This window comes from Sphingobacterium athyrii (assembly GCF_003071065.1).
Classification (GTDB): Bacteria; Bacteroidota; Bacteroidia; order Sphingobacteriales; family Sphingobacteriaceae; genus Sphingobacterium; species Sphingobacterium athyrii.
Genome location: NZ_QCXX01000001.1, coordinates 346,030 through 461,372 on the forward strand (window position 1 = coordinate 346,030; position 115,343 = coordinate 461,372).

Here is a 115,343-nt window from a genome sequence, read left to right on the forward strand (position 1 = left end):
AAAATCAGTACAGTGGATATCACAAGAACCTAGGGATTTCGTATCCGAATGATCAGAATATCGCCTATGCCAGATCTTTGGGCAAAACCGCGGGTGGTGACATCAAAATCCATGGCTTAAGAAATGGAATGGGCTTTATCGGGAAATTACAACGTTGGACAGACTGGACATTCGGCTGCATGGCGTTAACCAACACAGAAATTGATGAACTTTATCAGGCCGTTCCCATCGGTACCCCTATTGCGATTAATCCCTAAGGTTGATCAGCATGGCAGTTCCATCGGCTAGACAGGCTGTATGGATGGCTCGGCAGAAGGCACCAAAAAGCTACAACATATCACCTAAATCTTACAACAGAAATGTCCGATTAATTTGCGATTTTTGGGTTTGGATTTGTAACTTGTATTAAAAAAAATCGGATGAAACTCGCAATAAAGAATATGGTATGCAATAGATGCATCATGGTCGTCGAAAACGAATTGGCCAAGCTTAATCTTCACATTAAACATATTTCTTTAGGACAGGTCGAAATTGAAGAGACATTAAACCGGGAACAATCTGCTAAGCTAGCCGAGAACTTCTCCGCCCTGGGTTTTGAACTCATCGATGACAAAAGAACGGTATTGATTGAGCAGGTCAAACATTTGGTCCTGGACTTAATCCGCAACCAACATAACAATACCAATCTTAATTTATCGGAAATAATAAGTAATCAGATTTACCATGATTACAATTATATTTCGAATTTATTTTCGGATGTTGAAGGCATGACGATCGAAAAATATTTCATTAGCCAAAAGATTGAATATGTCAAGGAGCTTTTGGTCTATGATGAATTGACACTAAGCGAAATCGCCTATCAGTTGAACTATTCCAGCGTTGCTTATTTAAGCAATCAATTCAAAAAGGTTACCGGACTGACCCCTAGTCATTTTAAGCATATCAAAGAGAATAAACGTAAACCATTGGATAAAATACATGACGCAGGATAAATTATTCAGCTCCAGCTGTTTTCGATAGGTCAGGTCACCATTTGACTCCCGATAAAAAACAGGTATTAAAGATAACAGAAAAGGCCTCCGAGCGGAAGCCTTTCTTTTTAAAATTGCCCTTTCAAATTTGCAACCCTTATTTTAAATATCTCTAATTCTTTTTGCTGTTGATTGATAAAAGAGTTTTCTGTTAACTTCCCGACAACTATATCACGCTCTTCATCATTGGCATATACCATATTCTTGAACGGATTTTTGTAATCTTTCGCACGGGATTTATAGATCTGCTCGCCTATCCAGATTCGGTGCTCCAAAGCCTCATCCAACAAAGATACAATTTTATCTCCGGATATTTCCACACCTTCCAAAGTCAGAATTTCAATCAGAGACAATAAGGCATGCTTTCGCTTATCCAATAGATACTCCTTGCTACGTTCATGATAAAACTCATGAATATCATCCCAGGAGTCTATCTTTTTGGATTTGATATCATTCAGAAAAACCTGCAATGCAGTACTTTCGATAAGCTGTCCACCGATATTTTCCCAATTTGTCCGTTTTTCACCGGCAAGGCTAGCAATGATTTCATCGATTGATCGGCCTTCCTCCAGTGCATCCATTAGGTGCAGTACACCATAATACTTGATAAATGAACGATAGAGATGATAAGCTTCACCTACTTTTTGAATCACTGTCGGTCTGCGCGAATTTTCTGCTCCCGATAAAACAATAGTCTTATCTTTTAGATCAATATTGTTGGCAAGTAAGGTACGCCCGGCTAAAATATGTTCCTCCCGTGTCTTATTCCCTTCGTGTTGAAGGCTTTCCGACACAGCAAAAGCAAGTGTTTCCATTCCGCCAAACATCTCATTGACAGTATCAGGGGCCAACATATCGTACTCAAAATATTGATTTTTAAAATGCCTACTGTCCCGGGCTTCATACTTATTGGCATTACGCACCAGTGCATACATATTATACATAAACCAATATCCCGGAATAAGCAAAAGCCGATCATGCTGCACATCATTGCTCACTAACGTGAAGGGCAGCTGAATATCCAGCTCGTGCAGAAAATCACCCTTGACGATCAAGCAATAAGAGGCGAATCTCGAATTATGCTTAAGACTTACACACAATCCAGGCCAAAAGCCACGTCCCGCAATAATCTCTCCGTCAGCAGCTCGGGAATTGTGGTTCGACCCCACCGTCGCCCCGGCAGCCATATTGCTTTGCCCCATCACCAATGCTGCGCACAGAAAAGAATTATTATGATGTTGCTCATGCGCCGGAAAGATCAGGGAATTAAGCACTTCACAACAGGATATCGTCGAATTATCGCCGAGATAAGAATTGATCAATCGTGCACCATATTTCAGCTGCGAGTAAGAGGCTAAAATAAAACGTACCGCCTTTACCCCGTAGAATATACGGCAACCGTAACCAATGATACCATTGACCAACTCACAACCCTCACCAATTTGCGTATAGGATTCCCGGGAAGAATTGACGGTCACATTTTTCAACTTGCTTACTCCTTTAATATAAGCATCGGTACCAATCTTCACATTTTTGATTGTGAATGTATTTTTAATGACACAACGATCCCCTATCTGACTATAATACCCACGTTGTGTACCAAATTTTTGGTCCGTCAGCTCTTCAAAACGATGCTGTAGCATACGATCATGACGATTTCGCGTCCACAGGTAAACATCGGCGGCCTGCATACCGTCGAAAGGATAAACCGAGCGCGCTCCATTTTCATTGCAAAGCTCCAATTGGATGCGTTTATCGGATTCTTCACCATCCCGCAGAATACCATTTCCGAACTTGGCTGTGCTACCGGTTTCCATCTCCTTGATCTGACTTAACAGCACTTCATTCCCCACAATAAAATAGGATAAATAACCTATATGATGTACAGCTACATCATCGCCAAAATCCGAACTGATAATGGTCGAATGATATAAACCGATGGGAAGCTGCAGGTTTCGATATTCGAGGTAACTAGGGCTTAAATTTCCGATGCGTACCAAGCCGTAGAATTTACAGCCCTGAACCTGCTTGGGATCAAAGATCGCCGAAACTTTCACTTTGGACCAGTCACTCGACCAATTACCATTAGCAATAAGTTCCTGAACCTCAATTGCCGTGAGATCACGGTAATCATTACGTGGATTCTGCTGAAAACGCAGGGTGTACTCATCCTGCCCTTCATGGAGAAATTCATTTGGGATAAAATCATATCCCAAATGCTCCAAAGGTATTTTCTTTAATACACTCATGCGCCTCCTATTCTACTGTGACAGATTTGGCGAGATTACGAGGTTTGTCAACATCTAAGCCTAACTCAACACCAATATAATAAGACAATAACTGCAAAGGAACAACAGAGATTAAAGGAGCAATAACCTCATCTGCCTCTGGAATTTCCATAAAGTCATCTGACAGATTTTCGGAAACGGCGTCACCTCTGGTAACTACGGAAATAATCTTCCCTTTTCTGGCTTTTATCTCCTGGATATTGGAAACAATTTTTTCATGATAAGCATCTTTGGTTGCGACGAAAACAACGGGCAAGTTTTCATCGACCAAAGCAATAGGGCCATGTTTCATCTCCGCTGCCGGATAACCTTCGGCATGAATATAAGAGATCTCTTTTAGCTTTAGTGCACCCTCCAGGGCAACCGGGAAATTATAGCCCCTGCCAAGAAACAAGAAATCCCTCGCGTCTTTATATTTTTTTGCTATTTGTTGAATCTTTTCGATTTGTGTATCCAAAATCCACTGTACTTTCCCGGGAACGTCATGCAATTCTTCCGACAGTTTCAGAAAACGCTCGTCGGAAATCGTTCCTTTTAACGCCGCAATTTTTAATGCGATCAGGTTGAGGACAGTCAGCTGCGCCGTAAATGCCTTTGTACTTGCCACGCCGATTTCAGGTCCCGCATGCGTATAAGCGCCTGCATCTGAAAGACGTGCTATGGACGAGCCGACCACATTCACTACGCCCAGAATGATAGCGCCCTGTTTTTTTGCATTCTCCAACGCGACTAAGGTATCCGCAGTCTCCCCACTTTGTGAAATGGCCAAAATAACATCTCCGGGATGGATCACTGGATTACGGTAGCGGAATTCAGAAGCATATTCCACTTCAACGTTGATGCGGCATAATTCTTCAATGACATATTCCGCAATTAATCCAGCATGCCAGCTCGTACCACATGCCACAATCACAATCCGATTGGTGTTGCTGATCTCATTCGCATACTTCTCGATTCCACTAAGAATAATTTGTTTCGCCTGCAGATCCAGACGACCACGCATAGAATCGTAGATGGTATCCGGCTGTTCGAAGATTTCCTTGAGCATAAAATGGTCGTAGCCACCTTTTTCAATAGCCGATAACTCCAGATCCAGCTTTTGGATATACGGGGTGATACGTTCATTCCCCAAATTCTTTAGAATCAACTCTCCTGGCGTAATAATCGCCAGTTCGTAGTCATTGATATAAACAACCTCTTTGGTATACGCCAACATGGGCGAAGCGTCTGAACCTAGAAAGTGTTCGTTTTTGCCTATTCCGATGACCAACGGGCTCCCCTTTCTGGCTGCAATAATCCGATCTGGATGACCAGCTTCTAAGACAAGGATCACATAAGCACCGACGACTCTTTTTAAAGCAATACGAATTGCCTCTTCCAGAGGGCACTCATTCTGTAATTGGATTTCTTCGATAAAATTAACGAGTACTTCTGTATCCGTATCACTTTTAAAATGATAACCTTTATTAATTAATTCTGATTTTAAAGATGCATAATTTTCAATGATACCATTATGAATCATTGCGATGCGTCCACTGTTTGAGTAATGTGGATGGGCATTTCGGTCAGAAGGTTCACCATGGGTGGCCCATCGTGTATGCCCTATTCCTGTTGTTGACTGAAGATCCTGACCGTAAACGAATTCTTCCAAATTCACGACTTTTCCTGTCTTTTTGTAAACATCGACATGTTCACCTTTGTGTAGTGCGACTCCTGCACTGTCATAACCACGGTATTCTAATTTTTTCAATCCGTCAATGACGATACCATACGCCTGACGGTAACCTGTGTATCCTACAATTCCACACATGCTTGTCTCAATTTTAAGTATATATATATTTTGTTAATGCGGTCGCAATGTAATAAAAAATATTTATGCAATCGATTGATTAACCTAAATTTAATACAAAAAAAAGGAGGCCAATGACTTAGCCTCCTTTCCTTTGTAAAATTGATATATGTTTAATGTTCTGCGACATCAACATGGTCGTAATTTTCTACCATGAGCGCCTCATAATCAGTCTTTTCCTTTTTTCCGAAACGGCGTTGCAAACTATCGAAGATTGAATAGACAACTGGGACGACAACTAACGTCAAGAACAAAGAGGACAACAGACCACCAATGATTACAATGGCCAAGCCTCTATTCATATCGGCACCATCACCTGTGGCGATCGCTATTGGAATCATACCGAATACCATCGCGATTGTCGTCATCAAAATCGGACGAAGGCGGGCATGGTTCGCTGCAACTAATGCATCGTGGGTGGTATCTCCTGCTTCTTTACGGTGATTAGCAAAGTCAACCAGCATAATCGCATTCTTGGCTACCAATCCGATCAACATAATGATACCCAAAATCGTGAATATATTCAATGTTTGATTTCCCAAAGCCAAGAACAATAATGCCCCGATAAATGACAATGGAATAGAGAACAAGACAACGAATGGAGTGATAAAACTATCATATAAAGCAACCATTACCAAATATACTAGGATAATAGATGCCAATAAGGCAATCCCTAAAGTTCCAAAACCTTCGGTTTGATTTTCCATGTTACCACCCCAGATAAATACGATTCCTGGTTTGCGCGGTAGTTTTTCAAACTGAGCTTGCCATTCCTGAGCTACTGTACCCATCGGTCTACCGATTGCCTGTCCTTGAATGGACACCGCCGGCGATTTGTCCCGGCGTTCCAACAAAGTTGGGCCAGAACCATAAGTGACGTTGGCAAATTGCTCCAATGAAATCGAAGCCCCCTTATTGTTAATAAACTTCAAATCACGCACATTGTCAATATTTGCACGACCACTTTCGGTGTAACGGATATTAATGTCATACTCGTTATCCCCCGCCCTATATTTATTATCGGTATTTCCCGAAAATGCAGTTTGCATAGTCATACCGACAGTCGACACATTCAGGCCCAGGGATGTCATTTTATTGCGATCAATTTTCACATTAATCTCTGGGTTACCCGCCTCAGAGGTCAATTTTACTCCCGCAGCTCCCGGAATTTTGCGCAATTGGTCAGCAGCTTTCTCCGCAAATTCTTGCGCGTCTTCGACAGAGGCACCAATGATGGTCAACTTCAACGGCGCCTGCTCTGCTCCCATAATACCAACGTTCACGGTTTTGACTTTGGCACCAATCAGTTTATTTTCCAATTCACGTTTTAAGGTTGCAGAATACACCTGGGAATTTCCTTCAAAATTCTCCTTGTCCAGAATAACATGGATTTCGGATTTATAACGAGATCCTGTAGTGGAAGCCATACCGTCCGAAGATTGTCCGACCGTAGTGATTATTTCTTTAACGTCTGGCTTGGATTTAAGATAAGCCTCCGCCTTTTGCGTCAATAAGTTTGTTTTTTCCAAGGAAGCGTCTTTATCGAGTTCCAATTGGATAAAAAATTCCTTACGGTCGATACCCGGGAAAAAATCCGAACCGATATAGCCCTTCACTACCAATGAAAATGAAGCAATCAAAAGTCCTATCGCTAGGCCTAGCGTAGCCAGTTTAGTCAATCGTGTTTTTAAAGACCATACCAACAATCCGGATACCCAATGCGTAAACGCAGTCAAACCACTTTCAAATCCATGGATTATACGTCCAAACAAAGATGTTTTGCTCAAATGTTCAAGTTTTCCGAAACGCGAGTACAACCAAGGAACTACCGTAAATGACACAAGTAAAGATAACATCGTAGAGATAATTACGGTCACACAGAATTGTGCCAGGATATTTGCAACCAGTCCTGTAGACATCGCAATTGGCAAGAACACTACCACGATGACCAAGGTAATCGCCGTAACGGTAAAGCCAATTTCGGAAGCACCATCAAATGCCGCACGCACCTTGTTTTTACCCATCTCCATATGGCGGTGAATATTCTCGATAACAACGATCGCATCATCCACCAGGATACCCACCACAAGGGATAAACCCAACAGTGACATCAAGTTTAACGTATAGCCCATCAAAAGTAAGCCAATGAAGGTTGCAATCAACGACAGCGGAATCGCTACCATTGTAATTGCAGCATTTCGCAAACTCTGTAAGAAAAACAACATAATAAAACCTACTAAAGCAATTGCGATCATCAAATCATGGATTACGTTGTCGGCTGCATTCAAGGTAAAGTCAGAAGAGTCATTGGCGACCAAAATTTTAATATTTTGCGCTGCATAATCCTTCTCAACCCCGCTAATTACCTTTCCATTTTTATCATGTACTGCAATGGTTTTCTTTACCGCTTCGGATACAGCTACTGCATTGGCATCCGATTGTTTAAAGACCTGCAGCAAAATAGTATTCTGGCGGTCCAAACGAGCTACTTTTTCAATTTCTTTGATACCATCCTGAACGTCTGCAATATCACGTAAATAGATCTGAACCCCTGCCGGAGTTGTAATCGGCAAGTTACGAAGCTCCTCAATTGAGGTAACCTTTCCGGCCAACCGGATTGTAGTCCTATTATCACGTGTGCTTACGTTACCTGTAGGAAAATCCAAATTAGATGCCGCTACAGTTTGTTGCACCTGTGAGATTGTCAATCCATAACCTTCGATTTTCTTTGGATCCACAGAAATTTGGATCTCACGTTCTTCACCTCCAATCATGTCTACTTTTGCAACCCCATTAATACGTGCAAAAACAGGCTGGATTTTATTGTCCAGGAGATCGTATAACTCTTTCTCGGACAAGTTTGAGGTAACAGCCAAACTCATGATCGCTACATCGTCCAACGAGAACTTGGACAGGGAGGGTGTCTCCACATCGTCAGGCAAGTCGTTTATGACGGCATTGATCTTCCGCTGGGCATCAGTAAGCAGAAAGTTGACGTCAGCGCCATTGTTAAGAGTAATCATAACGATCGACACCCCTTCAAGCGAGGTCGATTCTACTTTTTTGATGCTTTCCAAGGATGAAATAGCATCCTCAATTTTCTTGGTGACAGAGCTCTCCACCTCAGCGGGGGATGCTCCCGGATAAACCGTCTGCACCGTGATGACGTTGATCTCAAATTTAGGGACTAACTCGTACCCTAATTGAGTATAGGAAAACAATCCGCCTAATGTGAGTATTATAAATAATACGATAATTATACTTGGACGTTTTATCGATATTTCGGTAATTTTCATTAGAATTATTTGTTTTTAATGGTAATGAAACCACGACTTCATTTGCTACTGGTTTTCAGTAAACATTATTTAATAATTTCAACAGGGCTCTGATCAAACAAATTGATTTGACCCGAAACAATCACTTGATCACCATTTTGCAGGCCGCCCAAAATTTCAATATAATCGCCGAAATTTCTTCCGGATTTCACATTGGTTTCGATTGCTTTACCATTTTTAAGAACGAATATTTTATTGTCGCTCACACTACCGACAAATGCGTTACGGGGCACGATCAAAGTATTGCCGGCAACACCCTCGCCAAACATCGCTGTGCCATACATACCGGCACGCAATTGATTGGATGAGTTATTGACTTCAATTTCTACCGGGAAATTTAAGCTTCCGTCTGATTTGGGTGCGATAAATGTCACTTTACCAGTGAATCTTTGGTCAGCATAAACACTTGCCGATACATCCACAGATTGACCGATTTTTAACGTTGCCACATTTTTCTCATCCACATTGACACGTAATTTTAACGTGCTTACATTCACGATATCGAATGCTGCAGCTCCAATATTTAAATAAGTTCCGGGTTCTATTTTACGTGCATTGACCACTCCTGAAACAGAAGTTTTGATGGTTACATCGCCTGCATTCAATTTTGAAGCCTTTAAATTATTTTTGGCATTTTCATATTGTAATTTCACCTGATCCAATTGCTGTTTGGTAACGCCACCCGTAGAATAAGCGCTTTCAAAACGATGTAGGTCGGCCTGGGCATTGGTAAAGGCTGCCTGAGCATTCGCTACATTAACATTCAGCTTATCCCCTTCAATGATTGCCAATGTTTGTCCGGCACTCACACGTGATCCCTCATCAACCAATACCTTAACTACTCTACCGGCAGTTTCTGCAGAGACTGTTACTTCTTGCTTCGGTGCAAAGGTTCCATTCGCAGTATAACGCAAATCCATCGAAGTGACCTTTGCGGTATCGATACGAACAGCAATAGACGCATTAGTTTTGGCGACTTCAGCAGTCTCAGCTTCGTTCTTCTTTTTATTTTTATTTAACACAAAAAATATTCCTGCAAGACCAGCAGCAATAATAAGTAGGGTAATAATTCCGCGTTTCATATTGTATTAGTCAATTATTCGTTAATTAGTGATTTGAGATTGCCGTTTGCTTTAATCAGTTGAACTTCCGCCACTTTATAATCAAGCAAAGAGGTATTTAAATTATTTTGTGCATCAGCATAAGCTTTCTCTGCGTCGAGTAGATCTGTTAACGTCGCCAAACCATTCTTGTAGTTATTGTTTGTATCCTCCAAGACGGACTTGGCTAAATCCACGTTTTTGCGATTCGACTCAATCGTCAGAAGGGTATTCTTGATTTGCACTTTGGAATTTTCCGCAGCCATACTTAGCGCTAATTTTGTATCAGCGATATCGACCTGAAGCTTATCAATATCAATCTGAGCTTGACGGACCTTGGATTTTGTCAAGAAGCCATTAAAAATAGGAACGGATAAATTCAAGCCGATTCCCGAGAAACTAGACCAGTTTACACCTTCAGCCTTTGAAAATATAGGAAATACTGGCCCCAGGCCTTGACGTCCATAATTGGCAGTCAGCGACAATGTTGGATAGTATTTTGAAATCTCGGCTTTTTTATTGAGCTCCAATAAGTCATTTTGCTTCGCCAGCACCTGAATCTCTGTTCTATTGGAAACATCAATTGGATTATAAACGGCATTTAACGCAACCGTTTCAAAGGTTGAGCTTGGCATGACGATCTGCTCATCCATGGACATACCGATAACAAATTTAAGTGCATTTTCTTTAAGTTCAACTGCATTAATCAACTGCTGCCTAGATGCTTTTAAATTTGTAACTGCTACATTTGTACGATCCAAGTCAATTTTCTTGGCCAGTCCATTCTTGTATAGACCATCGATCACGTCTCTTGTTTTTGTCGTGCTTTCTAAGTTATTATCAACTGTTTTTAATTGTAATTTGGATTGATAAACATCATAATAGCTATTAGCTACTTTTTCAATTAACTGTTCATCTGTCAATGTTTTATTAATCAGGTAAAATTCGCGTGTGGTTTTCGCTGCCTTTAATCCGGTAAATACTGTTTGATTAAACAATTGTTGATTCAAACTTATCGAATTTGTTGATTGCCATTTTTGTCCGAAAGCGGCCATTACCGTTGTTCCGGGCTGACCGACGAGCTCTCCGGGCAATGCAACTTTTTGAATCATGGGATTATACGTTATTCCCCCTGTAAAATTGATCTGTGGCAATGCCCCCGATTTAACCTCAGCGATCTTATGCTCCGCATTCTGCACATCGAGTGTCGCTTTTTTTGCATCAGCTTTATTCTGCAGAGCAAATTTGATCGCATCACTTAGGCTTAATTGCTGTTGTGCATGACTTTGGAAAACCATCGTACCTAATAAAAGGCTGGCTAGTATTCTGATTGTTTTCATTCCTAATTTATTTGTCCTAATTTTATATCTACTTCTTATTTATACCATTAAAAAACAGCTTCGTAGCCAGTTTTTGTTTCTGTAACACTTCATCAAAACGATCCTGATTTGGTATCCCAGAAATGATATCTGAAATATTGCACATCAAGGAAAGACTCTTCATCAGTTCCACATAGATTTCCGCTGTTTCATACAAATGTTCTTCGTTGAGTTCACCCTTCTCCGCGCCTACCTTAAATATTTCATAGAGCGCCTTTACATCGCGATTATGAAGACACTGAAAGAAATCCTGCATCGAAAGCCCTTTAATCCATTCCAGGTTCTCGTTCATGTGCAACATATAATACTTGCGCACAAAAGCATCCCGCATCTCTAAAATTTTCATGATCAGATCATAAGTTGTCCCTGTATGTGCAGCAACCAACTTTTCCTCCTCCGCTCTATACTCATCTGTCAAACGTATAAGAACGTCCCGTATAAGCGCATTCTTCTCCGAGTAATAATAATATAAATTCGCCTTGGTGATTTTTATATCCTCTGCAATTTCATTCATTGTTGTCTTACTAAATCCATAATGCATAAAGCGTCTTATGGCAGCATCAATGATCTGGTCTTTTCTATCTTCCATTCTTCAAAAAACTCCTTTCTACTTTCTGACTTTTATCAGAAATTGTTCAAAAATATAAAAAGTAACATCTCGCACAAAATATATTTTGAAATCGATAATAATTTGATATTTAGTTGACAACAAAAAAGGCAAACTTTAGAAGTTTGCCTTGCCCTTAATAACTCAGATTTTATTAAAACGCTACAGTATTCTGAAAATGTTTGAGGAATTTTCTTTTATCCAGTTTGTACAGACGGGCCGCCCGATAAGCAACTCCGGTCTGAACTTCATCCAGTTCCTTTAGAAAACCGTAATTCTGCATTTTCTTTCTAAAATTGCGTTTATCCAATGTTTTATTTAATATTCCCTCGTAGACCAATTGCAACTGGGTGAGGGTGAATTTTTCAGGTAACAATTCAAAAGCGATCGGTTTATAAGCCAGACGACGCTGCAATCTTTCCAGACATAGGTCCAAAATCTGCTTATGGTCAAATGCCAGTTCAGGAACATTTCTCACCGGAAACCATTTTGCCTGTTTCATGTAATTTGTAACAGGCTTTGTTTTTAATTTTGTATTATCAAGTTGAACAAGGGCATAATAAGCTACGGTCAGAATACGCCCCTTTGGGTGCCGTTTGAGGCCCGCAAAAGAATGTAACTGATCCATAAATACATCTTTCAAACCTGTATTTTCATACAAAATTCTTTTTACGGCATCTTCCATCTCTTCGTCATTATCCACGAAAAAGCCTGGCAATGCCCACCAATCCTTAAAAGGATATTCATTTCTTTCAGCCAAAAGAACTTTTAATTCTCCTTCATGAAAGCCTAATATGACACAGTCTACGGTAAAATTACTATACAAAACTTCTAAATTTATTTATGTGCAATATACTGAGCTAAATTTATCGGCTACTAATCATCGGGTTATCTGTAACAATTATACGCTTCCTAAACGTGATGCGCAAAAAAATAATGAAAAATTTATTCAAAGTGTAGAATATACACTATAAAAATCTTATATTCGTAAAACCTAAAATATAGAGTGTGATAAAAGAAATTAAAAAAATAGGCGTATTAACATCTGGCGGTGACGCACCCGGCATGAATGCCTGCATTCGTGCTGTTGTCCGTACAGCGCTACATAAGGGCCTCCAGGTAACCGGGATTTATCAGGGTTATCAAGGTCTGATTGACGGAAATTTTAAAGAAATGGATACCCGCTCAGTGAGCAACATCATACAGCGCGGTGGTACGATATTAAAAACAGCGCGTTGTCTTGAGTTTAAAACAACCGAAGGACGAAAAATCGCTTACGATAATTTGAAGGCAGCAGAAATTGATGCTTTGGTGGTGATCGGTGGTGACGGAACCTTTACCGGTGCGAATTTCTTCTCCAAAGAATTTGAGATTCCGATTGTAGGTATTCCCGGAACAATTGACAACGACCTTTACGGATCTGACTATACTATTGGTTATGATACCGCCAATAACACCGTTATCGAGGCCATTGACAAAATCAGAGATACGGCTGCCTCCCATGAGCGTCTTTTCTTTGTTGAGGTCATGGGCAGAGACTCGGGATGTATCGCATTAAACGCTGGAATTGCCGGTGGTGCAGAGGCCATCTTGCTTCCGGAGAAAGAGACGGCTATTGATGATCTGATTCGTCACCTGGAAGATGGTGCGATTAAAAAGAAATCCTCATCCATTGTTATTGTTGCTGAAGGTGACCAAAATGGTGGTGCATACTATGTTGCAAAAAAAGTAAAGGAAAAATTTGATCATTACGACACGAAAGTTAGTATATTAGGGCATTTACAACGTGGTGGATCTCCAACGAGTTTTGACCGCGTATTAGCCAGTCGATTGGGGTTTGCTGCCGTGAATGAAATTTTAGCAGGCAATACACGCATCACCGTGGGGCTCCGTGGTAATGAAATCAAAACTACACCGATTGAAGAGGCTATCAGCAACAAGGAAATTAAACTTAGCCCTGATCTATTGGAAATGGCTGAGATTTTATAATATAAAGCAAAGCAGACTATGATAGCAGTAGTATACAGTGGATCTCGATTCTCAGACTGGCGGTTGGCTGACAAAGGCCGGATAACCACCGGATTTCGCATGAATGGTATCAACCCCTATCTTCAGGATGAACGGTCCATACTACAGCATTTAAATAGAAACACCAATCTGATCAATAACGCTGAAAAAATTAAGCGTATTTATTTTTTTGGTGCCGGTTCTTCCTCCAAGGAACGCAAAGATAAAATCAAAAATGTCTTTGAACGCTTCTTTGTCAACGCTAGGGTCAAGGTAGACCACGATGTCATTGCTTCGGCAATTTCAACTTTCGGGGATGAAAAAGGTATTGTGGGCATTATTGGAAGCGGATCGAATGCGGCTTATTATACCGGAAAGAAAATCATAGAGAACAACTATGGCTTGGGCTATATCCTCGCGGATGAAGGGGCGACAAACTGGAATAGTCAGCAGTTGCTGAAACACTATATGACAGACACCCTCCCGCTCGATCTGAAAGAAAAATTGGAAAAAGAGTTTACCCTGGATAAGAAAAGTATTTTGGAGAAGGTGTATATTGCACCGCAACCTACTAACTTCTTAAATTCATTTACGGATTTTGTACTTGAAAACAAAGAGCATCTCTTTATCAATCAGTTGATCAAAAATGGATTACGTATTTTCATTAAAACCTATATTAAGCCATTAATGAAGGAATATCCGGATAGTGATGTGAATTTTACGGGTTCGGTGGCATTCAATTATGAAAATATCCTCCGGGAGGTAGCGACAGATGAATTTAATATCAGTATTGGCACCGTGGTCAAGGAGCCGATACATAATTTAATTAAATATTATATCAATAAAAATTAAGAATATGAAAATTGGAATTAACGGATTTGGCCGTATTGGTCGTTTAGCATTCAGAGCTGCTATCAATCGTCCAGAAATTGAAATTGTTGGTATCAATGACTTAGTTGAGCCGGATTACATGGCTTATATGTTGAAATACGATTCAACTCACGGTAAATTTGACGGTACTGTAGAGGTGAAAGACGGTAACTTGGTCGTGAATGGCAAAACAATCCGTGTGACTGCTGAAAAAGATCCGGCAAACTTGAAATGGAATGAAGTAGGTGCTGAAGTAATCATCGAATCTACAGGTTTCTTCCTGACACAAGAGTTAGCGCAAAAACACATTGATGCAGGTGCGAAAAAAGTTGTGATGTCAGCTCCGGCAAAAGATGATACACCAACATTCGTAATGGGTGTAAACCACAAAGAATTAAAAGCTGATCAACATATCGTTTCGAATGCTTCTTGTACAACAAACTGTTTGGCGCCTATCGCTAAGGTATTGAATGACAAATTCGGTATCATTGAAGGTTTGATGACTACTGTACATGCTGTAACAGCTACACAAAAAACTGTAGATGGTCCTTCTGTAAAAGACTGGAGAGGTGGCCGTGGAGCTTACCAAAACATTATCCCTTCTTCTACAGGTGCTGCTAAGGCTGTAGGTCTAGTTCTTCCTGAATTGAAAGGTAAACTGACAGGTATGTCGCTACGTGTTCCTACTGCTGACGTTTCAGTTGTTGACTTAACAGTACGTTTAAACAAAGGTGCTTCTTACGAAGAGATCAAAGCTGCAATGAAAGAAGCTTCTGAAGGTGAGTTGAAGGGTATCTTGGGTTACACTGAGGATGACGTTGTTTCAACAGACTTCTTGGGTGATGCGCGTACTTCAATCTTCGATGCTAAAGCTGGTATTTCTTTGAATGATAACTTCGTTAAAGTTGTATCTTGGTATGATAACGAGTGGGGTTATTCAAACAAAATCGTTGATTTAGTATTAGAAGTAGGTAAATTATCTTAATAAGATCCACCTAGACAATATTGGAGGGCTATTCAGATCGAATAGCCCTTTATTTTTTCCGCTTAGGAATCAACAGGTTGGCGTTTAAGCGCAAAAAAAAGCGCTTTTGCCTTTTGAATTTCAAATAATCCCTCTATATTTGCAGCATCAATAAGGCAATTGTCTCACATTGAAAAAGGTGCCATAGCTCAGTTGGTAGAGCAAAGGACTGAAAATCCTTGTGTCGCTGGTTCGAATCCAGCTGGCACCACCAAAAGAAACAGAACGCGATGTTCTGGCTTACTTTGAAAAATAATTCCATGCGAAAATAGCTCAGTTGGTAGAGCACAACCTTGCCAAGGTTGGGGTCGCGAGTTCGAATCTCGTTTTTCGCTCACCTGCCTAGGTGGTGGAACTGGTAGACACGCAGGACTTAAAATCCTGTTCCCGTTAAGGGAGTGCGGGTTCGATTCCCGCCCTAGGTACAAGAAAGCCCATCAGTCGATGGGCTTTTCTTGTTTACAGCCAATCGCTAAATTTACCAAGGACTAATTCCAGAATCCGGTACATTATCATCACTGAAAAACTGGCTTGTAGGTCCATCTTTTCCCAGCGTTGCGGCTCTAACCACTCTTGCTGCAGCCTCTTCCACAGTTCCAGGTCCAGAATGATGGTTAAAATCCGTCGCCGTATAGCCAGGATCAACCACATTCACTTTGAATGCCGTCTCTCTCAATTCATAAGCCAACACAATGCTATAAGCATTCAATGCAGCTTTGGATGTGGTATATGCCGCCCCTTTTACATGATAATATTTCCAGCTGGGGTCATTATGGAGCGTAAGCGAGGCAAGTCCTGAAGTGACATTTACAATCCGGGGCTCCGCAGCCTGTTTAAGTAGATCTAGAAATGCCTGCGTCGTTTCAATGACACCAAAGACATTCGTTTCAAATACCTCTTTGAACGTACTGACCGCTGTATCGGCGGCCGTTTGTGGGAATCCACCACTTATCCCGGCATTGTTTACAAGTACATCAAGTGTTTTTGTTTTCTCAGCAAGCTTTTGACGGGCCGAATGGATAGATTCTGGCCGGTTGACGTCGATTATAAGCGGCTCTACGTTTGTGAAACCTTCGGCATGCAATTGCGCTACCGCCTGTTCGCCTTTCACCAGATCGCGACTACCGAGATACACATAATAATCTAGTTTAAGGAACTGGCGAGCGGTTTCAAACCCGATGCTCTTGTTGGCTCCTGTAATTAGTACTGTTTTCATTTTTTTCATTTTTCTAACAACACAAAACTACAGGAAGAGTTCAGTATAAGCGGAACACATCCGCCGGTATTACTGGTACATTTTACGGGTGGCTATACGGTAGTCTGAAGGTGTCTGACCAGTTTCTCGTTTAAAAAAACGGTTGAAATAAGAAGGATCAGAAAAGCCGAGTGAAAAGGCAATCTCTTTCAGTGAATAATCCGAATGGAAAAGAAGCCTTCGCGCCTCCAGCGTAATCCGCTCGTGAACATGTTTGATTGCAGGTTTTCCACTCTGTCTTTTGACAACTTCACTCAAATGCCCCGCAGAAATATGAAGCATCGCCGCGTAGTCACTCACTTCATGCCACTCCTGAAAGAATTCGTTGACCTTTGACTGAAAGTTTTTAAGTAATGTTCGCTCGGGTGAAATCGCTGTAGCACGATGCTGCTCGGAGTAGAGACGGCTAAGATAAGTGAGTAAGACCGAGAGATAAGCGATTAGCATACGATGCCTCCATTCCCCAGCGTGTTGATCCTCTGCGGCAATTTTAGCAAAAAGATCCTCCGTAAATGCGATGGCCTCCTCATTCATGGCCAGGGCGTGCGCATCATGTGGATTACGAAGCAGTGGTAGATCGGCCAAGGAAGCATGGTGGTGCATCGACAAAAACTCGGGCGTAAAGCCCAGCCCTACACTTGTTATTTCCGCCGATTCTTCCTTTACGATAAGTTGTCCCGGAGCAAGAAAATGCAAGGTGTTATCCTGCAGCACATAGGGTTTCATATCGATCCATTGCCTTGCCTGGCCACCTTTCCTTACGAAGAAAACAAGGTAGTGGTCTTTTCGGTGCGGTATTAGTAAATCACCTAAGTTAGGCCTTTGGCCATTGAAATGGTACATCTTAAAATGTCTGCTACCTTCACTATCATTCGGTTCAAGCGAGTATACAGGGATTTCAGGATTGGAGAGATGTGTTTGCATAAGGTAAAATTACAATTATAACACCTACAAACGAAACAGCTATTTCTCGGCATATTATTTCTTTTCGCTATACAGCGCTGCAATAATAAAAAACAGCCGGTCAAAATGTAAAATAGCCAACCTTCGATCGCCAATAATTTTATACTTTTGTACGTCTTCCAACAATAATCTAATTTAGTATGGAACGTCCATTTTGCAGTTTAATTTTTCCTTTGATTCCAATCCTTTTAAGACCCTAATCTCATTTCATAAGATTATACGAAACAGCTTTATGTGCTGTGGGTTTTCAGGCTACCTATGCCAAATCGCTGCTGGAGGAAATCAGAAAATATCCTGAGCTTATCCAGGGGATCGAAAAAACGGAAGATCTTATACATTACGAATCCATCGTCAAAGTGTTATTGGCCGATCTATTGCCCAGTTCGCTGACAAAAAAATGAGATCAAGGTCATTACCATCCCTTTTTATCTCTATACCTTTAACCATACCGAGCGGTTGGAAAAAATCTTGAAAGATGCGGGTGATCATTACGACTTCAGTATACGTGATATCTCTGCGGACAATAAGCTTAATTTTATCTTGCCTTTTATCAAAGACAAGGTATCCAAGGTATTTTTTGAAACTGAAAACAAAATTGAAGCGATCATACTAAAAGAATATACCTCTATCCACCCAAGTGTCAAATGGAGATTTCAGGAGGAAGCCATACATCTTTCAGACCGGGATTATTTGCTCTAATATGAAACAAAAGTAGTTATAGATTTATATTGCGAAAAATATAATATGAACAAAAATATGTACCGATCCAACAAACAGATCGTAAAAAAATATTTTTGCGATCCGTAATTCGGTTACAAGATTCTGTAATTGAGGTAAGCAGCGGACTGGCCCTACTCCGTAATTTTGAATTACAAAAATGAGAAGCAGATGAAAACAAGAAAATTAGGCGCGCAGGGACTCGAGATTCCAATGATAGGGTTAGGCTGCATGGGTATGAGCAGTTTTGCATCCACAGGTGATATCTATGGCAAAGCCGACGAGAAAGAATCCATTGCTACCATCCACCGATCACTGGAACTCGGTGGCAACTTTTTGGATACGGCTGATCTCTATGGACCATTCGAAAACGAAAGGCTGATCGCCAGAGCTATACGCGGCAAACGAAACGAATTTATCCTTGCCAGCAAATTCGGCTTTGAGATCGATGACAACGATCAGGTGACCTGGCGGATAAATGGCCAGCCAGACTATATCCGCAAGTCTATCGAGCGCTCGCTGAAAAATCTCGATACCAATGTCATTGACCTCTACTATATGCACCGACCCGACCCGAATGTACCGATCGAGGAAACCGTAGGTGCAATGGGTGAGCTGGTTACGGCGGGCAAGGTCAAGTACCTGGGCATTTCAGAAGTCAATGCCGAGCAGATCCGAAGAGCACACGCTACCTTCCCGATCACGGCAGTACAGAATGAAATCTCCCTATTCGGACGCGAGGCAGAGACCAATGGCGTATACGACCTGACACAAGAGCTGGGCATCGGACTGGTAGCCTACTCTCCTTTGGGCCGCGGATTTATCACGGGTGAGATCAAGTCTCCAGACGATATACCGGAAGACGATTTCCGCAGGCTTATTCCGAGGTTTCAGGGCGAACAGTTTTATAAAAACCTGGATCTGGTGCGGGAACTTGAAAAGATTGGCAAAGAAAAGGACGTTACTTCGTCGCAGCTAGCCCTCGCTTGGCTGATCCAAAAAGGAATCGTGCCGATACCGGGCACAAAAAGAGTTCGATATGTCGAGCAGAATATTGCGGCGACCGACATCCAATTGACAGCCGAAGAGCTACAACGCATCGAAGCTATTCTGCCGGTTGGACTGAATACAGGCTCCCGTGACGTCAATATTCCCTTGCAGTCCTAAAAAAATAAATGCCATGTTTGCAGAAAGTACATGGCATTTTACTTAAATTAGTCTATCATTTAACAGGCAACAAGAGCATGTCAACGGAAGAATCAATACTGATCAGGGTCAATAGTATCGCCGACTATCATGAAGCGCTGCAGCTTCCCAAACCCCAACATCCGCTTTTTAGCATCACGGATTTTTCAGAAAATAAGCATATACATCCAGCGGTCGAGACCACCTTTCAGCTCAATCTTTACTGCATTTCCATCAAAGAAGATGCTCAATGCGTATTGGGATATGGGCCCCATCAATACGACTTCAGGGAAGGCCTGATGACCTTCTTTAAACCCGGGCAGACGATAAGTGTTGATCCGGACACCGCCCACGCCGAAGTAGGTTATTCCCTTGTCTTCCATCCCGACTTTATCCGCACGTATGATCTGGCCAACAAAATCGGGAGCTACAGCTTTTTCGACTATGAAGTCAATGAAGCACTTTTTCTTTCCGACCGGGAAAAAGAGCAGATCCGAAATATCGGTAAAGGGCTCTTAAGCGAATATAAAAGTGCTATCGACAACTATAGCCAAGATGCCATTGTCAGTTTCATCGATCTTCTGCTGGTCTATTCGCAGCGGTTTTATAACCGGCAGTTTATTACACGCAAGGTACACAATGTTCCCTTGGTGAGTCGGTTCGAACAGCTGTTGGATCAATATTTTAATGATGGAACCGAACGCAGCGGTTTACCACAGGTAGGCTATTTTGCTGATCGGCTGAATATGTCCAAAAACTATTTAAGCGATTTGTTACGTTCGCAGACTGGCGAGAGCGCACAGAATCATATCCAACATAAACTCATTGAAAAAGCGAAGGATCTGCTGTCCAGATCGGAGCTTTCCGTTGCTGAGATTGCCTATCAGTTGGGTTTTGAACAACCCCAGTCACTCAATCGTTTATTCAAAAAGAAAACGGAAATTTCACCACTTGAATTTAGAAGAAAAATGAGCTTTAACAAGCTTTAACTTTATCGGATTGCTAATTTATGATGCTGTCTGTGGCATGAGCATGGCCACCGTATTCCAGCTGGTCCATGTAGTTGAAGAAACCGAATTCAAAACCATTGACCAACCCAAGGTCGAAGAAGAATGGATGATCCATCAGATTCAGTCCACGGCCAATTGTGCTACGGGCAGTAAGGTACTTATCTGGTTGCTTGGTGGCCTCAATTTTCAAGTTGAGCATCAGCTTTTTCCAAAGATCAGTCACGTTCACTATCCAGCGCTCAATCGTATCGTGAAACAGACCTGTAGGTAGAGCAAAAACCTGAAGGGATCGTTTTGTCATAAACAAAAATTAATCAAGCCGGGCAAGTCATTTTGTCCGGCTTGAACATATCGCATGCGTATTAGATTAGATCAGTTCAAAACCCCCACCAACGTGCAGTACGGTACCATGCACATAGCTTGCGTCATCTGAACTCAAAAATAGACTTCCGTGCGCGATCTCCCTCACTTCTCCCAGACGTCCGATTAGACTCATCTGTGGAATGATATCTTCTTCAGTAAGCCCCTTGTCTTGTAAGGAAGCCGTAAGCATGGGCGTTCTGATTGCACCCGGTGCCACCGAGTTGATTCGTACTCCTTTTACACCATATTCAAATGCAGCTGCTTTGGTCAGTCCCTCAACGCCGTGCTTAAAAGCCTGATAAGCCGGATTGCCAATAGTTGGCTTAAACGCATTGATCGAGGAAATATTCACAATAGATCCGCCATCGCCCTGTGCCATAAACTGGCGTAATTCATATTTCATGCAGAGCGCCGTTCCTTTCAGGTCGACGGCCTGTAGACGATCGTAATATACCTCGTCCAGATCCTCAAATGAGTTATTATCAGGTTTTAGCGCTGCATTATTGACGGCGCAGTCAAGTCTTCCATAGGTATCCACCGCAAACTGAACCATCGCCTCCACCTGCTTGGCATCCGAAATATCCACTTTGCAGAAGGTAGCCTCCCCACCGTTAGCTTTGATCTGCTCAGCTACTTTAACTCCTTCTTCGGCGTTAAAATCGGCAACAATAACCTTCGCTCCTTCTTCAGCAAATAATTCCGCTGTTGCTTTGCCCATTCCCATTGCAGCACCTGTCACGATTGCTACTTTTTCTTTAAGTCTGTCCATACTTTCTGATATTTAAAAAATTAGAAAATTATATTTAGTAAATATAACGGCAAAAAAATCGCTATTTTTGACATAAATTATATATTTTTTGACTAAAACATACTTTCAGTTGCAACGCAGAATCCCCACCTTAGCTATTGATGAATTTACCCAGAAAAAAAATATCCATTGGGGTACCTACGATTATTTTGCCACTGCGGACCCTGTTCATGACTTTTTGCGAAATTTCCCGTTGCGCCAAAACTGTTATATGATTTCGATCTGTGTAGCCGGTCATTTAAGAATAAGGGTCAATGGTGAAGAAACGGTCTACCACGCCGATACCCTGGCAACTTTTAATCCCACAACTGTCATAGAAGGACTGGAGATTTCGGATGATTACAGATGCTATTTGGTGATCTTCACGAAAAGCTTTCTGATTGAAACATCGAATAATATCTATTTTTTGGAAAGATTCCGTTTTCTTGGCGATAATGGATTGCAATGCAAAAAACTGAACGAAGGTGAGAAAGCGACACTAATAGCACGGATAAACAACATTCTGACCAGCCAAAAAGACACAGCTCATCCGTTCAGAAGGGATATCATCCGAAACCTGATCACCATCTTGCTCTATGAAACAGAACATATAATTGATACAGACCTGCAGGATCAGCATCTGAACCACCATTTTGGTCAGGAAAAAATGCTCCTTGATTATCAGGATCTATTAAAAAAGCATTATCATAAAGAAAGAAAACTCGATTTTTACGCGGGAAAGCTCCATGTATCTACACAGGTACTATCCAATATCGTGAAGAATAAAACGGGTAAGACTGCCAAAAAGCTCCTGGAAGAAATGCTGCTATCCCATGCCAAAGTACTGTTGAGATCAGGCGAATATAATGTCTCTGAAGTAGCCACATTGCTCAATTATACCTATGTGGAAGAATTTAGCAGATTCTTTAAGAGAAAAACAGGTACTACCGCATTAAAATACTCCAAGGAATAATATAAGCCTAAACACCGCCCCAAATTCCAACGGCGTTTGGACCGTTTTACTTACACGTACTCGCGCTTTATAGATTTCTACTATTTAAATGATGAAGTTTCAGGTAACTTTATTTATCTTTATATTGAAATAAATATTCGCTTGGCATCTTCCAGCAATAGCCTTGAAAGTAATCGGCATTTTTATTATAAAAACTAAAATCAAACGAACATGTTTAAAATAATATTAACGAGACAATTTTATTTAAGCGTAATAGCAATCGTCATACTACCGCTTACCACCGTGGCTCAAAGTATTCCATTACAACTACTGCCATCAGGTCATATTATTGTTGAAGCCGAAGTCGAAGGTAAGAAGGGAAATTTTATATTCGACACAGGCGGTGGAATCAATCTTTTTTTTGATGATTTTGCCAAAGAACTGAAAAAGAATGAAAGTTATAATTATCTCACGGCATTCCGTGCAACAGGGGAAAAAATGACAATACCTCTTTACCGATCTTCTTCCATTAAATTCAATGGTAAAGAGTTTAATGATATCCCGTATTCAACATTCGACATGAAATTAGCCGGTATTAATGGGTTGATTTCGCTTCCAATGCTTTATGAAACAGAATTTATTATAGACTACACCAAACGACAGCTTATATTTCCAAAGGAGAAACTAAAAAGCGGCAAAATTATTCCGATACAGCTTACTACGAATGCAGATCAATCTCTAGATATCTCCACTTATGTGTATCTGAATAATAAATACAGAATCAACGTCCTGTTAGACTCAGGCGCTGGCGATGATTCATTTTGGTTTAGCGATAGATTTGTCTCTATACTGGGACTGGAACAATCAAAACTTGAAATAACGGAAAAAGCCAGTGAATTTAATCCCGAGATAAAAACAAAATATTATAAAGGACATCTTGAATCCATTTCCAATTCTTTTGCAAAAGTAGAAAAACCAAAGGTTTCCTTTGTTGAAGGTTTGATCTATGAAGGGAAGACCAGTATCAATTGGCTTGGTAAAAAGCTTGGATTCAATTTAAAAGAAAAGGAAATCTATATATTAGATTGATTACTATCCTAGAATAGCTGCGCATTGTCGGAGGATACAGTAATGACACTTCAACCAACTATTCGCAGTTTAGAGAAACCGGTACAACGGAACCTTTAAGGTTGCAAAAATTAAATTTCATTCGCTGCTATTACCCGTGCTTTATAAAGCTCAATCTTTTGATAAACCTTGTTAAAAAACATTTTCTTGTCCCGCGTTCCGGCCGTATTTAACAACCTTGAATTTTTAAGCTGATGCTGATAAAAATTTGAAGCATGTTGGCAAGTGTCTTTATCATTTGTAATGAAATACCCCAACATCGTATGGGGAACAAATAGCGACTTTCTGTCTTTGTTTCCAACTAAAACATTATTGTTTAAGATCAAGAGTTCGTGGTAATATAGTTGATACTGATCGTTATTCGGGATACATTTTTTTTCCAATGAAAACACCAACTCCTTGATCTGATCACAGAGGATCTTCCCATTGTCAGCCGTCAATAGACCCGCTTGGGAAAAATACATAATCTGCTGTAGTGTACTATTGATCGTGGTATCATTCCAGATCTCTTTCACTCTGATGGACGAATAATAATCGTTCAGCTTTTGCCCCCTATTGTCCATTGGTGTTTTTGACAAAAACGACTCAAAAGAAACCTCCAACTCATCCGGGCTCAATAAATTAAGCCAAACATACCGCTTAAAACGAGATAATAATCCTGTATTTATCGTATAGAAGATCGGTATATCCTTGGCAGAATAATACAGGAACGTCTCAAGATTAGGCTTAAATTCTGTTAAAGACCTAAAGGAATTTTCGAGGTAATTTGACAGATCATCGAATGACTGAATTTCTGTTGTCCTTTTCACTAAAACATGATCACTGTTCTGAAACATCTTATCCAAAGAAAGTGAAAAGTGATTCGCTAGCTGTACTGTCTCCTCTATTGAAAATTTACTCTTCATCGAAATTCTCCGGTGTGCAGCGTCGTAGCTGATATCAAGTGCACTTGCTATAGCCTCGATGACCGACCTCGTTGCATCTATTTTTCGTTGTATTTCCTGGATCAGCTTTTCTTGATACATAGATCTGTTGGCTTTTGCGATTATCACAAAAATAAAAATATTTTTTATTGTTTACCACAATTTATAATGCGATTATCACAATAAATTTGTTAGACAAAACAAAAAGTCATTTTATTAAAATCTGCATATGAAAACATCGCTAAAAATACCTACACAATCAGTTGATCAAGCTGAAAACTTATGTGCTTTACCTTTTTCGTCGGAGATTAGCAACAAAGGAACGGAGCAACTACGGTGCTACCTAAGCGAAAAAACGAACCAGCAATTTCCTACATTGACCGATACAAAAATCGACCTATCGCTACTAAATGGAAATATTGAGAACTTCATTGGTATGAGTCAAGTGCCAACAGGGATTATCGGTCCGTTAAAAGTCCATGGAACTGCTGCCAACGGCGCATACTATGTCCCATTGGCCACCAGTGAGGGGGCGTTGGTTGCTTCTTATCATCGTGGAGCAAGGGCCTGCCTGCTGGCAGGAGGAATCACATCGATCTGTCTAAAAGAAGGTGTTCAGCGAAGTCCCGTATTCAAATTTGAAAACCTAAATGATTTAAGCCTTTTCGTTTCGTGGTTCCTTGCTGAGAAAGACTGTCTTCAGGATATCGTTAAGAAAACAAGTCGTTTTGCAAAATTAACGGACACAAAAATCCAGATTGAAGGCAATCATCTGACCATCTCATTTGAATACTTCACCGCAGATGCGGCGGGACAAAATATGGTCACCATCTGTACAGATGCTATCTGTCGGTTTATTGTCAGTCTCTGCCCGGTCAAGCCTACGCACTGGTTTATTGAGGGGAACAGTTCCGGCGACAAAAAGGCTACGGCAAATTCCTTCAACAATGTTAGAGGTAAGAAAGTAACGGCAGAAATAAAACTATCGGCCAGCATTGTATCGGAAGTACTCAAAACATCCGCCGAACTTATGGATAGATACTGGCGTAGCTCCACCATGGGGATCATCCAAAGCGCTGCCATAGGCGCACACGGTCACTATGCCAATGGACTGGCGGCCCTATTTTTAGCTACAGGCCAAGATGTTGCCTGTGTAGCCGAAGCCGCTACCGGCATCACAAGAATGGAATTAAATAAAGATGGATCACTCTATGCCAGCGTCACCTTACCAAACCTGATCATAGGGACTGTTGGCGGAGGTACAAATCTACCTACTCAAAAGGAATGTTTGGAGATCATGGATTGTTACGGAGAAGGAAACTCAATAAAATATGCCGAGATAGCCGCAGCCCTTGTACTTGCAGGCGAACTATCTATTGCTGCGGCCCTGTCAGCAGGCCAGTTTACACAGGCACATCAAAAATTCGGCAGAAAAAAAACAATATAAAAATGGAAACAAAAAAAGAAAATAGATGGAATGTGCCAAATGCACTTTCCATTTACCGCCTACTAGCATTACCTTTTATTAGCTATGCCATATTAATTGAAAATAGGAATCTCTTTATATTATTATTGTCTATAAACCTTATAACGGACATACTCGACGGATTAATCGCCAGACTATTTAAACTTCAGACAGAATTTGGAGCTAAACTGGATTCGGTTGCGGACATAGGGACATACCTGATGGCCTTCATGGGAATGATAACACTGGAAAAAGCTTTCGTAGCGACGTATAAAATCCAATTTATGATTCTTATTGTCTTATGGATCGTTCCACAAGTATATGCACTTATCCGATTCCAACGGTTCCCCAGCTTTCATTTATGGTCTTATAAAATAACTGGCTACCTACAGGGCATATTTATCTTTAGCTACTTCGTGCTAGGATTTCATGCAATCTATTTTCATTTGATGCTAATCGTGAGCTGTCTGGCTTATCTGGAGGAATTAATTCTAGTGATTACCTTACCAAAGCTACAATCCAATTTGAAGAGCATATTCCTTATCCAACAACAAAAAGGAGGTTGACCATGTATCTGTTTATTGCGAATATATTGCTATTATTTTTTGGAATAGGTGCTTTAGTTACACTGTATCTCAATAAGGACAGTCAAGCTGATCGAGCCAAAGCGCGTTGGTTAAAACTCGGAGTTTATTTTCTGGTGCTAAGCTTGGTGTTCTCGTCCATTTATTTTGAACAAATAAAACTCCTGGCTATTTGCATTGGCATAGTCGGTATTTATGAAATTTTTAAAGCCCAATCATTTTCCAAACGACCAGTTTTTTTCTTCTATTTTATCTTATTTATTTACCTCATTATCCTATTGGCATTCGTTAAGTTCTGCTATCAGATACCAACAGAGCGTATTTGTTTCGTCTACTTTATAGTCGTCACCTTTGACGGGTTCAGCCAACTTAGTGGTCAATTGTTGGGAAAACGAAAACTTATCCCAAAGATTAGTCCCAACAAAACTTTTGAAGGTTTAATTGGAGGTTTGATATTGGCAGTATCGGCCAGTCTTTTCCTTTTTCATTACATCCCTTTTTCAATTGGATTAACAGTATGGACAGCAGCGCTCATCTGTATTTTTGCGCTCATTGGAGATCTCTTAGCTTCCTGGTACAAGCGCAGATGTCAAATTAAGGACTATAGTCGATTAATTCCGGGACATGGTGGAATATTGGATCGCTTCGATAGCTTTATGTTCTCCGGAGCAATGTATTGGTTAGTTTATTTATAAAAAATATGATCATGAAAAACGACTTATCAAATATGGTTCTATTGGCAATGCTATTTTTGCTTCTATTTGCCCTTTCTGAAATTTTATACCACCGCTTTAAGATTAGAGTTGAATTCACAAGAAAACTCGTACACATAGGTACGGGCATTATTTCACTGTTATTCCCTATTTTACTTGCAAGTCATTGGTCAGTATTATTTCTTTGCGGGGTATTTGCAGTGATTTTGGTCCTATCCCTAAAATTTAATTTATTGCGATCTATTCATGCTATTGACCGGAAATCTGCAGGTAGCCTAGCCTATCCAGCCGCAGTCTATCTTTGCTTTGTAACCCAGACCTATCTGGATGATCGTAACATTTTCTATTATCTCCCCTTGGCTACCTTAGCCATCTGTGATCCTATGGCCGCATTATCTGGCAAAAAGTGGCCGCTAGGGCCTTATATGGTTCTAGGCGCAAAAAAAACTGTGTTAGGATCGATTGCTTTCTTTATCAGTGCGATTGTTCTGACTTTTTTTATCTGGAAATACGCTCATGATTCGAGTCTCGACTTTCAGGAACTCACTATAATAACCACGATTGCACTCATGGCTACATTCGCTGAAGCCCTGAGCAAAGATGGCTATGATAATTTAACCATTCCCCTAAGTACAATCGTAAGTTTATATATCTTACTTCCCTAAGCACGCCCCCTTTTCTTCGTATCAAATGCCGATTATATTTGCCAATAGCTAAACAAGAGGCGGACCGAAAGCGGATCCAGGCCAATTATTTCAATTCCAAATTGAGGTTATGTTTCCCTGCCTCCAATTGGATTACTTTACCATTGCGGATATTTGCTGGCGGATAAAAGGTTGCGCTGGCATTTGCCGGTATCTCCACCTGATATTCGACCTTATTTCCGTTCGATTTCCAGCTGGACACAATATTTCCGTAGGGCGAATTATAAGTAATAGAAGACTCCTTGAGCTCCTTCGGAAAAATGGGTTTTAATAGCACATGTTTAAAACCAGCCTGCGCCGGATCCGGCAGAATGCCGCCAATGGACTTAAAAAACCAGCCTCCGATTTCACCAAACATCATGTGGTTATCAGAGATATCCCGCGTGGCGTTCAGATCCCAGTTTTCGAGCAAGGTGGTCGCCCCATTGACAATCCACCATCCCCAGGAGGGATAGGTATCCTGTACCGCGACTTTATAGGCCGTTTCGTCATAGCCGTTATCCTTCAATGCATTCAGGAGTGCTTTCGCCCCCAGCACCCCAACATCCAGATGAAAATTGGTCTCTTCTACCTTGCTATTTAGGTTGGCAGCGACTTTGGCTTTCATCGCTTCTGGTACCACGCCCCAATACAAAGGTACACTTAGCTCGGTCTGTGTTCCCGTGCTGTAAATCCCCTTTTCAGTATCCAAAAATTTAGCGTTGATGGCATCTTTGATCTTTTGACTTAATTGTTCATATTTCTGCTGGTCGGCTGTTTTTCCAAACATCTTTGCAGCGGAAGCCAGTATCGTTGCATCGACGTAAAAGTACACCGATGAGGTAAGTTCAAGATTAGACTGCGATTTGACCGGTACCCAATCCCCCCGACCAAAGGTAGTCAGTCCACTGGGACTGATTCCGTCCACGTAATCCACATAACGTTTGATATTGTCATAACATTCCGCCAATAAGCTTGCATCGCCGTAAAACAGATAGGTCTGCCATGGAATAATAGCAATGGTGCTTGTCCAGTCCAAGCCATTTGCCGTACCGTACCCCCAGCCCCCAGTGGGAATGATATCCGGCAATACACCGTTTTCCTGTTGCTCGTCCCGATGGTCGGCCATCCATTTCTCGTAAACCGTGATGCCATCAAAATTATAATAAGCTGTTTCAATGGCGAGGTGACCATCCCCTGTCCAGCCATTTTTCTCCCGCTGCGGACAGTCCGTGGGATAGCCCATCAAATTGGATAAGTAGGCGTTATTGGTTGCTTCCCATAATCCATTGATAAGGGCAGAGGAGGTTTTCAGCTGGCCAATTGGGCGCACATCGCTATGCATAAAATAAGCCGTAACAGCCGACTTGTCCAACACTACCGGTTCACTGCAGCTCACTTCGACATAGCGGAAACCTTTATAGCCAAATTTCGCCATAAATTCATCCTCCTTCCTACCGCTCAGCGTCAGAATATCAGTTTGAAAGGGCTCCAGTTCTTTATTCCCACGATAATAAACATCAATATTCGACTGGTCCAAGCGTCCATTTGCATGCAATCGTTCACCGTGTTTGATCCTGACCACAGTTCCGGCTTTCCCCTGCATCTTGATCTTTGTCAGGCCAGCCATATTCAGTCCCATATCAAAGACATAGGTACTGTCATTGATCTTTTTCATTGATTTCGGTTCATACGATCTAACCAGGCGTATGGGTACCGTCTGTTGTGAGACAATGTTTGTGGAGGGAGGGTTCCGATACCGAACAGTATGCCACTTCGTGTCGTCAAAGGTCGGCATATCCCATCCCGGCATCTCCAGACGGGCATCATAATGCTCGCCCGTATAGATATTGTTGTAGCGGATAGGTCCTGCAGCAGTTTTCCAGCTTTGATCCGAGCTTATGGTTTCCTCACTGCCATCCTGATAAACAATGCGCAGGTCCAAACAAAATGTCGGGCGGTCACGCCAGGGGGCTTTGTCAAAATCCCATACCGCCAGAGGCTGATGATTATACCAGCCATTTCCCAAGACAACGGCGAGGACATTATCACCCTGTTGAAGTTGCCGGGTGACGTCTTCCACCACATATAAAGTACGTTTATCAAATCGGGTATACATCGGATCCAGCCTGTGATCGCCGATTTTCTCGCCATTTACGGAAAGTTCATAAAGTCCCGCCACAGCAACGTAAGCACGAGCCGACTTGATCGGTTTGGCAGCTTTAAAAGTTCTTCTGAAATAAGGTGCAGGCTGTTCATGGATATTGTGGTTATCGCTAATCCATTTTCCCTTCCAGTGCTCCACTCCCATCATACCGGTTTCGAATGAAGCAATGGAAGACGTGCTTGGCCGTCCATTTTTATCCCAGACCAGGACTTTCCAAAAATATTTTGTCTGCGGTTTCAATGCCCGTCCCTTGTAATGGATCAACATGTCGGAATTTAACTGCTTTCCACTATTCCAGCTACCGGCTTTATTCTTCACCAATGCCATTGAATCTGTATCCACCATAATTTGATAAGCCAATTGCTTTGCTCCCTGCCGTTTATCAGCCAGTTGCCAGCTCAAACGGGGATTTTGCCTATCTACACCCAATGGATTTTGGAGATGCTCACAGCTAAGCGCAATGGGTACACATTCTTTTCGCTGCTGTGCATATAGGACTGTGCCCATGCACAGCATCGTCATCAGTAAAGTCTTCCGCATAGTTGGTTTATACATGTTGATTTCTTGCTTTTCCCACAATAGAATTGAATTTACATCCCGAACGATCATGGATGGATTCAGCAGAAAAACAAGAGGTGTTAAATTGTTTTAGTTGATCCAAAAACGAATATATTAATTATTTTCAACATTGTAAACTATACTGTCCTGTTGGGAAGTATTTAAAATTAATGACGATGTTTTGGATTTTTCATCAAAATAGTCCTATATTAGTTCCAACTTTAGGGGTGTCTGCATGTGCAGGCTGAGATTTTACCCTTATAACCTGATCCAGATCATACTGGCGTAGGGAAAAGTAAGCTGTCTTCCGGATACATTACTGTATCTTGTTGTGGCCATTCCTAAAGTTTTACCAAAAAAATAAAAAGGAATGGAACTTACAATCAATCATCACATCCGATTTTTCGACCCCGCGCCCAACTCTTTAGCCGATCTTTTACAGGTTGAGCTTTCCGGTAAAACACAAGGTGTCGCTGTAGCACTCAACAACCGGGTTATTCCCAAAGACGACTGGTCCAAAACCCACCTGCAATCCAGCGACCAGATCCTGCTTATTACCGCTACACAAGGCGGTTAACTCCCCATGGAACATATTCAAATCAATATACCTAATTCCCATGCACATGACATCAGAAAAAATCACACAGACCGCTTTTCCAAATTCCACCAAGGTTTTTGTCCCCGGAACACTTTATCCTATCCAAGTAGCCATGCGTCAAATTTCGTTGAGCCCTACCAAATTGAGCAATGGCCAGATCGAAGTAAATCCGCCCATTACCATATACGATACCTCAGGTCCCTACACAGACGGGACGCAGGAAATTGACATCCGCAAGGGGCTTCCCCGCCTTCGGGATCAATGGATCCTGGACCGCAAGGATGTGGAACAGCTGGAGGGCATCAGCTCGACTTACGGTCGGGAGCGTCTGGCGGATACAACACTGGACGAGCTTCGATTTGCCTACAGCCACAAACCCAAGGTTGCGGCGCAGGGAAAAAATGTGACACAATTGCATTATGCCAGAAAAGGTATCATTACGCCTGAGATGGAATATGTTGCCATTCGCGAAAACCAACGGATAGCACAGCTGGCTGATAGTACCCCCGGTATGGATCATCAGCATCCGGGCGAGAACTTTGGCGCCCGAACTGCCGGGAAATATATTACACCGGAGTTTGTCCGGGAGGAAATTGCTGCCGGCAGAGCAATTATTCCGAACAATATCAATCATCCTGAAAGCGAGCCGATGATTATCGGCCGTAATTTCCTGGTAAAAATCAATGCCAACATCGGCAATAGTGCGGTCAGCTCCAGCATCGAAGAAGAGGTTGAAAAAGCAGTCTGGGCCTGCCGTTGGGGTGCCGATACGATCATGGATCTGTCTACAGGCAAAAATATCCACGAAACCCGCGAATGGATTATCCGCAATTCACCCGTACCGATAGGCACTGTCCCGATCTATCAGGCGCTCGAAAAAGTGAAAGGGGTTGCCGAAGATCTCACCTGGGAAATATTTCGGGATACGCTGATTGAACAGGCTGAACAGGGTGTCTCTTATTTCACCATCCATGCCGGTGTCCTACTGCGCTACATTCATTTAACAGCAAAACGCGTAACCGGTATCGTATCAAGAGGTGGATCCATTATGGCCAAATGGTGTCTTTTTCATCATCAGGAAAACTTTCTTTATACTCATTTTGAAGAGATCTGCCAGATCATGAAGCAGTATGATGTTGCTTTTTCGCTCGGTGATGGCTTGCGTCCAGGCGCCATTGCAGATGCCAATGACGCTGCCCAGTTTGCCGAACTCGAAACCCTGGGTGAGTTGACAAAGATCGCCTGGAAACATGATGTACAGGTGATGATCGAGGGGCCGGGCCACGTTCCTATGCAGCTGATCAAAGAGAATATGGAAAAGCAGCTGGAATGTTGTGACGAGGCGCCATTTTACACCTTAGGCCCCCTGACCACTGATATCGCACCGGGATATGACCACATCACTTCGGCTATTGGAGCGGCAATGATTGGCTGGTATGGCTGTGCCATGCTCTGTTATGTAACACCAAAAGAGCACCTAGGACTCCCCAACAAAAAAGATGTGAAAGATGGGGTCATTACCTACAAACTGGCTGCGCATGCTGCAGATCTGGCTAAAGGCCATCCTGGAGCACAGTATCGCGACAACGCCTTGAGTAAAGCGAGATTCGAATTCCGATGGGAGGATCAGTTCAACTTGTCATTGGATCCCGACACTGCCCGTGAATACCACGACGAAACTTTACCTGCAGATGCTGCCAAAGTAGCCCATTTCTGCTCCATGTGCGGACCGAAATTTTGCTCCATGAAAATTACACAGGAAATCCGGGATACCGCCGCACAGGGCATGTTGGAAAAATCGCAGGAATTCATCGCCCAAGGAAAGGAAATCTACTTATGATCATTGCGTTGACAGCAGCGGAGGAAGTTGCTTCGGAAATGGACATCATACATCATCTCTTTGAACAGGGGCTCGATCTCCTACATCTGCGAAAATATCATTTCACAGATGAGCAGATGTACCGGTATGTGGCATCTATAGATGCCACATACCGCGATCGATTGGTTCTCCACTCCCATCCGCAGCTGTCAGATACACTTCAAATCGGCAGAATTCACTTCAATGAACATCATCGGCAAAGCGGCCAGTTCGACCGATATCACTTCGGCAACATCTGTTCGACTTCGGTCCACCATATCAGTCAGTTCAATGCCTTGGACACACGCTGGAATTATGCTTTTTTAAGTCCCTTATTTCCAAGCATTTCAAAAATAGGTTATGGCCGCGACAATGCTCTATTGGACCAGCTGCCACTACGGTCCAATTTTGATGTCCGCTTAATTGGCCTGGGAGGGATAACAGCCGCAAACGGCCTACTCCCCATCCAGGCAGGAGCAGACGGGATCGCCTTATTGGGCGCCCTATGGCAAGATCCTGACCCTATTCAACATTTTATCACATGCAAACAGCTATGCTCGAAAAACTACAATATATCTCCCAGGGACTGACTTTGGCAGACCAAAAGAATAACATCTTAAAAGCTTTGGATGCAGGTGCCATATGGATTCAGATTCGATGGAAACAAGCGGATGAATCTGCATTCTCGCTGCTTGCGCAGCAAGTGCTACAGGTTTGCCAGCACTTTGGAGCCAAATGTATCATCAATGATCATGTGCAGCTAGCAAAGGAGCTGGATGTCGATGGTGTACACCTTGGCTTAACGGATTGCGGTATAGCAGAAGCTCGCCAGTTGCTGGGAGCAGCAAAGATTATTGGCGGGACAGCAAATAGCCTGGAAGATGTGCAACAGCGGATCGCTGAAAAATGTGATTACATCGGACTCGGCCCTTATAAACATACTTATACAAAACAAAAGCTCAGCCCGCTATTGGGTATTGCCGGATATGAACATATCATCCGGGAAATCCACCGGCAGGAGCTTACTCCTGTTCCGATCTTCGCTATCGGTGGGATCAGCAGCCTTGAAGACATCCAACGCTTAACAGAGACAGGAGTTTATGGTGTAGCGGTATCAGGATTGATCACGCAGACACCAAATATTATTTCATCCATTAAAAATCTTTTACCATGAGCACATTACACATAGCCAATCGCAGCTTTGAATCCAGATTATTTATGGGGACGGGCAAATTCGGCAATCTAGATGAAATGAGCGCGGCCGTTAGGGCTTCCGGCTCGCAGCTCGTTACCGTTGCACTAAAACGAATCGATCAGCTCGCCGTGCAAGACGAATTGACGGCTGCACTCGACCTGACAAAAATAGACTTACTTCCCAATACTTCGGGTGCCAGAACAGCGGCAGAAGCGGTTTTAGCGGCCCAACTAGCCAGAGAAGCGCTGGAAACAAACTGGGTAAAACTAGAAATTCATCCCGACCCCCGCTATCTGCTACCTGACCCGATTGAAACTTTGCGTGCGACAGAGGAGCTGGCAAAACTGGGCTTTGTCGTCATGCCTTATATTCATGCAGACCCTGTACTTTGTAAACGTCTGGAAAACGCAGGTACTGCCGTTGTCATGCCCCTAGGTGCACCGATCGGTAGCAACAAAGGACTTCGTACCCAAGACTTTCTGGAAATCATTATCGAGGAAAGCAATGTTCCCGTAATTGTTGACGCCGGAATTGGAGCTCCCTCTGATGCTGCTAAAGCGATGGAAATCGGTGCGGATGCCGTGCTGGTCAATACGGCAATTGCCATTTCCAATAATCCGGTAGAGATGGCCGCAGCATTTAAGCAAGCAGTCAGTGCCGGGCGCAAGGCTTATGAAGCAGGATTAGGCCCCATTACTTCGCGGGCAGTCAGTTCAAGTCCGCTAACTTCATTTTTATTCGATTGATCCAACACCATGACTGATTTTAAAGAGCTACTCGCGCAATATCGCTGGGAAGAAGTCCAGGCAAAGATTTATGGAACCTCGGATCGGGATGTCCGCCATGCATTAAACCGGGATAATTTGACACTCGACGATTTCATCGCCCTTATTTCACCGGCCGCAACACCTTATCTGGAGCAAATGGCTGTCAAGGCACAGCAGATCACACAACGGCGCTTTGGCAAGACGATACAACTCTACGCGCCACTCTACCTCAGCAATGAATGTCAGAATATCTGTACTTACTGCGGGTTTAGCATGGACAACAAGATTCGCCGCAAAACGTTGAACAACACTGAATTGTTACTGGAAGCGATGGCACTCAAATCCATGGGGGTCAACCATGTACTATTGGTCAGCGGTGAAGCAAACAAGACCGTGGAAATTAATTATTTCCTTCGGGCTATTGAGCTGCTTAAACCTCATTTCGCCCAAATATCCATCGAGGTACAACCTCTTGAATTAACGGAATATCAATTGTTACAGGCTGCGGGTGTATATGCAGTTTTAGTGTACCAGGAAACCTATCATCGGGAAGTATATAAGACATACCATCCCAAAGGCAAGAAATCGAATTTTGATTACCGTTTGGACACTCCGGACCGCATCGGGCAGGCAGGTATCCATAAAATCGGATTAGGGGTGTTACTCGGACTGGAAGACTGGCGTGTGGACAGCTTCTTTACCGCGGCCCACATCGCCTATTTACAAAAAAACTACTGGCAGACCCGGTACTCCATTTCCTTTCCGCGACTGCGGCCAGCAGCTGGTTCCGTCGCTCCCAATTTTCACCTTTCGGACAAACATCTGCTGCAATTGATCTGTGCTTACCGGTTATGGAATGAAAACCTGGAGATTTCCATTTCTACCCGTGAAAATGAAAGCTTTAGGGATCATATCATCCCTATCGGGGTAACAACAATGAGTGCAGCTTCCAAAACAAACCCCGGCGGGTATGTTGTTGATCCGCAAGCCCTGGAGCAATTTGAGGTCAGCGACGAGCGGGATATGGAAACCATAAAAAATCAAATCCGAAAAATGGGATACGCACCTGTGATGAAAGATTGGGAAAGTACTTATTCAGGACTAATTCGCTAAATGGATGAAAGAGGATTTTATTTTCGAACGCTACAGCCGACAAATCTTTATCGAGGAAATTGGTGTTTCGGGACAACGAAAAATCATGAATGCCAAAGTACTGATCGTTGGAGCCGGCGGGCTGGGGAGTCCCGTATTGCAATATCTGGCAGCTGCTGGCATTGGCGTGCTTGCTTTGGCCGATTTTGACCGGGTAGAACTACATAACCTCAATAGGCAAGTGATCCATGGCGAAAAGCAACTCCATAAAACCAAAACCAGCAGCGCCGCTGACTTTATGCAACAGCACAACAGTACAATTGATTTCCGGCCCATACAGGTTAAAATCGATATTGACAATGCAGCAGAAATTCTTCGACCTTATGATATCATTGTGGATTGCTGCGACAACTTTAAGACACGTTACTTGCTCAATGAGACCTGTCTAAAGCTTAATAAACCTTTAGTCTATGGAAGTATACACGGATTTGAAGGACAATTGGCCGTATTTAATTATCAGGGCAGTAAACATCTCCTCGACCTGTTTCCCTCAGTTCCTCCCCCCGAACAGGTGCCCAACTGTGATAAAAATGGTGTGCTGGGTCCTTTACCGGGTATAATAGGGAGTATGATGGCCATGCAGGTACTCAAAATGGCCGCAGAACTGCCTGTGGACACTAATCAATTGACCCTTGTAGATACGCTTCATTGGCGTTTTTCGAAGCTTTCTTTTTAAAATATGACGTAACGAGCTCACCTGCCGGCGGGGAGCTCCTTATTTATCATGAAAATTCATTTTTAAAACAAGTATTGGCAAACAATATTTTCTAATTTTAGTTTATATATTAGCAAGCTAAAATGTCAACTATACAATCTGGAATGAAAAAAGTAATCTATCCGTTACTATCCCTCGCTTTATTACCTTTATTTTCAACTGCCCAAGAGACAAAGATCACTGCTGATGATCTCTTTGCCAAAGCGCGTAAGGTAGCCTTTGATTCAAAAGATTATCCGCAGGCCATTCGATTATCGAAACAGGCACTGCTACAGGCACCGGATTATACAGACATCAGCATTTTCCTCGGACGCCTTTACACGTGGTCGGACAAGATTGACTCCGCCCGGACACTCTTTAATGAACTGGATCTGAAAGACACAAAAGATGAAGACTTCTTTTTAGCCTATGCAGCGCTGGAGTACTGGAACGACCGGGCTGAGAAAGCCAGCCAGCTGACCGACAAAGGGCTGGGTTTTCATCCGCAATCACAGGATCTGCTTTTGTTAAAAGCAAAGATCAACTATAGCGCCAATCACTACGAGGTCGCCGAAAATGCTGTCCATCAACTCCTCAAGATCGACCCCAAAAATGCGGAAGCGCGGTCTTTGGCCAAAAACATTGAGGAATATACCGCTAAAAACGCCATTGGCCTAACCTATAATTTTGTCTATTTTGACAAGCAGTTTGACAATAACTGGCACATCGTTGGCCTGAGCTATAAACGTGCTACTCCCATCGGATCTGTGATCTTTAGAACAAATTATGCGAATAAATTTGCGGAAAACGGTGTACAATTTGAAATGGAAGCTTACCCACGCCTGTCCAAGCTGTTTTATCTCTATGTTGGAGCAGCTTACTCCAATAATGTGGGCATATTTGCCAAATACCGTACAGGTGTCTCCTTATACGCCAACTTACCGCATAGTTTTGAAGGGGAAATTGGGTACCGGCAACTCTATTTCAGCGACAATATCTGGATGTATACGGCTTCTGTCGGAAAGTACTACCAAAACTTCTGGTTCAATCTGAGAACATACCTCACACCCGGCGAGAAGAATATTTCCCAATCTTATACCGGAACAGTACGTTACTATACCAAAGGTGCAAACGATTATTTCGGATTTAGCGCTGGTACAGGTTTGAGTCCCGAGGAAAACCGAAATAATTTATTGGATAACGCACAGTACAAATTAAAAACATTTAAAGTGGGTGCAGAGTACAATTTCTCGGTCAAACAAAGTAACCTATTTTCGATCTCTGGCACCTATTATAACCAAGAATTCAGACCAAAAGAAAAGGGAAATCAATTGGACATCATTCTGGGTTATATCCGCAAATTTTAGTCTTTTTTCAAGGACCCAAAATAATTGCTGTAAACGCTGTCCGGTAGCAGTCGTTTTTGAGTAAAAAACAATTTGTTCTTGCGCTTAAACAGTTCAAAGCGCTTGGACATTTCTTCTTTTGCAGCATCCGAAGCAATATCCTCATTGAGGGTTCCGTCCAGCTGATATACTTGCCCTTCAGATAGATGATAATTACCGCGTACAAAGTCAGCCAGTTGATTTTTGCTCTGCATCATAGCAATCCCCTCTCCTTTCGCCGACACACCTTTGTCAAGCCCCTGGCCGATCCAGGTCACCTGAGCTGGAGTTTTTAGCGCAAAATTTTCTCTGTAATAGGCCAGCAACGAAGGGGCTACGTCAAAATGGCTCACAAAGTTGTGGAAGGTCTTTGCTTCTTTTAAGAGCGGTGAATAAATCAAAAGTGGCACATGATAACGGTCGATTTTGCTTTGCAAAGGAATCTCCGGCATGGCATGGTCTCCTGTGATCACAAAAATGGTATTTGCAAAATCGGGCCTCTCTCTACATTCCTTAAAAAACTGTTCCATGGCATCATCCAAATTTAAGACGGAGACAAGCTGCGTCCGGTTTTCGATGGCCCACTTTTTTTGCGTTGGCGACAGCTCCGAAGATGCTATTCGCTGATCAAATAACTGCTCATAATGGGCTGTGTTATTAATCAAAAATGGATTGTGTGTAGACAGTGTCAGCAGGACGTGGAAATAAGGATTCTCCTGCACTTTCTGTACTTCAAGCAATTTACTAAATACGGCCTGATCTTCATATCCCCAACTTTCCCCGCCTTTTTCCGGTAACTTTCTATACGGTGGACCAAAAGCATCCTGGTCAATGAGTCTATCGATTTGATTATAGTCCATGAATTTTTTCATGAAATCGAAATTAGAATGACCACCATAGAAAAACCCCGTATTGAAACCATTGTGCTTCAGAATATTGAACAGGTTAAAATGATCCGGCAATGTATCCTGTTCGAGGAAACCATGCACGGCGAAAGGCAATGAACCGGTTAGGGTAGGCAACACAGAAAATGTCCTTCCGGAGGAACTGATATTATTATCCCAATACAAAGATTGTTTTTTTAATGTGCTTATAAAGGGTGTAAAGTTGCCAATATAGCCATTTTCTGAACTATAGGCATGTCCTAAACCTTCAATCACAAGGATGACCAAATTCGGCGCCTTTGCTGTCTTTTTTAAATAAGTTCCCAGAAAATCTTTGGTATCTTCAGCTTTCAAAAAAGGAAATTTACTATCCAGCTCCTTTGGATCCACATCATCTTGATACAGGGCGGCCAGCATTCCGGGATGTTCCTCCACATAATCTGACAAGTTGGATTCAAAAAAATACCGCCATTTGCTGCGGCTTGCATTGGCCACGAATTCGTCTTTTGCCGAAGCACTTCCCAATATCGAAGCCGAAGAAATAAAACAGGCCCCAAAGCCCAAAGACAAGCATGCAATGCCCACATAAGCCTTTTTAAAAGTCTGTTTATTGGCCATCCAAAGGGGAACCCAGGCAATCACAATCAATACTAAAAGCAAAGCAATATTTGTAAAATTCAACATGCCGCTGGCTTCCAAAATCTGCTTCATCTCTTCGGAACTGTAATAAAACATATCTGCTCCGAGCAGATTTCTCGATTCTCCGAAATACAAAAACAGGATAAATTGGATGACAACAATAGCTGAAAACGACAGCACCAACAGGATCCTGGCCCAGAAGCTGCTTAAAAACTGAAGCAATAAATACCCGATACCCACACAGCCCAATACCTGAAAGGCAAAAAGCAGGTTATCTCCTACAAGGTATTTCCCTGCCCCCGCTTCGGCAAGCTGGGCAAAACGCCGGCCATACCACCACCATTCTATCGCAATGGACAACATATACAGCACAAAGAAAACCAACATAACAGGACCTATTCCCTGCAATGCCGAAATTAACCGCTTGCCCAAGTATGTCCACACAGACTCATTCGCCTCTTTTTGCTGAAAGCCTTGTCTTGTCATTTCACCCCAGCCATGTTGCTTGCGAAAGTAATCAACCACGCCCTGTACACCGGCTTTAACAACAATGGGGTGAAAATATAGCGGTTCAAGAACAGCGGTTGCAATTAAGGTGGAGAGGTCTCGTTTCTTTGTATAAACCTGATGGCTGACGAGGTCAACCAGGATGGCATAGATGGAATATAAAATTCCGGAAGCAATGACCAGCGCAAATAAGGCGAAGAAGAAGGGCCAGTTAATAATTCCTAAAATAAAAAAGATCACGAAAACGATGTAACCCGTAAACTCGACAATGGGGCCCAAAAACTCAAATAAAAACCAATAAGGCATACTGATCATACCAAAACGACCATACTTGGGGTTAAACATCAGCTTGCGGTGCTTCCATAAGGTCTCCATGGTACCTCTCATCCAACGGTTGCGCTGTTTGCGCAAGACCTCTTTTGACTCCGGTACTTCTGTCCAGCACAGAGGATCCGGAATATTAACGACCTCATAGGCTTGCTTTTGCTCTTCCATATAACGCCGCATACGAACAACAAGTTCCATATCCTCACCCACCGTATTTCTGTCATAACCACCGCAAGCCAAAACGATCTGACGATCAAAAGCCCCGAAGGCTCCAGAAATCAAGATCAACCCGGAAGCCCTGGACCAAGCCATCCGACCCAAAATAAAGGCGCGGATATATTCCAAAGCCTGTGTTCGTCCCAACCAGGACTTCGGAAGATTGACATCCGTCACAGAGCCATTCACCACATTGCAATTATTGGCCAAACGTATTACGCCACCACAGGCAATAACGCGTTTGTCTGTTTGTTCCAAAAATGGCTTAGCCAATTTTAAGATCGCATCCTGTTCGAGAATACAATCCACGTCAATACAGACAATATAATCACCGGCAGAAATATTAACACCAACATTGAGTGCATCCGCTTTACCACCATTCTCTTTATCGACAACGATAAGTTTTTTAAAGGCTGGATTTTTACTTTTATAGATTCCTCGGATCGCCTTAGTTTCAATATTTCCCTGCACGAAAAATGAAGAAGGTTCGAGCTCATAAGCCGCAATCAATTTCTGCATGGAATCATCCTTGCTCCCATCATTCACAATGATAATTTCCAAATTATGGTAATACAAGGACAATAAAGAGCGTACATTCTCGATGATGGTCATGCCTTCGTTATAGGCCGGTGCAATCAGACTGAAGGTAGGTGCATTGGGATTAGTGGCGATAATACCATAATCGGTAAATGCATTTTTATGTTTATAGCGAAATACGGCTCCATAGGCATATAAACCTATCCATGTATAGATAATAAATACGGCGGCAGAATAAAGCAAAAATAGCCAAACTACAATTTCATAGACGATATGGGAAAATTCTAACATTTTTTCTCTTGCAAAGCGTGTTTAATAATTTGTATAAGTTCGTCGTAAGTATCTGCCTTTTGCGAAATTTCGCGTAAATATTGTCCTTCTCCTAAAACCACGAGCACCTCAGCCGAGTGGATTTTAATTGATACGGCGGCATTATTCCACAATTGTTCCTTCAGAAAGTCCTCACTTTCCTTGCTCCTGGCCACCTTCATGGATTTTAGAATTTCGAGCTGTACATCAATGGGCTGTTGATCAAAGCAAGCAATAAATTGACTGATCGTCGCACTATTTTCTATAGCCTGCATGGTGCGTATGGCCTGCACACGAACAGACGTGGAAGTATGGTCAAGCAGCTCATATACTGCCGTATAAAATGCCATCAGCCTAAACTTACGGATAAGACGTAAGGTAAATATAACGACCGAATCATTTGTGCTCTTTAGCCAGGTGTAAGCCTGAACATCCGAAAGTTCAGGTATATGATGAATTGAGGACAATAAGCGTAGTTGCTGCCAGTCTGATAGCGGTTTATCAAAATGTGTCAGAAATTCCAGGCCTTCATAGCCCCGGAAAGTCACCATGGCATATTGTGCTTCCTGATACACCACGGTACGATCATCATTTAGTTTAGCTTTTATCTCCGGAATTGCCGCTTCAACCTTCATCTCAGCCAGTTCCTGTATACCCCCAGCCACGAGATAGGCTTTCCGTTGTCGTAGCTTTCGCCAGGCTTCGTCTTCCAATTTAAAATCATAAAACAACCTATTGATGGCGTTTTTGGCTGTTCCTGAAAATTTGCGGCCAGAATCTACCAGTATCTCCAAAAAAAGTATTCGAAATGAAGGCTCCTTTAAATGCCGGCTGAACTCGCGGTCTTGCTCGTCATTTCCATCGCTTCCCACAACCCGCTCCATAATCTTATACTCAATGATCTGTTTCCAGCTGTGTCGATTGTGCAAGATTCTATAACTATAAAAGCTATAGCCCAGTACCGTAATAATCAGCAACAGAACCAGAATCAAGACGACAACAATCGCCAGGATAAGCTCATGTAGGACAATATGATGGAAACTCATCGCAGTCTATTTAATTGTTAAGCGTTTTATTCTCAGGATCAGCTCGTTTGGACTAAATGGTTTAACCATAAAATCCGATGCGCCCAGGTCAAAGGCATCCACAACCACTTCCTCCTGTCCCATGCTGGATAACACAATGACAGGGACTTTTTTTCCGTGACGTTTGATCGCCGAAAGAATTTCAATTCCCGATGCAAATGGCATCATAATATCCGTCACAATCAGATCAAAATCTGATTCCTTAATTTTTTCAATAGCTTCCTGACCATTTCTGGTCAAGACAACCTCGTGTCCTTCCTTTACTAACTTGTGTTCTACGGTGCGCAAAATTAACTCGTCGTCTTCGGCAATTAAAATCAACATATTCCTATTTATTTAAAATTTTTGTAATCAAATCCAATCCGATCTCCATTTCTTCTTCAATAACGGCAAAGGCTTTTGACAGATCGGTATCAAATGACATATTGGCTTCAAGTTCGTTCGTTAAATGGGCCAGTTTAATGAGTCCGGCAGTTGAAGAGGTTCCCTTTAATTTGTGTAGAAGCTCCTTGATACGCTCCCTATCATTTTCCCTTTTTGCTTCGGCGATCTGTGCTCTCGAGGATGTAATTTCCTTGATCACCAAGTCGAGGAAAAAGGATAAAAATGCAGGATCATCACCAGCCTGCTCATGCAGACGTCGCACATCCAAATGTGCAGCCAAATCAACTGCTTCAATTTCTGGCGTGCCAGAAACTTCCACCGATAACATTGCCTGCTGCAAGGCGTTAAACAAATCCTGCAGACGAATAGGTTTAGCTAAAAAGTCAGACATGCCAGCTTCTAAACAGCGTTCCTTTTCTCCCGAAACATTGCCGGCAGTGATACCGATAATGGGCGTATCTTGGTATTGTTTCATCTGACGGATCTGTTTTGTTGCTTCGATACCGTCCACTTCCGGCATCTGCACATCCAGCAGGATAAGATCGAAACTTACTTCCTCACATGCCTGAACTGCGTCTGCGCCATTTGACACTTCTGTTAAAATAGCATCGGGCATAATACTGGCCATCATTCTTACATTCAACGCCATGTTTACCGCATTGTCATCAGCCAGTAGCACCCGGATTCCCCTACCATAGGATTCCGTAGGCAAGGATAGGTTTGCTTTCGCCTGTCCCAACTCTTCTTTATTCTGTTGGATTGCCCTGCGCAAGGTTTGATACAACTCATCCGATTTAATGGGTTTCAGCAGGCAAAACGAGCGTTCCTCCTGCCTAAATGCCGAAATTACCTCATGTTCTTCAGAAGATGTATGCAGTACAATCAACGGAATCCCCTCACCCTGTTTCCGAAAGAGCTCCTTAATCTTTTCGATGGTTTCAAGGCCCGATAAAATAGGCATATGATAGTCCATTAAGATCACATCAAAGCGTTCACCCTTCATCAGCAGCTGCAATGCTTCCATACCATTTTCGGCCAGGACAGATTCAACTTGTTTATAAGCCAGCATGTGTTGCAGAATAATACGATTGTTGGCATTATCGTCCACCACAAGCACCCTATTTAATGGCAAATCGGCATCTTGGCTTTCCATTTCTTCACAAGAAACTTCAATATCAAAGTAGAACGTTGATCCTTTGCCCAATTGGCTGATCAAGTTCAGCTTACTCCCCATATACTTTAATAAATTATTGGAGATGGTCAGTCCAAGCCCAGTTCCACCATATCGTTTGCTGACGGAACTGTCCTCCTGCGTGAAAGCGTCAAAAATACGCTGCTGTTTCTCTTCAGGAATTCCAATCCCCGTATCACGTACTTCAAAACGCAGGCTTAGCTTGTCGCTGTCATGATGAAGCTTGCTTATTTTAAACTCGATTTCTCCCTGCTCAGTAAACTTAACCGCGTTGCCCAATAAATTAATAAGGACTTGTTTAATGCGTGCTTCGTCAACCCATACAAAAGCCGGCAATCCTTGCTCAATATTCAAAAGCAATTCGACCTCTTTTCTTTGCGCCTGGTATAATACGACATTGATCACTTGGTTTGCGATATCGTATACATTATGCTTATCGACAAACAGTTCCAGTTTTCCGGACTCGATCTTCGAAAAGTCCAGAATGTCGTTGATAATGTTCAATAAGCTGTTGCCGGATTCATTAATATAGCCCAGATACTGCATTTGCGTATCATTCAGCGGAGTTTTCAATAACAAATCCGAGAATCCGATCACACCATTTAATGGCGTCCGGATTTCGTGACTCATATTGGCCAAAAATTCAGACTTGGCCTTGCTTGCCAGATCTGCCATTTTTTTTGCAAGTTTTAACTCCTCATTTATTTGGACAGATTCCGTGATATTTTGCGTGAAAATAATAATTCCCCCAATGCTGCCATCTGTCAGATGCCAAGGCCGTACTTCCCAGTTGAAGTGTTGTGGTTCGGCAATTCCGCCGACCTGAATAACTTCGTCTATATTTTTATAGGGGATGCCCTGCAATGCATCTTGATAGATTTTCTTTCGCTGGTCCGGAATATCCGGAAAAAGTTCAAACAGGTTTTTGGTGAGCAATTGATTTTCATCCTTATGAAAATCTTCAATCCATTGATTGCTCAGCGACACATAATTAAAATCACGGTCGAACATCGCAACGGACGCGGGCACGTAATTTACAAACGCACGCAACATGGATTCTTTACGTTCTAATTCAAGATACAGCGATTTACTCTTATCAATATCTTGAATGATACCAAATACCCGCTTACAGACATCATTCTCAAATTCAGGGATTCCTTTTACCCTGACCCAGATTGTTTCCCCATTCTGTTTTAACAAGCGAAGTTCCGTATCATAGGGTTTTCTATTACGGACCGATTCTTCGAATATATGCCGCAGTGCTACTTGGCTATCCGGTTCATAAAAACCAATAGCATGTTCAAAATCAGGTGTAAAATGCGGATCAACACCATGAATTAATTTTGTTGAATCGGACCAGTAGACTTTATTTTCTGCAAGGTTTACCTCCCATCCGCCGACTTGGGCGACAGCATTGGTCTGTTCCAGGATCTGTTTGGTATGCCGCAGATCATTTTCAAGACGCAGGCGATCGGTCATATTCAATGCCGTACTGACCACATAGGGTTTGCCCTCTTCATCCACTTCGACCATATTATGGTAAAGCCAGGAAATATTTTCACCGTCTTTTGTCTGTAGCACCATCATCGCGGAATCCTCCTTATTCTGCGCGATTCGCTTTAGGTATTCTTCCACCAGTCCCACATGGTGTGACGGAACCAATTTTTTCAGGTTGAGCGATTTAACCTCATGCTGTTCATATTTCAACACCGCCCTACCTTTTTCATTGACCGCCAGAATATTACCTTCCATGTCATGCATGCTCATCAAACCGATGGCATTTTCAAAAAAACTTCGGAAGCGACGTTCCGAATTTTCCAGCTTCATTTTTTCCTGACGCTCCTGTGTGACATTACGCCCAAAGGCTAAAATTTCATGATTGATCGCATCATACTTAAAATGCCATTCGATAATAACCTCAGAGCCATCCTTTTGAGGTGTTGATGAGGTGGATTGAATCCCATAATCTGCCGTCACGATCCGCTTCAAATCGGAAGCCAGCGTTTTCGTATCATCTTGCAATAACGTCAGTAAGGACTGTCCGATACTTTCTGATCTTGAAATCCCCAATACGTTTGTAAAAGCAGGATTGACATCTTTAATTTGACAGTCTTGGTCTAATACACAAATGACGTTATTTGTCAGCTGAAAGATTTCGGAGAAATATCCAGCCTGTCGCTTTCTTTTTTTTCCAAGAAGAATCTTGGTTACACCCACTCCAAGCTCTTCCAATAAATGTTTCTGCCTATCAGAAAGCGACTTGGGCTGAAAATCTATCACACAAATAGTTCCCAATACATCCCCATCCTCATCCATTAGCGGCACCCCGGCATAAAAACGAATATTGCCTTCCCGTATCAGCGGATTGGAGGATGAGCGCGGATCCGCAAAGGTATCCTCTATGACAAGTAGCTCTGTGCTCATGATCGTATACTGACAGACGGTATTCTTTCTTTCGACGGTATCCAGTTCCATGCCAACACAACTCTGTATACGTTGTGTTTGCTCTTCCATCATGGCAATCAGTGCAGCAGGAGAATCCGTAATCAAGCAGGCAGCCTGTGCAAACACATCCAATTCTGGGTCTTTCCCTAGCCCCATTAACTCATAGGACTTTAATTTCTCTATCCTTCGCCATTCATTTTCAGGGAAATTCTGATTTGTCATAAGCTGTTGTCCGTTACTTGTGGTTTATTATGCCCGTGAAGTTAATAAAAACATTGTTGAACACATAACCAATAAGGAAATATCATTGAATCATACTTATTTGATAAACAATGATAACGCTAAATTGTTGCTGTCGGACATAGAAGATTGGCCAAAAATAAATGTACACCTGCTTTTCAAATTCTTAATAATTAATTTTTTTAAAACCAACAGGACCGAAATGCTCCTCTTCTTTCTCATACAAAAATTGCAGATTGCAGGATAAAGCCTATAAAAAAAACGCCCTCCCGAAAAAAGGGAAGGCGTTTTTTATAAAAGGAATATGCTAAAACAGCTTTTCAATACTTTGTTCGGCATATCCGGCACTGGCCGTCATCCCTTTGCCGCCGATACCTGTACGCACATGGATGCGCGGACTGACATCAACTTCGAGAATATGATCTTTATGCTGTGCATAGAAACCTGACCAAGAGGAAGCAATCCAATCTTTCTGCATCGGAATAATACGATTTGCCTCGGCAATCATGAGCTCGTTGATGTAAGTATCAACCGCAAAGCCTAAGTCATCCAAGCGATTCCCCGCCGCATATTCATGTGAATCTCCAACAATAATACTACCATCGGTGGCCTGTTTAAATAAAATATGTATTCCATATTTCCGCAGTTCATAATAATGCTCAGGCACCGGGATAGCCCCAAATGATGGACAATATTCTTCAAAGCTTTCATAACGACGAATCGTTAAACCGGTCAGGATATTTCCCGGTAGCTGGATCTGAGGTAACGGTCTGGTGCGCATCATTTGCAGTTTACTAATTGCGAGACCACTGTCATCAAACAATGAACGGTACAAGATCTTAAATTCGTACCCGTTACAGATAATGATTTTCGCTCCCTCAAAAACTTCGAGGCTGCTTGTCGTCAAGCTCGCCTGCTCATTACCATCTTCACAGGCAATAACGGTTGTGTCATATTTTAATGTATATTTTTCAAATTTTGCCTGCATGAAAATATGCAACTGGCGAATCATTGTTTCAGGTTCGGCGCTCAGTTCCTGATCAAAAACAATAGCTTCTTGAACATAATCGGCATTCATGGCGGGATACTTTGCCAAGATTTGCGCTTTGGACCAGAGCGCATGATCGTATCCTTTCGTTTGATAATGTGCAGACAGCTCGTGAATGACCTGTACTTCATCAGCATCAGATGCAATATAAATACTGCCATTATTCCGAATGGAGATATCCATTTCCTGTTGGATGGATTGGTATATTTCCAGCCCCCGTACACCATAATCAAACCATTCACCTGCCATCCCCGATGGCACCACCTGACCGAAGTTGCGCACAGTAGACCCGACAGGAAAATTATCCTTTTCCAGCTGGAGTACACTTAATCCTTTTTTCAATGCATGATAGGCGTGAAAAGTCCCCAGGATACCACCGCCAACAATAATTAAATCGTATGTATTTGTTTTCATTCTTTAAAATAATTAGCATTAACTTATTTGTACTTCACCACTGTTCGCTTGCCAGGGCTGCAGCAATTCATCGCCTTTCTTCGTTTTCATCTGTTCTTTCTTCCGAACAAAGTAAACTAACGAAAAGATCGCCAGGATAGCACCTATAATGGAAGCCAGATAAACCAACTGGATGAAATAAGCGCCCCAAGTGACTGAATTTGGTAAAAATTCTTTATTCATTAAAATCAAAAAGCTCCCTAAATAACCAACCGAATCAGCCATATACATGACAAAACCAATATTACTTTTCATGCGATAGGTCGCAATCATACGTTCGAAAAATATGGCATTATAAGGTATATAAGCCATATAAAGTCCCAATCCGACCAATAACATCCAACTGAGACCGCCGATCCAATGCATGGAGAATAAATAGGTCGAAATCCCTGCAGTCAAAAAGCCCAAAATAATCATGTAATGAATCAGCTTAAATGCTTTCAGATTATCTTTTACCATAATTAAACAGCCTATTAAAATCAAGACGATAAGCGCAATGGTTCCATCGACTTTAGCGAATATCCCCGCTCCTTTCAGATGCAGCATTTGCCAGATTTCTATCTCAAAATTATCACGAACGTCACGTAAAATCGTCAACATTGTATAAATAATAATGGTCAACATAATGCCGGGCATAAATACCTTGAAAAAATGTTTACGCATACCGGCATCCATTGCTACACGTTCGGTCCGCAGCTGCTTATCTTGTGCTGTTGGCCCCGGGGCATTTTCAAGGATCCAAATACACAGGACAAAAGGCATAAAAAAGAGCATACCGGTAAAAAAAGGCATCCAGAATTCATTGACGTGGAAAGTGGACATAAGCCAGCGTCCCACCGTTTTAATAAAACCGGAAGCAAAAATCAAACTGACAGACATTACCGCACCCATAATTTCAGTATATCGACGACCTTCCAGGTAGCTGAATACCAAACCCCAGACCATCCCCAACGGGAAACCATTGATAAAAAGAAAGAGTACATTCCAGGGTTTAGGGAAAAGTGCAAAAGCCAATAAGCCAGCCCACGAAATACAAATCAAAGCAAGTAAGTAGCGCCCTCTATTCCGCTGCTTGCTCTCAGAAATAAATTTAATCCCATAGAATTTCGAAAACAGATAGCCCAGCATTTGAATAATAACCATACACACTTTATAATCTATTCCCAAAATAGATTCATTGGCAAAAGCCGAAGCCGTAAATGATTTTCGGAATGAATACATACTTGTGTAACATAAAAATGCCGTGATAGCCAGTAAAATGGCTACCGACCGTTCGTCTAACCCCGCAATCCGCTTTTTTATTCGCTGGTTCAAATCCATGATTTAGAATTGTTGACGGACCTCATTGTCCGCAATCAAAAGTAAATTCTGGAAATTAACACAACACTAAACTTTTGTTAAGTATTTATAAACAAATATAAGTAACCGAACTGACTTTGTACAGCCTTCAATAAAAAAGCATCAATGAAAATTTTCATTGATGCTTTTTTATTGAAGGGCTAGCCCGACAGAACTACCGTTTATTTTCAAAGAAATACACAATGAGCATGACTGCTTTTTCCTTTCCGACATTGCGCGGTGTATGTGAAAGCCGTCCATTAAAGAATATGGAATCACCCTCCTCCAGCCGAATGCTTTGATCCTGAAAGATATATTCAACTTGCCCGCTGATGATATATTTATATTCGTAGGCTTCCGTCTCTACCATTGGACGCTGTGCATCAGGCTGCAGTTCCAAAAGTACAATATCCATGGTGGAACTCTCTATTGCGGAGGTGAAAATACGTTTGTAATGAAATCCAAGGGCATGCTCTTTTTCAAAGGATGTATAGCTATCTTTTTTTCGAACAACGACCGGCCCTGCATCCAATTCGGAATTGAAATCTTTAAAGAATTCATTCAGGTCAACATCCAGTGCATTAATAATATTAATTAACACCAACAGGGAGGGTATGGTCCGGTTATTCTCAATCTGTGATATCAGTCCTTTGCTTACTCCAGCTTTATCAGCAACTTCCTGTATGGTAATCCCCTTTTCTTTGCGGATTTCTTTTATTTTATGACTAATCTTAAATATTGTATTATCTTCCATAATTGGGATCAAAAATAAACATTATTTTTCGGCTTGGTATGTTAAGTTTTTGTCACTTAATTTTGACTAAAAACCATCTTAATGATCAATGGTACTTTTTATTGATCTTGACTCCCGTTCATTATTGGTAAACCTTGACCCAATCTATGCGCATTTCGACCGGCAGCTGCTTCAAATCCACTTCCCCTACCCAAGTTCCGCCAAGCTGTTGGTCAATCAACAGGTAAAAAGGTTGATCATAGGGCCATTGGGACGCATCGACACCAGTTATCCGTGGATAGGTAAACGTATCCACGCCATTCAGCTGAAATACAATCCGATCCGGATACCAGCTGATACCATACACATTGTAGTCCCCCGCATTGACTTTTGCCGTTCCGGAATGTTTGGGATTATCCTTCTGTCCCAAATTCAAGGTGTAATGTGAATGCGTCGTTTGATAAATAATATCATCAAAATTAAGGTGTTCCATGATATCAATTTCACCGTTTCGCGGATACTTCCCGTATTTGTCCAACTCAGCCAGCATCCACATTGCCGGCCAGGCGCCTTGGGAACTGCCAAGTTTGGCTCTTATTTCAATACGTCCATATTGAAAAGCAAATTTTCCTTTACTCCATATCCCGCCAGTGAGAAACGGTCGTGCATCTTTCTGCTGATCGGTATTCTTGATCCCTTTTAGAATCAATTCTCCCTTTTCCCATCCAAAACAGGCATCATCTTGACTCATGTGCCGGTTCCAGTCTGCTCCCCCTGCCGGAATCCGGCTCCATTTGCTTGTATCCAAATTTGATGAGTTAAAATTCTCCTCCCACACAAGCTTCCATTTTTTTGTCTCCCGACCGGGATTTTGTAAATACACCTGTGGATTTTCTTTTGGGTTGTGATGGACGCTACAAGCGGAGATAAGGATATAAAAAAGGCCTGCACCTAAAATTCGCTTCATTTAAATTAATTATTTTCTGCTTAATTACAATGTCAATAACGTATTAAATATAAGGCCTTTTTTATAAAGGAATAGCATGATTAAACAAAAAACAGCCGATATACTAAAACATGGGGTGACTATTGGCAGACTCTTTGGGTACATCTTGCTGTGTATCCCAGTGTTCAACAATCTTTCCGTTTTCTAAACGAAAGATATCTATCGTTGATTTCAGACTGCCATCAGCATTTTTATTTTTAAGGTGGATAAAAACCAGATCCCCATCGGAGGCGATATGCTGTACATCAATCTTGGTTTTTGGCTGCCCTTCAAACCATTTTGCTGCAGCAGCCTTAAATGCTGCTGCACCATCCGCTACTGCCGGATTGTGCTGAATATATTCCGGAGCAATATAACGGTCGACGGCAGAAAGATCTTTATCTCCGAACATCTGCTGATAAAAGTCCAATACGATTCGTTTATTCTCTTTGTTGATATCCAACTGCGTCTGTCCTTTCTCCTCCTTAGCCTGTTGGCTCTGCTGGCATCCCGTAAATACCAGTGCTACGATTGCTATTGACAGCATAAAATTTCTGCTTGTTTTCATTATTTGAACCTAATTATAATATATAAAAGAACCTATTATATGCACTGCCCCGTATTTTATTGTATCCAATAAACAACATTTGGTCCATAATTTTGTTTTCAAAACAACCATCCTTCACCCCAAAATAGATCTTGAAAAATATGGCATGATAATTGAAAAATACTTTACAGTATAAATTCAAAAATATACATTTCATAAATTTAGGTTAATAATTGGTTAGGTTAAAAACACCTGAGGTCCCCAACTTCAGGTGTTTTTTTGTTTACGGGCCTTGTCCTATTAAAATTTACCAACAAATTAAAACAAAAAGTCAATTCCTGTTTTTATTAATCTAGTTCAATGATTTTGTTTTTCAGCTGCCGTAATTTTACAACAGTTAAGAAAATAAAAAAAAACAATTATGGATAATAAAATATTAGGACTGCATCATATTACCGCGATAGCTGATAATGCAAAACGAAATCTTGATTTTTACACAAAGGTCCTAGGACTTCGACTTGTAAAAAAAACTGTCAATTTTGACGACCCTGGCACTTATCATTTTTATTTTGGAAATGAGGAGGGCAGCCCGGGTACGATTCTTACATTTTTCCCTTGGGAAGGTATCGGTAAAGGTAAACAGGGCGCCGGAATGGCTACCCATATTGGTTATGCCGTCCCGGAGGGTGGTCTTATTTTCTGGAAAAACAGACTAAAGGCACACAATGTGGCTTTTCTGGAAGATGAAATTTTTGGTGAAAAATTGATCTCATTTACCGATCCGGATGGTTTACAAATACAGTTTATTGAACCTTTAGCTAAAGATACTAGAAGCGTATGGACGACGGCGGATATCAATCATGAAAATGCATTAAAGGGATTTCATAATATTACCCTGTCTTTAAAAGAGGCTGATCCCACACTAAAGGTTCTGACGGATATATTAGGATACTCCGTGCAGGGGCAGGAGAACGAACGCTACCGCTTGACTACCGACAGCATAGCCACTGCGAACATCGTCGATATTGTTGCAGACCGGAATTTACCTTTCGGACGTAATGCCGCCGGTACGAATCACCATGTCGCATTTCGGGTAAAAGATGATAACATCTTGATGGAATATCGCGAAAAGGTGCTTGCCGCAGGTCTGGATATTACACCAAAAATCAATCGGGACTACTTTTTCTCGCTTTATTTCCGTGAACCGGGAGGTGTTCTGTTTGAAATCGCAACAGACAATCCGGGATTTACCGTTGATGAGCCATTGGAAAGTCTTGGTACGGCACTTAAATTGCCAAAACAATACGAAAGTCATCGGTCACAGATCGAAGCCACTTTACCAAAAATAGATTAAGATCAACGTAAACACTATTAAATACTGCAAAACAATGGAAAGAACAGAAATTGTACTGGATAAAAATCGGCGTGGTGAACTTCAATTATTCTCCGATGAGAAAAAAGCTGGTTTAATGAGCATCGCCATTATTGACAGACGATTGGTCGTCTACCATACCGAAGTCGATGAAGCCTTTGAAGGTCGAGGATTTGCAAAAATACTATTGGAAAAATTGGTGTCCCATGCACGGGAAAATGCGATGAAAATTGTGCCTTTATGTCCTTATGTAAATGCACAATTTCACCGTCACCCTGACACCTATGCCGATGTATGGTTTAAGAAAACAGTATAGGAAGGGAGATAATGAGTCATTCTAACAACATCAAAACAGCGGGGCATAGCCTGGAAAATGCGAAAAAAGCATTGATCATGATTCATGGCCGTGGCGGAAATGCAACAGATATCCTGAGCATGTCAGCTTATCTCAATGTAGGGGATTATGCCTTACTCGCACCGCAAGCTGACAATTACACCTGGTATCCACATTCATTTATGGCTCCCGAACAAAGTAATGAGCCCTGGTTGAGTTCTGCTCTTGAAGTCATTGAAAATACCGTGCAGCTTGCTTTGGACAAGGGTTTACAAGCAGAAAACATCTATTTTTTTGGTTTCTCCCAGGGAGCTTGTCTGACGCTTGAATTCCTGGCGCGGAATGCCAGACGATATGGTGGCGCAGTCGCTATAATCGGCGGATTGATCGGTGAGCAAATTGATCGGGGTAAGTATATGGGAGACTTTAAGCAAACACCGATATTTATTGGCACCAGTGATCCAGATTTTCATGTGCCCCTGGAACGTGTCAACGCCAGCGTGAACATCCTCGAAGACCAGCATGCGGACGTCAAGCTTGCTGTATATCCCAATTTTGGTCATTCGATTAATCAAGAAGAGATTACCATCGCCAACGAGTTTGTCTTTCAGTAAATGCATCCTGGCTTAAGTATCCTTATCGAAACAAGAATCAACAGGCCGCTCAATATCCGCGACATATCCCGGGTTTAAGCTGAAATAATTTTCAAAGCTTAAACCCAGGATATGCTTTAGTAATCCTGTCACGGAACGATTGATCCCTCTGCTCCGCTATCCCCCTTTTTTCATACTTTTAGACTTTAGGGTATTTATAGCCGTTATGATAGACTGAAGCAAGGTATTTGTTTGCTTTTTCGTCATTAAAACGTTGCTTTTCATTATTCCAATAGAGCTTTTGCCCTGTTCTATAGGCGATATTTCCCAATTGCGAAAAAATAGCAATATGGGCGCCGGCTTCAAGCGGGGCATTCAACAAGGCCGGATTTTTCTTGCGGATGGCATCTACGAAGTTGGCCATATGTTTTTCCAAACCGTTGTCCACGGAAGGCTGCAGGGCGACCGCCTCCATCCTTCCCTTTTCGGGAATGACTTCCCAGCCCCCGCGATTCAGTACCAAAGTTCCGTTATTGCCAATAAATGCCACACCATGGTTGCGGTTATAAGGTCCTAAATCAATTCCTTTTGCATGCTCCCACTGAATATTAAAGTTGTCAAATTCATATACCGCGGTCATGGTATCCGGTGTTTCTCCAGCATCATCCGGAAAAGCAAATTTTCCACCGGAAGCCATTACGGATTTTGGGTCGGAAACTTTCATTCCGAGCAGGGCGTAGTCGAGCATGTGTACCCCCCAGTCCGTCATCAGACCACCAGCGTAATCCCAAAACCACCGGAAGTTAAAATGAAAACGATTGATATTAAAAGGCCTTTTTGCGGCGGGGCCCAACCAATCCATATAATGTACACCTGCGGGTATTGCCCCGTCCGGCTGAATCGGAATGCTATTTTTCCAGCCTAGATAAGACCAAGCTTTTACCAAACGTATTTTACCCAGTTTACCCGAATGTACAAAATCAATGGCATCCTTAAAATGCTGTTGACTCCGTTGCCACTGACCTACCTGAACAATTGCATTATTTTTTGTTGCGGCTTGCAGCATGAGCTGGCATTCCCGAATGGAATTCCCAATGGGTTTTTCGACGTAGGTATGCTTCCCGGCGTTCACTGCATCGATCATCTGCAGGCAATGCCAATGGTCAGGTGTACCGATGATCACAGCATCCACATCCGGACTAAGCAGCATTTTTTTATAATCCACATAGGTTGCAACCTTCATATTTCTATCCTGCAGCTCTTTCGCCCTTTTGCTTAAGATATTTTCATCTACATCACAAAGCGCTGTGCATATCACACCATCCTGCTTTAGCAAAGCATTAAGGTCAGACCAGCCCATACCATTTACCCCGATCACGCCCACCCGGATCGGCTGATCAAATAAGCTGGATGCCTGGCTTTTGAGCATAAATGTAGAGGCGGCTAAAATACTGGAAGTTCGGATAAAGTCTTTTCTATTCATCACATGTTGGTTTATTATACGCGAAGGTTTAAGTTCCCGATGAAATTACAAAATTCAATTTAAGCCCTTACCCTAATCATTGTAAAATATATATCGACATTCAAACCTCTCCGCATTAAAGTCTCTTCGGGACAGTAGAAAAATCAGACAAAATTATGGTATCTAAAAGCCTTATGCTACTATTTTCAGGCATACGGCTGTTACAGAAAAAGCTAAATACCGTTGGCATACTGACTTTCAATACGATATAAAAACAGGCCCTAATCCATTTGAAGGTTGATTAGGGCTAAATAAATAGGGAGAAAGAAAAAAAACTTTGTTATTTTAACGAAAAATAAAAGATTAATCATTTATTATCCCTACCTTGCAGGACTTAATTAAAAATAATGAATACAGGTAAAATTAAATTTTTCAATGAAACTAAAGGTTTTGGTTTTATTACACCAGAGGATGGTAGTGCAGATGTTTTCGTACACGTTTCTGCTCTTAAGAACCAAGTATCTGAAGGCGACGTTGTAACTTATGATGTAGAAAGAACTCCAAAAGGAATCAACGCTACAAACGTAAAATTGGCGTAATCCAAAAAATACACTTTCTTGTTAATGGGGTAATTCTTAATGATTTATCCCATTTCTTTTTCGTATTCTTCCCTTGTTATTTTCAATGTACTTATTCATTTCGGGTATAATTAAAGATACCTCTAATCAATTATTTGATACTATAGAATAGCTAAAGGGTCTTCGTTTAAGCTTATTTTTCCGAATCATATTTAATGGAATTCAAACAACTCAATTTAATACCTCCTCTCCTCAAGGCAATCGCGGAAACAGGATATACAACCCCCACTGCAATACAACAAAAAGCGATCCCCGTTATATTAAGCGGTCAGGATCTTATTGGATGTGCACAAACAGGCACTGGTAAAACAGCAGCATTTGCCCTGCCCTTGTTGCAGCGTCTATCCGAGAAAAATGTACACGTGCAGGGTAAAGTAATGCCCATCCGTGCCCTGATCCTCACACCAACCCGTGAATTAGCCATACAGATCGGTGAGAATATCAATTTATATCGCAAACATCTAAAACTAAATTACTGCACCATTTTCGGCGGAGTCAATCAGGACAGACAGGTCAAAGAAATAAAAAAAGGAGTGGATGTTTTAGTAGCCACACCGGGCCGACTTTTAGACCTGATGAATCAGAAACTGGTTTTTCTTGATAAAATTGAAGTATTGATCCTCGATGAGGCTGACAATATGCTCGACATGGGATTTATCCATGACATTAAAAAAATCCTGGCGAAAGTTCCCGAGAAAAGACAGACGCTGTTTTTCTCAGCAACAATGCCGCCCAATATTCGCAAATTTGCACACGGCATCTTGCACAAGCCTGTCGAAGTGGACGTAACTCCGGTAAGTTCTACTGCTGAAAAGGTAAATCAGTCGGTATACTTTATTGAGAAAAAGGAGAAAATAAAATTGTTGACGAGTTTGCTTAAACAATTTAAGCAAGAACGTACGATTGTATTTTCACGTACAAAACATGGCGCTGATAAGATTGTCAAACTGTTGGCTAAGAATGGACTGCGCGCTGCTGCAATTCACGGCAATAAATCACAAAATGCCAGACAAAAAGCATTGGGTGAATTTAAAGAAGACCGACTGAAAATTCTGATCGCTACTGATATTGCTGCACGCGGAATAGATATTGAACAATTGCCTATGGTCATCAATTATGACCTACCCAATGTACCCGAAACCTATGTTCACCGCATTGGGCGGACAGGTAGAGCGGGTCTGGAAGGAAATGCCATTTCTTTCTGTGATGTGGAAGAAAGACCTTATTTAAGCGATATTGAAAAATTGATCGGCTTAAAGATCAAAGTGAATAAGGCAGGAAAATAACTTTCCTCGTTATTCTTACACAAAGCGCGCCGGAACGATCTTGTTTCGGCGCGCTTTGTGTAAATCCTATTTTTTTCGGTCGGCCAGCAGTAAGGTGGATGGTGTATGGTGTAGCCAGTCCATCTTCTTGTTGACAATTTTATGCCAACACGGTAAGCTGATAAGCATCAGATCCTGTTGTGCCCACAGCTCGGTATCAAGCTCCTTCTCTTCCAATATCGTCAAATGATTGGGAACAAGCTGTTCCAGCTGCCTTAGCTTTTCCCGGAAACTCTCCTGCTTCCGCAAGATCTGGTCAAAATCCCACACCATTACCTGCGCATCCGAATGATGAATTAAGCGTTGGATGATTGCCGTTAGGAATTCATCATTTTTCAACAGGATAGGAACAATAACATGACGGGGCCGGACAAAGTTTTTGTCGATCAAAATACCAACCATCGCATTGACCTTGGCATTGATCTGCTGATTTCGGTCAAATGTAGCAAAGGGCGATTCCGCATTTGTCACGGTATGGAATAATTTCTCCGGATTGATAATACGTGATGTAAAATCCAGAAATCGTCCCAACAGGCTACCTTCGTATATGGATTCGCTCACACCCAACAACAGCAGATCCTGATGCTGTTCATTTGAGGTCTCCACAATTTCACTGTCAATGTCGCTGGAAATTTTGAAAATCGTCTGAATAGGCTGTTCCAAATTTGCTGCAGCCTCCTTTATTTCGCGGAAGCTATCCTGCTCCTGTGTTTCCACCTCGTAATGATGGAGCTCATTGGAAGGTTCGATATGCAATGCAGTAATTTCAGCCGTATTTTTGGACTTTAAAGTAAGTGCATCTGCCAGATGAAGCAGTGAAATTCCGGTATTGCTCTTGGCAAATGACAGGAGGATCTTAAATTTCGACTTATTCTGGATTTCCTGCTGTAGTGAACGTTTTCTCGGCCGATATAAGTAATTGATCAGATCCAGTGAAGGACCGGTCATAAAAGTGGTGAGCAGCGCCATGACGACCATCATGGAGAATAATTCGGCACTTAATACACCAAGGTCATAACCGATATTCAATACGATCAGTTCCATGAGTCCCCGGGTATTCATTAGCGCACCGATACTCAAGCTATCTTTCCAGCTTTGTCCCACAAAGCGGGCAGCCAACGCACTTCCGGCAAATTTTCCAATTACCGCCACCAAAATAATCACGATGGTGATGATCCATAGCTGCGGGTCATTCAATAAACCGATCTGTGTACGGAGTCCCGTGTATACGAAAAATAGCGGCAGCAACAGTAGCGTCGACACATCCTCGATTTTTTCAATAAAGGCTGTTCGAAAACGGCTGCTTTCGGGCATGATCGCACCCGCCATAAACGCACCGAATAACGCATGTATACCGATGACTTCAGTTGCGTAGGCCGAAAATAAAAGCACAATAAAAAAAATGGCGACAACAGGTTTACTCAAACCTTCACGCGTACCTTTCACCTCTCCCACCCGCATAAGGAAAGGGCGCACAATTTTTATCATCAATAAGACATAAGCAACCGCAAGGGCTATCGTGTACAAGGCACTGGCAAAATCCCCAGCCTTCACAATCGCAATGACCACCGCCAAAATGCACCAGGCTGTAATATCATCCGCCGCGGCACAGGTAATGACCATCGCACCCAGTTTACTTTTTTGAAGTCCCCGTTCCTGTACGATCCTGGCCAGGACAGGAAATGCCGTGATACTCATCGATATACCGATAAACAGACTATAGGACAAAAACTCCACATTCGCAGGTGGGTGGTATAGGTATAAAAAATAAGCCAGGGAAATTCCCAGCGTAAAGGGGATAACAATACTGGCATGGGAAATCACCACCGCATCGTGCGCTTTATTGCGCAGTACATTCAAATCCAGTTCCATACCGATAATAAACATAAATAAGATCAATCCGATCTGGCTCAAAAACTGTAGATTACTAAGCGATTCAACCGGAAATAAGGTATGTGCGAATTCAGGGAAATAAAGCCCCAATAAGGACGGGCCTAAAATAATACCAGCCAGCATTTCACCGATCACGACCGGTTGTTTGATTTTGATACATATCCACCCCATCACACGGGCGGCGATAATAATCGTCACAATCTGTGCCAGCAGTATCGCTAATGGATGTCCAAGGCTGTGCAGAAAGGTCGTTTTAAAATCCACCCAGGCCCCCTGGCTTGTTTTTTCACCGGTGTGCAGTCCCTGACTCTGCAGCTGTGTCCCCAAATGGATAACCCAGTACATCACCACAAGCAATGTGCCTATTAGGGTTACATAAAAAATCGTATTCCTGTATTTCTTCATCTTTTTCGCTTTAAATAATCGGGTGTTAATAGCAGATAAATGTCTGCCCAAAATCAACTATTCATCAATTCGAACAGACAACCACAACAAAAATAAAATTCTATACCTGTTTTAAATCTTACTGCGGGTTAGGAAGTCCAAAATTTGTAATGAACTCCAGGAATTTTGTAATCAAACAAATTTCTCGAGGAATGATTTTTTATAGGATTCGCCCAAGCTAAAAAGAATAGCCGATTCCTGCTCATCCAACAAGTTACTGGTGATGATATCCGCGGAAAAGAATTTCACAATTTTGAGAGCGATAATTTCCTTCTTGCTGATACGGATAAAATCCTGCTCGGGTAAGATGGACAGCAACTTGTCAAAGCTGATATTTTTTAATAATATGGAGGATCCATCTGAGAGGAATACTGTCTTATCGCGGCTGTCCACCTCCGCAATTTGAATATAGTCTATCTGATTGAAATAAAGTATTGCTTTGCCCTTATTGGTATTAAATTGCGCGAAAGGAGAAATGTCTGTTTGCCGATTATTTATTACCTGCTCTACTTTTAGAATCGCCTGCTGGAGGCGCGATAAAGATATTGGCTTGCGCATATAATCTACGGCATTGATATCGAAAGCATCGCTGGCATACTGTTTATAGGCTGTCGAAAAAACAATGGGATAGTCTTCCAGTACCTTAGCAATATCAAAGCCGTTAAACTGTGGCATCTCAATATCCAGGATACAAAAATCAAAATCTAAACTTTTGTATTCGTTGAGTAACACGCCCGGATCATTAAAGGCCCTGACAACCTCCAGTCCGGGAATTTGTTCACAGAGCATCTTCAAAAATCGTAAGCTCGGCAGTTCATCATCCAGCAAAATGCATTTCAGTACTTTTTCAATTCTCATACAACCTGATCTGAAGGTAAGCGTTATAGACATCATTTTCTACAAAACGTTTTAACTCGTGACTATCCGGATAGTAAAGCATCAAGCGTTCTTCCAGTGTCTTGCTGCCTATTCCACCTTTGCTTTTATACAAAGGGGACCGTTTCGATATTTTATTGCTGACTGTCAATTCCAACAAACCATTGCGAAAAGTCAATACGATCGAAATAAAGGAGTCGGGATGGTGAAAATCAGCATGTTTAAACGCATTTTCAATAAGATCTACGGTCATCAGCGGAACCAGTGCAGGGCGCTCCAGAAGGGACTCATTCAATTCATCAATATCAAATTTAACACGCATATCGAATAAGGGGCTTAACTTGACCTTATTAACCTCAATTAAATTCCGCGCAAACTCAATCTCTGCTTTTGGCGAGACAAGTTCAGCTTCACTTTCATATAATACATAGTCCAGTACCATCGCCAATTTATCCATGGTATAGTAGGTTTGATAGGCGTGGGAAAGAATACCATTGAGTGAGTTTTTCAGCAAATGCGGATTTAAACGATTGCGATGAACATGATCTATCTGCTCATTATCCATGCGTTTGAAAAGTTCTCTATGTCGCAGCTCCTCCCCCCGCAGCTTGTTGTATTTCCGTATCAATAATAGATAAAAAATTAACAGGACAATGACAGCCACAAGAAGCAATACGATCATTATATTGGAAAGTTCAGTCGTCATGATTCCTTCAAACTTAACGAAAATTTCACTAGCAACGAAACGATTCCTTTAGGCAGCCGCAGGTCAGGTTCATTTTATCGGGATGCAATGAATCGCAAAATTTAATACCGAAAAGAATACTTATTTGAGTGTAAAATTTGCAGGTATTGATTACAAAAATTAACAGTTTCATTACAATTTAGTCACTTTAAACTATTAATTTCAGATAATTCTTCTTATATTGAGAGTATTGTAATTAGCCGATCAAATGATTGTCTACGCTATTTTGGTTAAACCTGCCTGATTTATTCTAATCAGGCCTAATATGAAACACGATGGAAAAGCTCATTTTCGAAACTAATGCACAACATCCCAGTCTTGTAGACAAGATCAAACAAGCTGTAGAAAAATTAAATGGTATCCATGAATGGAAGATCGATCTGGATTCCATTTACAACCTGCTCACCATTGAGGGCATCCGGCTCAACCCAACGGAAATAGAGTCCGAACTAGCACTTCATGGTGTTGAGGCAAGTCGTCTATATGAAGAATAACCCTTGTTGATCTTCTGGCGCTCTGTCATCAACCAAACCATAGACTTCGTCCAGATCAGTTAATTATCGATATAAAATAATTCCTGATCTGGACGAGAAATTACAATCTTTTAATAATCATTCCTGAAGCCCCTCCACCACCGTTGCAAATGGCAGCGAGTCCCATTGTTCCACCCTCTTGCTGTAATATACTGGTCAATGTCACGACTATCCTTGCTCCGGAGCAACCCAATGGGTGACCGAGCGAAACTGCCCCACCATAGATATTCACCTTATTTAAAGGAATATCCAATATTTTTGCATTCGCAAGTGCAACCACAGAAAAGGCTTCATTAAATTCAAAGTAATCGATATCTTCCTTTGTCAATCCCGCTTTCTTCAGCACCTTATCCGTTACGAGGCTTGGACTGGTCGTAAACCATTCCGGTGCCTGTTCGGCATCAGCATAGGCGATGATTTCAGCCAGGGGTTGTACGCCCAATTCCTTTACTTTTTCCCCACTCATTAATAATACCGCAGCGGCACCATCACTCAAAGTTGATGCATTCGCAGCCGTCACCGTGCCATCTTTCTTAAAAGCAGGCTTTAATTCGGGAATCTTATCGAAATTGACCTGAGAAAATTCTTCATCTCTGGAGATCGTCTGTTCGCCTTTACGGGCCTGAATGGCAATCGGACTTACTTCGTTGACAAATTTATTTTTTTGCCATGCCTCCAGGCTTCGTTTGTAGGAGCTGATGGCATACTGATCCTGTTCCTCCCGCCCGATCGCATATTTCTCGGCACATAGTTCGGCAAAACTTCCCATTGCTTCATTCGAATAAGCGTCACTTAAACCGTCCCGCTGTAAACCGTCGACAAAACTTTGGCTCCCGAACTTCGCTCCCCAGCGCATGGCACTCGCATAATAAGGTACCCTGCTCATGCTTTCCATACCACCTGCAACCACAACATCGGCATCGCCCAACAGTATTGCCTGTGCGGCAAAAGCAATGGCCTTCATGCCACTTGCACATACTTTATTGACTGTCGTTGCCGGCACCCGGTCAGGTAAACCTGCGAGTCGAGCAACTTGACGGGCGGGAGCCTGTCCCAAATCGGCCTGTAGCACATTGCCGATCAGAATCTCATCGACCTGATCCCCTGAAAGACCGGCCTCATCCAAGACCGCCCGCACAGCATGAGCACCCAGGGCTGTCGTGGAAATAGATGACAAACCACCGCCGAAACTTCCGATTGGCGTACGCTTAGCCGCAACGATAAATACACTCTTTGACATGTTATTCTGTTTATAATTGTTTTCTCCTGATCATGATGGACAAGGGCATCATTCCTTTCCTAAAGATAAAAAATATAAAGCAAACAAGCGAATCCTATTTCTTTATTTTTCCGGCATAAACAGAATAAATAGAAAAAAAATCAGGCAAAAAGTTCCCTACCTAATCTATTTTACAAAAAATAAACAATAAATATTTGCAGAAAAGCCACTGCTTTTCGTTAAATTCGACTAGACATCCCATGCTTTGGGAAAGGTATTATAATGCCAAGATAAAGCAAAAGATGAATCGTTTTCAGTCGACTATCGGGTAACTGAAACCAATAACCAAAAGTAAAATAAACAATTATGCAGGCAAGCAAGCTCACAGCTGAACATCAGATTTTTCGCGAGACCATTCGGGCATTTATTCACAAGGAAATTATCCCACATATAGATCAATGGGAACAACAAGGTGAAATAGATCGAAACATCTGGAAGAAAATGGGTGACATGGGTTTCATGGGACTCAATTACCCTGAAGAGTACGGTGGTCTGGACTTAGATTTTTATTATTCGCTGATCCTATGTGAAGAACTATCCTATTGTTTTTCAGGAGGGTTTACAATATCCGCCTTAGTTATCCAGTATATGTCAGCTCCCTATTTATTAAAATATGCATCCGAGGAACTGAAAGAACGTTATCTCAAGCCAGTTATTGCCGGTGATATGGTCAGCGCCGTTGCCATCACCGAGCCGGGGGCTGGGTCTGACGTCAAACAAATCAAGACGACAGCCGTTCGATCGGGCGACCATTATATTGTAAATGGTTCCAAGACCTTTATCACCAACGGTTATTATGGAGATTTTTTTATTACTGCGGTTAAAACGGCTCCGGAAAAAGGAACAAAAGGGATCAGTCTGCTGCTGATAGAAAGAAATGCTGCGGGTGTTTCGGCCAATAAGATCAATAAATTAGGCTGGCATGCCTCCGACACAGCCGAATTGGGTTTCGATCAGGTCCAGGTTCCGGTTTCCAACCTGATTGGCGTTGAAAATGAAGGCTTCAGCTACTTAATGGCGGGCTTACAATTAGAACGCTTAACCGCCGCCATCCATAGTCTTGCAACAGCGGATTCGGCATTACAATATACCCTGGAATATATCGGTCAACGGGAGGCATTTGGTAAAAAGCTCCATGATTTTCAGGCCATCCGACACCGCATTGCGCAAATGGCTGCCGATATCGCAACCACAAAAGCCTTTGTTTATCAATGTTGTGATCTTCAGAACCAAGGTGAATATGCCGTTCAGGACTGTTCCATAGCCAAACTCCAGGCCAGTGAACTCGCCGTTCAGGTGGTCAGCAATTGCTTACAGTTGTTTGGAGGCTACGGATTTACCGAAGATTATAAAATCGCACGCCTGTATCGGGATGTAAGAGTAGGCACAATCATCGGTGGAACATCTGAGATTATGTTGGAAATCATTGCCAAGATGACGATTGATAAGGTAAACTATGAGCCGAATAAAATCAGGCTAACATAAACATTTTCAATACGAAAAAATAAATTCAATAGCATGAATTATAATACACAGCCCTATTTTGATATACAGCAGGACGATCAACATATTGTCACCATAAAACCATTCGCCGATGTCGTAGCCGACGAACAAGGCCTCCTCGATCGTTTGCAGCAGTTCGTTGCCTTAGTAACAGCTATTCTTCATGAAAAAGACGTTCGGGGACTGATCTATACCTGTCCGTTAAACAGCAAACAGGCCGATTATCTTCCCCTATTCAATCAAGTGTTTAGTGGTCGATTCGATCCTGAGATCCTATTAAAAACCACCCTACAGGCACTACAATGGAAAAGCCACGACAAACCAATTGTATCTATTTTTGATGATGAATGCACAGGTATTGGTTTAGCAACGATGTTGTGGTCGGACTACCGCATCGCAGGTGCGGGAATTAAAATGGGTTTTCCCGAAAGTAAATTTGGGCTATTTACCGGTTTTGGAGCGACGATCTGTCTACCCCAGCTTGTGGGCTCCGCCCAGGCACTGAACCTATTGACCCAAGCCGGACTTATATCGGGCCAAACGGCACTTGAATCGGGTTTATTGAACGAAGTGGCAACCGATTTTGATCTGTGCCTATTGCAAGCGAAAACCTGGATTCTTGCAAATTCAAAGCAATCTGTTTCTGCGTCCAATTCCACCATGCCATCAGCAGAATTTGAAGCGGCCTGCTCCGCTATTTTAAAGAAAACTAGAGGATTATTACCCGGCAGCAATGCGGTTGTGGAATTGCTGAAAACAAACCCCTCTTTAGCATTAACTGAATCCGTGGCGGCGGAAACATCACGCTATCATCAGGTATTAAGTGCACCGGAACCCCTCCATATGATCAGGACGCTGCATGAAGGAATTCGAAAGGCACAGCATTCCGGTCAGATAAAATCACTTGGAGATTATAAGGTCAAAAAAATAGGAATCCTGGGAGCAGGTATGATGGGATCCGGTATTGCCTATGAAGCCGCCAAAGCAGGCATTGAAGTGGTTTTAAAAGATGTGACTATCGCACAGGCCGAGCAGGGAAAAGCCTATTCGACCAAACTTTGCGACAAGCGGCTTGCCCAGGGACAGATGAGCAGCATACAACAACAGAAACTTTTATCCAATATTCAACCCAGTGCGCAAGTTGCCGACCTTGTCGGTGCTGATGTAATTATTGAAGCGGTATTTGAAGATCTGGAACTAAAAGCTGAGGTTACCCGACAAAGCCTGCCTTACCTCGCCGAAAATGGCTTTTTCGCTTCCAATACCACTTCACTGCCCATTACGGTATTGGCCGCTGCAACGGATCGGCCGGAGCGTTTCATCGGCATGCATTTTTTCTCTCCTGTAGACCGTATGCCCCTGGTTGAAATTATATGTGGCACACAAACCGATCAGATTACATTGCAAAAGGCAATTGCAATCACATTGCGCCTGGGCAAAATCCCCATTGTCGTGCATGATGGACCCGGATTTTTTACCTCACGCATTTTCTTCCATTATTTACTGGAGGCAATCACGATGCTGCTGGAAGGTGTTCCTGCGATTCAGATCGAAGAAGAAGCCATTCAGGCAGGATTTGCCGTTGGCCCATTGGCCGTGCTGGATGAAATTTCACTGGAACTGATGGTGCATGTGTACGATCAATTCCCGGCACTCCATAACAGTCAGCGACGTGCCTATGCCCACCTGAACAAAATGATTGCGAATGGCAGAAAAGGCAGAAAATCAGGCCATGGATTCTATGACTACGACCCTGTTTCTAGAACAAAAACAATCTGGCAGAATCCTGCGCTACCGACTTCAGAAGGATCTTGGTCAGCCGATATAATACGTAAGAGACTGCTCCATGTCATGGCCTTGGACAGCTACCGCTGTCTGGAAGAAGGCATATTGGAAGAAACCATAGCTGGTGATATCGGTTCAATCCTCGGCGTGGGATATGCCGCACATACCGGTGGCGTATTCGGACATATCGACCTAACCACCCTCCCCACCTTTGTGCAGGAGTGCCAGTCGTTTCTCCCATTTGGCGAACAATGGGATATCCCCCAATCATTAAAAGAACTTGCCAATAGAAATTTTACCTTTTATACGGGTTTTGATTCAAACTGGACAGTAAAACAGCCGTTGATTTAAACGAACTGCATTTATTAAAAAACGTGGAATCAAGCAAGATGTCTGTCTAAGGCTGAAGCTCTTCCATTAAATAACAAGCGCTAAAAAAGCCATTGACCGGTAATAACTTTCTTACACCGGCCAATGGTTTCTTGTTCTTATCGGGCCAGAAGATCCATCAGTTCAGCTACATCCAGATCAATGAAGGTATCGTAATCCAAGGTCACTTCGAGCAATTGTTTTTGTTGTTTTTCGGCGAATACACGGGCAAGATTCGTTTTATACTTTTCAATCAGTTTAGGAATTCCTTCCTCCCGACGTCGTGGATGTCCAATAGGATATTCCACAACCAGTTCCGGCAATACTGTCCCATCTTTCAAGACGACCGTCAGTGCATTGGAGATCGCCCTTTTCTGTGGATCATGATAATCTACTGTAAATTGAGGATCTTCGACACAGAAAATCTTATCCCGCAGGCTGTCAATGCGTGGGTCCTGCGCAATGTGGTTTTCATAATCCTCCGCCGTCAATCGTCCAAAAATTAGAGGTACCGCCACCATGTACTGAATGCAGTGGTCACGATCGGCCGGATTATGCAAAGGTCCTTTCTTGTCGATGATCCGAATTGCGGCCTCATGCGTACGAATGGTGACACGCTCGATATCATCGCTATTTTTCCCAAATTGCTTTAACTGCTGGTGAAGCTGCATCGCCGCTTCGGCAGCAGTCTGCGCATGAAATTCAGCCGGGAAAGAGATTTTGAACAGGATATTTTCCATTACATAAGATCCATAATCGCGCTGGAATTTAAATGGATTCCCTTTAAATGAAACATCATAGAAGCCCCATATAGGTGCTGTTAACACCGAGGGATACCCCATTTCACCAGTTTTGGCGATTAAAGCAAGGCGTACGGCACGCGAAGTTGCGTCTCCGGCAGCCCATGATTTACGGCTCCCTGTATTGGGCGAATGACGATAGGTACGCAGAGCCTGCCCGTCGACAAAAGCAAGTGATATGGCATTGAGCAGCTCTTCCCTACTGAGTCCCAAGAGCTTACCGACAACAGCTGTCGAAGCGACTTTCACTAAAATAACGTGATCCAATCCCACTTTATTAAATGAGTTTTCAAGCGCCAGGACACCCTGAATTTCATGCGCCATAATCATGGCTTCGAGGACCTGTTTCGTCTTTAGGGATTTCCCTCCTTTGGCGATCTGTGTACGGCTCAACCAGTCTGCAGTCGCCAGAATACCACCAAGATTATCCGATGGATGCCCCCATTCCGCAGCTAGCCATGTGTCGTTAAAATCCAGCCAGCGAACTAAAGTGCCAATATTGAAGGCGGCCTGTATGGGATCCAACTGATAATTCGTTCCCGGTACTTTCGCACCGTTAGGAACAATCGTCCCGGGGACAACCGGCCCCAGTAATTTGGTGCAAGCGGGATAGGTCAGCGCTTCTAACCCACAACCTATGGTATCCAGGAAACAATAAAAAGCTGTATTCCATGCCGTTTTACTTGCTATCTTGTAATTTAGTACATAATCCACTATCGCCACCAGGACCTGATCGGGCTGTGGTCGCTCATTTGATATTGTTGAACTCATTATTTTTTTCTTATAAAAGCTATCTTTCTTTTCAATTTATATATTTCAGAAACTGCACGTACCCATCAAACGGAAAAACATCAAAAAATCCTTTTATCAGGGTTTTAAGCCGTTTCTTCCAATTGTATTCACGCTATTATCCATACCAGTTTATCGTTCTGAAATTGGCACAAACGGCCGATCATCAGGACCGATATAATTTGCGCTCGGCCGGATGATTTTGCCGTCTTGCCGTTGTTCAAAAACATGTGCGGACCAGCCTGTGATACGTGAAAGTACAAACAAAGGGGTAAACATCTCAGTAGGTATTCCCATCAGGTGATAGGAAACGGCCGAGTACCAGTCCAGATTAGGGAACATCCGTTTTTCTTCCCACATCACTTTCTCCAGCCGTTCGGCAATCAGGTACAAAGTCATATCACCGGCCTCCTCGGATAATTCCTTAGCGACCTGCTTGATGACCTGATTTCTTGGATCAGAAATGGTATAGACAGGATGTCCAAAACCAATAATAACTTCTTTATTTTCCAGTCTTTTCCGGATATCGGCTTCGGCTTCATCCGCATCAGCATAGCGGCTCTGGATCTCGAAAGCAACTTCATTTGCGCCGCCATGTTTTGGTCCCCGTAAAGCCCCAATTGCACCGGCAATACAGGAGTACATATCGGATCCCGTGCCCGCAATTACCCGTGCTGTAAAGGTAGAGGCATTAAATTCATGTTCAGCATATAAGTTAAGCGAAATCTGCATGGCTCGCACCCAGGAATCGGATGGTGCTTTACCATGTAGCAGATGCAAAAAGTGTCCTCCAAGGGTTGAGTCATCGGTTTCCACCTGAATTTCACGTCCATTTTGACTAAAGTGGTACCAATAAAGCAAAGCCGAAGCCATGGATGCCATCAAACGATTGGCAATATCCCTGGCTCCTGCCAAAGCGTGATTTTCCTTTTCCGGATTCACACTTCCAAAAAAAGAAACATAGGTGCGCAGCACGTCCATGGCATGTGCTGTAGAAGGCAACTGTTTCAATACCTGTTGTACTGTAATCGGCAGGCCGCGCTGACTAAGTAACTGGCTTTGATAAGTCGTTAACTGCGCCTGTGTAGGAAGATTTCCGTAAATCAACAGATAAGCGACTTCTTCAAAGCTGGCCTGATGGGCCAAATCCAAGATATCATAGCCCCGATAATGGAGATCATTACCACTTTTCCCAACTGTGCTCAGTGCTGTATTTCCAGCCGGAACACCCGAAAGCGCGACGCTTTTTTTGGGTTTAAAACCCGTATCATTTGGTGTCTCTTTCATCGCCATAAATTATTTATGTATAAGTATGCGTGTATTTAAATAACAAAATATGCTCATGCATCCGGTTAGAGATGGCAATTATTTCGTATTGAACAATTGATCCAGGCGATTCTCGTAAGCATAGTAGTCGATACTGCGATACAATTCATCACGAGTCTGCATACGGTCTACCACAGCCGCCTGACCACCGTCCTTCCGAATATGGCTGTACACATCAGTCGCCGCTTTGTTTGCTGCGCGGAATGCAGATAAAGGGTAAAGCACGATAGACACATCCGCATGACGAAGCTCGTCAAGGTTAAACAACGGTGTCTGTCCGAATTCGGTAATGTTAGCGAGTATAGGTAATCCGGTTGCGCGACTGAACTGCATATATTGATCCAAGTTATGCACGGCTTCTGCGAAGATAAAATCCGCCCCCGCTTCCTTGTAGGCCAGGGCTCTTTCCAGGGCCATTTCCAAGCCTTCAGAAGCCAAAGCATCGGTACGCGCACCAATGACAAAATGTGGATCTGTGCGCGCGTCGACAGCAGCTTTCAGCCGGTCTACCATTTCATCTTTTGAAACCAGCTCCTTTCCCGGGCGGTGGCCACACCGTTTGGCCCCCACTTGGTCTTCCATATGTACCGCTGCAGCCCCGGCTTTAATCAGGCTCTTTATTGTTCTTGCGACATTAAAAGCTGAAGGACCAAAGCCCGTGTCGATATCCACCATCAAAGGGAGCTTGCATACATTCGTAATACGGTCCACGTCAATTAATACATCCTGAAGTGTTGTAATACCCAAATCTGGCACACCCAGCGAACCCGCGGCGACACCGCCTCCAGAGAGGTAGATGGCTTTAAAGCCTGCTTGCTCAGCCAAAAGCGCGTGATTCGCATTGATGGTTCCGACGACTTGTAAGGGGTTTTCATGCTTGATTGCTTCCCTAAAAAGGAAGCCTGGAGAATCTATCATATCATTGAAATTTGAAATTCCACAACTCATTAGTCCGACAGGATAAAACCCTGTTAGGGACGTGATGAGCAGTATTTAAGTTTATTTAGTTTGAACAATAAATAATCCGATCGTTCATCCTAAAGATACTAATTATCACGGCATTTCAACAAATTATTTTCTACATTTCAAGTCTTTAGCAGAAGAAAATACGGTTTCATCCGAAAGCATTCACAGTGCTGTACGCAGCTCTCCCCTTAAAAACAGGTCGATAGCCATCACCATAAACAATATGAGTCCGGTGTTTGGCCGGACTCATAGGATCAGTATCGTTGTATAAACGATGATGTTCACGTCATTAATAGCACAGGGCATGGTATAAACAGCTTAAAGTGACCAAAAAAATCACATTCAACGCCCAGCGGCATCATAATCCGGTCATAGCTCTTTAAATTTCGGTCCGGAGAAAATACGTTTTGAATCCCCTCGGCGGACATCAATCTGATTTTTCCAGGACTGGTTTTTCCCTGCATTTTTCTGCAACCGTTCCAGCTCCAGCAAGCGTTCTTCCAAACGCAAAACGGCAATTTCTTTATTTTGCAATTGGGAACGGGTATCCATCACCTGCACCATCATCCCTGTCGGGAGATGAGTCGCACGCACCGCTGAACTTACCTTGTTTACATGCTGTCCTCCTGCGCCACTGCTGCGCATGGCCTGAAATTGCACATCCTTCAAGTTCATTTTCGCAACAGGCTGTACCGGATACCAGTTCTTGACCTCCAAAAACCAATTCTTACGTTTGTGGTTGAGCCGAAAAGGACTTGGACAGATCCAACAAATTGTTCCTATCCAACGATCAATAAATACGGCACTTGCCTCACCTCTGAGCTTTAACACCAATGAACAGGGAAGCCCATCGATCTCTTCGACTTCCACCGTCTCCATCTTTAAGCCGTATTGCTTTGCTTCTGACCGCATCCTTTCCAACACGAGCTTTACGGCAAGATTACATTCCCTTGGCCCTCGTCCCGAAGTCAATAAAATATACTTTTCCATGTTCCTCCTATTTATCCATGCGAACAATCTTGGGACGAAATGTTCCAAGTACATTAACCAACTCCTGCTGCAGGCTCATCACCCGGTGAATATCCTTATAAGCATGTGGAGCTTCATCCAATGCGCCCCCGATGAGTTCTACATCATGTTTCTCCAGTTCCTTCAGCATGGCACTTTTGGTGAAGCTACTTTTGCAGGCTGCCCGTGACATCATGCGTCCGGCTCCATGCGATGCCGATTGCAGGCTCAACGGATTGCCCCGCCCCTCAACGATAAATCCGGGTGCGGTCATGGAGCCCGGGATAATCCCCAGCACCCCCTGTCCGGCGGGTGTTGCCCCTTTGCGGTGAACAATACATTCTTTTCCATCCACGGTTTCCTTCCAGGCAAAATTATGGTGGTTGTCGATGGTTAAAACGGGCCGTGCCCCCAAAGCCTTTGCCAAACGCCTGTGGATATCCTCATGACAGGCCTGTGCATAATCACCCGCTAAATTCATCGCTAACCAGTACTCCTGACCTTCTTGGCTGTCCAGGTCCAGCCACGCCAGATGTTGCACATGACGCGGTAAAGGACACTGTTTCGCCGCCAGATCGGTATACCGTTTGGCAATATTTGCACCCAATCCCCGCGATCCACTATGCGACAGGATCGCCAGATAAGTGCCGGGGGCCAGCCCCCAGTCCGGTCGGACAGCATGCAGCTCAACCACGCCAAATTCGACAAAGTGATTACCGCCGCCTGAGGTCCCGAGTTGTTTGTACGCTTTATCCAACAATGATTTCAGCAGCGGGATATCGTTAAATTCGGACCGGCTAAAAATCGCATGATCCTGTTTCTCACGATGCGTATCATACATACCGAATTTGGTGTTTTCTTTCAGCATATTTCGCAACTGGAATTCTCTTCCTTTGAAATAACTTGCCGGTAAATCAAAGATAGACAGGCTCATCCGGCAGCCGATATCCACACCGACTCCGTAAGGTATCACGGCATTGTCTGTTGCCAGCACCCCGCCGATCGGCAGGCCATAGCCCATATGTGCATCTGGCATCAATGCTCCCCGATATGCTATGGGAAGTTTCAATGCTTCATACAACTGCTTTTTGGCCTGTTCATCAATTTCATTTTCACCAAAAATGGTAAAGGGAGCCATCTGCTTATTTAGCTGCCGCATACGGGCTTCAACCGGCTGAATCAAACCTTCGGCAAGCTTCGCCCAGATTGGATCCGCCCTAAATTTTTCAGGTGCCTCGAGCACCGTTTTTACTTCCAAAAGGATATTTTCCTTCTTTTCTCCTTTTCGGTAGCGTGTTATTAGCCCTAAGGCTACATGTATTATATTATGCTGTGGAAAACCGATTTTAATAAGGTCTTTCCCCGATAATTTACTTCCCATATTTTTAAAATAATTTGATATGCTAACTTATCCAGCTCAGGGATAAGCATTTTAAAATATCCGGGTTTTCTTTTCTTGAATAAACAGTCTGCCGAAATCGGGATCATCACATTTTATGGCATGACCAAAATGACATAAAAAACAGGTCGGTTAGGCTATATGGGCCGACACAGAAATCGACCGATAAAAAAACTGACCCGGCATAGCCCGGCTAAATAGAAAATTGAAGGAAATAAAAAACCCGAATGATCTTCGGGCTTTTTTCATGTCGTAACGAATACGTTATAAGTGAAGAAAAGCACGAAGAATGCTTCCAGCAAATCCATTTGCCGTAAAAGCGTCTTTTGTTTTTATCTTAGCGACCAACATAGTTCTTCGTCTTTTAAATTGTTTAAAATTAATATCAGTGGCAAAGGTAAGTAAGTTAAATTCAATTTTCCAAATTTTGAAGAAACTTTATTTTGAATTAAAAGGCAGTGGATCTTTTAGAAAGAAGGTATAATCGAGTTCCTGTCCGGCTCTTTCTATCTTAAAGCGGATCTCTTTGCCTTCCTCTGATTTGAACAGTGTATGGATCGCTTCCAAGGTATAAGAAGACGCCGAACGACCATTGATTTTCAACACTTTATCATCTGGTTTTAACCCTACCATTGCCGCGGGGGAATTTGTTCGAACTGTGGCGATTTTATACATGTTTTTCAGCACAAATCGATATTGTACCCGATTGTCCATGCGAATCTCGGTTCCACCATCTTTTTTTAAGTAGACAGGAACCTCCTCCTTCTCATATTTAATGCCGTCATGGATAATTTCCAGACCACTCATGTTTAAATAATAGAATTTATCAAAGTTTCTATTTTTAACCAGATACACTACGTTGTTGGGGTAGTCAAAAATCACTTTAAATCGACGCAGAAGTTCGTTTCCAACAGAGCCGATTCGTTCATTGACAAAAGTCGCATGCTGCGTTGAACTCAATTCCGGATAAGCCACCAGCGGATAATGCATCGTAAAAGGACCCAGCTCCAACGATTTGATCCGATTTCTTTTCCCATAAATTTCACCATTAAATCCTTGCCCGATATAATCGTCAATAAAAGGAGGTTTAATCGCAAAATTATTTAATTTGGAGGGGATAAGCATCAATGCATCGCTATTGCCCATGTCAATCAATGCGCGCCCTTCGATCGCTGCGGAATCCTGATTAAAAGCGATCGAAATATAGGGTCTGCTGTTTAAAATATCTAGCGGAATGCGCTGCATTTTGGCCAGCCCCTTAGGATGCTCTTCCTTTTGATAAATGGTAACCCGATGTTTCAAAAAATCCATCTCAACAAGGTGATCACTAAAAAAACGGCTCCCCATGATACCATTTATTTCAACGCCTATCCGGGTAGAAATATCAATATGTGCATTTTTAAGAATATAGATGGGTTGATCCGTATCTTCATAGACACCAGCGATATTCACGTTATTATTTACGGACAGATAGCCATCCAGCCCCTCATCCTTCCCCAGTCCCTGAAATTTGTTAACAAAAACAGCGCTATCTATAGATTTAAGTGTTTCCCCAAAGATCATGGTCTCCTTGACTCCGGTGTCCAACAAGAAGTTCATGGCATAGCCGTTGACCTGTACGGGAATAATAATGAGGTTATGGACAAATAAAAAGGGAATTTTAGCTTTCTTTTTTTCTTTCAGAACAAAACGATCCTGCCCCCACGCAAAAACGGAACAGAGTAATGCTAAAGATAAAAATGCTGCTTTCATCCAAGTTTATATTTGGTATTTCCAATTTAAACAAGAATTCCCATAATAAAAAGGCTTATACAAAAAAACTGTGTCAAATTCTACAGTACCCGAGGAAAAAAAATATGACTCGTCTGTTGCCCATTTTGCATCTTTATCCAATGAAATCCTAACGAAAGAATCGACTACAAAACTTAGGGGGTAAAATCAGCCAACTTTTCGGCGAGACATAAATTTTATTGCCGATTTTGACACCTTACAGCCAAAATCAGAAGAAAATCAAGGCCTAAACCCCATTAAAGGGGCATTTTAACGGTGAGCAAACACTTACCGTTGCTAAGGACAGATGAACAAAACGTCCTTAGCATTTGTTCATCTCTCCTCAGCAATTGGTCAAACCTCCTTGACATTTGATCAAACGTCCTTAGCATTTGTTCATTTCTCCTCAGCAATTGGCCAAACCTCCTTGACATTTGACCAAACGTCCTCAGCATCGGATCAATCCTCCTCAGTATTTGTTCAAACGTCCTCAGTATTTGTTCAAACGTCCTCAGCATTGGCCCAATCTTCCCTAGCATTGAACCAAACCTCCTTGGCATCGGATCAATCATCCTCAGCATTTGTTCATTTCTCCTCAGCATTGGTTCAAACGTCCTCAGCATTTAACTAAACGTCCTTAAGGATAAGCCGTTGCTGATCTCATTTAAACAAATAATAAGTGTATATCGGTTAGTAGTCATCTCAAAAAGATCGACGCAAGCATACGAAGGTCTCAAATAAATTAACAGATGAAGCTAAGTGCTTGGTGATGAAACAATGAAGCCGAATCTTTCCATGCCAAGATAAAAGCTTTCAGAAGTCCGTTTAGAGGTATCGCTGACATCAATTTCTTTTTTATTTAGATTGACAAAATTATTTGCTTAGTCCACAGGTTTTGAAAAGATCCCCTTTATATAGGACTCCATATATAGAACCAATATTCCATCCTGCCGGATTCGCTCTGTCCATCTAAACAGCTTTAAAGAAATTTTGAACATGTGTCCGGGTGAGGATAAAGTTTAATACAGGTCTAAATCTTGTCTACAAAATGTCTACAAATTTTTCGGCTTGTTAACTAAATCACCCGTGTCAAGGAGTGGTTCTATGTTTCCAAAAGGGCATTTTACTTAAAAAGGGCCTTATCATGTGAATGCTAAGACCCTTTTAGTACCCGGAGCCGGAGTCGAACCGGCACGGTTTCCCACTGGTGTTTGAGACCAGCGCGTCTACCAATTCCGCCATCCGGGCATATCCGTTTAGGATGATGCAAAAGTAGGTTTTTTATTGAAAAAGAGAAAACTTTTTAAACAAATTTCCCGCCGAAATCAATAGTCCACTGAAATACAGTCAAATAATTTTTCGTTAATTACTCAAAAAGCTCGCCTTAACCGTTATATTCGCTGTTTTCTTCCGCGAAGTTGTGTTAAAAGCACCTCCGGAAGAGTATTCTTCGTTATCATTTTGACCTGTTATCTGGAAAATTCCCAGATCAGCCTTTACCAGACTACCTAATCCCGCATTCGATTCTTTGGCAATATTATCCGCACGCTGATGGGCGTTTTTTGAAGCTTGGGAAATAAGTTCCAACTTTAGGTCTTCCAGCTTTGAGTAATAATAGTTCGGTGTGCTTGAGCTCAGCTCTATTCCTTTAGAAATCAATGTCGATATTTCCCTGGAAGCATTGTCCACCTTATTCAGGTCTTTGGACTCCACACTTACGGTTTGTGACAATGTATAACCCGAAAAGGTATTATACCCATTACCCTTCCCATCGGTATGGTATTCAAAGTCTTTGGCGATATTCACGGCTTCAAAACGAATCTCACCTACCTTGATCCCTTGCTGCACTAAAAAATCGCGTACCAGGTCACGGTCGGTTGCCAATTGGGCCGAAGCAGCACTTAATTCGAAATTCTTTCTGCTAAATGTGGCATTCCATTTTACCAAATCTGATTCAAAGTCCTTCTTTGCATTGCCATTTACCGTAATCGTCTGTGTTGATTTAAATTTATACCGATAAGCATTGCCCAATATCCATGCGGTCAGCAGCACAACGACGCCCACAATGACAGAAACAATAATAGATGATGATTTCATAACCAGTTTTTTATGTTTACGTAACAATGAATATACCAAAAAATCGTCGATTTTTTATTTTTTATAGATAAATTGCGACAAAAGAATTTAAACATGAATAAGAAAAATATCTGTATCCCATTCTGTTTTCTTGCTACTTTAGCTGTCCATGCACAAAAGAAACCGTTGGATCATACGGTATATGATAGCTGGCAAAGCGTATCATCTCCCTATATCAGTAAATCCGGCAAATTTGTCCTCTTTCAGGTTGCTCCGCAAGAAGGCGATAGCCAACTCTATTTGAAAACGAAAGAAAACAAAGACTTGGTCCAGATTCCACGAGGCTACAATGGGAAACTGACCGATACAGAAAATCATTTGATCAGTCTCATCAAAGCACCGTTTACTGCAACACGCGAGGCTAAAATCAAAAAGAAAAAACCGGAGGATTTTCCCAAAGATTCCCTGGCAATCTATAATTTAACCAGTTCCTCCCTTGTCAAATTTGGATCAGTCAAGTCCTTTAAGATTGCGGAGCAAAACAACAATTTTGTTTCCTTCCTTTTTGACAAACAGGCGAGCGAAAAATCAGACTCACCCAAAAATCCGGCAGATTCTACTCAAAATAAAAAAAATACCGCCGATAAAAAGAAGAAAACAGTAGCGACACTAGCTTTATATGACCTCAATTCCGGCGATTCAGTCCAATTCTCTTTGGTAGATCAATATGAATGGAACAAAAACGGAACAAAACTCGTCTTTTCAAAGAAAACGGATGCAAAAGACAGCTTATCTAAAGAGTCTGGTGTTTATCTGTATGACATAGCTACTAAAAATCTGAAGAAAATATCAACGGGCAAAGGTGAATACAAAAACTTTAGTTTTGATGAGACAGGTAATCAATTGGCTTATTTGGGAGATCTCTCCAAGGAAAAGGCGCTGGTTAAAAACTATAATCTGTATTATTATACCAACGGTATAGATACAGCACAGTACCTGGCAACCAAAAATAGTACGGGCATTCCTAAAAACTGGGCCGTCAGCGGCGATGGGAATATCCGCTTCAGCAAAAATGGCGAAAAACTTTTCTTCGGCATTGCCCCGATACCGCGTGTCAAAGACACCACATTAGTCGATTTTGAACATGCTAAAGTCGATGTATGGGGCTGGCAGGATGACTACTTACAGCCTATGCAATTGGTTAACCTCAAAAAAGACCTTTCCAAAAATTTTTTAGCGGTCACCTATCCCAAGAACAATCGTACTGTTATTCCGCTAACGGATGAAACCTTCAATGCAACAACGCTTACACCGGATGGAAATGCAGAATATGTTTTGGCACGTACAGATTTTGGCAAGCGGATCGAAAGTCAGTGGAAAGGAGGCACAAAAGAGGATATCTACCTGGTTTCCACACGAAATGGTCAACGTGAGCTTATTCTTTCTAACTTTTCGGGAAATGCTACCTTAAGTCCAGATGCAAAATATGTCGTTTATTTTGACGAAGAAAAAGGAACCTGGAATTCGTACCAGATCAGTTCGAAGAAAAAGACCGTATTAAATGAAGGCATTCCAGCATCTTTTGCAGATGAGGAGAACGACATGCCTACACCGGCACAAGGCTATGGCATGGCTGCCTGGAGCCCTGATTATAAAGGGATCTATGTCAACTCACGCTACGACATCTGGTATTTTACACTTGACGGGGGCAATAAATCCATACTCACCAACGGTTATGGCGCCGCTTCCCAAACAACATTACGTTATCTGCCGCTGCGACGTGAAGAAGACCGCGATCAGCCATTGACATTGGATTATAAAAAAGGTGGATTCCTGACATCATTCGACAACAAAACAAAGGAATCTGGTTTTTATCAGTTTAAAGGTCAGCACAACGACCCAAAAAGCCTTTTTGTTGAACCAAAGGCATTTAAAAATATAAATGCCTCCGCTGACCAACAAACCGTTCTTTACACAAAAGAAGATTATGTCAGTTCACCCAATATCTATATCAATAGTATTAAGTTCAAAGACGAATTGCAGCTGTCGGATATCAATAAGCAACAGGCAAACTACAATTGGGGTACGGCCGAACTCGTGCATTGGACCACACCGGCAGGTCATCAGGCTGAAGGTATTCTTTACAAACCGGAGAATTTTAATCCAGCAAAGAAATATCCGATCATTGCTTATTTCTATGAGAAGCTTTCAGACGGTCTCTATACCTACCAACCACCGGCCCCTACTCCTTCGCGGCTAAATATCCCTTACTTTGTGAGCAACGAATATTTGGTATTTGCGCCGAATATCAGCTACGAAACCGGACATCCGGGAAAATCAGCGGAGGAATATATCAATTCGGGCATGCGCTATTTAGCGCAGAACTCTTGGGTCGATAGCACCAAAATGGGCATTCAGGGACAAAGCTGGGGCGGCTATCAGGTCGCACATCTGATTACGCGTACCAATATGTATGCTGCAGCATGGACCGGAGCTCCGGTTGTCAATATGACTTCCGCCTACGGAGGAATACGCTGGCAGTCGGGTATGTCACGTCAATTCCAATATGAGCATACACAGAGCCGTATCGGAAAAACCCTTTGGGAAGCACCTGAACTGTACTTGGAGAATTCGCCGCTGTTCCATTTAAACAAGGTAAACACACCTGTCGTTATTATGGCCAACGACAACGACGGAGCAGTGCCCTGGTACCAAGGCATCGAAATGTTTACCGCATTGCGTAGACTAAATAAACCAGTCTGGATGTTGAACTATAATGGCGATGAACATAATTTAATTCAACGACAAAACAGAAAAGACATACAGATCCGCGAACAGCAGTTCTTCGATCATTACCTAAAAGGGGCTCCAGCGCCAAATTGGCTAAAGAAAGGAGTACCTGCCACCTTAAAAGGAATAGACTGGGGACTGGATTACAACTAAAAATACACAAAATAGGTCGATTTGTTTGAATCGACCTATTTTTTTTAACCAAAAACTATCCACAAATACATATTTTATAAAAAAAATCAAAAAAAATTTCAGTTTTCCGTAAAAACACAATATTTTTGAAAAACAAAATCAACAAAACTGTAATTTAATTATAAAATACAAATGTCGAACCTAAGATTCAAAGCAGTAGAGGCAGCGGGCTCACGCCAGATTGCACAATTTGAAAAAGTTGAAACTAAAAAAGCAACTGACATCTACGGAAAGAACGTTTTTTCCGTAAACAAAATGAAAGACTACCTTCCTAAAAACTCATATAAGGAGTTAGTTGCATCCATTGAAGAAGGACAGATTATTTCTAGAGATCTAGCTGAGCACATTTCGCAAGCGATGAAAACTTGGGCTCTTAATCATGGCGTTTCCCACTACACGCACTGGTTTCAACCTTTGACTGGTTCGACAGCTGAAAAACACGATGCATTTTTCGAACCTGATGAAAATGGCGAAGCAATCGAAAAATTCACTGCAGACGCTTTAGTTCAACAAGAACCAGATGCTTCATCCTTCCCTAATGGCGGTATCCGTAACACATTCGAAGCTAGAGGATATACGGCATGGGATCCTTCTTCACCAGCATTTATCTATGAAACCGGCACCGGTAAAACACTTTGTATCCCTACGGTATTTGTTTCTTATACTGGTGAATCATTAGATTATAAGGCTCCTTTATTAAAAGCAATCAATGCTGTTGATAAAGCGGCAACTGAAGTCGCACAATATTTTGATAAATCAATCACGAAAGTAAACGCCTCTCTTGGTATCGAGCAAGAGTATTTTTTAGTTGACCTTTCCTTATACAATGCACGCCCTGACCTTCAATTGACCGGCCGTACCTTGTTCGGCCACATGTCTGCTAAAGGACAACAATTGGAAGACCATTACTTCGGAGCGATTCCAGAGCGCGTATTAGCCTATATGGTTGATCTGGAAAACGAAGCGTTAAAATTGGGTATTCCATTAAAAACCCGTCACAATGAGGTTGCACCTTCACAGTTTGAGTGTGCACCTATGTACGAAGAGATCAACTTGGCAATTGACCACAATCAATTGTTAATGAACGTGATGGAGCAAGTTGCTTTGAGACACAACTTCAAAGTATTGCTACATGAGAAACCATATTCTGGTGTAAACGGTTCCGGAAAACACAACAACTGGTCTTTGATTACCAATACGGGTATCAACCTATTGTCTCCGGGCAAAACGCCTAAAAATAACCTGATGTTCCTGACATTCTTTGTCAATACCATCAAAGCCGTATTTGAAAATGCAGATTTAATGCGCGCATCTATTGCTAGTGCCAGCAACGACCACCGTTTAGGTGCAAATGAAGCTCCGCCAGCAATTATCTCAATCTTCTTAGGTTCTCAATTAGATGAATTGTTAGAAGAAGTTGAATCAGCCCGCGTAGCGAAAAAAGTAAAAGCTGAAGCCAACTTGTGGCACGGCATCCCTAAAGTTCCAGAATTGAAGCTGGATAACACGGACCGTAACCGTACCTCACCTTTCGCATTTACCGGTAACAAGTTTGAGTTCCGCGCTGTAGGTTCCTCAGCAAACTCTGCCCTACCAATGACGGTACTAAATGCCATCGTTGCTGCTCAATTAATTGAGTTTAAAGCAGAGGTAGACAAACAGATCAAAAAAGGCACGAAAAAAGATCTTGCAATTTTAAATGTTGTCCGTAAATATATCAAAGATTCAAAAGCAATCCGTTTTGAAGGAAATGGATACAGTGAAGAGTGGGAAAAAGAAGCTGCAGCACGTGGTCTTTCAAACATCAAATCTACACCTAAGGCATTAGACGTTTATGTAAAAGAAGAGTCATTGGCCTTATTTGAATCCTTAGGAATCTATACAAAACGTGAATCAGAAGCCCGCCATGAAATCTTGTTAGAGAACTTCTACAAGAAACTTCAAATCGAGGCCCGTGTGATTGAAGAAATGGTCAATAACCAAATCGCACCTGCATGTTTCACTTACCAAAATGAATTAATCGAAAATGTAAAAGGTCTTAAAGACCTAGGACTTGCGCAAGCAGCATTCAGCTCACAGCTGAATTTTGTAGAGCGTATCTCAACGCATGTAAACACCATTCTGGAGCAAGCTGAAGCCATGCGTCAAGAACGTAAAAAAGCAAACCAGATCGAAGATGTACGTGAGCGGTCAATCGCTTATGACGAATTGGTAAAACCATATTTTGATGTGATCCGTTACCATGTCAACAAATTGGAAAAAATCGTTGACGATAAAAAGTGGCCTCTTCCAAAATTGAGAGAGATCTTATTCTTAAGCTAATATCGCTTCATACAAAAACAAGAAGAGCATTCCGGCTGGAATGCTCTTCTTGTTTTATATACGGACAGTTGATTGGAATAAAACCCCACCCGGCCGCTATTTTTTTAACCGGTTATCCTCATCATTATTTCCGGCCCGCTTATCCACGGATTTAATATTGATGTTTCCGAAACGGTAAGAAAGTGAAAGCCGGATCACTCTACTGTCATATCCATTGCGAATGCGATAATATCCGTTTTCCTGAACACTGGACAACCGACGCTGACCCCTGGTATTCAAGATATCGTTGACAGCCAGCTTGACATTCAGCTTTTTGTCGAAAAATGTTTTCCCTGCTCCAAGATCTATCCCATAGTAAGATTTAAAACTAAACACACCATAGACAGCCGGAGAGAAATAATTGGCGGTCAGTTCCACATTGCTTGTCTCTCCAATACGGATATCATGATTGGAGCTCACCTGAAAAGATAGTTTTTCCAATTGCCGCTGAGCACCCGAACGCTCATCAAAATTATATTTACTGTAGAACGCAGTCACATTGTTGGAAGTGGTCCACCATTTAAGCACTTTAACCGGTATATTGATATTCATGTTATAATAATCGAAATAGGTCAGGTTTCGATCTGTCTGTGCAATGGCCTTGGTTTCTGAATTGCTCTCAATTACCTGAGTGATCGCATCGTTTGTCCTTTTGTAGCCAAGGCTCAACAAATAACGTTCCTTAAAGGTGTAATTCAGTTCGTAGGAGTTGGTATATTGAGGATTCAAATAAGGATTGCCGAATTGATAGGTATATTGATCCAGGTAGTAGATAAATGGATTCAATGCACCATAATCCGGCCGGTCTATCCTTCGGCTGTAACTCAGACCAAGCTTATGCTTATCGTTGATCTGTTGCTGTATAAATACCGTGGGAAAGAAATCCGTATAATTACGTTTTGTCTGCTGCCCTAAGGTTACTGAATTGCCCAATGAACTTGTATTTTCAACACGGAGCCCCGTTTGCACGGAAAACTTTCCAAAGGACTTATTCAAGGTAAGGTATGCCGCCGCAATGTTTTCGTTGTATAAAAACTGATTACTCTGGTCTTCATTTGGGACAAATTCCCCTGCTGTGTTTTGATCCTCATAGACCAGATTGTTATCTGTTTTCACACGGCTGTATTTTAAACCCGCTTCGAGTTTTGTCGTTTTATCAAATGGATGGATAAAATCGGTTTTGAAAACTAAAATTTTGGTGTTGGATAACATATCGTTTCGGAATACATTTGGCGCCTTAAATTCCACCCAATTTGGATCCAGAAAACGATTTTTCACCATGCTGTTATCGTGATTCTTGGAATACGAATAGTCTGCATTGGCTGTTAGTTCAGTCCCCAGGGTATCGAATGTCTTTTTGTAATTGAGGTTGTAAGCCAGGTAATGATAGGCAAAATCCGAAAAGTTACTTCCCTGTACCACGGAGTCCAATTTCCCTTTTTGTGAAGCAATCAGATTATCCCCTTGTCGTGTTGAATTGCCGCTGCTGACATTACCATTGACAACAAAACCCAGCACCTGCTGTTCACCGAGGTTAAAATCAGCAGCGAATTTAAAATTATGCGCACGGTAACGAAATTTGGAGTAAGAATCTGAATTGAAATAAGTAGTCCCCGTTGAATCATTGACAGAGCGATCGATCGTTAAATCATTAAATCCTAAACTGTTATTATAATTATAGGATGCAAAAATATTCGCCCAACTATTTCGATGATTGACTAAGAAACCGCCGTCACCTTTCGTATATTTCCCCTGCCCCAGATTTAGATTCAGGCTAACATTGCTGCCAAATTGTGTATTTTTTTTGGTTTTGATATTGATAATACCTGCGTTACCGGCAGCATCGTATTTAGCCGGTGGATTGGTAAGCACTTCAATTGATGTAATTGAATTTGAAGCCGTATTTTCCAGCAGTCGGCTAACTTCATCCGCCGAAAGATAAGTAGGCTTGCCATCAATCATAATAATTACATTACTTTTTCCGCGGAGATTGATTTTCTTATTATCCAAAGTAACCCCCGGAACTTTTTGTAAGAGTTCCAATGCATTGTTCCCCGTCGCCAAGATACTATTTTCCACATTCAGCACAATTTTATCAATTTGACTTTCAATTAGAGGTTTCTTACCAACAACCTGAGCCTCGCTCAGCACTTTTGATACGGCCTCTAAACGAATGGTATCCAAAGACAATATATCACCCTTCCTTAGGGTTATTTCACTGGAACTGTACGTCGTATACCCCACCGTCGAAACCTGCATCGTATATTTACCTTCGGGCACTCCCAAAAATTCAACTCCGCCATTCTCCTTAGATACGGTTCCTTTCAGCAGGATACCTCCGGGATTACGGAGCAGTGAAATACTCGCCGCAGCAAGCGGCCCGCCATCCCGGCCGACCACAACCGCATTTAACTTTCCGCCATTCGATTGCGCAAAAACAGTCCCCAAAAAGGAAAATAGCATGATCATAGTAGCGAATAGCAGCAGTTTATTTTTATTTAGTTTCATAACATAATTTCTTTATTCCATCAATTGGATCGTCATTGTTTATTTAGATGACAACAAACATCGTGTATTCATTACACCTTGACTAGGGGAAATAGACGGATAGCCAAAAACCGTCGGCGGGTGGCTAAATAAGCTCGGTAAATTGCTTTTCAGGTTTTCTCGGCCACGGCATATTATTCATCCCAAAAAAGTGCCGTACATTTCTTTCAGGAGCGCCGGAGAACAAGATTTCACAAAGCAACTGTTTCAAAATAAAAATTCAAAAAATCAATATTATTCAAAATAAATAAAATGAATACGAGAAATATTAAGCATAATATTTGTATTTTTGCATCGAAAATTAGTAAACTGATTGATGAGCATTGTATCATTAAAGAAAAGATTCTACCGTATTTATAGCCAAGTTATGCGATTTGTCCAAGGTGAACACTTTGGTGATGCCCTGCGTAATGTCTCCATCAGCATTCTTCCAAGTCTGGCCATCTATTTATTGGGCACACCCGCAGGCACCGCCATTGGTATTGGTGTCGGCTCCTTGTTGACGACACTGACTGATCCTCCCGGTAACCGAAAGGATAAACTATCCTCTGCCCTGGTATGCATTCCGACTTTCTTTCTTGCGTCATTTCTTACAGCTTACTTCTTTCCTTACCATTGGCCTTTGGTCATTCTGCTAAGTTTGGCGGGATTTACTTTTACCTTATATGGTTTGTTCGGACCACGTTATGCTGCTATCGGCAACATGACTTTAATCTTAATGAGTTTTGTCATCGGCCTGGCACCAAAACATCCGCTGGAAGTCAGCCTGCAAATTACGACTGGCGCGGCGATTTATTATGCTTTTAGCCTGCTACAGGCCTACATAAGGCCGTATCGTTCCCTAAAACATGCGATGGCCAATGGTTTTCAGGGTTTATCTCAATTTTTACTGGTCCGTGCGCAATCCTATGATCCCGATATTCCACTGGGTATTACCTATAGCCGTGTAGGAAAAATTCACGGTCAGATCAGTGAACAGCAAGAACAGATACGATCCTTACTCTTCCGGGAGAAAAGAATCATCGGCCATCAATGGCCTAAGAGTAATTATTGGCTGAGTCAGGTTTACGGCCTCATTGATCTACACGAGCTTATTATTGCACTTGATCATGACTATGATGCCATTCGAAAGAATCTTGCCGATACCGGGAGCCTTCCTGTGATCCGCCGTGCAATAAAATTATTGGCACTGGAAATCGAAAGTTTTTCACAACCGAATAAAAGGTTCAGCCATGCACAACAATTGTATTATAATACGATTAAACTGAATGAGTTGTTGAACGAGCTGAAAAATATTCAGCAGCAACAAATCGGATCAGCAGGCCCGATTCTATCGGCTATCATCAACAACATGGAATCTATTCTTGAAGTACTCCGCCGAATCCAGGTTGCTTTTTATCAGAATCAGGAAATTCAGGACAAAATCGGTACCGAGGAATATCAACAATTTATCAATCGTCCTTTGGGCAGTCTGGGGGAGATCAAAGATAAGCTGCACCTAAAAAATCCGCTGTTTCGTTTTGCACTCCGCATGGCTATACTTTTTGGTATTGGCGCATTGATCGGGATTCTATTTCTGGATTTCAAATATACCTATTGGATCTTATTGACGATTGCCATCGTGGCAAGGCCAGCATTTTCGATGACCAAGACCCGCAATATCGAACGTATTGCCGGGACATTTTCAGGTATTTTGATCGGCATCTCCTGTTTGGCTTGCTTCGAAAGTCTTCCCTTATTACTTAGTTTATCGGCCACAGGTCTCTTCGGATTCTTTTTATTCAACCGATCCAACTATATGGTCAGTGTAGTTTTTATCACACTGGGTGTTGTCATTGCACTAAATTTATTCGAAGGTAATATTAATCTTATTCTCGGTAGCCGTATGGCTTTTACCCTGGTTGGCGCACTGCTCACCATTGCAGGATATTTCCTGATTCCCGTGCGTCAAAGCTCAAGCATGGTCCACCTGGCCAAGGAGGTCGCACGCTACAATCAGCATTATTTTCAGATGATCAACAAGCGCCTATCCGACAACCTGCAGAGCTCTTTTGATATCAGATTAGCACGAAAAAAAGCACAAACGGCAATGGCTCTATTTTCTGATTCCATTAACCAAATGAAGAAGGAACCTGAACATAAGTGGATTGATTGGTCCCATATTCACCACTTTCAGGCGCTCTCCTACCGCATCAACTCGCACCTGGTCGGGCTTTCGATTTCCATCAGCAAAAATCCTGAGGTTCTGCACAACGACATTTATAGCCGAATAGATGAGTTAAAACCGCTTTTGACAGATTTGGATCAAATCGCGGAACATATTGCGCTCGCTAAAAGGTAGTAGAAAAGCGATGGCGAAGATGTATTTATAAAATAGTTTTAATTAAAAAAATGATTTTCTTTTGCATTAATAGAAAAGAAGTTTATATTTGCAATGTCTTCAGATGAAGATTTCTAATCAACACCTTCCTTAATCTGCAGGTCTTGATTTATAAAGAAGTGGCGAGAGACTGGCTCTATGACCCACTGGCAACCTTCAATTTGGTTGAAAAGGTGCCAAATCCTGTCCAAAGCAATATCGCTTTGGAGCATATAAATGAAATAAGACAATGATTATTACATTACAGAAAACCATCAACAATTTAGGTTTGTTTCAGACAAACCAGCTAACAGGTAAAGAAGCGACACATAGCAATGCCATGTCTATGCGAATGCGCATGCATACGCACCTTCCAACTTGTTAAGAATCATTTTCCTTTTTCCCGGATTACGATATTAACAGACCTTTTCAACAGGTGTGTATGCTTTCTTTTTTTCTTGTGAATACTTTTTTTGAACCCTTAAAATCTGATATATTATGTCTTCCAACAAAAATCTAAAATTCGAAACCTTACAAGTTCACGCCGGTCAAGTGGCAGATCCTACTACTGGATCCAGAGCTGTACCTATATATCAAACTTCTTCATTTGTCTTTGAAAATGCCGAACATGGAGCCAACTTATTTGCGCTGAAACAATTTGGCAATATCTATACGCGGATCATGAATCCCACGACGGATGTTTTCGAACAACGTATCGCTGCCTTAGAGGGCGGAGTTGCGGCATTAGCTGTTGCCTCCGGACAGGCAGCACAATTTATTGCATTAAACAATATCCTTGAAAATGGCGATAACTTCGTGGCTGGCTCTAACCTGTACGGCGGTACATTCAACCAGTTTAAAGTTGCTTTTAAACGATTGGGTATCGAGGCCCGTTTTGCCACGGATGCCGAAGCCGATAAAATTGAAGCACTTATTGACGATAAGACCAAAGCAATTTATGTGGAAACGATCGGAAATCCGAGTTTTAACATCCCTGATTTTGAAAAAATAGCGGCTGTCGCTAAAAAATACGATTTACCGCTAATTGTCGACAATACTTTTGGTGCCGGTGGATACCTGTTCAAACCGCTGGAATATGGTGCCCATGTGGTGGTTGAATCTGCAACAAAATGGATTGGCGGTCATGGAACAAGTATCGGCGGTGTGATCGTTGATGGTGGAAACTATAACTGGGGCAATGGAAAATATCCACAATTCTCCGAACCATCTGAAGGTTATCATGGTCTGGTATTCTCCGAGGTATTCGGTGAAAAGGGACCTTTTGGCAATATCCAATTTGCTATCCGCGCCCGTGTTGAAGGTCTGCGTGATTTTGGTCCGGCCCTTTCGCCATTCAACTCCTTTTTACTACTACAGGGACTTGAAACATTGTCCTTGCGTGTGCAACGTCACGTGGACAATACCCTAGAGGTCGCCAAATGGCTCGAGGCTCACCCACAGGTAGAAAAGGTAAATTACCCGGGATTAAAAAGTTCTCCAAGTTTTGCAAATGCGCAAAAATATCTTAAAAACGGTTATGGTGCAGTCCTCTCCTTCCAATTGAAAGGTGATGCTGCCCAGAAAGCAAATGCTTTTATTGACAGCCTCGAACTGATCAGCCATTTGGCCAACGTAGGTGATACCAAATCATTGATCATCCATCCTTCAGCAACAACGCACCAGCAATTAAGTGATGCAGATCAGGCCAATGCGGGTGTATTTCCGGGATTGTTGCGCCTTTCAGTAGGGATAGAACATATTGATGATATTAAAGCTGACCTGCAACAGGCATTCGAAAAGATCAAATAATCAAATACATTCCTAAATTTAAACGTAATGAGCAGGCATATTTATCAGCATCAGGAGCCCTTTGTATTTGAAAACGGCAGGGAGCTTATCGATTTACAGATCAGCTATGAAGTATTTGGAGAACTGAACGCAGATCGCAGCAATGTAGTCTGGGTTTGTCATGCCTTGACCGCGAATGCGAATGTGTTGGACTGGTGGCCGGGTCTTTTTGGTACAGATGATCTGTTTAATCCCAATGACTATTATATCGTGTGTGCGAATGTGATTGGATCGGCCTATGGGAGCAGCAATCCCCTATCCACCAATCCCGCGACAGGTCAGCCTTATTACCTTTCTTTTCCCGAATTTACGGTAAAAGATCTTGTCAATGCCCATCAGTTGCTCGCAGCACATCTGGATATCAGCCAAATTGAAGTTTTAATCGGTGGATCACTGGGCGGTCAACAAGCGTTGGAATGGGCCGCTTCCAAAACGATCGCCATCAATCAGCTCATCGTTGTCGGTACAAACGCAGTGCATTCCCCTTGGGGGATTGCCTTTAATGAAAGTCAACGTTTAGCCATTACAGCAGACCGGACTTTCTATGCCAATCATCCTGATGGCGGTGCGAAAGGGCTGAAAGTCGCACGTTCGATCGCGCTGTTGTCCTATCGCAATTATATCACCTATGATCATACACAAAGGGATACCGATGACAATAAAGTAAATGATTACAAAGCTGCTTCTTATCAAAATTATCAAGGCGAAAAATTGGTTAAACGCTACAATGCATACAGCTACTTTTACCTGACAAAAGCGATGGACAGCCACAATCTGGCCCGCGGAAGAGCATCTCTGGAAGCAGCGCTCGCTGGTATCAACTGTTCAACATTGGTATTAGGTGTCAATACAGATATATTATTCCCCGTAGATGAACAGAAATTTATTGCCCGACATATTCCCAATGCCAGCTACCGGGAGATCGAGTCGAGCTACGGTCACGATGGCTTTTTGATCGAGACAAAAAAGCTGACAGCTATTATCCATAACTTTTTAGAAAATAAGAAGGAGTATATCAACGAATTAGTATAAGAGAAGTAAACAATAATATAAGAGCATACAAGAAGAGATATGAGTAATAAATTAACGATAGGGATGTTTGGATTTGGCGTTGTCGGCCAAGGTCTCTACGACATTATCAAAACTAAAAATCTAAATCTGGAAATCAAGAAATTTGTCATTAAAAATGCGGATAAAAAACGTTCACTGCCCGCTGACTTATTTTCAACTGATGCGGAGGCGATTTTGGGGGATCCGCAAATCAACACGGTTGTCGAATTGATCGATGATGCAGAAGCGGCCTATAGGCTAACTGTGCGTGCATTGAAATCAGGCAAAAATGTGGTATCCGCAAATAAAAAAATGATTGCCGGTCACCTTGAAGAGCTGGTCGACATTCAACATGAATATGGAACGAGCCTACTTTATGAGGGAGCCGTGTGTGGAAGTATACCTATTATCCGTAACCTGGAAGAATATTACGACAATGAGCTTCTGCATTCGGTCAGCGGCATCTTTAACGGATCTTCCAACTACATTCTTTCCAAGGTTTTCAACGAAAACCAGCTTTATGCAGATGCATTAAAAAAAGCACAGGAACTTGGCTTTGCTGAAACAGACCCTACGCTTGACGTCGGTGGATATGATCCTAAATTCAAAGTCTGTATCGTCGCGTCACACGCCTATGGCATCTATGTTAAACCCGATGATGTATTCAACATCGGTATCGACAAATTAGGCCAACAGGATATTCGTTTTGCAAAAGAAAAGAACTTTAAAATCAAATTGATCCCTACGGCCAAAGAGATCGATGGCAATAAAGTCGTGCTTTATGTACTACCTCGTTTAGTAGGCAAAGAAAGCATGTTGTATAATGTAGAAAATGAAAATAACGGTGTGCTGGTCAAAGCTGCATTTGCGGACGAACAATTCTTTTACGGTAAAGGTGCCGGCGGTCATCCGACGGGTTCCGCAGTCCTGTCCGACATTGCAGCACTACGCTATGGCTACCGTTATGAATATAAAAAACATTTAGAATCCAGTGCCTTAAATTATAGTCAGGATTATCTGATCAAGGTCTATTTAAGATACACGGACGATCAACTGATCGAAAAATTAAAATTCAGTGAGATCACCGAAAGGTATTACGCAGCAGATTTCAAATATGTAATCGGCCACATTAATCTTCAACAAATTGCTGCCCATAAGGCCGATTTGGACCAAGAGGGCAATTTCATTGCAGAGATCGCGTAGGCAATCAACAAACCAACCTACCTACGGGGTGTCCGATTATTTTGGACACCCCTATTTTTTATTTTATATACGTTCCAAAGGCTTTTTGAAATGTGCTATCCGATGCAGGATTTCCATTTACCCATCAGCACTCTTCTTTTACCACTTAGTTTCCACGCGCACTACTTTTTAAGTTCAGCGTCATGACACCACCTTTAACCAGTTGTTCAAAGGGAAGCTGCCATCCGGTCCAGGCTTTATTATTCAGGCGGACCTGATCAACATAGTAACTATCCGGGGCCTCTTTTTCAACCTGAATCGTGAATTTATTTTTTCGTAATGCCTTGGGAAGCTGTATGGTAATTTTATCAAATAAAGGCGCCCCAATCTGAAATGCCGGATTTTCTGTCGTTAAACTTCTTACGTCGAATAATCCGATCCCCGATAAAACATACCAAGCCCCCAATTGTCCCTGATCTTCATCCTGTCCATAGCCGTAACCGTGAACAGGCTCCGTGCCATAAAATTCATTTGAAATCGCCCGCACCCATTTTTGGCTTAGGTCAGGTCTCCCTGAAAAATAAAACAACCAGGAGATATGCAAGTTGGGCTGATTTCCGTGATTATAGAGACTCTCAATACCGGCAAAGGCATCAATTTGGGTTCCACCTCCAAAGACATTCCGCTGGGATACCGTAAATATGCTGTCCAAACGTTGGTTGAATAAGTCTTTTCCGACCAGTTTGACAAGATCTTGGGGAACGTGCGGTACATAAAAAGTATATTGCCAGGCATTTCCCTCCTGAAATCCACGCCAGGGTTGATAGGGATTAAAGTTCGGAATAAAGTCTCCCTTACTGTCCTTTGGCCGTATAAATTTAGTTGAAGGATCATATAATCCTTTCCATGCGTCTGAAAGCTTTAGAAACTTCTTATAATCTGCATTACGACCAAGTGACTTGGCGTATTGCGCAGCAGCAGCTGCCGAAAAGGCATATTCCAAGGTATGAGAAGCGCCAAAAGGTGATCCTTGGGTTAATAATTCAGGACTACCGGTATTGTCCTCGATATAAGGTGAATAACCTTTTTCAACAAACACCCCCACATCAAGCTTCCCTGCTCCCGGAATCCGTCCGCGTGATTCAAGTTCATTTTTCCGAACAGCTTCATAGGCAAAATTTGTATCGTAATTCCGTATTCCGACATTATATGCTGCAGCAATTGCCAAGCCCGTAAAATTGGTACCCACACCGGAAACATACTTACTATTGGCGATACCGTCACCGAGCCAGCCCGCATCGCGGTACACCAGCAGCTGACTTTGTATCCAATCGTTGTAATAATCAGGATAGGCGATGGACCAGAGTTGTGTCAGGTTCCAAAATGCGCCCCAGATCGCATCTGTATTATAGTGCTGATGAACCGGCTTCCCTTGCGCATTTAATGCAATCTGGCCTACAGAGCCATCATTTTTTGGATAAGCCCCATTAATATCACTGGCAAGTCCCCGTCCAAGTAAGGCATGATATAATCCGGTATAAAATTTAACCCGGTCCTCTTCTTTACCACCTTCCACTAATATCCTTCCCATTTCATTGTTCCAGGTATTCAGTGCTTCGGATTTCGCTTTATCAAATGTCAGCCCCTTTGCCTCCTGCTCCAAATTTAACCGTGCGTTATCTACCGAAGTATAGGACAAACCGGTTTTGATGGTGATAGATTCATCCGATCCTGTATCGAATCGCAAAAACAGTCCCGCTCCTTGCCCCCGTATGTTTTTCTTCTCCTCAAAAATCGCGTCGTCCTTAAATGTTCCATAAGATTTTGGCCGCTTGCTGACTTCTGCAAAGAAATACATCTTCACAGTAGCGCCTTGTTGATATTTTTGGACATATACCGGGTTTGTCACCACGTATCCCCATACACATTGATTATCGTAATTTACTTCAGCATCGACCACTGGTCCGCTCTCGCCCATCACATGTCCAATATCAAATATCAGGTTGGACGCATCGGTTTTTGGAAAGGTATAACGATGGAAACCTACCCTTTTTGTCGCCGTTAGTTCGGCGAGGATTCCGTAATCTTTCAGTTTCACCCGATAGTAACCTGATGTGGCAAATTCATCTTTTTTGTCAAATGATGAGCGATAGCCACTTCGCGGCTGGTCCAGTTTCCCCGGCGTGGTTTTGAGTTCACCTACTGATGGAGCAAAGACAATTCCCCCGATCTGAAACTCATGAAAATTAGCAAAGCCTTCGATAGAGCTGTGTCTATCGTCATAGCCAACGGCTTCCCAACCGGACTTATTGCCATAACTTCCATTGGTACTTGGTGCTAATTTGGCCATACCAAAGGGTACTGCCGCCGGCGTATAAAAAAAATACCGGCTATGCACAGATCCAATATTGGGCTTTACCAGGGTAGTTAGATCAGTTTTTTGTTGCCCTGACGCAGATATCACACGGAATAACATGCAGAAAAAATAAAATATAAGATGCTTTACCATCGTTGTCAATTAGGTTCAAAAACAAACTTACAAAAAATAAAACTATGTATAAACATGAAAACAAAAAGATCATAAAAAAAGTAGGCGGGGACAGTTCAAAAAGGCGCAATATTGTAATAATTTAAATACGAATTGAATTATATCTCATTAAAAGCCTGATGCACCAGTTATTTTTTTACCTTTGTTTGTATATACATAATAAATAATAACCAAGAAGTTTTAAGTCATAAAGATCAATCCAAATTGAATGCGCTGGAAATAATCTAACGAAACATCGCGATTGCACTACTGAAATGCATAACACTTCAATTAATAAAAAGTTCCATGAGAAGAAACCTAACGTTTTTCGGTCTTACGTTTATCTTATTTAGCAGCGGTCTCTCTGCGCAACAAAAAATCCCATCGAAAGGAGACCAACTTAAGCTTGCGCAGACCATTTTAGCCGATCCGAAATTAAAATATGTGGATAGCCTGGCCAGGCAGGTCATCAAAGAAGGATTTAATGCCGGAAGTGGCTATTCGCAGATATGGGCCCGGGACCTCAATACGTTTATTGAAACGGCGTTGGAAGAAAGACCTGCAGCAGATGTTCGCGGGGCTATCCTATTGTTTTTCCAGATGCAACAGCCCAATGGTGAAATGGTCGACGGCTATGTACTCAAGAAAGATTTCACCTGGCATGATGATACGCCTTATTATTCTAAAAATGCACCCGATCATGTCGGTTTTAAAAACACTGTCGAGACCGACCAAGAGACTTCGCTGATTCAGCTACTGGGCAAGTACATACAGAAAACCAAGGATTATGGCATTCTTGACGAATCCATTGGTGGACTTTCGGTCAAAGAGCGCATACAGTTGATGTTGGATTACCTCAGGCGAGAACGGTTCAATACAACATACGGTCTCCTTTGGGGCGCCATGACAGCCGACTGGGGTGATGTGCAGCCGCATGACGATTTTGGCTGTGACTGGAATGCACTCTCCAATGAAGCCATTGATATCTACGACAATGCCATGCTCATCATTGCCTTACAGAACTTAATTGAAATCCAACCCAATGGAGCAAAGGCCGCTGATTGGAAAAAATTTAAAAAGGAGCTTGAAACAAATAGCAGACGCTATCTCTGGGACCAAAAGAAACAGAAATTTATTCCACATATCTATCCACAGCACTCTCCCCTGCCAAAAGGCTTTGATGAAAATCAAATCCATTACCATGGGGGTACGGCAATTGCGATCGAAGCTGGACTGCTCAAACGAAACGAAATAAAAACGGTCAATAGACAGATGTTGGAAAATGTCCGTTTGTCGGGCATGCCGAGCATCGGCCTTACACTCTATCCGACCTACCCTGCCGGTTTTTTCAAAGGTTGGATGGCAGAACCTTATCACTATCAAAATGGGGGCGACTGGACCTGGTTTGGCGGCAGAATGATCCAGCAACTTGTCCGCAACGGCTTTTATCAGGAAGCTTACGACGAGTTAGGGCCAATGATTGATCGTGTGGTGAAGAACAAAGGTTTTTACGAATGGTACGGCAAGAATGATGTGCCGAGCGGATCGGGCAAATTCAAAGGCTCAGCCGGTGTATTGAGCAAAGCAATCGCACTACTCCATCAATGGGCCTCAGAAACAGCCAAGTAGTCACTGCAATCGACGGATGAATTGATCCAGTAGCTTATGATTACTGGATCAATTGTTCTATTAATAATCTCTTCGGCTTTCCACGGTATAGGTAAAGCTTTCGGCGCGATAGAATCCCAGATTATATTCAATTGGCTTTCCGGACTGATCGAAAACAAAGCGTTTGCGCGATAAGATCGGATCACCGATATTGATTTCGAGTTTGTCTGCGATAAATTTATTGGCTGCAACGGCGTCTATTTCTTCCTGCGAAAGATCGGCCACAACATGGTAATCGGCTTCCAATATTTCATACAGCGGACGTTTAAAATCTTCGTCACCTGTCAGCCCAATGCGAGGATGAAAATAAGACGTAAAATAGACGAACGGATCATCTTTTTTACCACGTAACCGTTCCAGCTTTAATAGCTTTTGATCCTCATCGACCGCAAAAAATTTTGTAATGGCCTTATCGGGCACTACCCAGCTCACATGAAGCTCAAAATTCTTGACCTCGATACCACGATTTTTCATTTCTTGTGAAAAACTTAGCCAATTTTTGGATTTCGAACTGAATTTGGTGCTTGCAACCTTTGTACCGATACCTTTCTTCCGGATCAATAGCTCCTCATAAACCAGCTTATTAATCGCCAGACGCAAAGTAGAACGGGAAATAGCCAGACGTTTGGCTAGCTCTATTTCATTGGGCAACATTTTCCCCTCAATATATTCCGGTTGTTTTATCAACTCCCGCAGTAGATTTTCTGCTTGTATATGCAGTGGGACTGGACTTTTGTGATCTATTTTTAAATTCATTACATGATATTGCTTAGGCTAAAGTAAGATTTTTTGGATAATTAAAAAAATAGATATATGTTTGTATGTATATACATATAAAACTAATAAACCAGCTATGTCTAAAAATTTTATCCTTATTTTATGCATTGTTTCACTGGGCGGACTGCTTTTTGGCTTCGACATGGCGGTTATCGCCGGTGCTTTACCGCTTGTGAAGGGATTTTTTGGATTATCTCCTGTGCAGGAAGGTATTTTTGTTAGTTCGGCACTAATCGGATGCATTATTGGTGTATTCTTTACGGGCTCTTTTACGGACAAATATGGTCGTAAACAAGCCTTTATCGTGGCATCGTTGCTTTTTTTATTGTCAGCAATTGGCTGCGGATTCAGTCCTAATTATACTATATTGATCGCGAGCCGGGGCATTGGCGGACTAGGTGTTGGTATAGCTTCTATCGTAGTTCCTCTTTACCTTGCTGAAATATCCCCCAGTAAATTCAGAGGCAGATCAGTTACCTGTTATCAATTGGCGATTACATTTGGTATTCTGATTGCCTATATTAGTAACTATTTCATTCTTCAATTCGATTCGTTGCCTCAGGCGGAGCTTTGGCGTGGCATGTTTCTAGTTGGCGCGATCCCCGCCGTCCTACTTAGTTTAGGGGTTTATTTTATTCCTGAGAGTCCCCGCTGGCTGGCCAAAATTGGGCGAAACGAAGAGGTCGCAGCAATCCGTACCAAACTTGGTTTAACGGATCTATATGATTCGCCAAGTCCGGCCAAAGGAAATATGAAGGAGCTGTTTTCTCCCATCTACCGCAGGGCATTTCTGTTAGGTCTATTTTTACCCTTATTTTCTCAACTGAGCGGCATCAACGCCATCGTCTATTACGGCCCAAGCATACTGTTGGAATCAGGTATTTCCTTAGCAAATTCTTATCATGCACAATTATTTTTTGGTGCGGCGAACGTATTATTTACCTGCTTTGCCATCTGGAAAGTAGATAATTGGGGAAGAAGACCCTTATATATTTTAGGGACATTGGGGGCCACCATTAGTCTGATTGTAACGGGATATCTCTTCAGTCAGGAACAACCAAACAATGTTGCATTGATTGTTTCCATCCTGCTCTTCCTTTTTTTCTTTGCTTTTTCTATCGGTCCGTTAAAATTTGTGGTCGCGGCGGAAATATTCCCAAATGCCATACGGGCAAGAGCAATGGGAATAAGTATTATGGTGATGTGGATTTCCGATGCGATCGTCGGTCAGCTGACTCCTATTTTGCTCGCATCCTGGGGAGCAAGTTATACCTTTTGGTTATTTGCTTTTTTCTGTGCGATAGCTTTTATCGTTGTACTGGGATATTTACCGGAGACCAAGGGCAAACCTTTGGAAGAAATCGAAAAATATTGGATTGAAAAATCAAAGAAAAAGCAGAATAACAACGCATAACTTCGTTCAATATCCCCTATTATTTTAGTCATTTTTTTTACATACGCAATAAATAACATCTTATGTATTCCAATACTCAAACGACATCTTTTCAATACGACATCTTACCTACATTTCCAGTTCAGGGCAAATTGTCCAACTCTTATGATGAGTTGGTCGATCACCTGATCCAAAATCATATACACTGCATAGATGGGTTTGTTGGCGTAAATTGGGAAACACCAATAAAGCATATCCAGCAGGAATTTGTTAAGCGGGGATTAACAGTGCGATTTGTTTCCATGGAAACAGCATTGCTCCCTGAAGCAGCAATCGAGGAGAAAGTAGCTCCTTATCTTGGCGGTAATGATCCATTATTCGGAAAAAAAACACCACTCGAACTGATCGCATACTTTGATACAGTCAAATTGGCTGCACTGCAGGGAATGCTAAAACAGGCCACCGACAGTGAGTATCTTATTTTTTATGGCCCCGGAGCAGCGCTCCTTGAGGTATCAAGTCAGGTGATGTACATCGACCTGCCCAAAAATATACTAATCCAACGGATGCGTGCTGGACTGGCCGGGAATCTGGCCTGTGCAAAACAAAGCGATCAAAAAGAGCTTTATAAACGGTATTACTTTGTCGATTGGGAACTCCTAAACCGACATAAACGGACGATATTAGCACGCGTGGAGATTCTTGCCGATCAGCAATCCGCTGAAAATCTACCTTGGATCTTAGGAAATGATCTAAAAGCGACTTTGCATGTAATGTCTAAAAATTACTTTCGGGTAAGACCAACATTCGAACCCGGAGTCTGGGGCGGACAATGGATGAAGGAACATTTAACGGGTATTGATCAACAGGTTAAAAATTATGCGTGGTCTTTTGAAATGATTGTTCCCGAAAACGGCATTTTACTTGAGAATAACGGGCTAGTGCTCGAAATTTCTTTTGATCAACTGATGTTTCAGGAAAGTTCAAATGTCCTGGGCGCTGCGCAGCCACGTTTTGACGTTGAGTTTCCAATCCGGTTTAACTTTCTGGACACTTTTGATGGCGGCAATCTTTCCATTCAGTGCCATCCTAGTCCAAGTTATGCCAAAGCCGAATTTGGAGAAAATTTCACTCAAGACGAATCCTATTACATTGTGGACCGAAAGGGCGATGCACAGGTCTACCTGGGATTTCAGGAGGATATCGATGCGGAAAACTTCCGTGTTGTTCTTGAACAGAGCTTCCGTACGGGCGAACCGATCGCCATTGACAGGTACGTCCAAAAATTTGAATCGCAAAAGCATCAGTTATATTTAATTCCCCACGGTACGGTGCATTCTTCCGGGACGAATAACCTTGTACTGGAGATCAGCGCCACTCCCTACAACTACACGTTTAAGATGTACGACTGGGTACGCCCCGATTTAGACGGTAAGCCACGTCCATTAAATATCGACAGGGCTTTCGCCAATCTTAATTTTAACCGAAAGGGCGATGTCGTCAAAGATACGCTCCTGTCCCAACCAGAGGTTTATACACTCGATGCCCAAGCATCAAAAGTGCATTTGCCAACGCATGAAGATCATTTCTATGATGTTTACAGGTACGAATTTGCAGACGAGGTGAAGATTGAGACAAAGGGGCAATGCCATATTATGATGCTCGTTGAAGGGGAAGCGGTAGAACTGACAACTGCCAATGGCATGAAAAAAATCTTCCATTATGCCGAAACTTTCGCCGTTCCCGCAGCTGCGAAATCCTATTCGCTCCGCAACCTGGGAACTGCTCAGGCAAAAGTAATACAGTCTTTTGTCAAAGACCATAAATGTTAATAATAGGTACACAACGATAGAAAAAAACAGCATCATGAGAAATTTATGTTTCGCGTTATCTACTTCCTTGCTGCTATTATCCTGCAACGGTGGTAGCAACAAATCCACAGGAAGCGGCACACAGCAAAATGTGGCACAGGATAGTAGCTTCCAACTCGTCAAAGATATGGCAGGCAAGGTTATCAAAGCAGGATTCAATGCAGGTGACGGCTATAGTGAAGTATGGATCAGGGATTACAATACCTTTATTACCTTAGCAAGCCAAGTGCACCCCCACGAGCAGATCAAAGATCAATTGGCACTATTTTTTAAATTACAGGAAGCTGATGGTAATATCGCAGACGGTTTTGTCAAAAAATCCAGTTTAAAGAATGGTGTTTCCGACTATTATACCATCACTAATCCACTGGCTCCGGAATATGCCGCACATAAAAACACGGTTGAAACCGATCAGGAAACATCCTTGATCCAGGCAGTTCACAAATATATCGTAGCCACTAAGGACAGCTCTTTTCTCGCACAAAAAATAGGCGAAACGACAGTGAAAGACCGGATGGAACAGGCCTTGCAATTTTTAATGGACAAACGTTATAATGCCACTTATGGTCTATTGTGGGGGGCCACAACGGTCGATTGGGGTGATGTGCAGCCAGAACACGATTGGGGGGTCCATTTGGACAAAAACTCTCATATTGCCCTGGATATTTATGATAATGCCATGTTTTTAATTGCTTTGGACAATTACATTGATCTTTTCCCTGATAAAAAAGAAAAATGGAGTAAGGTCAGAACCACGATTGCCAGCAATACCATGAAACATCTTTGGGACGATAAAAATCAAAAATTCATCCCTCACATCTATATCAACGGGTCGCCATTTCCAAAAGATTTTGATGAAAACCAAATCTACTATCACGGCGGAACAGCCATTGCCATTGAGGCAAACCTGCTTAGCAAAGAGCAGATCAAAACTTCCCTGGACAAGATGATCAAAAATGTAAAAGATGCCGGAGCAGCCACCATTGGATTAACCGTATATCCGACTTATCCGGCTGGTTTTTTCAAAAATAAAGGCATGTATCCGTATGGTTATCAAAATGGCGGAGATTGGACCTGGTTTGGAGGGAGAATGATCCAACAACTGGCTAAAAATGGCTTCCAGCAGGAAGCTTATGAGCAGATCAAGCCCATGTTGGCGCGTGTCATTAAAAATAAAGGTTTCTACGAATGGTATACGAAAGACAATAAACCTGAAGGTTCGGGAACCTTTAGAGGCGAGGCTGGCGTACTTTACGATGCAATCACCTTATTGGAAAATACCGGAAAATAACCCGTAATATTTATACCCAACACATAAAAAATAGGGTGTCCGAAAAGATCAGACACCCTATCACCATTCAATCACATCGCTGCACTATCGGCAAGTCAAGTTTCCAATACCCTTATTATTGACTAAGTAATGCTACAGCATAGACTAAGTATCTATTCAGCAGCACTATAATCGATGGGGAAAACGACTTGGTCTCTCCTTTTATCCTCTTAGAACCTTACCGTGTCCGTAGCGATAAATGGTAACCGATAATTACCTGTATCGATGCGCACCTTACCCTGTAATGCTTTTAAGGCCACACTGTCCCGGTCGCCCGTTTGGTAGATATATACATTTTTCAAGCTAGGGATATCCTTCAAATTCGACAGACCCTTTGCGCTTACTTTTGTCCCCACCAGGTTCAGGTAGATCAATTTTTGCAGTCCTTTCAATTGGGATAGGCCATTGTCGGAAACTTTTGTATTCTCGAGATGCAGACGTGAGATGACAGGCATGGATTTTATCGTAGAAAATGCCTGGTCAGTGATGGCGGTATGCCCAAGCTTCAGTTGAACGATATTCTCTTTAATGGCCAACAGTTCCTGCAGATCCTTATCATTAAACTGTGGATAGTTGATGGCATTGACCAGCACCAGATTATTTTCTTTAGCCACAGGAATGATTTTGATTCCTTTTGCCTGCCAGGCATCAACTTTATCCTTTGGTAAATCGGGTGCCTTTGGAAAATCCGCATACAATACCTGCGAGGCCTCCTGTTCTCCTGTTTCAAGTTTTTTCAATATTGCTGCAATTTCCTTCGACTGTGTAAGTTGATTCACTTTTTTATCGAAGCTCGCCCCTTGATCAATCCACCATGCAATTAATTTGATCTGATCGACGCTGATCGGTGTACGCCCCTTTGGTGGCATTCTTTTTTTGTGTCCTTCCGGCAATATCAGTCGCGCATACAATTCACTTTCTTTCGAATTGCCACCCTTCAGCACCGTTCCATTTTCACCCCCCTTTAACAGACTTTCCCTTGTCTGTAAGGCCAAACCTCCCTCCTGTTTCCGATCACCATGGCAGCTCTGACAGCGTTGTTTGAGTATAGGTTGTATAATACCGTCATATACGGCAGCCTCTTGTACATTCTCAACAATTAAAAGCTCGTCGTTGCTTTCCTCCACACCAAAAGTCTTTTTCATCGCCTGTGGCATGGCTTCAAGAAAATAACCCTTGCCATGCGTTAAGGTACCGCCGTAGTGTCCTGTGACTCCCAATAATATAACCAGGATCAAAAATAGCCAAAAACGAAACCGTAGGATTTTTCTTGCCCATTGTAGCGCTCCGCTTTTTTCGCGGTACAGGAAATAAAGCAGTAGGCTACATACGGCGACGGCAATTCCCAGCCACTGATGGTAATTGAGCACGTCGATTTCATAACCGCCATTGCGTGAAAGCAGAAATCCCGAAAGAGCAGCAAACATGGCAGCTATACTGCCCAATAACAAGCACAATCTAATCGCCGACAGGTATGGATTTTCTTTTTTGAATAGTTCCAGAAATGCCATCACAAATGCAATCAATAAAATTCCGATGGGTAAATGCACTAAGATGGGATGAAACCGTCCCAAAAAGGCCATCAATTCTTCAAGAAAAACCATCATTCTTTATACCTGTCTTTGAGTAAATTCAACATATATACATTTACGGACCATTGGTCTGCCACCGGCTGCTGTGTAAAAGGCAGTGTAGGCAAATAACCTGCCGGACCAAATTCCGTGGTAATGGTCAATACCTTTGCTCCGCTTTGTTTATGTTGGGCGACAATCTGATCCCACCAGGCCAGATGTTGACTGACCGTACTTTTCCATTCCGGTGCCGCGGGGTCATTGACCTGAGGCCCTTCAGGATGTCCGATCCGGGCATGGATATGTTCTGTCCGGGCGAGTGCCAAAGAAACCGCTTCAGCTTGGTCAGCGAGCAAAGACTCATGTACATTGCACCAGTGTGAAATATCCAAAGCAAGCCTTAAAGCGGGGATTTTTGTTAAATAATCTTTGGTCAGGTGGGCCGCAAAGCTAAATCGGCCACGATGTGTCTCATGGTAAACCGGAATACGCCATTTTTCCATAATCACCTGACCAATATCGATCAATTGCTTATTCTGTTCAAACGCGTAATATTCTTTACCTGTATGGCAATTGATATAATCCGGCTTTATGCTTGCGGCTTCTTCCAGATTACGTTTAAAACTTTCGCGGTACTGGTCAAATGAAACTCCGGAACCACCGGAAAGAAGCCCTAAACGCAGACCATATTTTTGCAGGGCATCAATCATTTCTTTTCGTTCTTTCTGATCCCCGGGGAGCCAGGCTTCTACCCCATCATAGCCCGCATTTTTCACGCGTTCACAAAAGCGGTCCCAGGAATCGGTATTTCCCCAATTGGTACAATAGTACTTAATGTGTAATTTCTCTTGTTGCTGTGCCAGAAGTGTATAAAAATTGGCCATCAGAAGGATTAATACTAGAAATCGTTTCATTCGTTAAATAATAGCTTGTATAAGTTCGCCTTCCACATCCGTCAAACGGAATGGTCGGCCCTGAAATTCATAGGTAAATTTTTCGTGGTCAAATCCCAGAAGATGGAGCATGGTGGCATGCACATCATGTACGGAAGCCCTTCCTTCAACACCTGCAAAACCAATATCGTCCGTTTGCCCGTAGCTGATGCCGTTACGTATGCCTCCACCTGCCATCCAGATGGTATAGGCGTCCGTATGATGATCTCTTCCAAGGAATGGCATATCACTATTATCACGATTCTCCTGCATTGGCGTCCGTCCAAACTCCCCGCCCCAGACGACCAATGTGTCCTCTAATAAGCCCCGTTGTTTCAGATCCAGGATCAGTGCCGTCATCGGGCGATCAATTTCACGGCATTTATTTCGAAATCCAAGATCTATGGAGTCTGCCGCATTTGTGCCATGACTATCCCAGCCCCAGTCAAACAATTGCACAAAACGCACCCCCTGTTCCACAAGCTTGCGGGCCAACAGGCAGTTATTGGCGAAAGATTCTTTTCCGGGTTCGGTACCGTATAATTCATGGATATAAGCAGGTTCATTGTTGATATTCATCACTTCGGGTACGGCGACCTGCATTTTATAAGCCATTTCATACTGCGCAATCCGTGAAAGTGTCTCAGGGTCCTTAAATGTGTCATACTCCGTTTTGTTGACATTATTGATCGCGTCGATAAGATGGCGCTTCATGTCCCGGTCCATTCCTTCAGGATCAGCAATATACAATACAGGGTCTCCCTTTGAACGGCACTGCACCCCCTGGTAGACCGATGGTAGAAAACCACTTCCCCAGACACTCTTTCCGGCGTCCGGCGTTTTACCCCCAGAAGTCAATACCACAAATCCCGGTAGATTGCTGTTTTCTGAGCCTAGGCCATAAGTCACCCATGAACCAATGCTTGGACGCCCCAATCGGGCACTTCCGGTATGCATAAACAGCTGTGCCGGTCCGTGGTTAAACTGATCCGTATGGACAGCTTTCAAAAAACTGACGTCATCAACCACCTGACTAAAATGAGGTAAATGATCGGATACCCAAGCTCCACTTTCACCATATTGTTTGAAAGTCGCCTGTGGTCCCAGCATTTTAGGTACCCCGCGGATAAAGGCAAATTTCTTTCCGGCCAAAAGGGACTGTGGGCAGGGTTGATTATGTAATTTCTGCAGTGCAGGTTTATAATCAAACAATTCAAGCTGCGAGGGGGCTCCCGCCATGTGTAAATAGATTACACTTTTGGCTTTACCGGGAAAATGGGGCGATTTAGGAATCAACGGATTTAAAGCATTCAGATCCAAATTGCCTTTTGATCCGGATGTGTTCCATCCTCCGCAACTTGCCAAAAGACTTCCCAATGCAATGCCGCCAATACCAGCAACACAATCTTTTAGAAAATGTCTTCTTGTCACAGCCTTCAATTCAGATTGCTGTGCTTCTTCTATTAATTTATTCAGATCTTTCATTCATGTAGCTCTTTTTGCATGGCACCAATTCTACCATATCTATTGTTTATCCCGATTCCCGGTTGATTCAGCTCCCCGGGGTTTTATTACCAGCATGTATTTTGAATCTCTCCCCTAGGATTTCGTTAAAAATTCATCCAGGTTCAATAATGCATTTGCAACCAACATATAAGCAGCTTTGGATGATATTGTTTTTGTATTTTCCTTTGCCAAATCGCTGCCCAGATATTTCGCTGCAGATGCTGGCGCTTTGTTAAATTCCAAGAGTGCTTTTTTGTAGAGTTCCTCAAGGTCGGCGATCTTCCTGGGATCGGCTTCTTTGAGCATTGCCCTTCGATAACCGGCACTGATGCTCTTTTTTGTATCTCCTTTTCCTTCCTGCAGCATGATATTTCCTAAATGCTTTGCCGCTTCCAGATACACGGGGTCATTGAGGGTGGCCAAAGCCTGCAACGGCGTATTTGTCCGTATGCGATCAACCAGGCATACCTCCCTGCTGGATGCATCGAAGGAAACAAAGGACGGATAAGGGCTCGTGCGTTTCAAAAAGGTATAAACGCCACGTCGATACTGATCTTCCCCTTCGCTCTTGACCCAGGACTCACCGCTGTATACGGTCATCCACACCCCATCCGGTTGATAGGGCATGACACTCGGTCCATACATTTTATTGCTTAACAAGCCACTGACGGCTAGCGCCTGATCCCGAATCTGCTCCGCGGAAAGCCTAAACCGCGGCCCTCTCGCCAAATAATAGTTCTGCGGATCTTTTTCCACTTTATCACCATTTAGCGTTGAAGCCTGCTTATAGGTACCTGAAAGGACAATCTCACGGACCAATTTTTTCATGCTCCATTTTTTTCCGTTCATAAAATCCAGGGCCAGATAATCCAATAATTCACGGTGAATTGGCGGTATACTCTGTGTCCCCATATCACCCAATGGTTCCACCAGTCCGCGGCCAAACAACTGTGCCCAAACACGGTTAACCAAGGTCCGCGCAGTTAATGGGTTCTCTTTGCTGACAATCCACTGCGCAAATCCCATGCGATTTCGGGGAGCACCTTTTGGAAATTCATTGAGCGATTCAGGCACCATGGGCTGTACTTCTGCCCCCAGAGACAGCCGGTTACCCCGGATGAATACATTCGTTTTCCGATGCATTTCTTTCGGATTTTCAATCATAATGGGCACACTTTCGGGCTGCAGATTGACAAGCTGGAGAAAAGTTCGCTGAAGGTTAAGATTTTCGGAGGGTTTTCCAACCGGAAAGTCCTCCCGAAAAGCAAACCATTCAATCATACAAATCGGTTGACCAGCTGCAACTGCTGGATTCTTAAATACCAGAAAAAGGTCGTGTACACCGCTTGTCGGTGCTATCGCTGCCTGAATAACCTGTCTGCCCGAGGTTTTGGGTAAATCTATATTGGCTAGCAAAGGCCCATTAGGTTTATTGAGATGCACTTCCATTTTTCCGCCAACTGCATCTGTCCAGAAATTCATGAAGAGCTGCCTTTTGCCATCCAGGGTAATTGCTTTTAAACGGGCTGATCCACTGCTGCGTACACCAAGCCATTTTGTATCATACAAAGCACCGTTTACAATCTGATCGCTATAATGGGCATGAATCTTAGGCTCGAGCGTATGTAGGAACAGATCCGCAGATTTTACCGCATTTCCATCGCCATTGGCTGTCAACCAATGCTTGATGCTATCGACACGTTTTTCGTCCTGTGCCGTATAAAAACGTAGTTTTGGATGATCACCTTGTGTATCTTCATCTCGCGTGTTGTTGAAAAATGCCAGCGATTTATAATATTCCTCAAATTTAAAAGGATCATAGGTGTGACTATGACATTGCACACACTCAAATGTTGTACTCAACCATACCTGATAACTGGTATTTAAACGGTCCAGGACAGCCGCCATCCTAAACTCCTCACTATCCGTTCCGCCCTCATCGTTATTCATGGTGTTCCGGTGGAACGCCGTCGCGATAAGCTGATCTTTGGTCGGTTGAGGCAAAAGATCTCCAGCCAGCTGCTCAATGGTAAATTCGTCGTATGGCATATCTTTGTTCAGGGCTTTGATCACCCAATCCCGATAGGACCAGATACTACGTGACCCATCCTTTTCGTATCCTTTGGTATCGGCATAGCGTGCCATGTCCAGCCACCAACTAGCCCATTTTTCACCGTATTTAGAGGAAGCCAATAAGCTATCAACTCTACGGGAATAGGCATCATCGCTGTCATCCTCGATAAATGCGCTGATTTCATCTAAGGTCGGTGTTATGCCGATGAGGTCCAAATAAAGTCTTCTCAACAAAGTGCTCTTATCGGCTTCATCCGAAAAAGAGAGCTCCTTGTTCTTTAATTTGGCCTGCACAAAATAGTCGATGTTGTTATTCACCCCTTTCGGTTTTATGCCAAAAAGTCCTGCCAGGGAAAATGGTTTCGGCACTTCGACATCTTCGGGTAAAGTATAAGCCCAATGCTTACCCCACTTTGCACCTTGGTCGATCCACTTTTTTAAAATATCAATTTCGTCATCGTTCAGTTTTGGCGCATTATAAGGCATGCGCAATTCAGGATCATCAGAAACCAATCTCTTCATAAACTCGCTATGCTCCGCATCCCCCCGAATAATTGCCGGTTTGCCAGACTCGGCTTTGGCAAAAGCTTCATTTTCAAAAAGAAAACTAAGCCCCCCATTTTTCTTCACTCCACCATGACAGGCAATGCAATGTTTATTTAATATCGGTTTGACATCTGCACTAAAGTCTACTGTTTCTTCTTTACCAAATGTAAATATTGTAAAGCAGGCGATAATTAAGGCCAATAATGCTAACACCATTAATTTTCTATTCATAGCAATAAGGTCGATTCAATATTATGCAGTTATTAGGTTTATTTTATAATTGTTGTGCAGCTATTCCAATGCTTGAGCTAGTGGAATACATATCAGCGAGCCGAAACAGGCATTGATAGCTAACGTCAGTAAAATTAAAGAAGAACGACGGGATAAACTAAAACTAGATTAACAGAAACATAAACTATATTACCTCCTCCCAATACATTCTCTATTTTTGCCGCTGTTAGCGCCATTTGGGCTTCATTAGCCATGGATAACATTTTAGTTACGGAAACTTAAGAAGCGATCACTTTATCTACTTTTAATCTGGAGTTCGGATGACATGCGTTATTGACTCGATCCATTTGATCCGCGTTTCTAACCAATAATTAGCAATACTGCCGCATTCAGCCATTTTTGACGGCAAAGTTGCTAGACGGCATGCCGGAAACAAAAAAGGCAAAATAAGCTCTAAAAAAGCCTAAATAGTGTCAGCTATTTGTGCTGTTGAGCACTAAATTTGTAAACCATATCCATATAAATTATGAAATACTGCTATCTCATTCTTTTATTTCTCATGACCGGTCCTGTTGTTGGACAGCCATCCACCGGTTACAATCTTAATTTTACGAATCTGGCAACTCGCTGGGATGAGGCTATCCCCTTAGGCAATGGCCAATTGGGTGCGTTAATCTGGAAAAAAGACAATACCATCCGCTTATCTCTGGATCGGGCGGATCTTTGGGATGAACGCAAAGCATTTGAGATAGAAAAACATGATTTTAAATGGGTACAGCAACAGCTACAAAACAACAGCTATCAGGCAGCTCAACAATGGGGAGATTCCCCTTATGACCGCTCCCCTTATCCGACCAAACTTCCGGCAGCGGCAATGATCTTTGATGCAGCAAAATTCGGAAACGTCGTTTCCAATGTACTGGATCTGCAAAGTGCGGTACATACATTGAAATTTGACGATGGAAAAACCCTTATTACTTATGTACATGCCACCAGACCAATGGGGTACTTCGAAATTACGGGTAAAAACATCGATGATCTTGCACCGCAGCTTGTCCCACATCAATACGAAAATACCACACAGGCGGATGAGCAAAAAAGCGTAGTTGATGGCCAGAGCTTAACCAGACTGGGTTACAAACAAGGGAACATTGTTAAAACCGAAAACGCTCAGGTACTGCATCAGGAAACCTATGATCATCATTTTTTTGAGGTTGTATTGCAGTGGAAAAAAATGTCTCCGAACAAGCTTATAGGCTACTGGACCATCAGTAACGATCAAAAAGCCAAAGTACAGCCCATTTCGATCAAACAGTATGAAGCCGCAAAACAAAGCCATATTTCCTGGTGGGCAAACTATTGGTCTAAATCGACTATTTCCATTCCTGAAAAAGACCTCGAAAGGCAATATTACCTGGAACTTTATAAATTAGGAGCTACGGCACGCCAAGGTGCGCCAGCGATTACACTTCAAGCCGTTTGGACCGCCGACAACGGGGGCTTACCACCCTGGAAAGGGGATTTTCATAACGATCTCAATACGCAATTGAGCTATTGGCCAGCGTACACCGCCAACCGAATGGATGCGGCTCAAAGTTATACGGATTGGTTATGGAAAATCAGGCCGAAGAATCTTGCCTATACCCGGCAATACTTTGCTGTCGACGGATTAAATATTCCGGGTGTGCTGACATTGAATGGCTACCCGATGGGTGGCTGGATCCAATACTCCTTATCCCCCACAGTCAGTGCATGGACAGCCCAACATTTTTATTGGCAATGGAAATATGGAATGGACCGCAATTTCTTAAAAGAGCAAGCTTACCCCTATATCACTGAAGCGGCAACCTATTTAAAAAATATAACTTATCTCAAAGATGGGAAGCGTTATCTCCCCCTAAGCAGTAGTCCGGAATACAATGACAACAGCAGGGAGGCCTGGTTTGAGCGCTGGACAAATTTTGATCTCAGCCTGGCACATTACTTATTCGATATCGCCGCAGAGGTCAGCAACGCAAATGGTAAACCCGAAGCGGCTAAAGAATGGGCTAGATACAGTGCCGAATTGCCTAATTTTGCGACGGATGAAACCGGCCTGCAAGTCGCGGTTGACCTACCGATGAAACATTCCCATAGACACATGTCACCCTATATGGCTATTTACCCATTGGGAATACTTGACATCAATAACGCCCGGGACAAATCGTTGATCGAAAAATCGCTTTCCCATTTAGAGCAATTGGGCACAAGGGCTTGGGTGGGCTATTCCTTTTCATGGATGGCTTGTCTCCATGCAAGAGCAAAACAAAGTAAACAGGCTGTTGTGAACTTACAGAAATTTGCCCATAATTTTTGTTCCATAAATTCCTTTCACTTAAACGGTGACCAAAATGGGGGGCAGTATTCTGATTTTACCTATCGCCCTTTTACGCTGGAGGGTAATTTTGCCTTCGCACAGGGTATTCACGAATTATTAATTCAGAGCAAAAATGATTATATCGAAGTTTTTCCGGCCACGCCTGAGGATTGGAAAAACGTATCCTTTAAAAATCTGAGAACTGCGGGTGGATTTATTGTCAGTGCTGAGAAGAACGGCGGAAAACTAACATCATTGCGCGTAACTGCCAGTCAGAATGGTGTCTTCCGGATTTTTGAAAAGACAGATCTTCAGGATCTGTCAAGTAAAAAACAGTTATCAAAAAACAATGATATCCAATATATTAAATTGAAAAAAGGCCAAACGATTCAGCTAGGCAGTATTTAATTAAATCTGTATTACCAAAAAAGTATGATCAACCGAAAAAAATTTATCCAACTGGGAAGTTTAGGCTTAGGCAGCATATTAGTCAACAAGAGTCTTGCCAGTACGTCTATTGCGTCGACAACAGACCATGTGTTCAAAGCTGAGGGCATTAAATTTGGCGTGATTGCAGATCTTCATCACGATCTTATGCACGATGGTTTACGTCGGGCCAAACTTTTTATCGAAGCAATGAAAAATGAAAACCCCGACTTTATTATTTCCTTGGGCGACTTTTGTTTTCCAAAGGCTAAGAATAAAGAATTAATGGCTATTTGGGATGGCTTTACAGGGGAAAGGCACTTTGTAATCGGCAATCACGATACAGACGGCGGCTTCACAAAACAACAGGTCACCGATTTTTGGAATAGCCCCGCACCTTACTATTCCTTTGATAAACAAGGCTTTCATTTTGTCATCCTGGATGGCAACGAGCAAAGCCTGACAAAAAAAATTGAAGGTTATCCCCGCAGTATCGGTCAACAACAACTGGAATGGTTAAAAAAAGATATTCGAAATACTAAAAAGCGGGTTATCATCTTTTGTCATCAAGGCTTGGACAACGAAGACGGCGGACTTGAAAATGGCATGGCAGTGAGGTATCTATTGGAACAAATGAATATTGAAGCTGGATTCAATAAAATTTTACTTGTTCTTACTGGCCATCATCACCTCAATTATCACAACGAGATTAATGGCATTCATTATGTGCAAATCAATAGTGCCTCCTATTACTGGGCGGGTGATACATTTGAAAGCAAAGCGTTTGATGCGGATTTCTATAAAAAACATGGTATTTTAAAACGAACATTGGTCTATCAGGATCCTATCTGGGCAACTGTCAGTATAGATCATAAAAAGAATATCCGTATCCAAGGGTCTGAAACAACAATGGCCGGAATACCACTGGCACAAACGGGAATTGATATTTATAAAGATGTATATCCGATTAGTGCAAAGATTGATAGCAGACATCTGCGCTACCGATAAAACTTTAATTCTTACAAAGAGCCTATAATGGCCAAAGAGATTTTTCGCACGCTCTTTGGCCATTATTCATTTTAGGAAACAGCTAAGTCGCCGATCTGCGGACTGATATGGGAGCAAAAATTAAATAAATAATACTTTGAAAAATATCACAGGAGTAATACCTTTGCGTTGTTTATAATTAATCTAATTAAGACTACAAACCAACATGAATAAAATTATCATCTACCTCCTGTTGATTATTCCGGGCACCCTACTTGCCCAAGGACAGCACAAAGCCGAAATTTACGGTAAAATTTTCTCCTCCGATGGAAAGCCTATTTCGGGTATTACGGTAAAATTGTACCCGCAAGACATCACCGTGTTAACGAGAACCAACGGCTCATACCAATTTAAATCTTTAAAGCCGGGTGAAGCAAGACTGGAGATATCAGCGGTGGGCTTACAGTCTTTGACCCGTACAATCCAAATTGTAGAAGACAAAAACCGGATTCCAGATATTTACCTCAACGAAAACCAATCTACCTTACAAGAGATTGTTATTAATGGAAATGGATCCAATAAATATACCCGTAAACAAAGCATTTACGTCTCTAAAATGCCGCTCAACAACCTTGAAAACTCCCAATCATACGCCGTCGTTACTAAAGAGTTATTAAAAAGCCAGCTTAACACCAATTACGACGATGCTATGGCGAACGTTTCGGGTATTGACAAATTATGGGCTTCAACAGGAAGACCAGGTGATGGTGTCACCTATTACACATTACGAGGTTTTAGCACGCAGACTGCAATGGTTAACGGTGTGGTGGGCATCGCCAGCACCAGTCCAGACCCAGCCAATCTTGAATCCATTGAGGTAATCAAAGGGCCCTCGGGCTCACTTTATGGTGGAGCGGCAGTTGGATTTGGCGGACTAATCAACAATATAACCAAGAGGCCATTGGATACTGTCGGTGGTCGTGTCAATTATATTTTGGGCAGTTATGCGCAGCATCGTTTCACAGCGGACGTATATGGTCCACTAACCGCAGATAAAAAGCTTCTAGGCCGTGTGAATACAGCACTTACAAATGTCGGCAACTATCAGGACGCGGGTTTCAACAGATCATTTTTTATCGCCCCCTCATTGCTCTACCGGCCAAGTGAAAAACTTGACATCCAATTGGATTTCGAACTCTTTCAAAACAAGGCAACCAATCCGTTAATGGTATTTCTCAATCGTTCACGCCAGTTATTTGCGAGGACGCCCGATGAACTACAGTTTGATTTCGGTAAATCGTATACGAATGACGACGTGACCTTTAAAAATCCTACCACGAATGTACGGGGCAACGTCACCTACCGTTTCAACGAACAATGGACCTCCCATACAACGGTAAATTACAATAGACGTAAATCAGACGGTTATTTTCAATATGTCATGTATCTCCAGGCGAATAACGATACATTGATCAATCGCTATGTCGCTGACCAGAACTACACCGCCAGCAATTTCAATGCACAGCAAAATTTTGTCGGGGACTTTCATCTCGGGGAACTTCGAAACAGGCTGCTCGTCGGCGTCGACTATCTTTTCCAACAAGCAGAAAGTCATAATTCGCCTTATATCTTATTTGATCAGCTCAATACCTCCTTTGATGATCCAAGATATGCTAGATTCAATGCGGCTAATATCGATGCAGCAATAGCCGCTTCAACAGGAGCCGAAACAAATACGAGAAGCCGTAATCAGGTCTTGGGCGCCTATGTCTCCGATGTTTTGGATCTCACTCCACAGTTACATCTGAATGTTGCTTTACGTATGGATTACTTTGACAATCAGGGAACTTATAATTTCGACAAAGACACCACGACAGGAGCTTTCAATCAAACCGCATTTTCTCCACGTGCAGGTTTAGTATATGAATTTATCAAAGATAAAGTCTCATTTTTCGCTAATTATCAAAATGGATTCAAGAATGTTGCTCCTGTCGTACAACCACATCCGAGTATATCCGGGGACTTTAAACCACAGCAGGCCTCACAGTGGGAAGCCGGGGTTAAATTTAATCTGCTCAACGATAAACTTGGTCTAACGGCAAGCTACTACGACATTACCGTTGATAATATGTTGCGCTCTGAAGCAAGAGTTATTGATGGGGAGTCCTACAATATTACCATTCAAGATGGTACACGTTTAAGCCGGGGAATAGATTTTGATTTAACAGCTGCTCCGGTCCAAGGCTTGAATGTTATATTTAGTTATAGTTTTAATGATAGCAAAACGACAAAAGCTGCTGAAAATGTGAATAATTTACGTCCAACAGAAGCTGGGCCAAAACATCTTTCGAACCTATGGGCCAACTATATTCTACAAAAAGGAACACTCAAAGGGCTCGGTATCGGGGCGGGATTGAATTATGCCAGTGAAAATCTGATTACCAACAGTGTACCTACAGGTATTTTTTCACTACCGTCATATACACTATTTAATGCAAGCCTCTCCTACGGGTATAAACATTTTGAATTTGCGGTAAAAGGAAACAACCTGACCAACCAAACCTATTTCAAAGGTTGGACTACCGTAAATCCTCAAATGCCTAGAAATATCCTAGGTAGTGTCGCATATCAATTTTAATTTGCTCCGTTAACGAGGCATCAATACACAAGAAAGGGGCTATATATAGCCCCTTTCTTGTGTATTGTCAGAGATTACAATTAAATCATGCCCTTGTTACAGCACTTTAAATTCGTGCTATTAAGGTAGTTCAATCAAAAACTCAGTTTTAGGCAATCTAAATTTTTTCAATTTCAGCAACCAATCCTCTTCACCCAAACGGTAACCTAAGGGTAGCAGAACAACACTTTTTAGCCCCAATTTGTCTAATCCCAATAACTTATCCAGCTCCCCGTTGGAAAATCCCTCCATTGGTGTAGCATCCACTTTCAATTCCGCAGCTTGCGCGATGGCCATTCCAAAAGAAATATAAGCCTGTTTCGCGGCATGCGCTGCCTGCTGTTCCTCCGTAAGCGCAGCAAACATACTTTTTAATTTATTTTTGTAATCATCAGTT

General features: G+C 42.4%; 88 protein-coding genes, 4 tRNA genes and 2 riboswitches (2 of these 94 only partly in view). Of the genes, 50 read left to right on the forward strand and 42 right to left on the reverse strand.

Translation table 11 applies throughout. The annotated features are described in order from the left end of the window. Together DCO56_RS01545 and DCO56_RS01550 are read left to right on the forward strand one after the other, a co-directional pair. Positions 1-257, forward strand: partial view of a L,D-transpeptidase family protein gene (locus DCO56_RS01545; RefSeq protein ID WP_108632009.1) — the 3' end only. 286 nt of this gene lie to the left of the window's left edge; the window shows 257 of its 543 coding nt (coding positions 287-543); its start codon lies beyond the left edge, outside the window; its stop codon occupies positions 255-257. Between the two features lie 162 nt (positions 258-419). Further along, positions 420-992 carry a helix-turn-helix domain-containing protein gene (locus DCO56_RS01550; RefSeq protein ID WP_108632010.1) on the forward strand — a complete coding sequence of 191 codons (573 nt, stop codon included), beginning with the start codon at positions 420-422 and terminating at the stop codon, positions 990-992. 107 nt (positions 993-1,099) lie between these two features. Here the strand turns inward: DCO56_RS01550 and DCO56_RS01555 are convergent, their stop codons facing one another. The 7 genes from DCO56_RS01555 to DCO56_RS01585 all read right to left on the reverse strand — a co-directional run bounded on the left by DCO56_RS01555 (position 1,100) and on the right by DCO56_RS01585 (position 12,415). Beyond that, positions 1,100-3,280 (reverse strand): DUF4954 family protein, encoded by a 2,181-nt coding sequence (locus DCO56_RS01555; protein ID WP_108632011.1) that lies wholly within the window; start codon positions 3,278-3,280, stop codon positions 1,100-1,102. Between the two features lie 7 nt (positions 3,281-3,287). Continuing rightward, positions 3,288-5,129 carry a glutamine--fructose-6-phosphate transaminase (isomerizing) gene (gene glmS / locus DCO56_RS01560; RefSeq protein WP_108632012.1) on the reverse strand — a complete coding sequence of 614 codons (1,842 nt, stop codon included), beginning with the start codon at positions 5,127-5,129 and terminating at the stop codon, positions 3,288-3,290. A 152-nt stretch (positions 5,130-5,281) separates the two neighbouring features. After that, positions 5,282-8,464, reverse strand: coding sequence for an efflux RND transporter permease subunit (locus tag DCO56_RS01565; RefSeq protein ID WP_108632013.1), 3,183 nt, complete (start codon positions 8,462-8,464; stop codon positions 5,282-5,284). A gap of 65 nt (positions 8,465-8,529) precedes the next feature. Continuing rightward, a complete protein-coding gene (locus DCO56_RS01570) occupies positions 8,530-9,585 on the reverse strand; it encodes an efflux RND transporter periplasmic adaptor subunit (RefSeq protein ID WP_108632014.1) in 1,056 nt (351 codons plus the stop codon). A gap of 14 nt (positions 9,586-9,599) precedes the next feature. Continuing rightward, complete coding sequence (locus tag DCO56_RS01575) at positions 9,600-10,943, reverse strand: TolC family protein (RefSeq protein WP_108632015.1); 1,344 nt, start codon at positions 10,941-10,943, stop codon at positions 9,600-9,602. A gap of 28 nt (positions 10,944-10,971) precedes the next feature. Next, positions 10,972-11,571 carry a TetR/AcrR family transcriptional regulator gene (locus DCO56_RS01580; protein WP_108632016.1) on the reverse strand — a complete coding sequence of 200 codons (600 nt, stop codon included), beginning with the start codon at positions 11,569-11,571 and terminating at the stop codon, positions 10,972-10,974. Between the two features lie 172 nt (positions 11,572-11,743). Next, the gene (locus DCO56_RS01585; protein WP_077434873.1) at positions 11,744-12,415 is read right to left on the reverse strand and encodes an NUDIX hydrolase; all 672 of its coding nucleotides are present in this window, start codon (positions 12,413-12,415) and stop codon (positions 11,744-11,746) included. A gap of 185 nt (positions 12,416-12,600) precedes the next feature. Between DCO56_RS01585 and pfkA the strand changes: the two genes are divergently transcribed. The 6 genes from pfkA to DCO56_RS01615 all read left to right on the forward strand — a co-directional run bounded on the left by pfkA (position 12,601) and on the right by DCO56_RS01615 (position 15,915). Next, on the forward strand, positions 12,601-13,578 hold the full coding sequence (gene pfkA / locus DCO56_RS01590) for a 6-phosphofructokinase (protein WP_371412046.1): 978 nt from the start codon (positions 12,601-12,603) through the stop codon (positions 13,576-13,578). 18 nt (positions 13,579-13,596) lie between these two features. Beyond that, positions 13,597-14,448 carry a hypothetical protein gene (locus tag DCO56_RS01595; RefSeq protein WP_104382338.1) on the forward strand — a complete coding sequence of 284 codons (852 nt, stop codon included), beginning with the start codon at positions 13,597-13,599 and terminating at the stop codon, positions 14,446-14,448. A 4-nt stretch (positions 14,449-14,452) separates the two neighbouring features. After that, positions 14,453-15,451: a type I glyceraldehyde-3-phosphate dehydrogenase gene (gene gap, locus DCO56_RS01600; RefSeq protein ID WP_108632017.1), complete on the forward strand. Its 999-nt coding sequence runs from the start codon at positions 14,453-14,455 to the stop codon at positions 15,449-15,451. Between the two features lie 177 nt (positions 15,452-15,628). Then, positions 15,629-15,704: transfer RNA gene (locus DCO56_RS01605), tRNA-Phe, on the forward strand. A 48-nt stretch (positions 15,705-15,752) separates the two neighbouring features. After that, positions 15,753-15,825 (forward strand) — tRNA-Gly (locus tag DCO56_RS01610). 5 nt (positions 15,826-15,830) lie between these two features. Further along, positions 15,831-15,915: transfer RNA gene (locus DCO56_RS01615), tRNA-Leu, on the forward strand. Positions 15,916-15,968: 53 nt separating this feature from the next. On the opposite strand, the gene DCO56_RS01620 is transcribed toward DCO56_RS01615, so the two are convergent. Together DCO56_RS01620 and DCO56_RS01625 are read right to left on the reverse strand one after the other, a co-directional pair. Then, complete coding sequence (locus tag DCO56_RS01620; protein ID WP_108632898.1) at positions 15,969-16,706, reverse strand: SDR family NAD(P)-dependent oxidoreductase; 738 nt, start codon at positions 16,704-16,706, stop codon at positions 15,969-15,971. 69 nt (positions 16,707-16,775) lie between these two features. After that, on the reverse strand, positions 16,776-17,669 hold the full coding sequence (locus DCO56_RS01625; protein ID WP_108632018.1) for an AraC family transcriptional regulator: 894 nt from the start codon (positions 17,667-17,669) through the stop codon (positions 16,776-16,778). A gap of 278 nt (positions 17,670-17,947) precedes the next feature. Here DCO56_RS01625 and DCO56_RS29165 point away from each other — a divergent pair, with 278 nt between their 5' ends. The 5 genes from DCO56_RS29165 to DCO56_RS01645 all read left to right on the forward strand — a co-directional run bounded on the left by DCO56_RS29165 (position 17,948) and on the right by DCO56_RS01645 (position 20,891). Next, a complete protein-coding gene (locus DCO56_RS29165; protein ID WP_181390429.1) occupies positions 17,948-18,109 on the forward strand; it encodes a hypothetical protein in 162 nt (53 codons plus the stop codon). A 55-nt stretch (positions 18,110-18,164) separates the two neighbouring features. Next, the gene (locus DCO56_RS01630; protein ID WP_108632019.1) at positions 18,165-18,407 is read left to right on the forward strand and encodes a hypothetical protein; all 243 of its coding nucleotides are present in this window, start codon (positions 18,165-18,167) and stop codon (positions 18,405-18,407) included. Between the two features lie 165 nt (positions 18,408-18,572). Continuing rightward, positions 18,573-19,592 (forward strand): aldo/keto reductase, encoded by a 1,020-nt coding sequence (locus tag DCO56_RS01635; protein ID WP_245935755.1) that lies wholly within the window; start codon positions 18,573-18,575, stop codon positions 19,590-19,592. A gap of 8 nt (positions 19,593-19,600) precedes the next feature. Beyond that, positions 19,601-20,599 (forward strand): helix-turn-helix domain-containing protein, encoded by a 999-nt coding sequence (locus DCO56_RS01640; RefSeq protein WP_245935756.1) that lies wholly within the window; start codon positions 19,601-19,603, stop codon positions 20,597-20,599. Between the two features lie 10 nt (positions 20,600-20,609). Next, a complete protein-coding gene (locus DCO56_RS01645) occupies positions 20,610-20,891 on the forward strand; it encodes a fatty acid desaturase (RefSeq protein ID WP_245935757.1) in 282 nt (93 codons plus the stop codon). Positions 20,892-20,987: 96 nt separating this feature from the next. Here DCO56_RS01645 and DCO56_RS01650 read toward each other — a convergent pair whose 3' ends face one another. Next, positions 20,988-21,752 carry an SDR family NAD(P)-dependent oxidoreductase gene (locus DCO56_RS01650; RefSeq protein WP_108632023.1) on the reverse strand — a complete coding sequence of 255 codons (765 nt, stop codon included), beginning with the start codon at positions 21,750-21,752 and terminating at the stop codon, positions 20,988-20,990. A gap of 109 nt (positions 21,753-21,861) precedes the next feature. Between DCO56_RS01650 and DCO56_RS01655 the strand changes: the two genes are divergently transcribed. Together DCO56_RS01655 and DCO56_RS01660 are read left to right on the forward strand one after the other, a co-directional pair. Further along, entirely contained in the window at positions 21,862-22,743 is an 882-nt protein-coding gene (locus DCO56_RS01655) for a helix-turn-helix domain-containing protein (RefSeq protein WP_181390430.1), read from the forward strand. Positions 22,744-22,953: 210 nt separating this feature from the next. Then, complete coding sequence (locus DCO56_RS01660) at positions 22,954-23,811, forward strand: retropepsin-like aspartic protease (protein ID WP_108632025.1); 858 nt, start codon at positions 22,954-22,956, stop codon at positions 23,809-23,811. Between the two features lie 110 nt (positions 23,812-23,921). Here DCO56_RS01660 and DCO56_RS01665 read toward each other — a convergent pair whose 3' ends face one another. Next, positions 23,922-24,875 carry a hypothetical protein gene (locus DCO56_RS01665; RefSeq protein ID WP_108632026.1) on the reverse strand — a complete coding sequence of 318 codons (954 nt, stop codon included), beginning with the start codon at positions 24,873-24,875 and terminating at the stop codon, positions 23,922-23,924. A 127-nt stretch (positions 24,876-25,002) separates the two neighbouring features. On the opposite strand from DCO56_RS01665, the gene DCO56_RS01670 reads away from it, so the two are divergent. Genes DCO56_RS01670 through DCO56_RS01685 form a run of 4 tightly spaced genes read left to right on the forward strand, consistent with a single transcriptional unit; the run spans position 25,003 to position 28,200 of the window. Continuing rightward, on the forward strand, positions 25,003-26,220 hold the full coding sequence (locus tag DCO56_RS01670) for a hydroxymethylglutaryl-CoA reductase (protein ID WP_108632027.1): 1,218 nt from the start codon (positions 25,003-25,005) through the stop codon (positions 26,218-26,220). Positions 26,221-26,222: 2 nt separating this feature from the next. Beyond that, complete coding sequence (locus DCO56_RS01675; RefSeq protein WP_108632028.1) at positions 26,223-26,804, forward strand: CDP-alcohol phosphatidyltransferase family protein; 582 nt, start codon at positions 26,223-26,225, stop codon at positions 26,802-26,804. 2 nt (positions 26,805-26,806) lie between these two features. Further along, positions 26,807-27,517: a phosphatidate cytidylyltransferase gene (locus DCO56_RS01680; RefSeq protein ID WP_108632029.1), complete on the forward strand. Its 711-nt coding sequence runs from the start codon at positions 26,807-26,809 to the stop codon at positions 27,515-27,517. Positions 27,518-27,528: 11 nt separating this feature from the next. After that, positions 27,529-28,200, forward strand: a complete 672-nt coding sequence (locus DCO56_RS01685) for a diacylglycerol/polyprenol kinase family protein (protein WP_245935758.1) — start codon at positions 27,529-27,531, stop codon at positions 28,198-28,200. An 85-nt stretch (positions 28,201-28,285) separates the two neighbouring features. On the opposite strand, the gene DCO56_RS01690 is transcribed toward DCO56_RS01685, so the two are convergent. Beyond that, on the reverse strand, positions 28,286-30,925 hold the full coding sequence (locus DCO56_RS01690; protein WP_108632899.1) for an alpha-L-rhamnosidase: 2,640 nt from the start codon (positions 30,923-30,925) through the stop codon (positions 28,286-28,288). Positions 30,926-31,156: 231 nt separating this feature from the next. Continuing rightward, positions 31,157-31,252: riboswitch (TPP riboswitch) on the forward strand. 61 nt (positions 31,253-31,313) lie between these two features. Here DCO56_RS01690 and thiS point away from each other — a divergent pair. The 8 genes from thiS to DCO56_RS01730 all read left to right on the forward strand — a co-directional run bounded on the left by thiS (position 31,314) and on the right by DCO56_RS01730 (position 38,574). After that, positions 31,314-31,520 carry a sulfur carrier protein ThiS gene (thiS, locus tag DCO56_RS01695; RefSeq protein ID WP_165306455.1) on the forward strand — a complete coding sequence of 69 codons (207 nt, stop codon included), beginning with the start codon at positions 31,314-31,316 and terminating at the stop codon, positions 31,518-31,520. 46 nt (positions 31,521-31,566) lie between these two features. Continuing rightward, positions 31,567-33,381 carry a phosphomethylpyrimidine synthase ThiC gene (gene thiC / locus DCO56_RS01700; protein WP_108632031.1) on the forward strand — a complete coding sequence of 605 codons (1,815 nt, stop codon included), beginning with the start codon at positions 31,567-31,569 and terminating at the stop codon, positions 33,379-33,381. After that, positions 33,378-33,989, forward strand: coding sequence for a thiamine phosphate synthase (locus DCO56_RS01705; protein WP_108632032.1), 612 nt, complete (start codon positions 33,378-33,380; stop codon positions 33,987-33,989). The genes thiC and DCO56_RS01705 overlap by 4 nt, the downstream gene beginning before the upstream one ends. Continuing rightward, positions 33,941-34,573: a thiamine phosphate synthase gene (gene thiE, locus DCO56_RS01710; RefSeq protein ID WP_245935759.1), complete on the forward strand. Its 633-nt coding sequence runs from the start codon at positions 33,941-33,943 to the stop codon at positions 34,571-34,573. The genes DCO56_RS01705 and thiE overlap by 49 nt, the downstream gene beginning before the upstream one ends. Continuing rightward, positions 34,570-35,340, forward strand: a complete 771-nt coding sequence (locus DCO56_RS01715; protein ID WP_108632034.1) for a thiazole synthase — start codon at positions 34,570-34,572, stop codon at positions 35,338-35,340. Before thiE ends, DCO56_RS01715 begins: the two co-directional genes overlap by 4 nt. A 9-nt stretch (positions 35,341-35,349) precedes the next feature. Further along, positions 35,350-36,474: a 2-iminoacetate synthase ThiH gene (gene thiH, locus DCO56_RS01720; RefSeq protein ID WP_108632035.1), complete on the forward strand. Its 1,125-nt coding sequence runs from the start codon at positions 35,350-35,352 to the stop codon at positions 36,472-36,474. Positions 36,475-36,478: 4 nt separating this feature from the next. Next, entirely contained in the window at positions 36,479-37,189 is a 711-nt protein-coding gene (locus DCO56_RS01725) for a HesA/MoeB/ThiF family protein (protein WP_108632036.1), read from the forward strand. Between the two features lie 143 nt (positions 37,190-37,332). Continuing rightward, positions 37,333-38,574 carry a YaiO family outer membrane beta-barrel protein gene (locus DCO56_RS01730; RefSeq protein WP_108632900.1) on the forward strand — a complete coding sequence of 414 codons (1,242 nt, stop codon included), beginning with the start codon at positions 37,333-37,335 and terminating at the stop codon, positions 38,572-38,574. On the opposite strand, the gene DCO56_RS01735 is transcribed toward DCO56_RS01730, so the two are convergent. The 9 genes from DCO56_RS01735 to DCO56_RS01780 all read right to left on the reverse strand — a co-directional run bounded on the left by DCO56_RS01735 (position 38,571) and on the right by DCO56_RS01780 (position 52,482). Further along, positions 38,571-41,993 carry a sulfatase-like hydrolase/transferase gene (locus DCO56_RS01735; RefSeq protein ID WP_108632037.1) on the reverse strand — a complete coding sequence of 1,141 codons (3,423 nt, stop codon included), beginning with the start codon at positions 41,991-41,993 and terminating at the stop codon, positions 38,571-38,573. The two genes, DCO56_RS01730 and DCO56_RS01735, sit on opposite strands and share 4 nt — an antisense overlap. Further along, positions 41,987-43,057 carry a hypothetical protein gene (locus DCO56_RS01740; RefSeq protein ID WP_108632038.1) on the reverse strand — a complete coding sequence of 357 codons (1,071 nt, stop codon included), beginning with the start codon at positions 43,055-43,057 and terminating at the stop codon, positions 41,987-41,989. Before DCO56_RS01740 ends, DCO56_RS01735 begins: the two co-directional genes overlap by 7 nt. Before the next feature lie 6 nt (positions 43,058-43,063). Further along, complete coding sequence (locus DCO56_RS01745) at positions 43,064-43,420, reverse strand: response regulator transcription factor (protein WP_108632039.1); 357 nt, start codon at positions 43,418-43,420, stop codon at positions 43,064-43,066. A 4-nt stretch (positions 43,421-43,424) separates the two neighbouring features. Then, positions 43,425-47,339 carry a response regulator gene (locus DCO56_RS01750; RefSeq protein ID WP_108632040.1) on the reverse strand — a complete coding sequence of 1,305 codons (3,915 nt, stop codon included), beginning with the start codon at positions 47,337-47,339 and terminating at the stop codon, positions 43,425-43,427. A 325-nt stretch (positions 47,340-47,664) separates the two neighbouring features. Beyond that, the gene (locus DCO56_RS01760) at positions 47,665-48,819 is read right to left on the reverse strand and encodes a TIGR03364 family FAD-dependent oxidoreductase (RefSeq protein WP_108632042.1); all 1,155 of its coding nucleotides are present in this window, start codon (positions 48,817-48,819) and stop codon (positions 47,665-47,667) included. A gap of 18 nt (positions 48,820-48,837) precedes the next feature. Continuing rightward, the gene (locus tag DCO56_RS01765; RefSeq protein ID WP_108632043.1) at positions 48,838-50,178 is read right to left on the reverse strand and encodes a DUF5690 family protein; all 1,341 of its coding nucleotides are present in this window, start codon (positions 50,176-50,178) and stop codon (positions 48,838-48,840) included. 193 nt (positions 50,179-50,371) lie between these two features. After that, complete coding sequence (locus DCO56_RS01770) at positions 50,372-50,950, reverse strand: helix-turn-helix domain-containing protein (protein WP_108632044.1); 579 nt, start codon at positions 50,948-50,950, stop codon at positions 50,372-50,374. A 121-nt stretch (positions 50,951-51,071) separates the two neighbouring features. Further along, entirely contained in the window at positions 51,072-51,896 is an 825-nt protein-coding gene (locus tag DCO56_RS01775; RefSeq protein WP_108632045.1) for a glycoside hydrolase family 16 protein, read from the reverse strand. A 103-nt stretch (positions 51,897-51,999) separates the two neighbouring features. Continuing rightward, positions 52,000-52,482 carry a nuclear transport factor 2 family protein gene (locus DCO56_RS01780; RefSeq protein ID WP_108632046.1) on the reverse strand — a complete coding sequence of 161 codons (483 nt, stop codon included), beginning with the start codon at positions 52,480-52,482 and terminating at the stop codon, positions 52,000-52,002. A gap of 400 nt (positions 52,483-52,882) precedes the next feature. On the opposite strand from DCO56_RS01780, the gene DCO56_RS01790 reads away from it, so the two are divergent. From DCO56_RS01790 to DCO56_RS01800, 3 genes are read left to right on the forward strand one after another with little or no spacing between them, the layout of a single operon-like run. Continuing rightward, positions 52,883-53,815, forward strand: a complete 933-nt coding sequence (locus DCO56_RS01790) for a ring-cleaving dioxygenase (protein ID WP_108632048.1) — start codon at positions 52,883-52,885, stop codon at positions 53,813-53,815. Positions 53,816-53,849: 34 nt separating this feature from the next. Next, positions 53,850-54,149: a GNAT family N-acetyltransferase gene (locus DCO56_RS01795; RefSeq protein ID WP_108632049.1), complete on the forward strand. Its 300-nt coding sequence runs from the start codon at positions 53,850-53,852 to the stop codon at positions 54,147-54,149. Positions 54,150-54,160: 11 nt separating this feature from the next. Further along, positions 54,161-54,781, forward strand: a complete 621-nt coding sequence (locus DCO56_RS01800; protein ID WP_108632050.1) for an alpha/beta hydrolase — start codon at positions 54,161-54,163, stop codon at positions 54,779-54,781. A 178-nt stretch (positions 54,782-54,959) separates the two neighbouring features. Here DCO56_RS01800 and DCO56_RS01805 read toward each other — a convergent pair whose 3' ends face one another. Next, entirely contained in the window at positions 54,960-56,243 is a 1,284-nt protein-coding gene (locus tag DCO56_RS01805) for a Gfo/Idh/MocA family protein (RefSeq protein ID WP_108632051.1), read from the reverse strand. A gap of 386 nt (positions 56,244-56,629) precedes the next feature. Between DCO56_RS01805 and DCO56_RS01810 the strand changes: the two genes are divergently transcribed. Continuing rightward, positions 56,630-56,821 carry a cold-shock protein gene (locus DCO56_RS01810; RefSeq protein WP_077434921.1) on the forward strand — a complete coding sequence of 64 codons (192 nt, stop codon included), beginning with the start codon at positions 56,630-56,632 and terminating at the stop codon, positions 56,819-56,821. Between the two features lie 194 nt (positions 56,822-57,015). Then, positions 57,016-58,146, forward strand: a complete 1,131-nt coding sequence (locus DCO56_RS01815; RefSeq protein ID WP_108632052.1) for a DEAD/DEAH box helicase — start codon at positions 57,016-57,018, stop codon at positions 58,144-58,146. Positions 58,147-58,212: 66 nt separating this feature from the next. Here the strand turns inward: DCO56_RS01815 and DCO56_RS01820 are convergent, their stop codons facing one another. The 3 genes from DCO56_RS01820 to DCO56_RS01830 all read right to left on the reverse strand — a co-directional run bounded on the left by DCO56_RS01820 (position 58,213) and on the right by DCO56_RS01830 (position 62,104). Beyond that, complete coding sequence (locus tag DCO56_RS01820; protein ID WP_108632053.1) at positions 58,213-60,483, reverse strand: cation:proton antiporter; 2,271 nt, start codon at positions 60,481-60,483, stop codon at positions 58,213-58,215. 171 nt (positions 60,484-60,654) lie between these two features. Continuing rightward, positions 60,655-61,380 (reverse strand): LytR/AlgR family response regulator transcription factor, encoded by a 726-nt coding sequence (locus tag DCO56_RS01825; protein ID WP_206531923.1) that lies wholly within the window; start codon positions 61,378-61,380, stop codon positions 60,655-60,657. Continuing rightward, the gene (locus tag DCO56_RS01830) at positions 61,370-62,104 is read right to left on the reverse strand and encodes a histidine kinase (RefSeq protein WP_219929283.1); all 735 of its coding nucleotides are present in this window, start codon (positions 62,102-62,104) and stop codon (positions 61,370-61,372) included. The genes DCO56_RS01825 and DCO56_RS01830 overlap by 11 nt, the downstream gene beginning before the upstream one ends. A gap of 314 nt (positions 62,105-62,418) precedes the next feature. Here DCO56_RS01830 and DCO56_RS01835 point away from each other — a divergent pair, with 314 nt between their 5' ends. Beyond that, positions 62,419-62,637 (forward strand): hypothetical protein, encoded by a 219-nt coding sequence (locus DCO56_RS01835; protein ID WP_046672939.1) that lies wholly within the window; start codon positions 62,419-62,421, stop codon positions 62,635-62,637. Between the two features lie 100 nt (positions 62,638-62,737). Here the strand turns inward: DCO56_RS01835 and DCO56_RS01840 are convergent, their stop codons facing one another. Further along, positions 62,738-63,916: a thiolase family protein gene (locus tag DCO56_RS01840; RefSeq protein ID WP_108632054.1), complete on the reverse strand. Its 1,179-nt coding sequence runs from the start codon at positions 63,914-63,916 to the stop codon at positions 62,738-62,740. Positions 63,917-64,261: 345 nt separating this feature from the next. Here DCO56_RS01840 and DCO56_RS01845 point away from each other — a divergent pair, with 345 nt between their 5' ends. Next, positions 64,262-65,440, forward strand: coding sequence for an acyl-CoA dehydrogenase family protein (locus DCO56_RS01845; RefSeq protein ID WP_108632055.1), 1,179 nt, complete (start codon positions 64,262-64,264; stop codon positions 65,438-65,440). Positions 65,441-65,473: 33 nt separating this feature from the next. After that, positions 65,474-67,594, forward strand: coding sequence for a 3-hydroxyacyl-CoA dehydrogenase NAD-binding domain-containing protein (locus DCO56_RS01850; protein WP_108632056.1), 2,121 nt, complete (start codon positions 65,474-65,476; stop codon positions 67,592-67,594). Between the two features lie 137 nt (positions 67,595-67,731). Here the strand turns inward: DCO56_RS01850 and DCO56_RS01855 are convergent, their stop codons facing one another. The 6 genes from DCO56_RS01855 to DCO56_RS01880 all read right to left on the reverse strand — a co-directional run bounded on the left by DCO56_RS01855 (position 67,732) and on the right by DCO56_RS01880 (position 75,652). Continuing rightward, positions 67,732-69,183, reverse strand: coding sequence for a bifunctional 2-methylcitrate dehydratase/aconitate hydratase (locus DCO56_RS01855; protein ID WP_108632057.1), 1,452 nt, complete (start codon positions 69,181-69,183; stop codon positions 67,732-67,734). 150 nt (positions 69,184-69,333) lie between these two features. Further along, positions 69,334-70,488 carry a bifunctional 2-methylcitrate synthase/citrate synthase gene (gene prpC, locus DCO56_RS01860; protein ID WP_108632058.1) on the reverse strand — a complete coding sequence of 385 codons (1,155 nt, stop codon included), beginning with the start codon at positions 70,486-70,488 and terminating at the stop codon, positions 69,334-69,336. Between the two features lie 78 nt (positions 70,489-70,566). Beyond that, positions 70,567-71,445, reverse strand: a complete 879-nt coding sequence (gene prpB, locus DCO56_RS01865; RefSeq protein ID WP_108632903.1) for a methylisocitrate lyase — start codon at positions 71,443-71,445, stop codon at positions 70,567-70,569. A 417-nt stretch (positions 71,446-71,862) separates the two neighbouring features. Next, positions 71,863-72,483 carry a peptide chain release factor H gene (prfH, locus tag DCO56_RS01870; protein WP_181390433.1) on the reverse strand — a complete coding sequence of 207 codons (621 nt, stop codon included), beginning with the start codon at positions 72,481-72,483 and terminating at the stop codon, positions 71,863-71,865. Between the two features lie 7 nt (positions 72,484-72,490). Beyond that, positions 72,491-73,882, reverse strand: coding sequence for an RtcB family protein (locus DCO56_RS01875; RefSeq protein WP_108632060.1), 1,392 nt, complete (start codon positions 73,880-73,882; stop codon positions 72,491-72,493). A 456-nt stretch (positions 73,883-74,338) separates the two neighbouring features. Beyond that, positions 74,339-75,652 carry a PDZ domain-containing protein gene (locus tag DCO56_RS01880; RefSeq protein WP_108632061.1) on the reverse strand — a complete coding sequence of 438 codons (1,314 nt, stop codon included), beginning with the start codon at positions 75,650-75,652 and terminating at the stop codon, positions 74,339-74,341. 325 nt (positions 75,653-75,977) lie between these two features. On the opposite strand from DCO56_RS01880, the gene DCO56_RS29000 reads away from it, so the two are divergent. After that, positions 75,978-76,301, forward strand: a complete 324-nt coding sequence (locus DCO56_RS29000) for a hypothetical protein (RefSeq protein ID WP_146190954.1) — start codon at positions 75,978-75,980, stop codon at positions 76,299-76,301. Positions 76,302-76,838: 537 nt separating this feature from the next. On the opposite strand, the gene DCO56_RS01895 is transcribed toward DCO56_RS29000, so the two are convergent. Both DCO56_RS01895 and DCO56_RS01900 read right to left on the reverse strand, forming a co-directional pair. Then, a tRNA-Leu gene (locus DCO56_RS01895) sits at positions 76,839-76,918 on the reverse strand. A 114-nt stretch (positions 76,919-77,032) separates the two neighbouring features. Then, positions 77,033-77,767 (reverse strand): SIMPL domain-containing protein, encoded by a 735-nt coding sequence (locus DCO56_RS01900; RefSeq protein ID WP_108632063.1) that lies wholly within the window; start codon positions 77,765-77,767, stop codon positions 77,033-77,035. 93 nt (positions 77,768-77,860) lie between these two features. Between DCO56_RS01900 and DCO56_RS01905 the strand changes: the two genes are divergently transcribed. Beyond that, a complete protein-coding gene (locus DCO56_RS01905; RefSeq protein ID WP_108632064.1) occupies positions 77,861-80,689 on the forward strand; it encodes a S9 family peptidase in 2,829 nt (942 codons plus the stop codon). Positions 80,690-80,860: 171 nt separating this feature from the next. Then, on the forward strand, positions 80,861-83,050 hold the full coding sequence (locus tag DCO56_RS01910; RefSeq protein ID WP_108632065.1) for a glutamine synthetase III family protein: 2,190 nt from the start codon (positions 80,861-80,863) through the stop codon (positions 83,048-83,050). A gap of 96 nt (positions 83,051-83,146) precedes the next feature. Here DCO56_RS01910 and DCO56_RS01915 read toward each other — a convergent pair whose 3' ends face one another. Beyond that, positions 83,147-85,597 (reverse strand): TonB-dependent receptor, encoded by a 2,451-nt coding sequence (locus tag DCO56_RS01915; RefSeq protein WP_108632066.1) that lies wholly within the window; start codon positions 85,595-85,597, stop codon positions 83,147-83,149. A gap of 355 nt (positions 85,598-85,952) precedes the next feature. Here DCO56_RS01915 and DCO56_RS01920 point away from each other — a divergent pair, with 355 nt between their 5' ends. From DCO56_RS01920 to DCO56_RS01935, 5 genes are all read left to right on the forward strand, one after another. Next, positions 85,953-87,977: an FUSC family protein gene (locus tag DCO56_RS01920; RefSeq protein ID WP_108632067.1), complete on the forward strand. Its 2,025-nt coding sequence runs from the start codon at positions 85,953-85,955 to the stop codon at positions 87,975-87,977. Between the two features lie 145 nt (positions 87,978-88,122). Then, positions 88,123-88,235: riboswitch (SAM riboswitch) on the forward strand. Between the two features lie 10 nt (positions 88,236-88,245). Continuing rightward, entirely contained in the window at positions 88,246-88,380 is a 135-nt protein-coding gene (locus DCO56_RS29820; protein WP_277603205.1) for a hypothetical protein, read from the forward strand. A gap of 113 nt (positions 88,381-88,493) precedes the next feature. Further along, positions 88,494-89,804, forward strand: a complete 1,311-nt coding sequence (locus tag DCO56_RS01925) for an O-acetylhomoserine aminocarboxypropyltransferase/cysteine synthase family protein (protein ID WP_104382377.1) — start codon at positions 88,494-88,496, stop codon at positions 89,802-89,804. Between the two features lie 27 nt (positions 89,805-89,831). Continuing rightward, a complete protein-coding gene (locus DCO56_RS01930; protein ID WP_108632068.1) occupies positions 89,832-90,875 on the forward strand; it encodes a homoserine O-acetyltransferase family protein in 1,044 nt (347 codons plus the stop codon). 39 nt (positions 90,876-90,914) lie between these two features. Then, positions 90,915-92,096: a homoserine dehydrogenase gene (locus DCO56_RS01935; RefSeq protein WP_108632069.1), complete on the forward strand. Its 1,182-nt coding sequence runs from the start codon at positions 90,915-90,917 to the stop codon at positions 92,094-92,096. 145 nt (positions 92,097-92,241) lie between these two features. Here the strand turns inward: DCO56_RS01935 and DCO56_RS01940 are convergent, their stop codons facing one another. Then, entirely contained in the window at positions 92,242-94,584 is a 2,343-nt protein-coding gene (locus DCO56_RS01940) for a GH92 family glycosyl hydrolase (RefSeq protein ID WP_108632070.1), read from the reverse strand. Between the two features lie 324 nt (positions 94,585-94,908). Between DCO56_RS01940 and DCO56_RS01945 the strand changes: the two genes are divergently transcribed. After that, positions 94,909-96,231 carry a glucosidase family protein gene (locus DCO56_RS01945; protein WP_108632071.1) on the forward strand — a complete coding sequence of 441 codons (1,323 nt, stop codon included), beginning with the start codon at positions 94,909-94,911 and terminating at the stop codon, positions 96,229-96,231. Positions 96,232-96,291: 60 nt separating this feature from the next. On the opposite strand, the gene DCO56_RS01950 is transcribed toward DCO56_RS01945, so the two are convergent. Then, positions 96,292-97,026 carry a GntR family transcriptional regulator gene (locus tag DCO56_RS01950; RefSeq protein ID WP_108632072.1) on the reverse strand — a complete coding sequence of 245 codons (735 nt, stop codon included), beginning with the start codon at positions 97,024-97,026 and terminating at the stop codon, positions 96,292-96,294. 97 nt (positions 97,027-97,123) lie between these two features. On the opposite strand from DCO56_RS01950, the gene DCO56_RS01955 reads away from it, so the two are divergent. The 3 genes from DCO56_RS01955 (at position 97,124) to DCO56_RS01965 (ending at position 101,602) form a co-directional block, all read left to right on the forward strand. Next, entirely contained in the window at positions 97,124-98,461 is a 1,338-nt protein-coding gene (locus DCO56_RS01955) for a sugar porter family MFS transporter (RefSeq protein ID WP_108632073.1), read from the forward strand. A gap of 62 nt (positions 98,462-98,523) precedes the next feature. Further along, on the forward strand, positions 98,524-100,272 hold the full coding sequence (locus tag DCO56_RS01960; RefSeq protein WP_108632074.1) for a class I mannose-6-phosphate isomerase: 1,749 nt from the start codon (positions 98,524-98,526) through the stop codon (positions 100,270-100,272). Between the two features lie 34 nt (positions 100,273-100,306). After that, positions 100,307-101,602 (forward strand): glucosidase family protein, encoded by a 1,296-nt coding sequence (locus DCO56_RS01965; protein ID WP_108632075.1) that lies wholly within the window; start codon positions 100,307-100,309, stop codon positions 101,600-101,602. 209 nt (positions 101,603-101,811) lie between these two features. On the opposite strand, the gene DCO56_RS01970 is transcribed toward DCO56_RS01965, so the two are convergent. From DCO56_RS01970 to DCO56_RS01985, 4 genes are all read right to left on the reverse strand, one after another. Then, the gene (locus DCO56_RS01970) at positions 101,812-103,248 is read right to left on the reverse strand and encodes a c-type cytochrome domain-containing protein (protein ID WP_245935760.1); all 1,437 of its coding nucleotides are present in this window, start codon (positions 103,246-103,248) and stop codon (positions 101,812-101,814) included. Next, entirely contained in the window at positions 103,245-104,126 is an 882-nt protein-coding gene (locus DCO56_RS01975) for a sugar phosphate isomerase/epimerase family protein (protein WP_108632076.1), read from the reverse strand. The genes DCO56_RS01970 and DCO56_RS01975 overlap by 4 nt, the downstream gene beginning before the upstream one ends. A gap of 3 nt (positions 104,127-104,129) precedes the next feature. Further along, a complete protein-coding gene (locus DCO56_RS01980; RefSeq protein WP_108632077.1) occupies positions 104,130-105,629 on the reverse strand; it encodes a DUF1501 domain-containing protein in 1,500 nt (499 codons plus the stop codon). Between the two features lie 114 nt (positions 105,630-105,743). After that, entirely contained in the window at positions 105,744-108,500 is a 2,757-nt protein-coding gene (locus DCO56_RS01985; RefSeq protein ID WP_108632078.1) for a DUF1553 domain-containing protein, read from the reverse strand. Between the two features lie 526 nt (positions 108,501-109,026). On the opposite strand from DCO56_RS01985, the gene DCO56_RS01990 reads away from it, so the two are divergent. The 3 genes from DCO56_RS01990 to DCO56_RS02000 all read left to right on the forward strand — a co-directional run bounded on the left by DCO56_RS01990 (position 109,027) and on the right by DCO56_RS02000 (position 114,907). Continuing rightward, the gene (locus DCO56_RS01990; protein ID WP_108632079.1) at positions 109,027-111,264 is read left to right on the forward strand and encodes a glycosyl hydrolase family 95 catalytic domain-containing protein; all 2,238 of its coding nucleotides are present in this window, start codon (positions 109,027-109,029) and stop codon (positions 111,262-111,264) included. 24 nt (positions 111,265-111,288) lie between these two features. Then, on the forward strand, positions 111,289-112,290 hold the full coding sequence (locus DCO56_RS01995; RefSeq protein WP_108632080.1) for a metallophosphoesterase family protein: 1,002 nt from the start codon (positions 111,289-111,291) through the stop codon (positions 112,288-112,290). A 205-nt stretch (positions 112,291-112,495) separates the two neighbouring features. Beyond that, positions 112,496-114,907 carry a TonB-dependent receptor gene (locus DCO56_RS02000; RefSeq protein ID WP_108632081.1) on the forward strand — a complete coding sequence of 804 codons (2,412 nt, stop codon included), beginning with the start codon at positions 112,496-112,498 and terminating at the stop codon, positions 114,905-114,907. Between the two features lie 120 nt (positions 114,908-115,027). Here the strand turns inward: DCO56_RS02000 and DCO56_RS02005 are convergent, their stop codons facing one another. Beyond that, positions 115,028-115,343: the 3' end of a nitroreductase family protein gene (locus tag DCO56_RS02005; protein WP_108632082.1), read on the reverse strand. The gene runs 320 nt beyond the window's last position; 316 of the gene's 636 nt are visible here — the last part of the coding sequence; its start codon lies off the right edge, out of view; the stop codon is at positions 115,028-115,030.

Excerpts from the sequence above, each read along its gene's own strand:
- DCO56_RS01550 (WP_108632010.1), top strand. The coding sequence starts at position 420 with ATGAAACTCGCAATAAAGAATATGGTATGCAATAGATGCATCATGGTC.
- DCO56_RS01555 (WP_108632011.1), bottom strand. The coding sequence starts at position 3,280 with ATGAGTGTATTAAAGAAAATACCTTTGGAGCATTTGGGATATGATTTT.
- glmS (WP_108632012.1), bottom strand. The coding sequence starts at position 5,129 with ATGTGTGGAATTGTAGGATACACAGGTTACCGTCAGGCGTATGGTATC.
- DCO56_RS01565 (WP_108632013.1), bottom strand. The coding sequence starts at position 8,464 with ATGAAAATTACCGAAATATCGATAAAACGTCCAAGTATAATTATCGTA.
- DCO56_RS01570 (WP_108632014.1), bottom strand. The coding sequence starts at position 9,585 with ATGAAACGCGGAATTATTACCCTACTTATTATTGCTGCTGGTCTTGCA.
- DCO56_RS01575 (WP_108632015.1), bottom strand. The coding sequence starts at position 10,943 with ATGAAAACAATCAGAATACTAGCCAGCCTTTTATTAGGTACGATGGTT.
- DCO56_RS01580 (WP_108632016.1), bottom strand. The coding sequence starts at position 11,571 with ATGGAAGATAGAAAAGACCAGATCATTGATGCTGCCATAAGACGCTTT.
- DCO56_RS01595 (WP_104382338.1), top strand. The coding sequence starts at position 13,597 with ATGATAGCAGTAGTATACAGTGGATCTCGATTCTCAGACTGGCGGTTG.
- gap (WP_108632017.1), top strand. The coding sequence starts at position 14,453 with ATGAAAATTGGAATTAACGGATTTGGCCGTATTGGTCGTTTAGCATTC.
- DCO56_RS01620 (WP_108632898.1), bottom strand. The coding sequence starts at position 16,706 with ATGAAAACAGTACTAATTACAGGAGCCAACAAGAGCATCGGGTTTGAA.
- DCO56_RS01625 (WP_108632018.1), bottom strand. The coding sequence starts at position 17,669 with ATGCAAACACATCTCTCCAATCCTGAAATCCCTGTATACTCGCTTGAA.
- DCO56_RS01640 (WP_245935756.1), top strand. The coding sequence starts at position 19,601 with ATGCCATGTTTGCAGAAAGTACATGGCATTTTACTTAAATTAGTCTAT.
- DCO56_RS01650 (WP_108632023.1), bottom strand. The coding sequence starts at position 21,752 with ATGGACAGACTTAAAGAAAAAGTAGCAATCGTGACAGGTGCTGCAATG.
- DCO56_RS01660 (WP_108632025.1), top strand. The coding sequence starts at position 22,954 with ATGTTTAAAATAATATTAACGAGACAATTTTATTTAAGCGTAATAGCA.
- DCO56_RS01665 (WP_108632026.1), bottom strand. The coding sequence starts at position 24,875 with ATGTATCAAGAAAAGCTGATCCAGGAAATACAACGAAAAATAGATGCA.
- DCO56_RS01670 (WP_108632027.1), top strand. The coding sequence starts at position 25,003 with ATGAAAACATCGCTAAAAATACCTACACAATCAGTTGATCAAGCTGAA.
- DCO56_RS01675 (WP_108632028.1), top strand. The coding sequence starts at position 26,223 with ATGGAAACAAAAAAAGAAAATAGATGGAATGTGCCAAATGCACTTTCC.
- DCO56_RS01680 (WP_108632029.1), top strand. The coding sequence starts at position 26,807 with ATGTATCTGTTTATTGCGAATATATTGCTATTATTTTTTGGAATAGGT.
- DCO56_RS01685 (WP_245935758.1), top strand. The coding sequence starts at position 27,529 with ATGAAAAACGACTTATCAAATATGGTTCTATTGGCAATGCTATTTTTG.
- DCO56_RS01690 (WP_108632899.1), bottom strand. The coding sequence starts at position 30,925 with ATGCGGAAGACTTTACTGATGACGATGCTGTGCATGGGCACAGTCCTA.
- thiS (WP_165306455.1), top strand. The coding sequence starts at position 31,314 with ATGGAACTTACAATCAATCATCACATCCGATTTTTCGACCCCGCGCCC.
- thiC (WP_108632031.1), top strand. The coding sequence starts at position 31,567 with ATGACATCAGAAAAAATCACACAGACCGCTTTTCCAAATTCCACCAAG.
- DCO56_RS01705 (WP_108632032.1), top strand. The coding sequence starts at position 33,378 with ATGATCATTGCGTTGACAGCAGCGGAGGAAGTTGCTTCGGAAATGGAC.
- thiE (WP_245935759.1), top strand. The coding sequence starts at position 33,941 with ATGCAAACAGCTATGCTCGAAAAACTACAATATATCTCCCAGGGACTG.
- DCO56_RS01715 (WP_108632034.1), top strand. The coding sequence starts at position 34,570 with ATGAGCACATTACACATAGCCAATCGCAGCTTTGAATCCAGATTATTT.
- thiH (WP_108632035.1), top strand. The coding sequence starts at position 35,350 with ATGACTGATTTTAAAGAGCTACTCGCGCAATATCGCTGGGAAGAAGTC.
- DCO56_RS01725 (WP_108632036.1), top strand. The coding sequence starts at position 36,479 with ATGAAAGAGGATTTTATTTTCGAACGCTACAGCCGACAAATCTTTATC.
- DCO56_RS01730 (WP_108632900.1), top strand. The coding sequence starts at position 37,333 with ATGAAAAAAGTAATCTATCCGTTACTATCCCTCGCTTTATTACCTTTA.
- DCO56_RS01735 (WP_108632037.1), bottom strand. The coding sequence starts at position 41,993 with ATGTTAGAATTTTCCCATATCGTCTATGAAATTGTAGTTTGGCTATTT.
- DCO56_RS01740 (WP_108632038.1), bottom strand. The coding sequence starts at position 43,057 with ATGAGTTTCCATCATATTGTCCTACATGAGCTTATCCTGGCGATTGTT.
- DCO56_RS01745 (WP_108632039.1), bottom strand. The coding sequence starts at position 43,420 with ATGTTGATTTTAATTGCCGAAGACGACGAGTTAATTTTGCGCACCGTA.
- DCO56_RS01750 (WP_108632040.1), bottom strand. The coding sequence starts at position 47,339 with ATGACAAATCAGAATTTCCCTGAAAATGAATGGCGAAGGATAGAGAAA.
- DCO56_RS01760 (WP_108632042.1), bottom strand. The coding sequence starts at position 48,819 with ATGAAAACAAATACATACGATTTAATTATTGTTGGCGGTGGTATCCTG.
- DCO56_RS01765 (WP_108632043.1), bottom strand. The coding sequence starts at position 50,178 with ATGGATTTGAACCAGCGAATAAAAAAGCGGATTGCGGGGTTAGACGAA.
- DCO56_RS01770 (WP_108632044.1), bottom strand. The coding sequence starts at position 50,950 with ATGGAAGATAATACAATATTTAAGATTAGTCATAAAATAAAAGAAATC.
- DCO56_RS01775 (WP_108632045.1), bottom strand. The coding sequence starts at position 51,896 with ATGAAGCGAATTTTAGGTGCAGGCCTTTTTTATATCCTTATCTCCGCT.
- DCO56_RS01780 (WP_108632046.1), bottom strand. The coding sequence starts at position 52,482 with ATGAAAACAAGCAGAAATTTTATGCTGTCAATAGCAATCGTAGCACTG.
- DCO56_RS01790 (WP_108632048.1), top strand. The coding sequence starts at position 52,883 with ATGGATAATAAAATATTAGGACTGCATCATATTACCGCGATAGCTGAT.
- DCO56_RS01795 (WP_108632049.1), top strand. The coding sequence starts at position 53,850 with ATGGAAAGAACAGAAATTGTACTGGATAAAAATCGGCGTGGTGAACTT.
- DCO56_RS01800 (WP_108632050.1), top strand. The coding sequence starts at position 54,161 with ATGAGTCATTCTAACAACATCAAAACAGCGGGGCATAGCCTGGAAAAT.
- DCO56_RS01805 (WP_108632051.1), bottom strand. The coding sequence starts at position 56,243 with ATGAATAGAAAAGACTTTATCCGAACTTCCAGTATTTTAGCCGCCTCT.
- DCO56_RS01810 (WP_077434921.1), top strand. The coding sequence starts at position 56,630 with ATGAATACAGGTAAAATTAAATTTTTCAATGAAACTAAAGGTTTTGGT.
- DCO56_RS01815 (WP_108632052.1), top strand. The coding sequence starts at position 57,016 with ATGGAATTCAAACAACTCAATTTAATACCTCCTCTCCTCAAGGCAATC.
- DCO56_RS01820 (WP_108632053.1), bottom strand. The coding sequence starts at position 60,483 with ATGAAGAAATACAGGAATACGATTTTTTATGTAACCCTAATAGGCACA.
- DCO56_RS01825 (WP_206531923.1), bottom strand. The coding sequence starts at position 61,380 with ATGAGAATTGAAAAAGTACTGAAATGCATTTTGCTGGATGATGAACTG.
- DCO56_RS01830 (WP_219929283.1), bottom strand. The coding sequence starts at position 62,104 with ATGACGACTGAACTTTCCAATATAATGATCGTATTGCTTCTTGTGGCT.
- DCO56_RS01835 (WP_046672939.1), top strand. The coding sequence starts at position 62,419 with ATGGAAAAGCTCATTTTCGAAACTAATGCACAACATCCCAGTCTTGTA.
- DCO56_RS01840 (WP_108632054.1), bottom strand. The coding sequence starts at position 63,916 with ATGTCAAAGAGTGTATTTATCGTTGCGGCTAAGCGTACGCCAATCGGA.
- DCO56_RS01845 (WP_108632055.1), top strand. The coding sequence starts at position 64,262 with ATGCAGGCAAGCAAGCTCACAGCTGAACATCAGATTTTTCGCGAGACC.
- DCO56_RS01850 (WP_108632056.1), top strand. The coding sequence starts at position 65,474 with ATGAATTATAATACACAGCCCTATTTTGATATACAGCAGGACGATCAA.
- DCO56_RS01855 (WP_108632057.1), bottom strand. The coding sequence starts at position 69,183 with ATGAGTTCAACAATATCAAATGAGCGACCACAGCCCGATCAGGTCCTG.
- prpC (WP_108632058.1), bottom strand. The coding sequence starts at position 70,488 with ATGAAAGAGACACCAAATGATACGGGTTTTAAACCCAAAAAAAGCGTC.
- prpB (WP_108632903.1), bottom strand. The coding sequence starts at position 71,445 with ATGATAGATTCTCCAGGCTTCCTTTTTAGGGAAGCAATCAAGCATGAA.
- prfH (WP_181390433.1), bottom strand. The coding sequence starts at position 72,483 with ATGGAAAAGTATATTTTATTGACTTCGGGACGAGGGCCAAGGGAATGT.
- DCO56_RS01875 (WP_108632060.1), bottom strand. The coding sequence starts at position 73,882 with ATGGGAAGTAAATTATCGGGGAAAGACCTTATTAAAATCGGTTTTCCA.
- DCO56_RS01880 (WP_108632061.1), bottom strand. The coding sequence starts at position 75,652 with ATGAAAGCAGCATTTTTATCTTTAGCATTACTCTGTTCCGTTTTTGCG.
- DCO56_RS29000 (WP_146190954.1), top strand. The coding sequence starts at position 75,978 with ATGAACAAAACGTCCTTAGCATTTGTTCATCTCTCCTCAGCAATTGGT.
- DCO56_RS01900 (WP_108632063.1), bottom strand. The coding sequence starts at position 77,767 with ATGAAATCATCATCTATTATTGTTTCTGTCATTGTGGGCGTCGTTGTG.
- DCO56_RS01905 (WP_108632064.1), top strand. The coding sequence starts at position 77,861 with ATGAATAAGAAAAATATCTGTATCCCATTCTGTTTTCTTGCTACTTTA.
- DCO56_RS01910 (WP_108632065.1), top strand. The coding sequence starts at position 80,861 with ATGTCGAACCTAAGATTCAAAGCAGTAGAGGCAGCGGGCTCACGCCAG.
- DCO56_RS01915 (WP_108632066.1), bottom strand. The coding sequence starts at position 85,597 with ATGAAACTAAATAAAAATAAACTGCTGCTATTCGCTACTATGATCATG.
- DCO56_RS01920 (WP_108632067.1), top strand. The coding sequence starts at position 85,953 with ATGAGCATTGTATCATTAAAGAAAAGATTCTACCGTATTTATAGCCAA.
- DCO56_RS29820 (WP_277603205.1), top strand. The coding sequence starts at position 88,246 with ATGATTATTACATTACAGAAAACCATCAACAATTTAGGTTTGTTTCAG.
- DCO56_RS01925 (WP_104382377.1), top strand. The coding sequence starts at position 88,494 with ATGTCTTCCAACAAAAATCTAAAATTCGAAACCTTACAAGTTCACGCC.
- DCO56_RS01930 (WP_108632068.1), top strand. The coding sequence starts at position 89,832 with ATGAGCAGGCATATTTATCAGCATCAGGAGCCCTTTGTATTTGAAAAC.
- DCO56_RS01935 (WP_108632069.1), top strand. The coding sequence starts at position 90,915 with ATGAGTAATAAATTAACGATAGGGATGTTTGGATTTGGCGTTGTCGGC.
- DCO56_RS01940 (WP_108632070.1), bottom strand. The coding sequence starts at position 94,584 with ATGGTAAAGCATCTTATATTTTATTTTTTCTGCATGTTATTCCGTGTG.
- DCO56_RS01945 (WP_108632071.1), top strand. The coding sequence starts at position 94,909 with ATGAGAAGAAACCTAACGTTTTTCGGTCTTACGTTTATCTTATTTAGC.
- DCO56_RS01950 (WP_108632072.1), bottom strand. The coding sequence starts at position 97,026 with ATGAATTTAAAAATAGATCACAAAAGTCCAGTCCCACTGCATATACAA.
- DCO56_RS01955 (WP_108632073.1), top strand. The coding sequence starts at position 97,124 with ATGTCTAAAAATTTTATCCTTATTTTATGCATTGTTTCACTGGGCGGA.
- DCO56_RS01960 (WP_108632074.1), top strand. The coding sequence starts at position 98,524 with ATGTATTCCAATACTCAAACGACATCTTTTCAATACGACATCTTACCT.
- DCO56_RS01965 (WP_108632075.1), top strand. The coding sequence starts at position 100,307 with ATGAGAAATTTATGTTTCGCGTTATCTACTTCCTTGCTGCTATTATCC.
- DCO56_RS01970 (WP_245935760.1), bottom strand. The coding sequence starts at position 103,248 with ATGATGGTTTTTCTTGAAGAATTGATGGCCTTTTTGGGACGGTTTCAT.
- DCO56_RS01975 (WP_108632076.1), bottom strand. The coding sequence starts at position 104,126 with ATGAAACGATTTCTAGTATTAATCCTTCTGATGGCCAATTTTTATACA.
- DCO56_RS01980 (WP_108632077.1), bottom strand. The coding sequence starts at position 105,629 with ATGAAAGATCTGAATAAATTAATAGAAGAAGCACAGCAATCTGAATTG.
- DCO56_RS01985 (WP_108632078.1), bottom strand. The coding sequence starts at position 108,500 with ATGAATAGAAAATTAATGGTGTTAGCATTATTGGCCTTAATTATCGCC.
- DCO56_RS01990 (WP_108632079.1), top strand. The coding sequence starts at position 109,027 with ATGAAATACTGCTATCTCATTCTTTTATTTCTCATGACCGGTCCTGTT.
- DCO56_RS01995 (WP_108632080.1), top strand. The coding sequence starts at position 111,289 with ATGATCAACCGAAAAAAATTTATCCAACTGGGAAGTTTAGGCTTAGGC.
- DCO56_RS02000 (WP_108632081.1), top strand. The coding sequence starts at position 112,496 with ATGAATAAAATTATCATCTACCTCCTGTTGATTATTCCGGGCACCCTA.